Here is a 115,092-nt window from a genome sequence, read left to right on the forward strand (position 1 = left end):
TCGGGGAGGACCAGGCCCGCACGATGCTCCGCGAACTGCGCGGCGCCGCACTGCTGGACGGCGTACGGGGCGCACCCCCGGCGGACGTGGACGCACTGGTGGAGGTCGTCCTGCGGGTCCAGCGGATGGCCCTCGAACTGGGCGACGACCTCTCGGAACTGGACATCAACCCCCTGATGGTCCTCCCCCGCGGCCAGGGGGCGGTGGCCCTGGACGCCCTTGCGGTGTGCCGCTGAGGTCTCGGGGTGCGCCGCGCCGTCCGGCGGGGCCGCGGGGTGCGCCGCCGCGCGGGCCGCGAGCCCCGGCGGAGGCCGTACGCCGCCCGCGGGTGTCCGGCCGCTGCGCGGGCAAGTTCCCCTACCCGCCCTTCGCCCGTTCCCCGGGGCTGCGCCCCGGACCCCCTGGGGGCTCCGCCCCCAGACCCTCCCCCAGCTACCGCTGGGGGGGACCCCCAGCGCCTCAACCGCCGGCGGGGCTGGAATTACCCGGCGGGCAGCACCCGGCGGGCAGCACCCGGCGGGCAGCACCCGGCGGGCAGCACCCGGCGGGCAGCACCCGGCGGGGCTGGAGTGCGCGGAGCGCACTTCCAGCCCCGCCGGCGATTGAGGCGCGGGCGCGGTAGCGCCGTGTCTTGAGCCGCACCGGCGCGCAGCGCCGGACCATCCCCGAGCCGCGCCGGCGACTGAGGCGAGAACGGGTGAAGGGCGGGTAGGGGACGGCCCCGCGCAGCGGCCGAACACCCGCACCCACCCCACCCCACAACCACCCGCACCCCGAACAGGAGCAGTCAGCCATGGACGAGATCCTGCACCGCACGGACGCCGGCGTCAGCTGGATCACCCTCAACCGACCCGACGCCATGAACGCCCTCACCTGGGACCAGCGCGAGCGCGTCATCTCGCTGCTCGACGCCGCCTCCGGCGACCCCGGCGTCCGCGCCGTCGTCGTCACCGCCACCGGCAAGGGCTTCTGCGCCGGCGCCGACCTCCGGGGAGGGAACACCACCGGCGAGCGCGTCGCCGGCGACGTGGCCCGCATGATCCGGCTCGGCGCGCAGCGCCTGATCACCGCGGTCCTCGACTGCGAGAAGCCCGTCATCGCCGCCGTCAACGGCACCGCCGCCGGCATCGGCGCCCACCTCGCCCTCGCCTGCGACCTCGTCATCGCCTCCGAGACCGCCCGCTTCATCGAGGTGTTCGTCCGCCGCGGCCTCGTCCCCGACGGCGCCGGCGCCTACCTCCTGCCCCGCCTCCTCGGCCCCCAGAAGGCCAAGGAGCTGATGTTCTTCGGCGACGCCGTCCCCGCCGCGGAGGCGGCCCGGCTCGGGCTGGTCAACAAGGTGGTCCCCGCCGACGGGCTGGAGGCCGCCGCCCGCGAGTGGGCCGAACGGCTCGCGCAGGGCCCCACCCGCGCCCTCGCGCTCACGAAGCAGCTGGTCAACGTCTCCCTGGACGGCGACCGGGCCACCGCGCTGGCCGCCGAGGCCACCGCCCAGGAGATCAACATGACCACCGCCGACGCGAACGAGGGCGTGGCGAGCTTCGTGGAGCGCCGCACCCCGAAGTACCTGGGCCGCTGACCTCCGAACGACTGAAATCGATCACCCGTGAGGCAGCAGTGATCAACCGATAGAACTCCTGACGCCCCGTTCATGTGAATAGCTGACCGCATGGGTCCTACCTGGCGAGCGAAAACCCGCCTGCCGCGCGCACTGTCCACCCTGTCCGCACTGTGCGCGGCGGCGGCCTCCGTGTTCCTGTCCGCGGCCCCCGCCCGTGCGGGGGCCTCACCCGTGCCGGAGGAACCCGCCGACCTGACCGTCACGGCCGCCGTACGCCCGCAGCGGGCGACCCGCGCGACCGAGACGTACGACTACCTCGTGACGGTGACCAACCACGGCCCCTCCACCGCCCGCCGGGTCACCGTCACCGACCGCCTCCCCGCCGCGCTGGAGTTCCTGGCCTCCCGCGACGGCTGCACGGCGGCCGGCCGCACCGTCACCTGCGGCCCCCTCCCCGCCCTCGCCGTCGGCGCCTCCCACACCTGGGTGGTCACGGTGCGGCTCGCGCCCGGCTACCGGGGCGAGGGCGAGGACATCGTCAACGAGGCCCTCGTCGACGCCGCCACCACCGACCCCCACCCCGCGAACAACTCCACCTCCCTCACCGGCCTCGTCCTCCCGCCCAGCGCCCGCCTGGCCGACCTCTCCCTCTCCAAGACGGCCGTGCTCGCCAAGGGCCGCAAGGACGTACGGCCGGGCGAGAAGTTCACGTACCTGATCTCGGTGCACAACGCGGGCCCCGCGACCGCCCGCCAGGTCGCGGTCACCGACCGGCTCCCGGCCGGGCTGGCCCTGCTGTCCTCCCCCGACGACTGCGCGTCCGCCCCGGGCGAGGAGCCCCTCGTACGGTGTCCCGCGCTCGACCGGCTCCCGGCCGGGGAGACGGCGGAGTTCCGCCTCACCGTGCGCGCCCTGACCGGGGACGAGGACCGGGCGAATCCCCCGGGCGGGCGCTGCACCCCGATCGAGAACACCGCCCGCGTCACCTCCGCCGTGCGCGACCCGGACCCGTCCGACAACGCCAACCCCCCGGGCACCACCGGCCCCGACGGCGGTCGGCTGTGCCTGGTGCGCGACACCCGGCCGCAGCACGACGACCACCACGACCACCCCCGGAAGCCGGACCACCACGACCACGACGGGGAACACGGCGGGCCCGCCCCCGACCGACCCGACCACCAGGTCCACGCGGAACGCCCCGCCCCGGCCGGCGAGCTCGCCGACTGCGGCACCCGCCTCCCCCGCGGGCTCGCCTGGGCCTCCGCCGCCCTCCTCGCCTGCGGCACCGCCCTCCGCGCCGCCGCGCGCCTCCGCCGCCGGTGAGGGCCGCCGCCCGGTGGCTCACGGCCGCCGCCGCCCTGCTCTGCACGGCCGCGCTCACGGCCGCCGCCCCGGCCGAGGCCCCGCCGCGCCCCCGCGCGGCCCTGGCCTTCCCCGTGAACGAGCCCTTCGACAGCTCCACCAACCTCGGCACCACCAGCGGCAACGCCTCCTACCCCACCGGCGGCGGCTGGCTGCGGCTGACGTCCGCGAGCAACAGCCAGGCCGGCACCTGGAAGATGAAGGACACCTTCTCCACCAACCTCGGCATCGTCGCCGAGTTCCGCTACGCCGCCTACGGCGGCACCGCGTTCGAGAACAAGCGCGGCGACGGCCTGTCCTTCTACCTCACCGACGGCTCCGCCGCCGACGGCGTGGGCCCCTCCGGCGGCAGCCTCGGCTACGCCTGCTCGGGCGTGGCCAACCGCTGCACCACCTCCGGCGTGCCCGGCGCGTACCTCGGCATCGGCCTCGACGAGTTCGGCAACTTCTCCTCCAACTCCGTCGGCAACGGCGGCCCCGGCGCCCAGTCCAACAAGATCGTGGTGCGCGGCGGCGGCAGCGGCACCACCGGCTACCGCTACGCCACCGCCGCCGACGGCCCCGGCTCGACCGTCGAGACCGGCAGCCGCGCCAAGGAACGCCGCGTACGCGTCTCCCTGCTCCCCAGTGGCAGCAAGCTGCTGCTGTCGGTGTGGTCGGACAGCGGCCCGGACACCGCCCTCACCCAGCTGATCAGCGACTACGACGTCACCACCATCGCCAACCAGCCCGCCCTCCCCTCCACCCTCAAGGTGGGCTTCTCGGCCGGTACCGGCGGCGCGACGAACATCCACGAGATCGACGACCTGACGATCAACGTGCCCGCCGACCTGAAGGTGGTGAAGTCGACCCAGCAGTCGACGGTGCCGGCCGGCGACCCGGTGACGTACACGGTCACCGTCTCCAACAGCCAGGCCAACGACGTGACGGGCGCCGTCGTACGCGACACCGTGCCCGGCCTCACCGACGTCACCTGGACCTGCCGGGCGGGCACCGGCGGCACCTGCGGCACGGCCTCCGGCAGCGGCAACGCCCTCGACACCAGGGCCGACCTCAGACGCGGCGGCTCCGTCACCTACACGATCACCGGAAACGCGCCCGCCCAGTCCAGCACCGTCTCCAACACGGCGACGGTCACGGCCCCGGCCGACCGCACGGACACCAACCCGGCCGACAACACCTCCACCGCCTCCGACGTCACCGTCACGGCCCGCGCGGACATCGCCGCCGAGAAGGAGGGCCTCGGGGCCGGGCCGGTGGCCCCGGGCGAGGAGTTCGAGTACCGGATCACCGTCCGGAACCTGGGGCCCTCGCACACGCAGACGGTGCTGATGTCCGACACCCTGCCCGACCAGCTGCGGTTCGTGTCCTCGTCCAGCGGCTGCACGGCCACCGGGCAGCGGCTGTCCTGTCCGCCCCGGGGGCCCGTCAACGCCGGTACGAGCGCCTCGTGGACGGTGCGCGTACGGCTGGACCCGGCGTACACGGGCGACGGCAGCGACCTCGGCAACGTGGCGTCGGTCCGCCAGGGCCTGCCCGACCCGCGGCCGGAGAACAACACCAGCGCGGCGGCCGGCCCGCCCGGCGGGCTCGCCCCGCCGCGGGCCGACCTGTCGCTCGCCAAGGCGGCGCAGGACCGTACGCCGGTCGCACCCGGGGAGACCTTCACGTACACGGTGACCGTGCGCAACGCGGGCCCCTCGGTGGCCCGGAGGGTACGGGTCACCGATCCGCTGCCGACGGGCCTGGCGTTCGTGTCCGGCGACGGCTGCACCGCCTCCGGGCAGGACGTGACCTGCGGGACGGAGCCGGCCGTGGACCCGGGCGGCAGCCGCTCCTGGACGTTCACGGTGCGGGTCGACCCGGCGTTCGCGGGCGACGGCACGGCCCTGCGCAACACCGCGACCGCCGTGTCGGACACCGCCGACCCGAACCCCCGGGACAACAGCGGCTCGGCCGGTCCCCCGGGCGGCCGGACCGGCCCGCCGACCGCCGACATCGAGCTGTCCAAGCACGTACGCGCGGGCTGATCCCCGTACCCCCGCAGCCCCCGCAACCCCCCGAACTCCCGTACAGCGCTCTGTACGGTCTCTCACGCACGAAACGGAACGATGCGCGATGACGACGACCCCAGGCCGGCGGTCGGTGGCGCGGGCCCTGGCCCCGCTGCTCTGCGCGGCCGCACTGTGGGCCGCCCCGGCCCCCGCGACCGCACAGCCCAGGGCCGCCCAGCCCGCGACCGCACGGCTCGCCCCGGCCGAGGTGACCACCCACCTGGCGGTGGCCCGGGCGGCCAAGGCCCCCGGTGACCTGATCACCTACACCCTCACCGCGCGGAACAAGGGCCCGTCGGTCGCCCGGAACGTGACGGCCACCGACCGGCTGCCCGACGGGATCACCTTCGTCGACTCCTCCGACGGCTGCACGGCCACCGGCCAGACCGTCACCTGCGGGCCCGAACCGCAGCTGGCGGCCGGGCAGAGCCGCAGCTGGCGCTTCCACGCCCGGCTGAGCGCCTCGTACCAGGGCAACGGCTCCGACCTCGGCAACAGCGCCTCCGGCAAGTCGGACGCCACCGACCCGGACCCGGGCAACAACAAGCCCGACCCGGTGCTGCCGCCCGGGCCGTTCGACCCGGTGTCGGACCTGGCGACCGTGAAGACCCCGCTGGGGGCCGGTCCGACGGTGCCGGGCCAGGAGTTCGAGTACGAGATCCGCACCTCCAACAAGGGCCCCTCGGACGCGCGCAACGTGACGGTGACGGACTCCCTGCCCGACGGGCTGACGTTCGTCTCCTCCGCCGACCCGTGCTCGGCGTCCGGCCGGACGGTCACCTGCGGCCCGCTGGCCCGGATGATCCCCGGCGGGGACGTGGTGTGGACGTTCAAGGTGAAGCTGGACGCGGCCTACTCCGGTGACGGCGAGAACCTGCGCAACACGGCCACCTCGACCTCCGCGTCGAAGGACCCCGAGCCCGCCGACAACACCTCGCAGCCGGTGCTGCCGCCGGGCGGGGTGACCGAACCGCAGGCCGACGTGTGGACGACGAAGCGCACCGCGAACGACACGGTGATCGCCCCCGGCCAGACCTTCGAGTACGTGGTGACGACGACCAACGACGGCCCGTCGCGCGCGGTGGACACCACGGTCACCGACAAGCTGCCGTCCCAGCTGGCCTTCGTGTCCTCGCCCCCGGCCGACGGCTGCCGGGCCACGGACGGCACGGTCACCTGCGGCCCGCAGGCCGTGCTGGAGCCGGGGGCGTCCCGGACGTGGCGGTTCACGGTCCGCCTGGACAGCAACTACACCGGGGACGGCTCCGACATCCGCAACACGGCGACCTCCACCGCGCGGACCAAGGACCCCAAGCCGGAGAACAACACGAGCAGCCCCGCCGGCCTGCCCGGCAGCCGCGTCAACAAGCCGACCGCGGACCTCGGAGTGCGCAAGGAGGCCGTCGGCACCAGGCCGCCGGTCCCGGGCGAGACCTTCGACTACCGGATCCGGGTCAGCAACTACGGCCCGTCGGCGGACGCGTTCAACGTGAAGCTCACGGACAACCTGCCCGAGGGCCTGTCGTACGTGTCCTCCACGCCGTCCGGCTGCACCGCCGCCGGGCGTCTGGTGTCCTGCAGGCGGACGGCCCCGCTGAAGGTCGGCGAGACCGTCGAGTACCTGCTGACGGTGAAGATCGACCCCGGCTACAAGGGCACGGGCTCCGACCTGAAGAACACCGCCGAGGTCACGGCCGACAACATCGACCCGGCGTCGGAGAACGACAAGGGCACCGCGACCGTCCCCGGCGGTCACGTGGCGGAGCCCTCGGCCGACCTGGCCATCGCGAAGCGGGCGGTGCAGACCGCCGCCATCGCCCCGGGCGAGACCTTCGACTACTCCCTGACGGTCACGAACAACGGCCCCTCGCAGGCCGACCAGGTCACCGTCACCGACACCCTGCCGACGGCGCTGAGCTTCGTCTCGGGTGACGCGACCTGCGTCTCGGGCCGCACCGTCACCTGCGGCCCGCTGGCCCACCTGGCCCCGGGCGCCTCGGTGACCTGGGTCATCAAGGTGAAGCTGGACCCGGCGTACACCGGCAACGGCTCGGACATCGGCAACACGGCGACGGTGGACTCCCTGACCGCCGACCCGCGTCCGGCCAACAACACCAGCGCGGCGGCCGGCCCGCCCGCGGGCACGGTCAAGGAGCCGACGGCCGACCTGGAGGTGGGCAAGACCACTCCGTGAGGACCGCTCCGTAAGAACCATTCCGTGCACGGGTCCGGCCGGCGGGGCGCACGCCCCGCCGGCCGGACCCCGTCGGCGGCTAGCCGCGGGGGTTGGGCTTGAGCAGCGCGAACACGGCCCCGGCCGGGTCGGAGGCCCAGGCGATCCGGCCGACGTCGGGCACGTCGGCGGCCGGCATCAGCACCGCGCCGCCGTTCCCCTCGACCGCCGTCACGGTGGCGTCGACGTCCGCGACCTGGAAGTACGGCACCCAGCGCGGCACCATCGTCGAGGCGCCGCCCGCGCCCTCGCCCTGCGGGGCGACCCCGCCGAAGGACCCGTCCTCCTGGTCCCCCTCGCCGATGCTCAGCACCCGGTACGTCATTCCGGGCACCTCCATCTCCACGTACCGCCAGCCGAACACCCCGGCGTAGAAGCGGATCGCGGCGACCGGGTCCGGTACGTGGAGCTCCGCCCACACCAAGGTGTTCACCTCGGAGGCCACCTCCAGCCCGCCGGTCTTGCCGGGCTGCCAGGAGGCGAACTGGGCGCCCTGCGGGTCGGTGAACTGGGCCAGCCAGCCCTCGCCCATGACGTCCGTGGGATCCATCCGCACCAGTCCGCCCCCGGCGACCACGGCCGCCGCGGTGGCCTGCATGTCGGCGCTCTGGAAGTGCACCATCCACGCCGATGCCGCGCCCTTCTCGGTGAGCGGGCCGAGGGCGGCCACGGTCTTCCCGCCGAGCCGGAAGAACCCGTACCCGCCCGCCTCGGGCCCGGCGGAGACGTACTCCCAGCCGAAGACCGACGCGTAGAAGGCGGCGGCCGCCTCGGTGTCGGGGCTGCCGAGGTCGAGCCAGTTGGGCGATCCGGTACGGAAGGCGGTGCCGAGCATGGGTCCTCCAGCGGGTGGGGCGACACGGTCGCTGGCCACCATGCCCACCCCCGCCCACACGCACGGCCCACGCCCGCCCGGGCCCGGACGGATTCACCCGTTCGGGGGGTGCCAGGCCGGTCCTCAGCCCGCGATGAGGAACCCGGTGCCGAAGAGCAGCAGCACCAGCAGGAGGCCCGTGGTCACGGCCGCGCCCCGCGCCAGCGTCCGAGCCGGGCCCGTGTCCCGCGCCCGCGCGTACAGCGCCCCGGCGACCGGCAGAACCGCGAGCCCCGCGACCCACGCCCAGGTCGCCCCGAAGGGCAGCCCGCGCCGCCATCCCTCGACGGCGTAGAGGGCCGCGAGGGCGGCGCCCAGCAGGACGGCCAGGACCGGTGCGGGCAGGCGGGTGCGCCGGCCGAGGGCCCGGGCGGCGGCGGTGACGGGCAGGGCGAACAGCGCGGTGTGGAGCAGCCCCAGCAGCGGGAACAGCAGGGGGGCCACGCAGAGCAGGACCATGAGGCCGAAGGCCCCGCCGCTGGCTGACTCGTAGTGCGACTGCCGGAGGGAGAAGAAGACGGAGACCGCCACCAGCAGCAGCGGCTGTCCGGCCGCGAGGGCCAGGGCCCCGGGCAGCTCGCGGTTCCACACGCTCGCCGGCTCGCGGACCTGCGGCACCTGCCCGCGCACCCGTATCGCGTACGCCATCACGCCCCACCCACCCCACGCTTGAACGTGTTCAATACGCTCGCACCCTACACCCGGCCCGGGCCCCGCCCGCACGCCTCTTCACATCTGACGCACCGTCAGCTTCAATCGGCAGGGTGATGGGACACGCAGGGATGGCGGCCACCGTCGTCCGATACCTCAGGTCAGCCGGCTCCCCCACCTCGGCCGGACACGTCGACGCTCTGCCCCGCCCCGACCTCCGGGCCGTCGGCGAGGACGAGCGCGCGCCCGTCAGCCCCGCCGAGTTCCGGGCCGTACTGGGCAACTTCGCGAGCGGGGTCACGGTCATCACCGCCCCGCCCGCCGAGGGCGAGGAGGGCCCGGCCGGCTTCGCCTGCCAGTCCTTCGCCTCGCTCTCCCTGGACCCGCCCCTGGTCACCTTCATGGTGGCCCGCACGTCGACCACCTGGCCGCGGATCGCCCGCGCCGGGGTGTTCTGCGTCAACATCCTCGGGGCCGAACAGGGCGAGCTGTGCCGGGGCTTCGCCGTCAGCGGCGCCGACAAGTTCGCCGGGGTCCCCCACCGGCCCGCCCCCGCGACCGGCTCCCCGCAGCTGGACGACGTACCGGCCTGGATCGACTGCCGGATCCACGCCGTGCACACCGGCGGGGACCACCTCATCGTGGTCGGCCGGGTCGAGGCCATGGGCGCCGCCGGCGAGGGCGACCCGCTCCTCTTCCACAAGGGCCGCTTCGCCCGCCTGGCCGACTGATCCCCTCGCCCTGAACGGCAGTTATCCTCCTGCGGTCGACGTCAGGGCGGGGGCCGTGGTGGGGAACGCGTACGGGCCGGGGCGAACCCGGTGGACCAGCAGCACCGGGTGGCTGATGGTGGGGAGCGCCGCGGCCGCGGTCCTGTGCTCCCTCATCGGAGTGAGCCCGTACCCGCCGCTGGCGGTGGAGGCCGGCCTGGCCGGCGCCTCCGCCCTGTTCGCCGTGTGCTGGGTGGCGGCCTCCCTGCACGCCCGGCGCACCCCGCCCCGGGCCGACCTGCGCAAGCGCCCGCCGGGACGGCCGCGCGGCCGCCTGCTGCGCATCGTGCTCGCCTTCGGGATCCCCGTCGCCACCTTCGCCGCCCTCGTCGTGTGCTTCACCGGGTCCGGCGAGGAGGGCAGGCGCAGCGAGCGGCTGGAGCGGGCCGGCTACGACCGCCACGAGGCCCGGATCGCCCGGCTGACCGGCGAACCGGAACACCACCCGGCCACGGACGACGACGACGAGTCCTACACCACCGACGTGGTCCTCAGCGTCCCGTACCACGGCGGCCCCCGGGACGTGGCCGTCGAGGGCGTGACCACCGGAAAGTACCCGGAGCCGGGCACCACGGCCGAGGTCTACTTCGCCCCCGCCCACCCCGAGGCGGGCGTGGGGATCCGGCCCGCCCGCTCGTACCGCAAGGTGTGGATCACCGTGTTCCTCGCGGTCGTCCTCACCCCGTGGCCCTTCATGGCGGGCGCCGCGATCAAGTCGTACATCGAACCGAGGGCCCTGGAGAAGATGCGCCGCTTCGACGCCGGCACGCACCTGCCCGCCCTCGGCATCCTGCTGCTCGGCGTCCTCGCGCTGCTCCCACTGGCGCTGGAGGTGCCGGTGGCGGGCTCCACCCGGCTCTGGGCCCTGCTCGCCCTCCCCGCGCCCGCGCTGGCGCTGGCCTGGACGGCCCGCCGCGCGTAGTGCGGCGGGCCACCCCTGCCACCCGGCTCAGAAGGTGAGCACCCCGCGCGCGACCCGCCCGTGGTGGGCGTCGTCCACGGCCTTGGCGAAGTCCTCCACCGGGTAGACCTCGGTCACCAGCTCGTCCAGCAGCAGCTTCCCCTGCCGGTACAGCTCGGCGTAGAGCGCGATGTCCCGCTGCGGGCGCGAGGACCCGTACCGGCAGCCCATGATCGTCTTGTCCAGGTACACGGAGGACACCAGGAAGGACGCCTCCTCCTTGAAGCCCGGCACCCCGAGCAGCACCGCCTGCCCGTGCCGGTCGAGGAGGTCGACGGCCTGCCGGATCAGCTTCACGTTGCCCACGCACTCGAAGGCGTGGTCCGCGCCCGTCGGCAGGATCTCCCGGACCGCCGCCGAGGTGTCGGCGACGGCCGAGGCGTCCACGAAGTGGGTGGCGCCGAACTGCCGGGCCACCGCCTCCTTCGCCGGGTTCGCATCCACCGCGACGATGGCCGACGCGCCCGCGATCCGGGCGCCCTGGATGACGTTGAGCCCGATCCCGCCGGTGCCGATGACCACGACGGTCTCCCCGAGGCCCACCCTGGCCCGGTTCAGGACCGCGCCCACGCCGGTGAGCACCCCGCAGCCGATCAGCGCGGCCGAGGTCAGCGGGACGCCGTCCGGGATCTTCACCGCCTGCACGGCCTTGACCAGGGTCCGCTCCGCGAACGCCGAGTTCGAGGCGAACTGGAACAGCGGCTGCCCGGCCCGCGAGAAGGGCCGGTCCGGCATCCCGATCGCCTTGCGGCACATCGTCGGCCGGCCCCGGTCGCAGTCCGCGCAGGCCCCGCAGTTGGCGAGGGTCGACAGGGACACGTGGTCACCGGGCGCCACGTGCGTCACCCCGGCCCCCACCGCCTCGACCACGCCGGCGCCCTCGTGCCCGAGGACCACCGGCGGCGGGAACGGGATCGTCCCGTCGATCACCGACAGGTCGCTGTGGCACAGCCCGGCCGCCGCTATCGCGACCAGCACCTCCCCCGGCCCCGGGTCCCGGATCTCCAGATCCGCGACCACCTGGGCCTGCTTGCCGTCGAAAACGACGCCTCTCACCTGGGCTCCTTAGGCAGGCCGAGCACCCGCTCGGCGATGATGTTCCGCTGGATCTCGTCCGAGCCGCCGTAGATCGTGTCGGCCCGGGTGAACAGGAAGAGGCGCTGTTCCTCGTCGAGTCCGAGTTCGTACGGGTCCCCCTGCGCCCAGAGCCCCGGCCCGGCCGACGCGACCGCGCCGCGCACCTGGACGGCCAGTTCGCCGAGCCGCCGGTGCCAGCCGCCCCACAGCAGCTTCGCCACGCTGGGCGCGCCGGGGTCCCCGGCCGCGCCGCCCAGGGTCCGCAGGGCGTTCCAGCGCATGGTGCGCAGCTCCGCCCACTGCCGTACGAGGCGTTCGCGCAGGACCGGGTCCGGGGCGCCCGAGGCCGCGTACGCCTTGACCACCCGTTCCAGTTCGGCGGCGAAGCCGATCTGCTGGACGAGGGTGGAGACGCCGCGTTCGAGGGCGAGCAGGCCCATGGCGACGGCCCAGCCGTTGCCCTCGCCGCCGACGACCTCCTGTGCGACGGCCCCGTCGAAGAAGACCTCGTTGAAGTCGGCCGTCCCGGACATCTGCCGGATCGGGCGGACCTCGACGCGGCCGGGCTGGTCCATGCGTACGAGGAGGAAGGACAGCCCCCGGTGGCGGCGGGAGCCGGCTTCGGTGCGGGCCAGGACGAAGCACCAGTCGGCCTCGCGGGCCAGGGAGGTCCAGATCTTCTGCCCGGTGACGCGCGGCAGCCCGTCGGCCGTGTCCCGGACAGCGGTGGTGCGCACCCCGGCGAGGTCGGAACCGGCGCCGGGCTCGCTGTAGCCCTGGCACCACAGTTCCTCGCCGCGGGCGATGGCGGGCAGGTAGCGGTCCTTCTGCTCGCGGCTGCCGTAGGCGATCAGGGTGGGGGCGAGGAGGTTCTCCCCGATGTGGCCGACCCGGGCGGGGGCGCGCAAGGCCGCGTACTCCTCGGCCCACACCACCTGCCCGGTGAGGGAGAGCCGCCGGTTGCCGTAGCCCTCCTCCTGCCAGCCCTGGCCGATCCAGCCGCCGCGTCCGAGTTCGCGTTCCCAGTCGCGGCGGGCCCCGACCCCTTCGTGCTCGCTGCCCGGTCCGCCGAGGCCGACGGCCTGCGCGTACGGGCCGACGAGGTGCCCGGTGAGCCACGCGCGAGCCCGGGCGCGCAGTTCCCCGTCCTCGGCCCCGAAGCTGAAGTCCACGCCGTTGCCCCCTTCTAGGCGTTGGGCCGGTCCTTGGCGGCGGCGGCCTTGGCCATGGCTTCGAGCTGGGCGAGCATCGGCATCGGGTCGGTGCCGACGGTCCCCGGGAGGAAGTCGGCGATCTTCTCGGGGGTCCAGGCGCCCTCGGCGTAGCCGGCGCGGAGCTCGCGCGGCTGGGCCCAGACGGCGATCTTGGGGCCGGCGATCGTGTAGACCTGCCCGGTGATGTTCTCGGCCCTGGCACGGTCGCTGAGCAGGTACGTGACGAGCGCGGCGACGTCCTCGGGGTCGCCGATCTCCTTGAGCTCCATCGGCACGTTGGCGGACATCCGGGTCCGGGCGACGGGCGCGACGGCGTTGGCGGTGACCCCGTACTTGTTGAGGCCGAGGGCGGCGCTGCGGACGAGGGAGATGATCCCGCCCTTGGCCGCGCTGTAGTTGGCCTGGGCGACGGATCCGGTGTGGTTCCCGCTGGTGAACCCGATGAGGGTCCCGGAGCCCTGCCGCCGCATGACGGCGGAGGCGGCCCGGAACACGGTGAAGGTCCCCTTCAGGTGTGTGGCGACGACGGGGTCCCACTCCTCCTCGGACATGTTGAACAGCATCCGCTCGCGCAGGATGCCCGCCACGCAGACGACGCCGTCGACGCGCCCGTACTCGGCGAGGGCGGTGTCCACGATGCGCTGGCCGCCGGCCATGGTGGAGATGTCGTCGGCGACGGCGACGGCCTCGCCGCCCGCGGCCTGGATCTCCTTGACCACGTTCTGCGCGATCTCGCTGGTGGGCTCGCCGCCCTCGATCCCGACCCCGTAGTCGTTGACGACGACCTTGGCGCCCTCGGCGGCGGCGGCGAGCGCCACCGCCCGGCCGATGCCCCGGCCCGCGCCGGTGACGGCGACCACCTTTCCTGCCAAGAAGTTCCCCACGGCCGACCCCTTCCCGTGTTTTCTGACGGACCGTTAGATTCTATGACCAGTCAGATCCCTTCACACAAGCCCTAGGAGCTGATGGCCGGTGACCCTCCCTCCCGAGTTCCACGAGATCGCCAAGCGGATCAACAACTGGGGCCGCTGGGGCGCCGACGACGAGATCGGCACCCTGAACCTGATCACCGACGAGGTGGTGCGCGCGGCCGCGGCCGAGATCCGCACCGGCCGCCGGATCCCCCTGGCCCTCCCCCTCAAGGAGGACGGCGTCCAGGCGGGCCTCATCCCGGGCCGGGTCAACCCCCTCCACACGATGGTCCAGATCAACCAGGAGCTCTTCGGGCCGGGCACGGTGGCGTGCTCCGACGACGCCGTGACGATGGGCCTCCAGTCGGCCACCCACTGGGACGCCCTCACGCACGTCTCGCACTCGGGCCGCATCTACAACGGCCGCCCGGCCTCGACGATCACCGCGCACGGGCGCGCCGAGTTCAGCGGCATCGACAAGGCCCGGCACATCGTCTCGCGCGGGGTCCTGCTGGACGTGGCCCGCGCCAAGGGCCTGGACCGGCTCCCGGGGGACCACGCGGTCACCCCCGGGGACCTGGCGGAGGCGCAGGAGTTCGGCCGCGTCACGGTCCGCGCGGGGGACGTCGTACTCGTCCGCACCGGCCAGATCCAGGCCTACCTGGCGGGCGACAAGCACGGCTACGGCTTCCCGTCCCCCGGCCTGTCGGTCCACACCCCCCAGTGGTTCCACGCCCGGGACGTGGCGGCCGTCGCGAACGACACCCTGACCTTCGAGATCTTCCCGCCGGAGATCGAGAACCTGTGGCTGCCGGTGCACGCGCTGGACCTGGTGGAGATGGGCATGCACCAGGGCCAGAACTGGAACCTGGAGGAACTGTCCACAGCCTGTGCGGAAGCCGGCCGCTACTCCTTCCTCCTGTCGGCGATGCCGGAACCCTTCGTAGGCGGCACCGGCACCCCGGTGTCCCCGGTGGCGGTGCTCTGACCCCTCCCATCGCGCCACACCTGCCGGTCCGGGTCCGCGGATTCGAACGGACCCGGCCCGGCCAGCGAAGACGATGCATTGACCACACACCTGCTCGGATACCCCTGTGCCACGTGGGACTGAGCCGCACCCGTGTTATCCACAAAAGAGCTGCAACCAGGCCGAATCCCCCCTTCATACCCAGACGCGACTTCGGAACGATGAGTCCCGCGACTCGGCGGCCGCCGTCACGAGCGGCGACCGCACGGCTGCCGAAGCAGAAGAAGGGGAACACCCATGTCACCGCGCAAGATCCTCGCGACGATGACCGCCACCGCGGCCCTGATCGCGGGCCCGGTACTGACCGCCGAAGCCTCGACGACCGCCGCCTTCTCCCAGCAGACCCGCGCCGCCGGCCTCACGGCCGCGCAGACGACCGAACTCCAGCAGCAGGTGGACGCGTTACTCGCCACCGAGCCCGGGGCCCGCCAGGTCTCCGCGAACAAGCTGTCCACCGCCGGCGGCAACGTGGTCCTGCGCGCCCCGGGCCAGACCGAGACCCGCGACCTCGCCTCCCCGGACACGGCGCTGGCCTGTAACAACGGCCACCTGTGCATCACGGACGGCAACGGCAACAACTACGACTACTACCGCTGCGGCTACTACGACTTCAACGGCGTCGGCAACGGCACGTTCAACAACAACCAGACCTCCGGCACCCGGGCCCGCTTCTACAACAACGACGGCAGCGAACGCTGGTCGCACGTGGCCAAGGGAACGGGCACCGCGAACTGGACCCCCGTCTTCCACATCCGCCCCTGCTGAGACGCTCCGCTCCGCCGACGAGGCCGCCCGATCCCGCCCGCGGGGCCGGGCGGCCTCCCCCCTTTCCGCCTCCGCAGGGGGCAAGTGGTGGTCAAGGGCGGCGCCGACAGCGCTGGAACGTACACCGGCCGTACGATCCAACCGTTCGGCATCGGCAAGCGACAGGGGGAAGACGTGACGGACATCGTGGAAGGCCGTGCCCGGCCCAAACCCGAGAGCGCGGACCGGGTCAGGAGCCAGGCGGCCCCGCACGTCCAGTCCCCGTACCTCCTCGAGCGCTCCTGGCTCGGAGAGTTCGAGATCTGATGCCCACGGACGACAAGGCCCCCCGCATCCGGGAATGGCGCGACGGAAACCACGCGAACGCCCGCGGCATCGCCGACATGCTCGGAGTGCCCCCCGAGGCGTACGCGGCCGACCCGCTGATCCTGATCCCGGCCCTCCAGGACTACGTGGACCGGGCCCCGCTCGACGAGTTCGAGCAGTCGGACTGGATCACGTTCCGCTGCGACCTGGTCTCGTACCTCGCGGACGTGATCATCCGCCGCCACGGCGCCGCCTGGCGCATCGCCGACGATCCCAGACACCCGCGCGGCTACTGCTACGTACTCGAAGCCCGCGGCCAGGAGGGCAACATCCACCGCGTGGACCCCTTCGACGTGATCACCCTCGAACTCCGCGAGCCGCGCATCGAAATCGTCAGCCTGATCGCGACCGCCGAATACACCCTGCACCTGTGCCCCGAATTCCTGCGCGCCGAAGCGAAGACCGGAAACCCGCCGACGCCGCTGCTCGCCTCCGTCATGACCGAGCTGGCCGGCCTGGAGGACCCGAAGATCCGCGCCGCGAACGAGCGGCACGGCGACGACCACGCCGTGAACCTCACCGAGCTCCGCGCCCTCGCCGATCGCCTCAAGACGCAGCAGGACCTCGCCCGCGAGCTCTGGGCCACGGACAACAGCGCCGCCCGCCTGCTCGCACTCCTCACCTGCCGCCCGGAGGCGTACGACCGGGCCGAGCTCGACACCATGCTGCGCGAGGCCCGCACCCCCACGGTGCACGACTGGCTGGTCGGCAACGTCGTCAAGAAGAGCCCGCACGCCGAGGAGCTGCGCCTGGCCTGGTCCGCCGACCCGGACCCGGTGGTCCGCCGCGCCTCAGCCCCCTGACGGCGGACCGAGGTCGTCCAGCATCCGCACGAGCGGCCGTCGCAGCGCCACCGCGACGGGGCTGGAATCCGTACGCGCGTACTCCACCAGGGCCGCGCGGGCAGCACCCACCGCCGGCCCCGGATCCGCACCGCCCAACGCGTCCTCGACGACCCGCACCACCAGCGCCGCGAGCTCCGCCAGCGGCGCCCGGGCCCGCGCCAGGTCACCCGCCAGCTCCTCCCGGCCCGCGAACGCGACGACCTCCCCGGCCAGCACCACCACCTCCCCGGCGGCCCGGTCGACGGCGGCGATCCCGCTCGCCCGGGCCCGTACGTCCTCCCGGTGCCGCCCCCTCACCGGGTTGAACCGCATGGCGCGCTCCGCCTCCCGCGCCCGGACGGCGCCCCCGTGCACGGCTTCGGCGTGCGTGGTCACCAGGGCGAGGCTGTCCCGGGCGGCACCCGGCCCCCCACCCAGCACGGCGGCGGTCCCGCCCAGGGACCGGGTGACCCTCATCCGGCAGTCCTCGGCGATCCCGGCCAGCGTCCGGTACGGGTCGGGCGGCCACAGCAGCGGCGCCAGCCCGACCGTCACCACCGCACCGGCGGCCGTCTCCCACACCCGGTGCCAGGCGTACGCGTCCGGCGACGTACTGGCGAACACCAGCAGCGAGGACGCCGCCACCTGGATGTTCAGCCCGCCCGAGGCCCGCAGGAACATCCCGACCCCGAGCCCCAGCGCCACCACCACCGCCAGCGCGGCGGTCGAGGGCCGCAGCAGGTTCACGACCGCGATCCCGATCAGCACCCCCGCCACCACCCCCAGCGACCGCTGCACCGAAGCCCCGAGCGCCGTCACCGGATCCCCGCGCAGGGCCACGAGCGGCACGACGGCCGCGTACACGGGCGGCTGATCGGCCCCGAGCCACAAGGCCACCTGCCAGGCGACGACGACGGTCACCACGATCCGCGCGGCCCCGGCCACCTCCCCCCGGGGCACCCGCCCGGAAACCCACTCCCGCACACCGCGCAAAGAAGCCCCTGACCCGAAGAGCCGACCCGAGACCCCCCAGCCTCCGCCACCCGCCCCCGCTCCCCCTCCATTGGACCGAATGCAGCATGTCCGGTAACGGGATGCCCGACGCCGGCGCTACTCGTTCTCCGCTGACACCCCCGCCCCCGCCGCGTACGCCGTCAGGCCCGCCGAGGGCGTCGTGCCCGCCCAGGCCACGTAGCCGTCCGGGCGGATGAGGAAGACGCCGTCGCCGTACGCCTCGTACGCCGGGATGCGGAGCGTACGGGCGCCCGGGAGGGTGGCCTCCGGGGCGGTGCCGACCGTCAGGAGGGTCCAGTGCGGGCCGCGGAAGGCGTCGAAGAGGCGGGTGCCGGCGCGGGTGCCGTCCGGGGCGCGGTCGCCGGCGCGGAGGGCGTCCGCCGGGAGGCCGGGGCGGGTCTCCACCGCCAGGGAGGAGTCCCGGTAGCCGAGGCCGAGCTGCCGGGTTGCCGCGCCGCGGCGGGCCTCGCCGCGGTGGATGCGGGTCGACAGGCCCAGCATCTCGGCGGCGACCGGGAGGCGTTCCTCCTCGTACGTGTCGAGAAGCGCGGAGGGGGCCGTCCCGCGCAGCACCGCGGCCAGCTTCCAGCCCAGGTTGTACGCGTCCTGCACGCTGGTGTTGAGCCCCTGCCCGCCCGCCGGGGAGTGGACGTGCGCCGCGTCTCCGACGAGGAAGATCCGCCCCTCCCGGAACCGGTCGGCCATCGCCGCGCGCGGGCGGAAGTCCGACGCCCAGCGGACTTCCGTGACGTCGTCCGGGGCGATGTGCGTGCGGGCGGCGATCAGGGCGCGGACTGCGGCGGCGGAGAGGTCCACGGGCCCGTCCGACTGCGGGAGCGCGGCCGTGACCTGGAAGTCCTCCGTGCCGGCCAGCGGGCAGATCGCGAGGAAGCCGCCCGCGCCGTCGGCCGGCGGGAAGACGTGCCAGTTGTCGCGGTCGAGGCCGGTGATGCGTACGTCGGCCACCAGCATCGGCGTCGGGTCGACGGTCTCCCCCGTCATGCCGATGCCGAGCGCGCGCCGCACCGTGGAGCGCCCGCCGTCGGCGGCGACCGCGTACCGCGCACGGACCCGCGGGCCCGAGGCGAACTCGGCGCTCACCCCGTCCGCGTCCTGCGCGATGCCGACCAGCTCCCGGCCGAAGGCGACCTCGCCGCCCAGTTCGGCCAGGCGCGCGAGGAGGATCTCCTGGGTGCGCCACTGGGGGACCATCCACGGCTCGGCGTAGGGGGTGGCCTCGTCGGCCGTACCGGTCTCGTCGGGGTCGAGGATGGCGTGCTCGCCGACCCGCTTCCCGTCCTGCCAGATCATCCCGACCGGGTACGGGCCGCCCGCCGCGCGGACCGCGTCGTACACGCCGAGGTCGTCGAAGACCTCCAGCGTCCGCGGCTGGACGCCCTTGCCGCGCGATCCGGGGAAGAGGCCTGCGGAGCGTTCCACGACCACCGCCCGCACCCCGTGCCGGGCGAGGTCCACGGCGAGGACGAGGCCGGCCGGGCCGGCGCCCACGATCAGTACGTCCGTGTTCATCCCACTTCTCCTTAACACTGTTAAGTAGCTGGCCCCACGAGAGTGCACTTAACACTGTTAAGCTGTCAAGCGTGGCTACCCGCAGATCCCCCAAGCTGGACAAGAAGCAGGCCGTCGAGACCTCCCTCCGCCTGCTGAACGACCTCGGCCTCGACGGCCTCAGCCTGCGCGCCATCGCCAAGGAGCTGGACGTCCAGGCACCCGCCCTGTACTGGCACTTCAAGAACAAGCAGGAGCTCCTCGACGAGATGGCGACGGAGATGTACCGCCGCATGACCGCCGACGCCGCCCTCCCCCCGGACCTCCCCTGGCAGGACCGCCTCCTCGCCACCAACCGCGCCCTGCGCGCCGCCCTGCTCCGCTACCGCGACGGCGCCAAGGTCTTCAGCGGCTCCCGCTTCACCGGCACCGAGCACGCCACCCAGATGGAAGAGCACCTGCGCGCCCTCACCGGCGCCGGGTTCACGCTCCCCCAGGCCGTCCGCGCCACCACCACCGCGTACTTCTTCACCCTCGGCTTCGTCACCGAGGAACAGGGCGTCGAGCCGCTCCCCGGCGAACGCCGCGAGGGCTACGACGTCGCCGAACGCGCCGAACGCCTCGCCGACTTCCCGCTGTCCGCCGAAGCCGGAGCCGACCTCTTCCAGGACTACGACCAGGGCTTCGAGGAAGGCCTGGCCCTCGTCGTCGCCGGCATCGAAGCCAGGTACGCCGCCCCGCACGGCGCCGCCCGGTGACCGGACGCGCCTACGGCTTCCTCGTCGCCGCCCCGCCCGACCCCGCCACCCTCGGCCCGGTACTCGACGCCGTCTTCGGCGCGGGCGAGGGGGCCGTCGAGGTCGGGATCGACGGGGACGCCGACGGATGGCGGTGGGACACCCCGGTCCAGTGCGCGATCCTGTGGTTCGAGCCGCTGAACCTCTCCTGCCAACTCAACGTCTACGCGGGCCCGGACGTCCCCGACCCGCCGCCCGCCGAGACCGTCGCGCGAGCCCTGGCCCGGGGGCTGGACACGGCCGTACTGATCGACCACGCGGCCCTGCCGTGGCTCTACCACGCGTTCACCCCCGGCGGCGGATCCACCATCGCCAGCGTCGAGCACCTCGACGGCGAAGACCTCGACGGCGAGGACCGCCCCGCGCTCCGCGTCACCACCACCCAGGCCGGTGTGGCCGCCTTCCCCGACGCCGCCGTGAGCGGGCTCCCCGAGGCCGTCCGGGCCGTGCCCTTCGCGCCCCGCGGCACCGACCCCCGCCTCTGGGCCTGGACCGACCTGATCGGCCGCATGGAAGCCGGGTGGGCCCCGCTGCGCTGGTACGGGCCCGACATGTACGCGGAGGACCTCGACGCCCGGGACGCGCTGCTCGGCAGCGACCTGGAGGGCGACCCCCGCCTCGAAGCCCTCGACGCCCGCTTCCGGGCCGCCACCGTCGACGACGGCGGCCACGAGCTCGGCGCCGACCCGGCCACCGCGCCCTGGTACCGGCTGCGGCGGCCCGCCGTACTGCCGTGGCGGGTCCTGCTGCCCGCCGACCCGGAGGCGGCGGGCTGGCTGTGGAAGTGGGTCGAGGAGGGCGCCGAGGGCAAGCCCGGCGGCACCGACATGACCGGCCTCGACCTCAGCGGCGCCGACCTGACCGGGGCCGACTTCTCCTCGTCCCTGTTCATCGACACCGGGCTGGCCGGCGCCCGCCTGGCCGGCACCTGCTTCCACCGCACCTGGCTCCAGCGGGCCGACCTGTCCGGGGCCGACGCCACCGGCGCCTGCTTCGCACGCGCCGGACTCGACGAGGCCGACCTGCGCGGCACCGTCCTCGACGGCGCCGACCTCGTACGCGCCGAGCTGTACGGGGCCGACGCGCGCGGCGCGAGCCTGCGCGGCGCCCGCATCCTGGGCGCGGACCTCCACCACACCGACCTGCGCGGGGCCGACCTCAGCGGCGCGGTGCTCCGGGAGAACGGCTTCAAGGTGACGCTGGACGACACCACCCGCGTGGCGGGCCTGACCGGCACCGTCTTCGGCCCGGCGGAACACGTGGCGGCCGACGGCACCCGCACCCCCCTCGCCGGCACCGCCCTGGAGGACTGGATCCGGGCGGGCGGGGGCGACGTACGGGTCATCGCACCGCGCGGCCGCCGCCCCTGACGGTCAGCGGCAGCCGGTCGCGACGCGGGCTTCCCCGTCGTCGGCGAGGTCGTCCTCGGCGTACGGCTCCATGTGGTCGCGGATCAGCGCGAGCACCGGTTCCGGGGCGGAGGCGTCGAGGTCCAGGGCGAGTTCGAGTGCGTAGAGGGCTGCCACGGGCCGAGCCTGAGCAGCAGCAGCGGCAGCGGCAGTGACGGCGACAGCGGTGGAACCTGCGGGTGGCGGCGTGCGGTCGTGCACACCCCGAGCGCGGCACGGCAGCCGCCACCCCACGACCCGCACTCGTCAAGGCACAGGACCCTTGGCGTCCCCTCGCGACGAATCGCTCAACACCAGGGTGATCAACAGGTGACGAACCGTCAACACCTCGTTAGAGGTACACGCGCGGTTCCCGCATAAGCCCACAATTTTTCGGAGCCCGCTCTGGAGCCTCCGCCGCCCCGCCCGCCGCACGGTCGACCTCGCACCAGATGCGCTTGCCGGCGCCCTCGCGCTGCCAGCCCCACCGGTCCGCGAGCCCGTCCACCAGCTCCAGGCCGCGCCCGCCGGTGTCCTCCCCGCCGGCCTGCCGCCGGGCCGGGGCGCGGTCGCTGGTGTCGGCGACCTCGACCCGCACCCCCGGGCCGCCGAAGAGCATCCGCAGCACGGCCGGGCAGCCCGTGTGCACGACCGCGTTCGTGACCAGCTCGGAGATCAGCAGGATCAGCGTCTCGGCGAGCGTTTCGTCGTCACCCATCCCCGAGCCCGCCAGCCGGGACCGCGCCCACCGGCGCGCCCGGCCGACCTCGGCGGGGTCGGGTCCTACCTCAAGCTGTACCTGAAGCACCTGCACCGCTCACACCATCCGAACCGGCGGACACTTCGCCTCGCGACAGGACGGGATCACCGACTGTGATCCCCGTGCCGAGCAGCATGGTTGACATACAGTCACCACAACAAGCGCTTCGGGCATATTCCAGCGCGAAGGAGTAGGCGTGGTGCATACTGTGCGACGCTCACGCCGCTGAACCACTCGCATCGTGGGAGCGTATCGCGGTGCGCCCCCGCCTCCGGGCCGCATCGAGGCGGGCGAAGGACACAAACCGATATCAACTCTCCGTAATCGGACATGCGTCCCGCGCCGTCCCTCCCGTGCCCTCCCGTAACAGAGCGCCATGTGCCGCTATGACGCCGACGCCTCCGCCAGCAGCGCCTCCGCGAGGAGTTCCTCCGCCCCCGCCGCCGTGCGCCACTGCTCCGCCCGCACCCAGGCCCGCTTCAAGTGCAGGTGCACGTCCGCCTCCCACGTGAAGCCCATCCCGCCGTGCACCTGGAGGCAGTCCCGCGCCCCCCGCACCGCCGCCCCGTCCGCCAGCAGCTTCGCCGCGGCGATCTCGGCGGGGTCACCGGTGACCGCCGCCGCGTAGACCGCGGTACGCGCCACCTCCGCCCGCACCAGCATCCCCGAGCAGAGGTGCTTGACGGCCTGGAAGCCCCCGACGGGCTGCCCGAACTGCTCGCGCTCCCCCGCGTACCGCACCGCCAGCTCCACCGTCCGCAGCGCGCTCCCGACCTGGAGCGCCGCCGTCAGCAGCGCCCCCGTGTCCCGGTACCCGGCCGGGAGCACGCCCGGGGCCCGCCACAGCGGGGTCAGCGGGTCCGCCGAGCGCACCGGCACCCCGGCCGGGACCCCCTCCATCCCCAGCACGGCGTCGGCCCCGCCCAGGTGCGCCACCAGCGGCCCGTCCAGGTCGAACGCGGTCACCACAGCCGAACCCGACGCCGCCCCCGGGACCACTCCGGCGGCCAGGTGCGTGGCCACCAGCGGCCCCGGCAGCAGCACCCGCCCGGCCTCCTCGAAGACGAGCACCGCCTCGGGCAGTCCGAGGCCCACCCCGCCCTCGGACTCGGGCAGCCGGAGGGAGAAGAAGCCCGCCTCCCCCAGCTCCCGCCAGAGCCCCCGGTCCACCCCCGCCCCCCGCTCCACGTCGGAGCGCAGCGCCTCGCGCCCGTACCGCCCCGCGAGGAGGTCCCGTACGCCCGCCCGCAGGTCCCGCTGGTCCCGCGTCAGCCGGAAGTCCACGGCCGCTCACCGCCCCTTCGGCAGGCCGAGGATCCGCTCGGCCACGATGTTGTGCTGGATCTGCGAGGTGCCCGCCGCGATGGTGTACGACAGCGAGGAGAGCCGCTCCGCCGTCCACTCCTCCTCCAGGGACAGGGATTCGGCGCCCAGGACCTCCGCGGCCGCCTCGTACAGCTCCTGCCGGGCGTGCGAGTACGCCAGCTTGAAGACGCTGCCGCCGGTGCCTGGGACGCCGCCCGAGCCCTGCGCCTCGCTGACGTTCCACTGCGTGAGCCGCCACAGCGCCCCGAACTCCCCGTACAGCCGGCCCAGCCGGCGCCGCAGCACGGGGTCGTCCCAGCGGCCGTTGGCCTTCGCGGCCCGGGCCAGCGCGCCCAGGGTCCGCCGGCAGGCGACGACCTCGCCGACGAAGGCGGTGCCGCGCTCGAAGGACAGGGTCACCATCGTGACCCGCCAGCCGTCGTTCTCGGCGCCGACCCGGTTCGCGACCGGCACCCGCACCTCGTCCAGGAACACCTCCGCGAACTCCGCCGACCCGGCGAGGGTGCGCAGCGGCCGGACCGTGACGCCGGGCGCGTCCATCGGCATCGCCAGCCAGGTGATCCCCCGGTGCTTGGGCGCGGCCGGGTCGGTGCGCACCAGCAGCTCGCACCAGTCTGCGACCTCGGCGTGCGAGGTCCAGATCTTGGAGCCGGTGACCACGTACGCGTCCCCGTGGCGCACCGCCCGGGTGCGCAGGGAGGCCAGGTCGGAGCCGGCGCCGGGCTCGCTGAAGCCCTGGCACCACACCTCCTCCCCGCGCAGCACGGGCGGCAGCCAGCGCGCCCGCTGCCCGGCGGTGCCCTCGGCGGCGATGGTCGGGCCGGCGTGCAGCAGGCCGACGAAGTTCGCGCCGACGTACGGGGCGCCCGCGCGTTCGGTCTCCTCCAGGTAGATCAGGTGCTGGGTCGGGGTGGCGCCGCGCCCGCCCGCGTCGACGGGCCAGTGCAGGCCCGCGTAGCCGGCGTCGTACAGCCTGCGCTGCCAGCCCAGGTCGTAGGCGCGCCGGCCGGGCCAGTCGTCGGGCGAGGGCTTGGCGGGCAGCTCGGGCAGCACCTTGCCGAGCCATTCGCGCAGCCGGGCGCGGAACTCCTGCTCCTCCTCGGTGTGGGAGAGGTCCATGTCAGACCAGGTCCAGGCCGAGCATGCGGATGGCGTTGCCGCGCATCAGTTTGTGGACGGTCTCCTCGTCGAGGCCCTTGACGTGGTCGAGGGCGACTTCCTTGGTGTGCGGGAAGGTCGAGTCGACGTGCGGGTAGTCGGTCTCGAAGGTGGCGTTGTCGCGGCCGACGACGTCCAGCGAGGCGATGCCGTGCTTGTCGCGGAAGAAGCAGCAGTAGATCTGCCGGTAGTAGTACGTGGACGGCGGCTCGGGGACGATGTCGCGGACCCCGCCCCAGGCGCGGTGCTCCTGCCAGACGTCGTCGGCGCGTTCCAGGGCGTACGGGATCCAGCCCATCTGGCCTTCGCTGTAGGCGAGCTTCAGCGTCGGGAACTTGACCAGCACCCCGCTGAAGAGGAAGTCCATCATCGAGGCCATGGCGTTGTTGAAGCTGAGCGAGGCCTGGACGGCGGGCGGCGCGTCGGGGGAGGCGGCGGGCATCTGGGAGGAGGACCCGATGTGCATGTTGACGACGGTGCCGGTCTCCTGGCAGACGGCGAAGAAGGGGTCCCAGTAGCCGGAGTGGATGGACGGGAGCCCCAGGTAGGTGGGGATCTCGGAGAAGGTGACGGCCCTGACCCCGCGGGCGGCGTTGCGGCGGACCTCGGCGACGGCGAGGTCGATGTCCCAGAGCGGGATGATGCACAGCGGGATGAGCCGGCCGCCGCTGTCGCCGCACCACTCCTCGACCATCCAGTCGTTGTAGGCGCGCACGCAGGCGAGCGCCACTTCCTTGTCGTGTGCCTCGGCGAAGGTCTGCCCGCAGAAGCGCGGGAAGGTCGGGAAGCAGAGGGAGGCCTCGACGTGGTTGAGGTCCATGTCGAGGAGCCGCGCCTTGGGGTCCCAGCAGCCGCGCCGCATCTCCTCGCGGGTGATGCCCTCCAGGGTCATGTCGTCGCGGTCGAAGCCGACGGCGGCGATGTTGCGCTTGTACGGGAACTTCAGGTCCTCGTAGATCCACCAGTCGGTGGGCGGGCCGTCGGGGTCCATGGAGATCACGTACTTGCCGCCGGTGTACTCCAGCTCCCCGATCCCGGCGGTGAGGGCCTTGGGGCCGCGATCGCGGTACTTCGCGGGCAGCCACACGTCGAAGAGGTGGGCGGGCTCGATCACGTGGTCGTCGACGCTGATGATCCGAGGCAGTTCCAGTGCCATGGGCTCGCGCTCCTTCTCCCCAATCTGATGCATCGTCAGAAACAAGCTAGCCCCGCCACCCCTGGACCGACAAGCGCCGGAGCCCTACGCTCTGCCCTTGATCTGACTAACCGTCAGTTGGCACCCGGCCGGCAAGCCCAGGGAGGTCCGCGATGACGACCACGGAAACGGCGGCGGGAGCGCCCGCGGAACCGGGAGCGGGAACAGCCACGGGAACGGCCACGGGAACGGCGGACGACGTCACGGCCACCGCCACCGGCCTCTCCCGGTCCGCGACCCTGTGGGAGCTCATCGCCCGCCGCGCCGCCCTCACCCCCGCCGCCACCGTCCTCATCGAGGCCGCCGAAGACCCCTCCGCCGACCGCACCCTCACCTTCGGCGCCCTCCGCGACCGCGCCGAACGCGTCGCCGCGGGCCTGTACGGCATGGGCGTGCGCCCCGGCACCGTCGTCGCCTGGCAGCTCCCGACCCGCATCGAGACCGTCCTGCTGTCCGCCGCCCTCGCCCGGCTCGGCGCCGTCCAGTCCCCCGTGATCCCCTTCTACCGCGACCGCGAGGTCGGCTTCGCACTGCGCGAGTCCAAGGCCGAGTTCTTCGCCGTACCCGGCTTCTGGCGCGGCTTCGACCACACCGCCATGGCCCACCGGCTCGGCGCCCGCGGGGTCTTCGAGGCGTACGCGAACCTCCCCGACGGCGACCCGGCCGTACTGCCCCCGCCGCCCGCCGACGGCACCTCCGTACGCTGGATCTACTGGACCTCCGGCACCACCTCCGACCCCAAGGGCGTCCTGCACACCGACCGCTCCCTCATCGCCGGCGGCTCCTGCCTCGCCCACGCCCTGCGCCTGACCCCGGCCGACGTCGGCTCGATGGCCTTCCCGTACGCGCACATAGCCGGGCCCGACTACACGGTGATGCTGCTGCTGTACGGGTTCCCCGCCGTCCTCTTCGAGAAGTTCGCGATGCCGGACGCGCTCGCCGGCTACCGCCGCCACGGGGTCACCGTCGCCGGCGGCTCCACCGCCTTCTACTCCATGTTCCTCGCCGAGCAGCGCAAGGACCCCTCGGTCAAGCTCCTCCCGAGCCTGCGGCTGCTCGCGGGCGGCGGCGCCCCCAAGCCCCCGGAGATCTACCACGCGGTGGTGCGCGAGCTGGGCTGCCGGCTCACCCACGGCTACGGCATGACCGAGGTCCCGATGATCACCATGGGCTCCCCGGACGACACCCCGGAGAACCTCGCCACCACCGAGGGCCGCCCCCCGCAGGGCATGTCCATCCGCATCACCACCCCCGACGGCACCCCCCTGCCCGCCGGCACCGACGGCGAGGTCCGGCTGCGCGGCGAGGCCGTCTGCCAGGGCTACCTGAACCGTCCGGAGACCGGCGAGGACACCTTCGACGCCGACGGCTACCTGATCACCGGCGACCTCGGCCACCTCACCGCCTCCGGCCACCTCGTCCTCACCGGACGCAGCAAGGACGTGATCATCCGCAAGGGCGAGAACATTTCGGCGAAGGAGGTCGAGGACCTCCTCCACCAGCTCCCCGGCGTCGCCGACGCCGCCGTCATCGGCCTGCCCGACGAGGAACGCGGCGAACGCGTCTGCGCCGTCGTCGAACAGCCGCCCGGCGCCGCCCCCCTCACCCTGCCCCAGGTCACCGCGTACCTGCGCGCCCAGGGACTCTCCCCGCACAAGCTCCCCGAGCAGCTGGAGGTCGTCGACGCGCTGCCCCGCAACGACGCCCTGCGCAAGGTCCTGAAGTACCGGCTGCGCGAGCGCTACAGCTGAACCCGAGCCGGACTCCAGCGGCGCCTGACACCAAGGTGTCAGGCCCCTTGGTGCCGGGCCGAAAGCCTTCCCGGGCCCCTGGCGGCCGAGCAGGATGGTGATCACCGGAACGGCGGCGGGAACGAAAACCCGAAGCCGGGGCCACGGGGGCGACGACCTCCCCCGCGGCCCGGACAGCCGCCTTCCGGATCCACCGCAACAGCCGTCGCCAGGGGGCACCGCCATGTCCAGAAGCACTCAGCTCACCGCGCTCCGCACCATCGCGATCCGCAACGCCGCGGACCGCTCCATCGGGTGGGACTGAGCGACGTGCTCCTCGTCCGACTGCCCCTGATCAGCCACACCGGGGCACCGGGTACGGAGAGCGGGGCGAGCCTCCTCCAGGACGCCCTCTGGGCCCACGCCGGCCCGCAGCACGCCCTCGAACACGTACGGGTGCGCCCCCTCCCGGAGGGGATGAGCGTGGCCCTGTTCGTCCGGGCCGAGAACGACGCCCAGGCCCGTGACAAGGCCCGCGCCCTGCTCGCCGCCGTCATCGGGACCGGCGCGGCCCGCCACTACTCCATGGGCCCCCTGATCCCCAACTGACTTACCGCACCACCTTCTTCGGCCCACCGGCCACCCGGTTCACCGACCGCTGTTCCTGCAGGGCAGCCGTCCCACCGGCACCACGGTGCGCGCCCCACCCCTTCCGGCCTCGACCAGGCCCGCCCGCGGCACACGCACGCGGGCACCGAAACCTTCCCCGGCCCTGACGCCCCGGGCCGCCATGTCCTCTTGGAGACCCCACCATGACCTCGCGCCGCTCCTCCCGCATGCTCACCGTCGCCCTCACCTCCTTCGTCGCCGCACCGCTGCTGGCCGTCGCCCTGCCCGCGGTATCGGCGCAGGCCGAGTCGACGACGGTCGCCACGATCGCCCGCGCCCAGGTCGGCAACACCTGCGGCGACTACAACTGCCAGTACCCCGGCGCCTGGTGCGCCGAGTTCACCAAGTGGGTGTGGAACAAGGCCGGCGCGAACACCTCCGGCATCAGCCCGGCGGCCGTCAGCATCTACCAGTACGGCAAGAACAAGGGGACGCTGCACGGCACCCCGCAGGTCGGTGACGCGGTCCTCTACGACAGGGACGGCAACCTGAACGACGGCGAGGCCGACCACGTCAACATCGTCGTCGCGGTCAGCGGGGACGACATCCAGACGGTGGGCGGCAACGAGAGCGGCGGCGTCCGCTTCCGCTCCTGGTTCAACTGGAAGACCAACTCCAGCCCGGTGGGCGCCGGCCGCGCCCTGGCCTTCATCGGTCCGGCGGGCCTGGCCGAGACCCCCTCGACCCCGGTCAGCAAGGCCGGTGACCTCTTCCACGCCACGCGTCTCGTCGACGGCAGCTGGGAGGGCTTCGCACCGCTGAACGGCTTCGGCGGCGCGGCGTTCTTCAACGCCTCGCAGGAGTCCATCGCCGCCACCCCGGACGGCTCGACGCAGACCCTGGCCACCGGCAACGACGGCAAGCTCTACCACACCGCCCGTTACGCGGACCGCACCTGGACGGGCTGGGCCCCGCTCGCCGGCTACGGCGGCGCCGCCGACTTCGCGGCCAAGGACCAGTCCATGACGGGCATGTCCAACGGCGACGCCAACGTCATGGCGATCGGCAACGACGGCAAGATCTACCAGAACACCCGCTTCAAGAGCGGCACATGGGCCGGCTGGAGCCCCGTCGGCAACTGGCAGGCGAAGAAGATCGCCGTCGCCGGCCTGCCCGACGGATCCACCCAGACCCTCATCATCGGCAACGACGGCAACGTCTACCACGCCATCCGCGCCACCGACGGCACCTGGACCAGCTGGAACGCCCTCCCCGGCACCGGCACCGCCACCACCTTCCAGGCCGGCAACATCGCCATCACAGGCCTCCCCGACGGCAGCACCCAGATGCTCGCCACCGGCAACGACGGCCTCGTCTACCACAACATCCGCAACGCCGACGGCACCCTCCAGGGCTGGGCCAAGGTCGACGGATACGGCGGCGCCCCCGGCTTCGCCGCCACCAGCCTCGCCATCGCCGCAATGCCCAGCGGCGACACCCAGATGCTCGCCGTCGGCAACGACGGCAAGGCCTACCACGCCGCCCGCTACGCCGCCGGCAACTGGCAGGGCTGGTGGGCCACCGGAATGGGCGCCCAGAAGGTCGCCATCGCCGGCCTCGGCGACGGCAGCGCCCAGATGCTCGCCACCCGCAACTGATCGCCACCACCCCGTACGCGGCTCCGGGCCACCGGAGCCGCGTACGCGTGTGCCGCCCGGCCGCCCTACAGGCGGCTCAGCGACGCCGCCGCGAAGAGGACGTCGCGGATCGCCTCCCGGTCGCCGGTCTGGCCGACCGCGGCCTCCTCCGGGGAGATGTGCCCGGCGGCCAGCTGGCAGAACTCCAGTCCGTCCAGCGCGACTTCCGCCACCGTGTGCTCCCGCGAGGGCCTCGCCGCCGGGGAGTCCAGGGCGATGTCCCAGCCGCCTCCGCCCGCGCCCTCGATCTCCAGGTGCAGGGTCCGCCCCGGCGCGCCCGCCGCGACCAGGCCGCGCGCCGGCGCCGCCAGTCCCGAACGGCGCCGCCCCGCCAGGGCGCCGGGCAGCAGCCGGGCCGCGAGGTCGATCATCCGGTGCAGGTGCGGCCCCGAGGGCGGCTCGTACGGGTAGTCCACCGCCTCCGCGATGTCCCAGGCGTGCACCCAGCACTCGAAGGCCCGCTCCAGGAAGGCGTCCCCCAGCGGCAGCGCGAACCCGCCGTAGTCCACGGACAGTTCGGCCACGCCCCGGCCCGCGAAGGACACCGTGCGGACCAGCGTGTGCCCCTGGGCCCGCCAGGGGTCGCGGACCTTGCGGGTGACCGGGTAGGGGGAGGAGTTCCAGAAGTGCTCGGTGCGGTCGGCCGGGCCGCCGCCCGGCGGCGCCCCGGGGCCCAGCGGGTCGTCCAGCCCCAGCGCGGTCGCGATCATCCCGTCCACCGTGAGGAGGTGTCCGATCACGCCCGCGACCGTGGTGCGGTGCGTGCGCCGGCGTTCCTCCTCGAACCACTTCAGCCGCACCGGGGTGTGCCACTCCGAGTCGCCGAAGTCCCGCAGCAGCGCGTCGAGCCGCGCGGTCTCCGTGTCGTACGGGTTCGCCCACACCGGGACGGGGATGCGGGCCGGCCTCTTGCCCAGGCAGTCCTCCAGCACCCGCGAGCGCAGCAGCGGCTTGAGGTCGAGGCTCTCCTCGGGGTGCAGCAGGCCCACCGCGTCGCGCAGCCGCAGCGCCTCCTCTGCGCAGGGCGCGCACTCGGTGAGGTGGTCCTCGACGGCCTGGGTCTCCTCCGCGGAGCAGGCGGCGAGCGCCCACGCGCCGAGCAGGGACTTGAGCACGGCGTGCGAGGGCGGAGGGGCCGGCAGGGTCTCGGGGGCGTTCAGGTCGTCACCGGCCGCGCGGGGACCCGGTATCCGTGCGCGACCGCCCGCCCGCTGCTCGTACGCGTCGTCGGGGGTGTCTTCGGAGGGTCCTGTCATCGGGGCGTTCCGTATCCGCGTGGGCCGTATCCGGGCGGGGCGGTGTCCTCCCGGGGGAGGACGTTGGCGGTCGACAGCAGCTGGAGCCCGAGCCGCAGCCTGCGCCGTGCCTCGTCCTCGCTGATCTGGAGGTCGGCGGCGGCCTGGCGGTAGTCGCGGCGCTTGAAGTAGGCCAGCTCCAGGGCGGCCCGCAACGGCGCGGGCATGGAGGTGACGATGTAGTCCGCGCGGGCGGCCGCGTTGGCGCTGCGCACCTTCTGCTCCAGCTCCTCGCGCGAGCCGCGGCCCAGTTCGGCCTGGCGCAGCCGGGCGACGGCCTGGCCCTGGGTGATCCGGGCGACCCAGGAGCGCATGGAGCCCTGCTTGGGGTCGTAGGCGTCCGGGTTCTCCCAGATGTAGCCGAAGACCTCGCGGGTGATGCGGTCCGCGGCCTTCTCGTCACCGAGGACCCGGTGGGCCAGGCTGTGGACCAGCGAGGCGAAGCGGTCGTAGAGCTCGCCCAGCGCCGCGGCCTCACCGCGTGCGAGGCGCTGCTGCATGCGACGGTCCCAGCGCGGTGGAACGTCCTTCGCCATCGTGCCTCCAACCGTGTGTCGACCCGTCAAATGTAGTGGGCAACGGACGGAACGCGCCGGTTTTGCGAGAACCTCCCCCCGTAAGCGGGACCGTCGTGCTAGGTCGCGTCCAGGTCGGCGCGTGGGCACAGGCGTACGCGCCCCGGCGCGCTCCCCGTGCGCGGGTTCGATGCGGCCACCTCCTTGACCGCTTCGCTTAACGCGCAGGCCACGAAGGGCTTACGCTCCTGCCTGTCTTGATCTGAACCCCGACCGCAGCCCAACGCACCCGTGAAGGTGGAACGCCGAACATGGACAGCGCAGAGTACGAGCGCAAGATCGCCGCCCGATTCGCGACCTTCGACCAGGACGGGTCCGGCTACATCGACCGGGAGGACTTCAGTACGGCGGCCAGGGCCGTGCTGGCCGAATTCGGTACGGCCGCGCGCTCGGAGAAGGGCCAGGCCGTCTTCAACGGCGCCGAGGCGTTCTGGCAGGGCATGGCCGGGATCGCCGACGTGAACGGCAACCAGCGCGTCTCCCGCGAGGAGTTCGTCACCGGCGCGGCGAAGCGGCTGCGGGACAACCCGGAGCGGTTCGCGGAGATCGCCCGCCCGTTCCTGCACGCCGTGATCGCCGTCGCGGACGAGGACGGCGCGGGCGCGAGCCCCTCGGCGGCGGCCCGCGTGCTGCGCGTCCTCGGCACCGAGCCCGGTCTGGCCGCGCAGGTGGCGGCGGCCCTGGACGCGGACGGCGACGGCCGCATCTCGGAGGACGAGATCCTCAGGGCCTTCGCCGGCTACTGCGGCGTCGACCCCGACGCCTGAGGCCCGGCACCCGCCCGACAGCCGCCCGACAACCGCCCGGGGCCGTCACCCCGGGCACTGTCCGAGCGCGCTGATAGCGTGCCGCCACCGGCCGGAACGATCACGGGAGGCGGCTCGGCATGCAGCACGTACGGGAAGTGGCACGGCACTCGACGAGCGGTGAGCGGACGTCCGCGGCCCTCCGGGACATCGCCCTGCGGACGTGGATGCGCCACGCCCGCCTGGAGTGCGACCCGTCCCCCGAGCGGCTGTGGAGCCTGGCCGAGGAGATCCTCGACCACGTCGCCGCCCGCACCACGGAGGGCGGACGGCTCGGCGAGGAGCCCCGCACCGCGCTGCACACCGCCGCGGAGTGCGCCATGGGCGCCCTCGGCATCGGCTGCTTCCCGAACGGCGACCAGGAGGTCCCGCTCCCGCTGATCGGCGAGACCCTCAGCAGCGGGGACCTCGACTTCGCCGGCGCCGTCACCGCCGCCCCCACCGCCCGGACCTGGCTCGACGCCTTCGAGACCAGCGTGGTCAGCGGTCTGGTGTGGGACTGGCAGAAGGTCATCGGCCTGCTGCTGCGCAACGACTACGCGCCCGCCCTCCGCAAGGGCGTGCCGTACTCCCGCCACACCTCGCACTCGGAGCCCGGGGACCTCGCCGCGATGGACGCCCTGTGCGGCTACCTCACAGGGAGCACGGGCCACCGGCCGAGCGACTGGCCGACCGTGCCCCTGTGCAAGCCCGACGCCGCCACGCGCGCCGCGGCGGCCGCCGGCCTGGACGCCGCCGGCCCGCTGACCGCGGACCAGCGGCTGCTGCGCGTACTCCTCGACGACGACCGGGCGGCCTTCGAGGCGGCCCTCGCGGAGCGGCTCGCCGCCCACCGCGAGAGCGCGCAGGCCGAGAGCGACCCGGCGCCCCGGACCCTGCTGCCGCTGGGCGCGCTGGCCCTGGCCGCCCTCGCCGTCCAGACGCACCAGTGGGAGCTCGGCGTCCGCTCCGGCTACCTGCCGCCCGAGCTGCTCGGCTTCACCGACGCGATGCGCCTGGCCGGCCGGACCCGGGTCAACGGGCTGGGCGGCTGGGTCGCCGAGTAGCGGCCCGGGGCTGCGCGGAGGGCTACCCGAAGGACTACGCGAAGACGACGGTCCGCGAGCCGTTGAGCAGCACCCGGTGCTCGCTGTGCCACTTCACGGCCCGCGCCAGCGCCTGGCACTCCACGTCCCGGCCGATGGCGACCAGCTGGTCCGGGGTGACCTCGTGGCCGACCCGCTCGACCTCCTGCTCGATGATCGGGCCCTCGTCGAGGTCGGCCGTCACGTAGTGGGCGGTGGCACCGATCAGCTTCACACCGCGCGCGTGCGCCTGGTGGTACGGCTTCGCGCCCTTGAAGCTCGGCAGGAAGGAGTGGTGGATGTTGATGATCCGCCCGCTCAGCTCCTTGCACAGGGTGTCCGACAGCACCTGCATGTAGCGCGCGAGCACCACGAGCTCGACGTTCTGCTCGCGCACCAGCTCCAGGAGCCGCGCCTCGGCGTCCGCCTTGGTGTCCTTGGTGACCGGGATGTGCACGAAGGGGACGTCGTACGAGCCGACCAGCTCGGCGAAGTCGGTGTGGTTCGAGACCACCGCCGCGATCTCCACCGGCAGGGCGCCGATCCGGGAACGGAAGAGCAGGTCGTTCAGGCAGTGCCCGAACTTCGACACCATCAGCACGATCCGCATCCGCTCGTCGGAGCGGTGGATCTGCCAGTCCATGCGGAAGGAGTCGCCGATCGCGGCGAAGCTGGCGCGCAGCTTGTCCACCGTCAGGGCGGGCTCGGCCTCGAAGTGCACCCGCATGAAGAAGAGCCCGGTCTCCCGGTCTCCGAACTGCTGACTGTCCACGATGTTGCAGCCGGTCATGAAGAGGTAGCTCGACACGGCGTGCACGATGCCCTGCTTGTCGGGGCAGGAGACGGTCAGGACGTACTGGGCCTGGGCCTGGGACTGTGGGTCTGCGCTCATGACGGCACAGCCTTTCACACCACGCGGGTCAGCGTTTTCAGCACGTCGACGGAGCTCGGGCGGTCGTCCGGGTCCTCCCCGTCCGCCGCCGACATCCGTACGTGCGCCTCGCGCGCCGCCCGGACCGCCTCGGGCCAGTCCTGGTGGCCGAGGTACGCGGAGACGGCCGCGTCGGGGCCGACCTGGTGCAGGATCCGCAGCACCCGCAGCACGGCGTGGTCGACCAGGGCGGCCTCCTGCGCGTCGCGGAAGATCGTGCCGACGTACTTGTCCGCGGACCAGCTGTCGAGCCAGGTGTCCTCGACGAGCCGGTACACGGCGTCGGTGACGTCGCCGTAGCCTTCCGCGCCCGTGAGCCAGACCTCCTCCTGGAACACCGGGTCGGAAAGCATGTGCAGCGCCGAGCGCACGTTGCTGCGCCAGCGCCACCACGGCATGTCGTTGAGGGGCATGCCGCCCATGGTGGAGGAGCGGCCGCCGCGGCGGGAAGAGTTCTTCGAACCTTGGGCGAATGTCACGCTTTCGATCGTACGTTCCCGACTGGTGCGATCTTGAAGCACCTGTGCGCGCCCGCGCCCCCGCAATTCACCTCGACGTCACCGTTTGTTGTGTCCATCTCATCGCCGAGTTACCCACGGGGCGGAAGGGTCGGTGGACATGACCAATCACCGACGCGCAACTGCCCTTTCCCGCCTGATTGTTGCCACGGCGGCGGGCGCGTGTCTCATCACAGCGTGCGGGGTGGTCCCCGGTGGCTCGGGGGGCTCCGGGGACTCCCTCACGGTCATGACCTTCGCACCCATCGGAACAAAAGCGACCAACATGGCCGGAATGCCGGGAATGGCCAAGGCCTACGAGCGGTGGGTGAACGCCAACGGCGGCATAAAGGGCCGCAAGCTGCGCGTGATCACCTGCAACGAGAAGAACACCGCCACCGGCGCCGCCGACTGCGCCCGCAAGGCCATCACCGAGAAGGCCGTCGCCGTCGTCGGCTCCTACAGCCAGCACGGCCGCGCCTTCATGGCCCCGCTGGAGGCCGAGGGCATCCCGTTCATCGGCGGCTACGGGGTCTCCCCCGAGGAGTTCCAGAGCCCGCTGTCCTACCCGGTCAACGGCGGCCAGCCCGCGCTGCTCGCCGGAGCCGGCCACCAGCTCGGCAAGGCCTGCTCCCAGGTCTCCCTGGTCCGCCCCGACACCCTCGCCGGCGACACCATGCCGGTCCTGCTGAACGCGGGCCTGAAGACCAACAACACCCCGGAGGCCTCGGACATCCGGGCGGCCGAGGACTCCGCCGACTTCAAGCCGCAGGCCCGCGAGGCACTGACCGGCAGCCCGGCGGCCCCGGCCGCCACGCCCGCCCCACCGGCCACGACCCCGGGCGCCACACCCGCCACGACCCCGGCCACGCCCTCCGCCCCCTCCACTCCCTCCCCCTCCCCGGCCAAGGACCCCAAGGACCCCAAGTCCGCGAAGGGCCCGGCCGCCGACACCGCCAAGGACAAGAGCTGCGTGACGGCCGTCCTCGGCGAGCGCACCGAGATCTTCTTCGACGCCTTCCGCCGCGTCGACACCCAGCGCAAGACGCAGATCTCCTCCGTCCTCGGCAGCATCAGCCAGGCCCTGGTGGACCGCACCGGCGGCAAGGAGAGCCCCTTCGAGGGCGCCTACGTCACCAGCTGGTACCCCGTCTCCACCGACCCACTGTGGGCGCCCATGCGCAAGGTGATCTCCGAGCAGGCCTTCGGCGACGACACCGTGGACCCCGACGACAGCGGGGCCCAGACCACCTGGATCGCGTACAGCGTCCTCAACCAGATCGTCCAGCGCTTCAAGAGCGACGAGGAGATCACCGCCCGCAAACTGACCCGGGCCCTCAACCAGTCCCCGGGCGTCCAGACCGGCAACCTCACCCCCGAGCTCAGCTGGCGCTACCAGGACATGCGCGCCGTCGCCGGGTTCCCGCGCCTGGTCAACGGCCGGGTCAGCTTCCAGACCGTCCAGGCCGGGCGCCTGGTCGCCCAGCTCGGCGAGCAGAACCTCGACATGACCCCGACCCTGGAGCAGGCCCCCCGCTCGGCCTAGCGGTGCCGGTCAGAGCTGGGTCTTGTCCCGCTTCGTGAGCCCGTACTTGGCGGCGATCGTGTTCCACATGGTCGCCGCCGACTCCTTGGCCTTGGTGGCCTCGGCGCTGGACTTGTTGCCGTCCTGGGCGTCGTCGGTCACCTTGGCCCGGCCGTCCTTGGCGTCCTTGTCGTCCTTGTCGTCCTTGTCCCCCTTGCAGGCGCCCTTGTCGCGGGCGAGGTCGTCCGCCCAGTCCGCGTAGCTGTTGTCGGCGTCCGCCGAGGCCTTCCACGCCTTGGTCAGGCTCGCCGACAGACGGGCGTGGTTCGGGAGCAGGTCGATCTTGAGCTCCTGGAGCCGGGTGACCAGGCCCTCGCGCTGCTGGGCCGCCTCGCGCAGGTCCTGGGCCGCCTGGGACAGGTTCTTGCAGTCCTTGATGTCGTCGACGGCCTTGATCACCGTGGTCCGGCTGTCGCTGGCGTCCGCGAGCAGCTTGTCGAGCTGGACGGCCTGCGGGCGGGCCGGGTCCACGGCCTCCTCGCCCGGCTTCGCGCCCGAGTTCGCGGAGCCGCTCGCGGCGGGGGCAACCGCGCCCGGGTCGGTGTTCTGGGCCTTGCCGTCGCTGAGCATGGCGCCCACCCCGAGCCCGGCCACGACCAGCCCGAACACCGCCGCCGCGATGACGGCCGGCGGGATCCGGCGCGCGGGCGGCGGGGGCGCGTACTGCTGCTGCGGCTGGGGCTGCTGGGGCGGCTGCGGCTGCTGGGCCCGGCGCGGGCCGGACCGCTGCGGCGGCGCGGGCGGCGGGGTCCTGCGAGGTCCCGGGTCCTGGACCGGCGGCAGCTGCTGGGTGTGCCCGGCGGCCGCGTCGGAGTCGCCGTCGGCCCGGAACAGCGCGTCGAAGCCCTCGGCTGCCCCCGCCGCGGGGGCCTGGACCTGGGCCATGTGCTGCGTGGCCTGCTCGTGCAGCCCGACGGCCGGCACGGGCGGGATGTACTGCGTGGCCGCGTCACCGGCACCCGCCCCCGGCACGGGCGGGATGTACTGCGTGGCCGCGTCACCGGCACCCGCCCCCGGAACGGGCGGGATGTACTGCGTCGCCTGCTCCTGCGGCGCCCCCGGACCCGCCGGGACCGGGGCCATGTACTGCGTGGCCTGCTCGTGCGCAGCCGGGCCCGCCGGGACCGGCGGAATGTACTGCGTGGCCGCGTCACCGGCACCCGCCCCCGGAACGGGCGGGATGTACTGGGTCGCCTGCTCGTGCGCAGCCGGGCCCGCCGGGACCGGCGGGATGTACTGCGTCGCCGCGTCACCCGCGCCCGCCCCCGGAACGGGCGGGATGTACTGCGTCGCCTGCTCCTGCGGGGCCGCCTGCACCGGCGGGATGTACTGGGTCGCCTGCTCGTGCTCCGCCGGGCCCGCCGGGACCGGCGGGATGTACTGGGTCGCCGCGTCCGGCAGCGGCGGGTAGCCGTAGCCGTGCGGGTCCCCGGGCCCGTCGAAACCGGGGCCGACGACGTGACCGGCCGGCGGCGGGTACCCGTACGCGGGCTGCCCCGGCTGCGGCGGCGGCTCGTACGCGGACTCGTACGGCCCCGCGTACGCCTGCGGAGCCGGCGCCGGCTGCCCGTCCTGACCGGGCGGGTACCCGTACGCCGGGGGCGTGCCCCACGCCTCGCCGGCCTGCGGCCCCGGCTGCTGCGGGTAGCCGGGGGCCGGCACCGGCTGTGCCTGATGCGGCGTCCCGGGCTGGGGGACGCCCCCTTGTCCGTTCTCCGTCACCGGGACTCCTTCTGCCTTCTCCGACCGGCCCGAACGCACGGAACCGTCGGATCACGCTACCCGGTGACGCCGTGATCACGTCAGGCCGCCTGGACCTCCAGCCTCGCCCCGAACTCCCGGACGGCCGGTTCCTCCCGGTACGGCTCCAGCCGCGCCCGGAAGTCGTCCAGGTACTCCGCGCCCCGGCGCGAGCGCAGCGAGCCCAGCAGTTCGGCGGCCTTCGTCGCCGTCTGGCAGGCCTGCTCCACCTCCCGCTGCTGCACCTGCGAGGCCGCCAGCAGCAGCAGCCCGATCGCCCGGCGGCGCGCCTTCGTCTCGGGCAGGTGGCGCAGCGCCTCCTCGGCACGGCGGCCCGCCGCGTCCGCCTGCCCGAGGTCCCGGTGGCAGTGCGCCAGCTCGTCCGCGAGGTAGGCCTGGCCGAAGTGGCGGATCCACACCGGGTCGTCGCCGGACTCCGGCTCGGCCCGCTCCAGCGCCGTCACCGCCCGTCCCGACAGCACCGCCGTGGCCCGGGCGTCGCCCAGCAGCGCGTGCCCGCGCGCCTCGGCGGCGTAGAACATCGCCTCCACCCGCGGCGTGACCTGCCCGCGCGTGCCCTCCTGCGCCGCCCGCGCCAGCTGCGCGATCTCCCGCGGGTTGCCCAGCTCGGCGGCGAGGTGGCTCATCGAAGCCGCCAGTACGTAGCCCCCGTACGCGCGGTCGCCCGCCGCCTGCGCCATCCGCAGCGCCTGGATGTAGTAGCGCTGGGCCAGGCCCGGCTGCCCGGTGTCCACCGCCATGTAGCCGGCCAGCTCGGTGAGCCGGGCCACCGCCGCGAACAGGGCCCGCCCCACCGGCTCCCGGTACGAGCCCCCGATCAGCCCGGAGACCACGGAGTTGAGGTAGTGCACCACCACCGGCCGCACGTGCCCGCTGCCGAAGCGGTGGTCGAGGTCGGTGAGGGCCTCGGTGGTCGCCCGTACCGCGTCCACGTCCGACATCCCCACCCGCGCCCCGCCGCTGCGCGCCACCTGCGGGTCGGCGCCGGTGATCAGCCAGTCGCGGCTCGGCTCGACCAGGGCGGAGGCCGCCACGCTCGACCCGGACAGGAAGTCGCGGCGCCCCACGTCGCTGCGCCACAGCTCGCAGACCTGCTCGATGGCGCCGACGACGGTCGGTGAGAACTGCAGGCCCACCCCGGAGGCGAGGTTCTTCCCGTTGGCCATGCCGATCTCGTCGATGGTGACGGTCCGGCCCAGCTTGCGGCCGAGGGCCTCGGCGATGATGCCGGGGGCCCGGCCGCGCGGCTGCTGGCCGCGCAGCCAGCGGGCCACCGAGGTCTTGTCGTAGCGGAGATCGAGGCCGTGCTCGGCCCCGCACATGTTGACGCGCCGTGCGAGCCCGGCGTTGGAGCACCCGGCTTCCTGGATGAGCGCCTGCAGCCGTTCGTTCGGCTGGCGCGCTACGAGAGGCCTGGCTGCCATGAAAACCCCCTGAGGCCGCGGGTGATCGTTCGAATGATCACTTCCCGCCTGAAGTGCCGAGAATCTTCCGCTCTGCGACGTGTCGTTACCCAACGACCGCGCCCCGGCCTCCCACGCGCCCCCGCACGTGCACCCGTGCGCCCCGTATGCAGGATCGATGCAGCGCCCACCGGCTGGTTTACGCCCGTAACCCGCCGTGACCCCGGGAGTTGTGATGGGCGTGGAAGAGACCATCACAGTCACGGAGACCGCGCCCATCCCCCAGCAGCGCGGGGAACAGCTGCTGGACCACGCCGTGCGGTACGTGGAAGAACGCCACTGGGACGTCTTCGCCGGCACGTGGCTGGAGCCCGGCGACGGCCGGGAGGTGTGCTCCTGCGGGGTGGCCGACTGCCCGGCGCCCGGCGCCCACCCGTCGGTCAAGGACTGGCAGTCGCTGGCCTCGGGCAGCGCGGTGGGCGTGCGGCGGATCTGGGGCAAGAACCCCGCCGCCTCCATCCTGATGCCGACGGGCCGCACCTTCGACGCGCTCGACGTACCGGACTCCGCCGGCTTCCTGGCGCTGGCCCGGCTGGAACGCCACGAGCGGACCCTCGGCCCGGTCGCGCTGACCCCCGACCACCGGATGCTGTTCTTCGTACTGCCGGGCGCCGGTGCGAAGGTGCCGGACCTGGTGCGCAAGCTGGGCTGGCTGCCGCACGCCATCGACCTGGTCACCCGGGGCGAGGGCCAGTACGTGGCCGCGCCGCCGACCCGCTTCGGCGGCAAGGGCCCGGTGCAGTGGGCCCGCAAGCCCACGCCGGCGAACCGGTGGCTGCCGGACACCGAGGAGCTGATCGACGCCCTCGCGTACGCCTGCGGCAGCGAGGCGGCCGCCGCCCGCAATCGCCGCAAGGCATGACCCCGTCCCCTCCCGCCCCGCCTGCCTCCCGCCCTCCCGCCCGCCCGCTGACATACGTGTCCGCAAGTTCATGACATTCGTAACTGCTGGTGCCTCTCCCCCTCCTCCTATGGTGAGGAAAGTACGACCACGGGGAACAGAACGAGAGGCAGGCGCATGCCGGACCAGGGTTATGCGGCGGGCGGTACGGACGGCGGGACGGGTGGTGGCGCGCGATCCGCGCAGCCCGCGGCCGCGGTGCGGGTGGAGGGACTGTGGAAGCGGTTCGGTGAGCAGGTGGCCGTCGCGGGCATCGACCTGGAGCTGCCGGCCGGCCGCTTCGTCGGGCTCGTCGGCCCGAACGGCGCGGGGAAGACGACCACCCTGTCCATGGTGACCGGGCTGCTGCGCCCGGACTCGGGCCGGGTGTTCGTCGCCGGACACGACGTGTGGGCCGACCCGGTCGAGGTGAAGACCCGCATAGGCGTGCTGCCCGAGGGGCTGCGCATGTTCGAGCGCCTCTCCGGCCGCGAACTCCTCGGCTACATGGGCCGGCTGCGCGGACTGCCGGGCGAGGAGACCGACAAGCGGGCCACGCAGCTGCTGGACGTCCTCGACCTCGCGGGCTCGCAGCACAAGCTGGTCGTCGACTACTCGACGGGCATGCGCAAGAAGATCGGCCTCGCCGCCGCCCTGCTGCACAACCCCGAAGTCCTCTTCCTGGACGAGCCGTTCGAGGGCGTCGACCCGGTTTCGGCGCAGACCATCCGCGGGGTGCTGGAGCGCTACACGGCGTCCGGTGCGACCGTCGTGTTCTCCTCCCACGTCATGGAGCTCGTCGAATCGCTCTGCGACTGGGTGGCCGTCATGGCGGGCGGCAAGATCCGCGCCGCCGGCCCGCTGGCCGACGTACGGGGTTCCGCGCCCTCCCTCCAGGAGGCCTTCCTCGAACTCGTCGGCGCCCGCGACCAGGCCGCCGGCGACTCCCTCGACTGGCTCGGCGGCGCACGATGAGCGCCACCACCGACACCCCGGCCGCCACCGCCACCACCTCGGGGCCCTCCGTCACCGCGCTGTTCGTCCGCCTCAAGCTCTCCCTGATGCGCAACGGCCTCAAGGGCTCGTCGAAGCGCAAGGCCGTGTGGATCACCAGCCTGGTGATCTCCCTGCTGTTCTCCCTCTTCGTCACCCTGTGCCTGGCCATGCTGCACGGCCACGTCCACGCCGGGACCGTCGTCGTCCTGCTGTCCGCGATCCTCGCGCTCGGCTGGACCGTGATGCCGCTGTTCTTCCCGACCGGCGACGAGACCCTCGACCCGAGCCGGCTGGTCATGCTGCCGCTGCGCCCGCGTCCGCTCGTACGGGCCCTGCTGGCCTCCTCGCTGGTCGGCACCGGCCCGCTGTTCACGCTCTGCATCGCCGCCGGGTCGGTGGCCGCGGTGGCGCGCGGCGCGGCGGGCATCGCCGCCGCCGTGGTCGGCGCCCCGCTGCTGCTGCTGGGCTGCGTGGCCCTGGCCCGCGCCGTCGCCACGGCGAACGTACGGCTGCTGTCCAGCCGCAAGGGCCGCGACCTCGCGGTGCTGAGCGGCCTGCTGATCGCGATAGGCGCCCAGGTCGTCAACTTCGCCGCCCAGCGCCTGTTCCAGCAGGGCGGCCTGACCGCGCTGGAGCCGGTCGAGGCGGTCGTGCGCTGGCTGCCTCCGGCGACCGCCGTCGGCATGGTCGACTCCGTCAGCGAAGGCGCGTACGGCACCGCCGCGGCCCAGCTGGCCCTCACCCTCGCCGCCCTGGCCGCCCTCCTGTGGTTCTGGGAGCGCAGCCTCACCAACCTGATGGTCACCCCGGACGGCTCCACCCTCGCGGCCGCCAAGCCCGAGAAGGACCGCAGCGGCGCCGGCGGCGGCCTCTGGTCCCTGCTGCCGGGCGGACGCACCGGCGCGGTCATGCAGCGCACGCTGCGCTACGCCGTGCGCGACCCGAAGACGAAGTCGGCCTGGGTGTCCTCGCTGGCGGTCGGCGCGATCGTCCCCGTCTTCAACGCCCTCCAGGGCACCGGCTCGGTCTACCTGGCCTGCTTCGGCGCGGGGATGCTCGGCGTCCAGATGTACAACCAGTTCGGGCAGGACACCTCCGCCTTCTGGATGGTCGCCCAGACGATCTCCTCGCCGCGCGACGCGTACGGGGAACTGCGCGCCCGCGCCGGCGCGCTGTCCCTGGTCACCATCCCGTACACGGTCCTCGTCACGGTGGCCACCGCCGCCCTGGTGGGCGACTGGTCGGGCTTCCCGGCCGCCCTGGGCCTGGGGCTGGCCCTGCTGGGCTCGATGCTGTGCACGGGCGCGCTGGCCTCGGCGTACTTCCCGTACTCCATCCCGACGGAGGGCGCGTTCAAGAACGTCGCCCCGGGGCAGGCCGGCCTGGCCTGGCTGGGCATCGTCGGCGGCATGGTCTCGTCCGCGGTGATCTGCTCCCCGGTGATCGCCCTGACCGTGTACATCAGCCTGGCGGACGCCCCCGGCGTCCTGGCCCTGCTGGCCCTCCCGGTCGGCATCGCCTGGGGTGTCCTGGCCACCTGGGCGGGCCTGCGCCTGGCGGCCCCGGTGGTCTTCCGCAAGCTCCCGGAGATCCTGGTGGCGGTCAGCAAGGGCTGACCGCGTCCGACCCCGCGCGGGGGGCGGCGGGCCGATGGCCCGCCGCCCCCCGCGGCGTTCCCCGGGGCGCCCGCCCCGGGCTGCCGGGTCACGGGCAGCTGATGCGGGTGTCGCCGGGGTCGGTGGTGCAGGTGTCGGTGTTGAAGCCGCCGTTGGCGGTGTCGTTGCCGGAGACCCCGTCGACGGTGTCGAGGCGGTCGCTGCCGTAGTAGCCGGTCAGGGTGTCGTTGCCCGGGCCGCCGATGAGGGTGTCGTCGCCGAAGCCTCCGTCGACGTTGTCGTTGCCGGGGCCGGCGTGGACCGTGTCGTTGCCGTAGCCCGCCCGGACGGTGTCGTTGCCGCTCAGGGCGCAGATGACGTCGTTGCCGAAGCCGCCGGTGAGGGTGTCGGTGCCGCTGGTGCCGATGATGGTGCAGCCGCGGGCGTTGTTGACGGTGCTGGCGGCCGTCGCCGTGTTGTTGGCGGTCGCCGGGTCCGTCTGGGTGGCGGAGACGGTGGCCCTGTCGGACAGGGTGCCGGTGGCGCGGGGTTCGGCGGTGAACCTGACCGTGGTCCGCGCACCGGGGGCGAGGGTGCCGAGGGCGCAGGTGGCGGTGGTGGCGGTGAGGGTGCAGGTGCCCTGGCCCGGGGTGGCGGACAGGAGGGTGCCGGGGCCGGTGAGGGTGTCCGCCAGGGAGACGCCGGTGGCCGTGGTGGTGGTGCTCGTGTTGGTCACCGTCACGGTGTAGGTGGCCTGGTCGCCGATGCTGACGGAGGCCGGGCCGGTCTTGGTGACGGCCAGGTCCACGCCGGGCGGGGGCGGCGGGGTGGTGACCTGGTAGCGGACGAGGCCCCGGTCGTCGCCGGTGTTGCCGGAGACGACGATCTTCCCGTCGGACTGCAGGGCCACCGCGTTGGCGGTGTCGAAGTAGCCGAAGGAGACGTCGGTGCGGACCTTCCCGCCGGTGGCGAAGCCGCTGTCCAGGGATCCGTTGGCGTTGTAGCGGGCCACGCCGAAGTCGGCCAGGCTGATGCCCGCGGCGACGATCTTGCCGTCGGGCTGGAGGGCCAGGTCGGCGGCGCCGTCCAGGGTGTTGGTGCCGAAGTCGGTGGTCACCTTGCCGTCGCCGTCGAAGGAGCCGTCGAGGCTGCCGTCGGCCGGGTTGTAGCGGGCGAGGGCGAAGTCGAAGCCGCTGTTGCCCGCCGTGACGATCTTCCCGTCGGGCTGGATCCGGACCCCGTTGGCCCTGTCGGCGCCGGCGAAGGGGGTGGTGACCCGGCCGTCGCCGTCGAAGGTGGTGTCGAGGCTGCCGTCCGCGTTGTAGCGGGCGAGGGCGAAGTCGGATTCGTTGGAGGGGTAGTTGTACCCGGAGCGGCCCGCGACGACGATCTTGTTGTCGGACGGCTGGAGCGCCACGTCGTACCCGCTCGCGGAACCCCCGGCGAAGTCGGTGGTCACCTTGCCGCCGTCGCCGAAGGTCGTGTCGGGGCTGCCGTCGGCGGCGTTGTAGCGGGCGACGGCGAAGCCGGTGCCGCTCTCGCCCGCGGCCACGATGGCGCCGCCGGGCTGGATCACGAGCCCGAAGGCCTCGTGCGGGCCCGTGCCGGTGCCGAAGTCGGTGGTGGTGAAACCGCTGCCGCCGTCGCCGAAGGTGGTGTCGGGGCTGCCGTTCGTGTTGAAGCGGGCGACGGTGAACGCCCCGCCGCCGTCGGGGTCCGCGCTGTAGCCGGCCACGACGAGCTTCCCGTCCGGCTGCACCGCCACCGCGTCGGCCACGTCGTCGCCGCCGCGCAGGTCGGTCGTGATCCGGCCGTCGTTGTCGCCGTCGCCGTTGAAGGTGGGGTCGAGGCTGCCGTCGGTGTTGTAGCGGGCCAGCGCGAAGTCGGAGTAGCCGCCCGCCGCGGGGACGGTCAGGCCGACGGTGACGATCCTGCCGTCCGCCTGGATCACCATGCCGCGGCTCTCGTCGTAGCCGCCGCCACCGAAGTCGGTGGCGACCCTGCCGTCCCCGTCGAAGGCCGGATCGAGGTCGCCCGGTGCGCCGAGCGCGGTCGCGGGCAGGGCGAGGACGAGCGCGAGGCCGGCGGCGACGGCTGCGGCGGCGTTGCGCCGGGGGGCTCTCCTGCGGCCCGGGGCGGACGCGGGGACGGGCGTGTCCGGGGGCTCGCAGGGGGAGGCGGAGGATGTGGACGGGGGCGTGGGCGGGGACGTGGACATGGAGACCCTTCGTCGGCTCACCGCCGGGGCGCAGTGGGCCGGCGGCTCCCAGTGGACAGGCCACAGCCTGTTGGGGCCGCGGCGGCCGGCCGCGCGCGGCGGGCCGCGCTGGGCTCACTGGAGGGCCGCGATCCACCCCATCAGGTGAGCGCCGGGCCGGCGAAGGGTCCGGGGTCTCATCGGGAGGCCATGTCCGAGACCTCGTCGAGGAAGGGTTCCAGGGCGGTGCGCAGGGCGGCCGGCTGGTCGTAGTGGACGTAGTGCCCGGCGTCGGGGATCTCGGCGTACTGGCCGGCCGGGAGGACGCGGACCATTTCCTGGGCTTCCGCGCGGCCCAGCTCGCCGTCCAGGCCGCGTACGACGAGGGTGGGGCAGCGGACCTGGGCCAGTTCCTCCCAGTGCGCGTCGTGCACCCAGGTCTCGCGGACGGTCAGCATCTGGCTGCGGGAGAAGAGCGGGCGCCAGCCGTCCGGTGCCCGGTGCATCACCTCGGCGAAGAAGGCGCCGCGGCCGGGGTCGGGGCGCTCCACGCGGGGGTCGTCCTCGCCGAACCAGCGGCGGGCGGCGTCCTGTGTGGGGAAGGGCAGCGGCCAGCGGCGGAACCATTCCTCCCATTCCTGCTGCGAGGCCTCGCCGAGCGCTGAGGCCCGCATGTCGCAGATGACCAGGGCCTGGACCAGGTCGGGGCGGCGGGCGGCGAGCTGCCAGCCGGTGAGGGCGCCCATGGAGTGGCCGATGAGGATGACGGGACCGAGCCCGAGCTCTTCGATGACGGCCTCGGCATCGGCGACGAAGGCCTCGCGGCCCAGGCGGGCGGGCCGGTCGGGGCCGGGGGCCGGGTGGCCGCTGTGGCCGTGGCCGCGCTGGTCGAGGGCGATGACGCGGCGGTGCTCGCCCAGCCAGCGCGCGGTGCCGGCCCAGTGGAGGGCTCGGCCCATCAGACCGTGAAGTAACAGGACCGCCGGTTTCCGGGGCTCCGCGGGCGGGTCCCGGAACTCCCAGGCGGCCAGGCGTACGCCGTCGGCACCTGTGACATCGATGCGCTGTACCACCGGAGATGCACCCCCTTCGCTCCCGGCCAGACTATCGAACCCGCATTCGAAAACGGGCGTCTCGCCGACAACACCGCTCTTTCGAGTGACCTTGCTCAAGGATTGGCCGCCGCTGCCGATGGAGATCCTTTCAACAGGGAGGCGGGCCGATCGGGGAAGACGGTCCGAAGGGGATGACCTTGAGAGCTCGGGGCTCCAGGTCAGCAAGGGGAGGAACGGTCCCGGCGCCGAAAGGCGCCGGGACCGCCTTGCTTCCGGTCAGGCCGGCGGCGCATGGCCGCCGGCCGTCAACACCCTCGGGCGTCGGCCTGACGGCCTCAGCGCTTGGCGACGAACACGTGCGAAGCGATGTCCGGGTCCAGCTCCGCGGCCTCGCCACCGCTGCCGACCAGCACCCCGCCCGGGGACTCCGTCACGCTCACGACCGAGCCGGGCTGCACGCCCGCCCGGCGCAGCGTGTACATCAGCTGGGCGTCGGTCTGGATCGGCTCCCCGATCCGGCGGACGACCACCGTCTTGCCCTCGGTGCCCGGGTCCAGGTCGGACAGGCTGAGCATGCCGTCCTCCAGGAACGGGTCCGCCTCCGCCTTCTCACCCAGCTCCTCCAGGCCCGGGATCGGGTTCCCGTACGGCGACTCGGTCGGGTGGCGCAGCAGCTCCAGCACGCGCCGCTCCACCGCCTCGCTCATCACGTGCTCCCAGCGGCAGGCCTCCGCGTGCACCTGCTCCCACTCCAGCCCGATGACGTCGACGAGCAGGCACTCCGCGAGGCGGTGCTTGCGCATCACCCGCGTCGCGAGCTTGCGGCCCTCGTCCGTCAGCTCCAGGTGCCGGTCGCTGGCCACCGCGACCAGCCCGTCACGCTCCATGCGCGCCACGGTCTGGCTCACCGTCGGGCCGCTCTGGTCCAGCCGCTCGGCGATCCGGGCGCGCATGGGGACCACACCTTCCTCTTCCAGCTCCAGGATGGTGCGGAGGTACATCTCCGTGGTGTCGATCAGTCCGGACATTCGTGCCCCTCGGATTGCGTGCGCTGGCCCTGTCCCCAATTCTGACGCATCGGGCCGACAACCGTCCCGCGTCAAGCACCGTCGACCGTCAAGGCATGTACGGGACATCCGGCCGGAGCCCGGCCCGGGCCCGGCCGTAGCCCTCCCGGAGCCCGGCCGCCGTCCGGATTGACGGCCGTATTGACACGCCCTTGGTCCAGACCGCACGGTGAGCGGCGGACCACGGCGGCACAGCCGCCGCACACCCGACACCCCACACCCTGGAAGGGCCTACGGCGTATGAGCGAGAGCAAGCTGGCCGGGCAGTTCTTCGACGCGGCCATCGGCCTGCTGGAACGGGTGCGCGACGAGGAGGGCTCACGGATCACCGAGGCCGGGACCGTGATCGCCGAGGCCGTCGCCTCCGGGAACCGGCTCTTCGCCTTCGGCGCCGGACACTCCTCGCTGCCCGCGCAGGACGTGGTCTACCGGGCCGGCGGGCTCGCGCTGATGAACTTCCTCGCCGTCCCCGGCACCGCGGGCGTCGACGTCATGCCGGCCACCCTCGGCAGCGCCCTGGAACGCGTCGACGGGCTCGCCGGAGCGGTCCTGGACAGCAGCCCCGCCTCGGCGGGGGACGTCCTCGTCATCATCTCGCTGTCCGGGCGGAACGCCCTGCCCGTCGAGATGGCGATGAACGCCCGCGCCATCGGCCTGAAGGTCATCGGCGTGACGTCGGTGGCCTACGCGACGGAGACGAAGTCGCGGCACGTCTCGGGCACCTACCTCAAGGACCACTGCGACATCGTCCTCGACAGCAAGATCTCGGTCGGTGACGCCGAGCTGTCGCTGGACGGCATCGACGCGCCGTTCGCCCCCGCGTCGACGGTGGTGACCAGCGCGATCATGCAGGCGGTGATGGCGGCCGCCGCCGGGGAGCTGGTCGCCCGGGGCGTGGAGCCGCCGCTGCTGCGCTCCGGGAACGTGGACGGCGGGCACGAGTGGAACGGCCGGGTCATGCAGGAGTACGGGGACCGGATCTTCTTCCGGCACTAGCCGTCGCCGCTGCCCTGCCCTGGCCGGGCGGGGTGCCGGGCCGGGGCCGAGGGGCCGGGGCCGGTGGGTCGGGTGCGGGTCGTTGGCCGCTGCGCGGGGCGAGGTCCCCTACCCGCCCTTCCACCGTTCCCAGGGGCTCCGCCCCTGACCCCGTTGCGCTCAAACGCCGCGCGGGCTGGAATTTCGCTGCGCGAAATCCAGCCCCGCGCGGCGTTTGAGGCGCGGGGGTCTGGGGGCGGAGCCCCCAGGGGGGTCCGGGGCGCAACCCCGGGGAACGGGCGAAGGGCGGGTAGGGGAACCGGCACCGCGCAGCGGGATCGCGCAGCGCGGGTCAGGACGGGCGGGCGGCCAAGTCGAGGTCGGCCGCGACCCGGGCCGCCACCTCCTCCGCGTACAGGGCGTCCGCGCGCTCGAACGCGGAGCGGGACGGCCCGCGCAGGAAGGTCAGCGCGCCCAGGGTGCGGCCGCGGCTGCGCAGGACCGCGCACAGGGCGTGCGTGGCGCCCGGAGGCCACTGGCGGGCCCGGGCCCACACCTCGGCCGCCTCGTCGGCCCGGGCACTGGCCCGGACCGGGCCGATCCGGTCCAGGGCCTGGAGCGCCGGGTGCGCGGCCTCGTACCGGACCGGAATCGCACCCGGCCCCGGCAGCACCAGCGCCAGCCCCGACGGGGACACCGCCGCCCGGACCAGGCGCCCGCCCGGCCCGGGTTCCAGTACGTCGAGCAGCGCGTGCTCCGCGAAGCCGGCCAGCGCGAAGTCCAGCCGTACGGCGGCCGCCTCCGCCGGGTCCTCGCACTCGGCGGCCGCCCGCCCCGCCCGGTACAGCTGGTTGGCCCGGAACCGCAGCTGCCCGGTGTCCAGCTCGGCCTGCCGGGCCTCGGTGACGTCCTGGAACAGCCAGCCCACGCCCAGCGGCACCGGCTCCTCCGCGAGCGGCGACCCCAGCCGCAGGAACCCGCACCGCCAGCACCGCCGCCGCACCCCCTCCGGGGTCCGCACCGACACCCACAGCTCCAGCGGCGCCGGCGGGGCCCCCTCGGCCAGCACGTGCTGGAGAGCGCCCTCCAGCTCCTCGACGCCCTGTTCCAGCAGGTCCCCCAGCGGTCGGCCGAGCAGCGCGCTGCGCCCCGCCCCGAAGGCGCGGGCGGCGTGCGCGTTGACGACGGCCGGGCGCAGGTCCACGTCGACGAGGACGACCCCCCAGGAGGCGTCGTCCATCAGCGCCTCGCTGAGGGCGATGGACCGCTCCAGGTCGATCTGGGCGTGGACCTCGCTGAAGGCGCAGTAGACCCCGGCCGGTTTCCCGTCGGCGCCGGGCACCCCGGCGGACTGGGTGCGTACGAGGATCCGCCCGCCGTCCTTGGTCAGCAGGGCGAACTCGTGGACCTGCCGGCCTGGCGCGTCCTGCGCGGACATCAGCCGGTCCTCCACGTCGTCCGCGTCGGCGGCCCGGACCGCCCAGCCGGCGAACCCGCGCCGCCCCACCGCCTCGGCGGCGCTCCAGCCGAGGATCCGCTCGGCCTCGCGGTTCCAGTGGGTGATCACCCCGTCGGCGTCGAACGCGCACAGGGCGGCGTCCATCCCGTCGAGCAGCGCGGCGAGCAGATCGTCGGCGGTGTCACTGCGTCCGGTAGCACTCACCTGGCACCCCCTGCAGGTGTTCGCGTGTGCGGCACGTCAGATCATTGAACTGGAACGTGACCCAGGCCACACCCGCTTCCCCGAATCCTCCCGGAAACCTCCCGGAATGTCCGCCCGGAATCCCGCTCATTAAATCGCTTGAGGGCTCCGGGACGCCGATCTAGGCTCTGCCGTACACGAGAAGGGAGGTGGTTCCCGAAATGTACGGAAACCGGACGCGTGAGGTGGCTGCGGGCTAAGGGCCCGTCGTCAGCAACGCACCCAGTGCGGTGCCCGGCGGAACGCCCGGCGCCAATCCCAGCAGTCACCCGACCCGCGGTCTCGCCGGCACGTCCGGCCGGCTCCTCTCACTGCAGGAGAGGAACCCGAGACCGCGGGTCGCCTGCGTTCAGGCCCCGCCGGATCCCGGCCCCAGGCCTCGGCCCCCGGCCCCCGGCCCCACGACCGCGGCACGGCTACGGGCAGAGCCGCTCCACGCGCCACTTGTCCCCGTCCAGCACGTACCGCAGCCGGTCGTGCAGCCGGTTCTCGTGCCCCTGCCAGAACTCCAGCGCGTCGGGCAGCACCCGCAGCCCGCCCCACTCCGGCGGCACCGGCACCTGCTCCCCCTCCGGATACCGCGCCTCCAGCTCGGCATAGCGCCGGTCCAGCTCCGCTCGCGAACCGATCACCGTCGACTGCGCGCTCGCCCACGCCCCCAGCTGCGAGCCGTGCGGACGCGACCGGAAATAGGCGGCCGTCTCGTCCCGGCCGATCCTCTCCGCCCGGCCCGTCACGATCACCTGCCGGGCGATCGGATGCCAGGGGAACAGCAGCGAGACGTACGGGTTCTCGTCGATCTCCCGCACCTTGCGGGACCCGTAGTTGGTGAAGAAGACGAAGCCCCGCGAGTCGAACTGCTTGAGCAGCACCGTGCGCGAGCTGGGCCGCCCCGCGGCGGTGGCGGTCGAGACGACCATCGCGTTGGGCTCGAAGAGGTGCGAGTCGGCCGCCTGCTGGAACCACAGGGCGAACTGCGCCATCGGGTCGTCGGCGAGGCCCGCCTCCTCGACGATCTCGGAGCGGTACTGCTTGCGCATGACGGCGGGGTCAATGTCCTGATCGGTCACACGGTCATCCTGCCGCAGTACGCCGGGTGCCGGTGTGCCGTATGTCACGCTTCCGCAGGCCCACCGGAACGGACAAAATCTTGGGGCCGGTCCGAGGGTCCCCGCACGGATGACCTTCGGCCGTGCCGGGCATCAACGGGGATGACCGCGCCGGACCGCGAATCACGCCGGGAACCGCGCGTGTTCGCACTACCTGAGGAGCCGCCTGATGTCCGATTTCGTACCCGGACTCGAAGGTGTCGTCGCGTTCGAGACGGAGATCGCCGAGCCTGACAAGGAAGGCGGATCGCTCCGCTACCGGGGGGTGGACATCGAAGACCTGGTCGGCCACGTCTCCTTCGGGAACGTCTGGGGCCTGCTGGTCGACGGTGCGTTCAACCCCGGCCTGCCCGCCGCCGAGCCCTTCCCCATCCCGGTCCACTCCGGCGACATCCGCGTCGACGTACAGTCCGCGCTCGCCATGCTCGCGCCCGTGTGGGGTCTGAAACCGCTCCTCGACATCGACGAACAGACCGCCCGCGACGACCTCGCGCGGGCCGCCGTCATGGCCCTGTCGTACGTCGCCCAGTCCGCCCGCGGCCAGGGCCTGCCCATGGTGCCGCAGCGCGAGATCGACAAGGCCGAGTCCGTCGTCGAACGGTTCATGATCCGCTGGCGGGGCGAGCCCGACCCCAAGCACGTCAAGGCCGTCGACGCGTACTGGACCTCGGCCGCCGAACACGGCATGAACGCCTCCACCTTCACCGCGCGCGTCATCGCCTCGACCGGCGCGGACGTCGCCGCCGCCCTGTCGGGTGCCGTCGGCGCCATGTCCGGACCGCTGCACGGCGGCGCGCCGTCGCGCGTGCTCGGCATGATCGAGGAGATCGAGCGCACCGGCGACGCCGTCGCGTACGTGAAGAAGGCCCTCGACAAGGGCGAGCGGCTGATGGGCTTCGGCCACCGCGTCTACCGCGCCGAGGACCCGCGCGCCCGCGTGCTGCGGCGCACCGCCAAGGAGCTGGACGCCCCGCGCTACGAGGTCGCCGCCGCCCTGGAGAAGGCCGCGCTGGAGGAGCTGCACGCCCGCCGTCCCGACCGGGTGCTCGCCACCAACGTGGAGTTCTGGGCCGCGATCATGCTGGACTTCGCGGAGGTCCCGGCGCACATGTTCACCTCCATGTTCAGCTGCGCCCGCACCGCCGGCTGGTCGGCGCACATCCTGGAGCAGAAGCGCACGGGTCGCCTGGTGCGGCCGTCGGCGCGGTACATCGGCCCGGGCCGCCGCGACCCCCGCGACATCGAGGGCTACGCGGACATCGCCGCCACCGCCTGATCCCGTCGTCCTGGGCGCCGCATCCCGTACGGGGTGCGGCGCCCTCGCGCGTTCGGGGGTCCGGTCAGCCGAGGGGCGCGTCGAGGGCCGCGTCGAGGAGCTTCGACCACTGCGCGACCACGCGGGCCCGGCGGGCCGTGTCGTCGGTCAGGACGTTCGCCAGGCCCAGGCCCCGGGCCATGTCGAGCAGGCCCTGCACGGTCTCCCGTACGCCCGGCACCGACTCGTCCGCGCCCAGCAGCTCCACGGCGATCCGGTGGGTCTCCCGGCCGACCCGGGCCTCCAGCTCGATGACCTGGGGGCGCAGCTGCTCCTCGTTGGAGGCCGCCACCCACAGCTGGAGCGCGGCGCGGAACAGGGCGCCGGTGTACAGGTCGACCAGGGCCTCGACGACCGCGGCGCGCGGGCGCGGGGCGGGGGCGGTCTGGAACAGTTCGCGCAGGGCGGTGGAGCGTTCCTCGGCGACGTACTCGACCGCTGCGGTGAAGAGGGACTCGCGGGTCGGGAAGTGGTGCTGGGCCGCCCCGCGCGAGACGCCGGCGCGTTCGGCGACGACGGCGACGGTGGAGCCGGCCCAGCCGTGCTCGGCGAGGCAGGACACGGCCGCCTCCAGCAGGTGGCGCCGGGTGACGCGGCTGCGGGCCTGCTTGGGGACGGCGCCGGTCACCGTACCCATGACGGGTCCCGGCGCTCGAAGCGGGCGGTGATGCCCTCGCGGGCCTCGTCCGAGGCGAAGAGCCGCGCGGAGAGTTCCGTCAGGCGGGCGCCGTCGCGGTCCAGGGCCTCCCGCACTCCGGCGGCGACCATGGCCTTCGTCTCGGCGAGGGCCTGCGGGGACGCCTTGCGGAGTCCTTCGAGGACGGGGGCCAGGACCGTGTCCACGTCGGCGTCGGCGTCGGCGTGGGTGGTGAGGAGCCCTATGCGGGCCGCCTCGGCCGCGTCGAAGGTCTCGGCGGTGAGGAGGTAGCGGGAGGCGGCGCGGGGGTCGAGGCGCGGCAGCACCGTCATGGAGATGACGGCGGGGGCGAGGCCGAGGTGGGTCTCGGTGAAGGCGTACGAGGACTGCGGCCCGGCGGCGGCGATGTCGCAGGCGCCGAGCAGGCCGAGGCCGCCGGCGCGGACGTGGCCGGTGACGCGGGCGACGACCGGCTTGGGCAGGGCGGTGATCTCGCGGAGCAGGGCGAGGAAGTCGGCCGGGTCGCAGGGGGACTTCAGGTCGGCGCCGGCGCAGAAGGTGTTGCCGGCGTGGGTGAGGAGCACCGCGCGGGTGCCGGGGTCGGCGGCGGCCCCGGCCAGGGCCTCGCGGAGCTCGGCGACGAGCCGGGCGGAGAGCGCGTTGCGGTTGGCCGGGGAATCGAGGGTGAGGGTGGTGATGCCGGTCGCCGCCCGGGCGGCGTGCACGAGTGGGGCCATGTCTCCTCCGGAGGGGTCATCGGGTGGACCCGGCCGGGCCGGCCCCTTCGGGGGCAGGGTACGTGGTGACACGCCCCTTGCCGTTGCCCTGGCCGGGCGGGGTGCCGGGTGGGGTGGCTGCGTGAGGGGGTGGGGGCGGGGTGGGGTGTCGTCCGGGACGGGCTTCGATGTTCGGCGCCTGATCCGGATTGCATTCGTACGGGGTACCGCGCGCCGAATTCATCTCGTTTTAGTCCCGGACGACACCCCACCCCACCCCCACCCCCTCACGCAGCCACAGATTCAGCCTCGCCGGCGTTTGAGGCGCGGGGTCCGGGGCGGAGCCCCGGGGAACGGGCGAAGGGCGGGTAGGGGACCTCGCCCCGCGCAGCGGCCAACCACCCGCACCCGACCCACCGGCACCCGAACCGGCCCCGCCCGGCGGTCCGACGGACGGAGTCCGGCGCAGCGGCGCGAAGCCGGTGAGGCGCCCCGGCGCCGCACCGCGCGAGCGGCGCGTGAAGAAGGGGTCAGTATGACTTGGGCAGGCCCAGGGACTGGTGCGAGACGAAGTTGAGGATCATCTCGCGGCTGACCGGCGCGATCCGGGCCACACGGGCCGCCGTGATCAGGGCGCCGAGCCCGTACTCGCGGGTGAGCCCGTTGCCGCCCAGGGTGTGCACCGCCTGGTCCACCGCCCGGACGCACGCCTCCCCCGCCGCGTACTTCGCCATGTTCGCCGCCTCACCGGCCCCCGCGTCGTCCCCCGCGTCGTACAGCCCGGCGGCCTTCCGCATCATCAGGCGGGCGAGTTCCAGGTCGATGTGCGCCGCCGCCAGGGGGTGGGCGATGGCCTGGTGGGCGCCGATCGGCTCCTTCCAGACCTGGCGGGTCTTCGCGTACTCCACCGCCCGGCCGAGGGCGTAGCGGCCCATGCCGATGGCGAAGGCCGCCGTCATGATGCGTTCCGGGTTGAGGCCGGCGAAGAGCTGGAGGAGGCCCGCGTCCTCGTCGCCGACCAGGGCCGATGAGGGCAGGCGTACCTCGTCGAGGGTCAGCTCGAACTGCTTCTCCGCCGCCTGGAGTTCCATGTCGATGACCGAGCGGGAGAAGCCGGGGGCGTCCCTGGGGACGATGAACAGGCAGGGCTTGAGGCGGCCCGTGCGGGCGTCTTCCGTGCGGCCGACGATGAGGGTGGCGTCGGCGATGTCCACGCCGGAGATGAAGACCTTGCGGCCGGTGAGGATCCAGTCGTCGCCGTCGCGCCGCGCGGTGGTGGTGATGCGGTGGGAGTTGGAGCCGGCGTCGGGTTCGGTGATCCCGAAGGCCATGGTGCGGCTGCCGTCCGCGAGGCCGGGGAGCCACTCGCTCTTCTGGGCGTCGGTGCCGAAGCGGGCGATGACCGTGCCGCAGATGGCCGGCGAGACCACCATCATGAGGAGGGGACAGCCCTCGGCGCCCAGCTCTTCGAGGACGATGGAGAGTTCGGCGATGCCGCCGCCCCCGCCGCCGTACTCCTCGGGGAGGTTGACGCCGAGGTAGCCGAGCTTGGCGGCGTCGGCCCACAGTTCGTCGGGGTGGCGGCCTTCGCGGGCGACGCGGGCGAGGTAATCGCGGCCGTAGCGCCGCCCGAGGGCGGATACGGCTGCGCGCAGGGCCTGGTGCTCTTCTGTCTCGATCACGGCTGGTCCTCCTGGACTACGGCGAGCAGGGCGCCGAACTCGACCTGGTGGCCGGTGACGGCGTGGAGCGCGGTGAGCGTGCCGGAGGCCGGGGCGAGGATGCGGTGCTCCATCTTCATGGCCTCCAGCCACAGCAGGGGCTGCCCGGCGGTGACGGTGCTGCCGGGGGCGAGGCCCTCGGCGATGCGGACGACGGTGCCGGGCATGGGGGCGAGCAGGGAGCCCGGTTCGGTGCGGTCCTGGGGGTCGGGGAACCGGGGGACGGGCACGAGGGTGTGGGAGCCGAGCACGGAGTCCACGTAGAGGGTGTTCGATTTGTGTTTCACGTGGAACATCCGCCGGACGCCTCCGACTTCGAGGATGACGGCCTCGCGTGTGGCGGCCAGGACGCGGACGTCCGGGTCCGCCGGCGGGTCGTACTGGGCCTCGTACGCGGTGCCGGCGACGGTGTAGCGGCGGGTCCGGGGCTGGGAGCGGAGGTTGCGCCAGCCGCCGAGGCGGGCGGCGAGGGGGGCGCCGGGGGCCGGGGCCGCTTCGGCGAGGGCCGCGGCCAGGCAGGCGAGCGCGGGGTCCGGGGCGGCTTCGACGAGGGTGTCGAGGTGGCGTTCGTAGAAGCCGGTGTCGAGCCGGGCGGCGGCGAACTCCGGGTGGCGCAGGGAGCGTACGAGGAGGTCGCGGTTGGTGGTGAGGCCGTGGATCCGGGCCCGGGACAGGGCGTCCGCGAGGATCCGGACCGCCTCGGCGCGGGTCGGGGCGTGGGCGACGACCTTGGCGAGCATGGGGTCGTAGTGGACGCCGACCGTGTCCCCGGCGGTGAATCCGGTGTCGACGCGGACGTGGCCGGGGAGGTCGAGGGTGTGCAGCACCCCGGTCTGCGGGCGCCAGTCGTGGGCCGGGTCCTCCGCGTAGAGGCGGGCCTCGACGGCGTGTCCGGAGGGCTGGGGCGGGGTGAGGGGGAGGGCGTGGCCCTCGGCGACGCGCAGCTGGAGGGCGACCAGGTCGAGGCCGAAGACCGCTTCGGTGACGGGGTGTTCCACCTGGAGGCGGGTGTTCATCTCCAGGAAGTACGGGCGGCCGTCGGCGCCGACGAGGAACTCGACGGTGCCGGCTCCCCGGTAGGAGACGGCGCGGGCGGCCGCGACGGCGGCGGTGTGGAGGGTCTCGCGCAGGGGTTCCGGCAGGCCGGGGGCCGGGGCCTCCTCGATGACCTTCTGGTGGCGGCGCTGGAGGGAGCAGTCGCGGGTGCCGAGCGCCCAGACGGTGCCGTGTGCGTCGGCGAGGACCTGCACCTCGACGTGCCGGCCGCGCTCGACGTACGGCTCGGCGAAGACCTCGTCGTCCCCGAACGCCGAGAGTGCCTCGGCCCGGGCCGCGTCCAGGGACTCCTTGAGGGAGTCGAGGTCGCGTACGACGCGCATCCCGCGGCCGCCGCCGCCCGCCGCGGCCTTGAGGAGCAGCGGCAGGTCGGCGACCGTGGCCGCGGCCGGGTCGACGGGGTCGAGGAGGGGGACGCCGGCGGCGCGCACGAGCTCCTTGGCCCGGGTTTTGGAGGCCATAGCCTCGATGGCCTCGGGCGGCGGGCCGACCCAGGCCAGGCCTGCTGCCAGGACCTGCCGGGCGAAGCCGGCGTTCTCGGAGAGGAAGCCGTACCCGGGGTGCACGGCGTCCGCACCGGCGGCGGTGGCGGCCGCGATCAGCAGGTCGCCGCGCAGGTAGGTGTCGGCGGGCGCGGCCCCGGGCAGGCGGACGGCCGCGTCGGCGTGGCGGACGTGGAGGGCGTCGGCGTCGGGGTCGGAGTGGACGGCGACCGTGGACAGGCCCAGGTCGCGGGCCGTGCGGAAGATCCGGACGGCGATCTCGCCCCGGTTGGCGACGAGGAGGGAGGTGATCGGTGCGGTCATCTGGGGGCTCACATCCGGAAGACGCCGAAGCCGCCGCGGGCGCCCTCGACGGGGGCGTTGTGGAGGGCCGACAGGCACAGGCCGAGGACGGTACGGGTGTCGCGGGGGTCGATGACGCCGTCGTCGTAGATCCGCCCGGACAGGAAGAGGGGCAGGGACTCGGACTCGATCTGGGCCTCCACGAAGGCCCGCATCCCGGCGTCCTGTTCCTCGTCGTACGGCAGTCCCCGGGCGGCGGCGGACTGGCGGGAGACGATCGACAGCACGCCGGCGAGCTGCTGGGGGCCCATGACGGCGGACTTGGCGCTGGGCCAGGCGAAGAGGAACCGGGGTTCGTAGGCCCGTCCGCACATGCCGTAGTGACCGGCGCCGTAGCTCGCGCCGATCAGGACGGACAGGTGCGGGACGCGGGAGTTGGACACCGCGTTGATCATCATCGAGCCGTGTTTGACGATGCCGCCCTGCTCGTACTCCTTGCCCACCATGTAGCCGGTGGTGTTGTGGAGGAAGAGGAGGGGGATGTCGCGCTGGTTGGCGAGCTGGATGAACTGGGCGGCCTTCTGCGACTCGGCGCTGAACAGCACGCCCTGCGCGTTGGCGAGGATCCCGACCGGGTAGCCGTGCAGGGTGGCCCAGCCGGTGACCAGGCTGGTGCCGTAGAGGGGCTTGAACTCGTCGAAGTCGGAGGCGTCGACGATGCGGGCGATGACCTCGCGCGGGTCGAAGGGGGTCTTCAGGTCCGGCGGGACGATCCCGAGGAGCTCCTCCGGGTCGTACAGCGGCTCCTCGGCCCGGGGCGGGTCGGCGTACGGCTTGCGGTGGTTGAGCCGGGCCACGATCCGGCGGGCCTGGCGGATGGCGTCGTACTCGTCGAGGGCGTAGTGGTCGGCGAGACCGGAGACGCGGGCGTGCATGTCGGCGCCGCCGAGTGACTCGTCGTCGCTCTCCTCGCCGGTGGCCATCTTGACCAGGGGCGGCCCGCCGAGGAACACCTTGGAACGGTCCTTGATCATGACGGTGTGGTCGGACATCCCGGGGATGTACGCGCCGCCTGCGGTGGAGTTGCCGAAGACGACGGCCACGGTCGGGATGCCGGCGGCGGAGAGCCGGGTCAGGTCCCGGAAGATCGCCCCGCCCGGGATGAAGATCTCCTTCTGGGAGGGCAGGTCCGCGCCGCCCGACTCGACGAGGCTGATGCACGGGAGCCGGTTCTGCAGGGCGATCTCGTTGGCCCGCAGCGCCTTCTTCAGCGTCCAGGGGTTGCTGGCGCCGCCGCGGACGGTGGGGTCGTTGGCGGTGATCAGGCACTCGACGCCCTCGACGGTACCGATGCCGGTGACCATCGAGGCGCCGACCGGGTAGTCGCTGCCCCAGGCGGCCAGCGGGGACAGCTCCAGGAACGGGGTGTCCGGGTCGAGGAGCAGCTCGATCCGCTCACGGGGCAGCAGCTTGCCTCGGTCGCGGTGGCGGGCGGTGTACTTCTCCCCACCGCCGGCGAGGGCCTTGGCGTGCTCGGCGTCCAGCTCCGCCAGCCGCTCCAGGGCGGCGGAACGGGCCTTCGCGTGCTCGGCGGCGAGCGGGTCGACGGTGGTTCCGAGGCGGGTCATCGGGTCCCCTCAGGAGCGGCGGATGGCGGGGTGTCGGGAAGGAGGCGGGCCGGGACGTCCACGAGGCGGGCGCGCAGCCATTCGCCGAGGGCCTTGGCCTGCGGGTCGAAGCGGTGCCCGGAGGCGACGCCGTCGCCGAGGAGCCCGGTGACGGTGAAGTTCAGGGCGCGCAGGCTCGGCAGCTCGTGGCGGGTGACCTCCAGCTCCCGCGTCTCGGGCAGCAGCTCCTGGAACGCGGCCACGGTGAGGGTGCGGTGCAGCCACCGCCAGGCCTCCTCGCCCTCCACCCACACCCCGACGTTGGCGTCGCCGCCCTTGTCCCCGCTCCGGGCCCCCGCCACCGCCCCGAGGGGCGCCCGCACGGTGCGGGCGGGCGCGGCGGGCGGCACCGGAGCGGGATCCGGAGCGGGATGCCCGGTCGGGGCCGGCGCGGTGGGGGCGGTGGCCGCGGGCGGCGGCGCCGGGGGCTCCGGAGCCGGGGCCGGGTCCGGCCCGAGGGCCTGCGCCGGGTCCGGGTCCGGCCCGAGGGCCTGCGCCGGGGCCGGCGGGGGCGGGACCGGCAGGACCGGCGGGGGCGGGACCGGCAGGCGGGTGCCGTCCTCCAGGACCGCCGCGTGCGGCACGGAGCCGGCCGGGACCAGGGCCGAGGCGAACACCCCGTAGGGCTGGGCCGGTCCCGGCGGGGCCGTCACGTGGAAGCCCGGATGGCTGCCGAGGGCCAGCTCCACCGCGGCCGAGGTCAGCGCCCGCCCCACCCGGTCCGGGGACGGGTCGCGGACCACCAGCCGCAGCAGGGCGCTCGCCTCCTCCTCCGTGCCCGCGTCGGGGTGGTCCGTGCGGGCGAGGGTCCAGCGGACGGACTCCACCTCGCGCAGCGCCCCCGCCAGCTGTGCCCGCACCAGGGCGGCCTTCGCGTCGATGTCGAGGCCCGTCAGGACGAACACCACCTCGTTGCGCCAGCCGCCGACGCGGCTGACGCCTACCTTCAGGGTGGCGGGCGGGGCCTCCCCCCGGACCCCGCTGATCCGGACCCGGTCCTCGCCGTCCGGGGCCAGCCGGACCGTGTCCAGGCGGGCCGTCACGTCGGGGCCCAGGTAGCGCACGCCCTGGGTTTCGTAGAGGAGCTGCGCGGTGACCGTGCCGACCGTGACGGCCCCGCCGGTACCCGGGTGCTTGGTGACGACCGAGGAGCCGTCCTCCGCGATCTCCGCCAGCGGGAAGCCCGGCCGGGAGACGTCGTGCCGCGTGAAGAAGGAGTAGTTGCCGCCGGTGGCCTGCGTACCGCACTCCAGGACGTGGCCCGCGACCACCGCCCCCGCCAGCCGGTCGTACTCCCGCGGTCCCCAGTCGAACCACCAGGCGGCCGCCCCGCTGACCAGCGCCGCGTCCGTGACCCGGCCGGTCACCACCACGTCCGCGCCGGCCCGCAGGCAGGCGGTGATGCCGGCGCCGCCCAGGTAGGCGTTGGCGGTCAGCGCGTCCTGCCCGTACGGCATCAGGTCGTCGCCCTCGACGTGCGCGACGGACACGGGCACCCCGGCCTTCGCCGCCAGCGCCCGCACCGCCGCCGCCAGCCCGGCCGGGTTCAGCCCGCCGGCGTTCGCCACGATCCGCACGCCCCGCTCGTGCGCGAGGCCGAGGCCCTCCTCCAGCTGCCTCAGGAAGGTCTTGGCATAGCCGAGGTCCGGGTTCTTCAGCCGGTCCCGGCCGAGGATCAGCATGGTGAGCTCGGCGAGGTAGTCCCCGGTCAGCACGTCCAGCGGGCCGCCGGTCAGCATCTCGCGCACCGCGTCGAACCGGTCCCCGTAGAAGCCGGAGGCGTTCCCGACGCGCAACGCCCGGCGCGTCACCGCCCGCTCGCCGGTCACCGCCCGCCCGCCGGTCACCGCCCGCCCGCCCGCGGCTCGCGGCCCTGTCCCGCCGGGCCGGCGAAGGCCTGGGCGATGTCGAGCCAGCGGTCGGCGTCGGCACCGGTCGCGGTGAGGGCGAGGTCGGCGCGGTGGGCGCGCTGGGTGACCAGCAGGCAGAAGTCCAGCGCCGGCCCGGTGATCCGCTGCGGGGCGTCGGCCGGCCCGTACGCCCACACGCCGCCCCCGTCCGGAGGGGTCAGCTCCACCCGGAACTCCCCCTCCGGCGCCGGGAGTCCCCGGACGGCGTACGCGTAGTCCCGCGCCCGCACCCCGATCCGCGCGACGTGCCGCAGCCGGGCCGTGGGGGTGCGGGGTACGCCGAGCGCGTCGGCCACGTCCTGGCCGTGCGCCCAGGTCTCCATGAGCCGGGCGCTCGCCATCGACGCGGCCTTCATCGGGGGCCCGTACCAGGGGAACCGGGCGTCGGGCGAGGCCGCCGAGAGCGCCGCGTCGAGCGTGGCCCGGCCCTCGCGCCAGCGGGCGAGCAGCTCGGCGGGCTCCAGCGCGGCCCCCTCCGCCGCGCCCTCGTCGACGAACGACTCGGGGGCCTTCAGCGCCTCCTCCACCATCCGCGCGAAACCCTCCGCGTCGGTGAGGGCGAGCAGCGCGGCCCGGTCGGTCCAGTGCAGGTGGGCGATCTGGTGGGCGACGGTCCACCCGGGCGCGGGCGTCGGGCGCGCCCAGTCCGGCGCGGGCGACTCCCCGACGAGCGAGTCGATTTCCCGCCCCTCCTCGCGGAGGTCGGCGAGGAGACCGGCGAAAACGGCGGCCCCGCTTGCGCGTTGGCCTTCGGCGGACGGATCGGGCACGGCGTGCTCCCCTCTCGGCGTGGGGGGAAGCCTGGCAGCCTCCGCTAAAACAATCAAGCGTGCTTGCATTATTTTTGCGAGCGGCGACCGATTCCCGCCACTCCGCTCAATTCCGCTCCGTCCAAGGGGACTTGATCACCCAGGACATCCCGCAAGGCCCGGCCGAGGACACCGCGGGCGCGCACCACCCCGCACCCGGAACGATCAGGGGCGGTTCCGGCCGTACGCCGGGAACGCGCCCTGCACGCGCCCTCCGTGCGCCGATACTGGGGACTCCCCGCCCGCCCAGCCGCCGCACCGGGCTCCGCACCGCCTCCCTCCACGCGCCCCTCCACGCCACTCGACGACGAGGACGGTCCGCCGTGAACCCCGCAGCCCCAGACGCGCCCCACTCCCTCTACCCCGAGCTCGACGCCACCGCCCTCACCGCCTTCGCCACCGCCCTGGAGAGCGGCGACACCGCCGGCCTGCCGCCCGCGCGCGCCGCGGAAGTACGGGCCGCCCGGGCCGCGGCCACCTTCAGCCGGGGCAAGGTGGCCGGCACCGGTGGGGACCTGCTCGACGCCGCGCTCTGGCGGCACACCGGCCCCGGGCCGCGGCCGGCGGTGGTGCTGCCCTCGCCGTGGACGGGCCTGGGCTGGACCGCGTACGCCGTCCAGGCCACCGCGCTCGCGGCGCGCGGCTACGACGTACTCGCCTACACCGTCCGCGGGTTCGGCCGCTCCGACGGCCACGCCGACTTCGCCGGACCGCTGGACGTCGCCGACGGCAGACGCGCCCTGGAACACCTCCTGGAACGCGCCGCCGGGCCGGTCACCAGGATCGGCTTCCTCGGCGTCTCCTACGGCGCAGGCATCGGCCTGCTCGTCGCCGCGCACGACCCCCGGGTCGACGCGGTGGCGGCGCTCGGCGCGTGGGGCGACCTCGGCGAGGTCCTGTACGAGAACTCCACCCGCCGAGCCGCCGCCGTACAGGTCCTGCTCGCGTCGGCCGGACGGGCCCGGCTGAGCCCGGAGACGGAACGCACCCTGGAGGACGTCCTCGCCGACCGGGGCGCCGAGGGCGCCCTGCGGTGGGCGCAGCAGCGCTCTCCGTCCGCGCACGTCAAGGAGTTCAACCGCAGGCGGGTGGCGGTCTTCCTCTCCCACGCCTGGCACGAGACGGTCTTCCCCGCCAACCAGACGCTGGGCCTGTTCGGCGAACTCACCGGCCCCAAACGGCTAGACCTGTCCGTAGGCGACCACTGCGGCCCCGAGAGCGCGGGGCTGCTGGGGCTCCCGAGCCCGGTGTGGACGGACGCGCACCGCTGGCTCGACCACCACCTGTGCGGCACCGCCAACGGCGTGGAGGGGGAGGCCGAGGTGCTCGCCGAGGTGATGTGGAGCCGCGCCCTGGAACCCTCCGCCGACCTGCCGGCCCCGGGCGGGAACGTCCGCCGGCTGTACCTGACCGGGGGTGGGGGGCTCGCCGGGGCCGGGGGGATCGCCGGGGCCGGGAGGCTCGCCCCGGAGCCCGAGCACGGCTGGACGGCGGGCGTGCTGTGCGGGGTGGACACCCCGGCCGCCGTGGCCGACGCGGTGGTGCGGTCCGGGTACGCGGAGCTGGCGGGCCGCCCCAAGCCGTACCCGGGCGACGAGATCGGCTCCGCCACGGCCGCCTCCGTCACCGCCGCCTGGTGCGGCGCCCCCGCCGGGGAGACCCTCCGCGTACGGGGCGTGCCGCGCCTGCGGGTGACGTACCGCGCCGCGAACTCCGGCTCCACGTTCGTCGCGTACCTCCTGGACCTGGCCCCGGACGGCTCGGCACGGCTGATCACGCACGCCCCGTTCAGCGACCTGACATCGCCGCCGGACAGCCTGATCAGCGCGGACATCGACCTCCAGGCCACGGCGTACGACGTCCCGCGGGGGCACCGCCTCCTGCTGGTGGCGGCCGCCCGGGACCCCTTCTACGGGGACGCCAACCTGCCGCGCGCGACGCTGGCGTTCACCTCGCCGGAGCCGGTGCCGTCGTACCTGGAGGTGCCGGTGGGCTGATCTTGAACAACTGTTTTAGACGAGCGTATTGAACAACCGTATGGATCCTGGTTATGGTTCTTCACGTCAAGGCGCGAACGAACCACGAAGGGACCCGACCACCATGGCCGCGAACGGCACCACCGCCCCCGCCCCCGCCACCACCGCCACCACCACCGCCATCCGTTCCGAACTCGCCGTCGAAGGCCGCCGGTTGTCCTACCTCGACTTCGGCGGCACCGGCCGCCCGCTGGTCGCCCTGCACGGGCACCTGTCCGAGGGCGCCACGTTCGCCGACCTCGCCCGCGCCCTCGGCCCCGAGTGGCGGGTGATCGCCCCGGACCAGCGCGGCCAGGGCGAGTCCGACAGCGCCGCCGACTACACGCGGGAGGGCTACCTGTCCGACATCGCCGCCCTGCTCGACCACCTGGGGCTGGAGCACGTCGTCCTGCTCGGCCACTCCCTGGGCGCCGTCAACGCCTACCAGTTCGCAGCCCGCCACCCCGGGCGCGTGAGCGCCCTCGTCAACGCCGAGGGCCCGGCCGCGCTCGGGCTGGACGGCTCGAACCCGCTGGGCTTCCTGCTCCAGCTGCCGTACGAGGCCCCGACCCGCGAGGCGCTGATCGCGGGCCTCGGCCCGGCCGCGCCGTACTTCTCCGACCGGCTCCGGCAGAACCCCGACGGCAGCTGGCGCCTCCCGTTCCGCCCCCGGGAGATGTACGACTCCGAGCACCACGTCCACGGCGACCACTGGGCGGACTGGACGGCCTCGACCTGCCCGGCCCTGCTCGTACGCGGCACCAAGGGCGTGATCCTGGCCGACCAGGCCCACGCCATGAAGGAACACCGCCCGGCCACCACCCTGACGGAACTCGACACCGACCACTTCGTACACACCGCCGCCCCGGAGGCCTTCGCGGCGGCGGTGGCGGGGTTCCTGGAGGGGGTGTGAGCGGGGCGGGGGTGGGGGGCGGGGTCCCCTCGGACGGTCTCGGAGCAGGTTGGGGGCTTCCCGTCAGTCCCATCGTCCTTCCGCGTCGGGCCGGCCTGTCAAGGGCGCTCCTTCGTCGCGTCGCTACGCGATGTCGCTTCGCTCCACCCTTGACAGACCGACCCGCCACGGAAAGCCGAAAGACTGCCGGGAAACCCCCAAAGAAACGGCACGGTCCAGAGGAGAAGGGACGGGTTTCGCAGCGATGAGGCGAGGGGCCGGGCGCCGGCCGACCGGGCATCCGAGCCCTCAGCAGTCCCCGTTCCGGGCCGGGGGCGCGCCTACCCGCACGAAACGTTGACCAGCCCCCCCGGGGAAGCCCCCAGACGCGACAGATCGCTACGCGCTCCTCCCGTCTCAGCGTCCGACGACCGCCTTGGGCTGATACCCGCACGGGAGGACGAACAGGGCAGCCCGGGGAGCGGATGGGCGCGTCAGATCGCTACGCGCTCCTGCCGTCTCGGCGTCCGACGACCGGCCGGGGCTGATACCCGCACCAGAGGACGAACAGGGCAGCCCGGGGAGCCCACAGGCGCATCCCGCTAGGGTGGACGGCACATCGTGAACCGGAACAAGGAGCAGACGTGAGCGGCATCGCCCTGCAGCAGGAGATCGCCCGGGAACTCCAGGTCGCCGAGACCTTCGAGGCCGAGCGGGAGATCGAGCGCCGGGTGGCCTTCCTCGCCGAGCGGCTGACCTCCACGGGTCTGCGTTCCCTCGTGCTGGGCATCAGCGGCGGCGTCGACTCGACCACCTCGGGCCGGCTCTGCCAGCTCGCCGTCGAGCGGGCCCGCGAGGCGGGGCACGAGGCGCAGTTCTACGCGATGCGGCTGCCCTACGGCGTCCAGGCCGACGAGCACGACGCCCAGCTCGCGCTGTCCTTCATCCAGGCCGACCACGTCCTGACCGTGGACATCAAGCCCGCCAGCGACGCGGCGCTCGACGCCTCGGTGACCGCCGGTGTCGCCTTCCGCGACGCCCACCACCAGGACTTCGTGCACGGCAACATCAAGGCCCGCCAGCGCATGATCGCCCAGTACGCCGTGGCCGGCGCGCACGCCGGTCTGGTGGTCGGCACCGACCACGCCGCCGAGGCCATCTCCGGTTTCTTCACCAAGTTCGGTGACGGGGCCGCCGACGTGGTCCCGCTGACCGGCCTGACCAAGCGCCGGGTGCGCGCCATCGCCGACGTCCTGGGCGCGCCCGCCGAGCTGGTGTGGAAGACCCCGACGGCCGACCTGGAGACCCTCGACCCGGGCAAGGCCGACGAGGACGCCCTCGGCGTCACGTACGACGACATCGACGACTTCCTAGAGGGCAAGCCGGTGGACGCTCGCGCCTTCGACACGATCGTCAACCGCTACCGCCTCACCGAGCACAAGCGCCAGCTCCCCATCGCCCCCTGACCTGCGTCCATCAGCTCCCTGGGCCGCCCTGCTCGTCCCTTTGTGCGGGTATCAGCCCCGGCCGGTCGTCGGCCGCCGAGACGGCAGGAGCGCGTAGCGATCTGCCGCGCCCGGCGGCTCCCTGGGCCGCCCTGTTCGTCCTCTGGTGCGGGTATCAGCCCCGGGCGGTCGTCGGACGCCGAGACGGCAGGAGCGCGTAGCGATCTGGTGCGCTTGGGGGCTTCCCGGGCTGCTCTGGTCGCCTTTTGGTGCCGGTAGCCGCGCCCCTGGCCCGGAATCGGGACATCTGAGGGCTCGGATGCCCGGTCGGCCGGCGCCCGGCCCCTCGCCTCATCGCTGCGACACCCGTCCCTTCTCCTCTGGACCGTGCCGTTTCTTTGGGGGTTTCCCGGCAGTCTTTCGGCTTTCCGTGGCGGGTCGGTCTGTCAAGGGTGGAGCGAAGCGACATCGCGTAGCGACGCGACGAAGGGAGCGCCCTTGACAGGCCGGCCCGACGCGGAAGGACGATGGGACTGACGGGAAGCCCCCAACCTGCTCCGAGACCGCCCGAGGGGACCCCGCCCCCGCCCCCTCAGCCGGCGTCCCTCGGCTCCTGCTGCGACCGGACCGCCCCCATGCTGGCCGCGATGACCAGGGCGATCGCGAGCGCGTCCAGCCCCGACATCGCCTGGCTCAGGATCAGGAAGCCCGCGGTCGCCGCGATGGCCGGTTCGAGGCTCATCAGGATCGCGAACGTCGGGGCCGGGAGGCGGCGCAGGGCGAGGAGCTCCAGTGTGTACGGGAGCACCGACGACAGCACCGCGACGCCGAGGCCCAGTGCCAGCGTGCTCGGGGTGAGGAGGTCGGAGCCCGCCTCGACCACGCCCAGCGGGAGCGAGACGACCGCGGCCACTGCCATCGCCAGGGCCAGTCCGTCCGCCTGCGGGAACCGGCGGCCGGTACGGGCGCTGAAGACGATGTACGCCGCCCACATCGCGCCCGCGCCCACCGCGAAGCCCGCGCCGAGCGGGTCGAGGCCGCCGAGGCCCCCTCCGCCGTGGCCGGCCAGCAGGGCGACGCCGGCCAGGGCGAGTCCGGCCCACAGCAGGTTCACCAGACGCCGCGACACGATCACGGACAGGGCCAGCGGGCCGAGCACCTCCAGGGTGACGGCGGGCCCGAGCGGGATGCGGTCGATGGCCTGGTAGAAGAGGCCGTTCATGCCGGCCATGGCCACGCCGAAGGCGACGACCGTCCCCCAGTCGGAACGCCCGTACCCGCGCACCTTGGGCCGGCACAGCACGAGCAGCACCAGCGCGGCGGCCGCGAGCCGCAGCGTGACCACGCCCGCCGCGCCCACCCGGGGCATGACCATCACCGCGAGGGCCGCCCCGAACTGCACCGACACCCCGGCCGAGACCACCAGCGCGACCGGCCCGAACCGGGAGGACCGGGCGGGGGCGGAAACCGGACCGGAAACCGGACCGGAAACCGAACCGGAAACGGGACCGGAAACCGGACCGGAAACGGGAGCGACGGTCGTCGGGGACGAAGAGGATGGCGCGGGCATGAATCCAGACTAAGGGGTGCGTAAGGCCCATCAACGAGTGTTCTGCCTTACAACCCCCTCCCACCTGGGCCCGGCGTCTCACCGGGTGGACGCGCCTCCGACACGCGGTCCGGGACCCGATACGCTCCGCTCGTGGCTGAGATCCAGATTCCCGCTGACATCAAGCCCGCCGACGGACGCTTCGGCGCGGGCCCCTCCAAGGTGCGGACCGAGGCGCTGGACGCCCTCGCCGCCACCGGTACCTCCCTGCTCGGAACCTCGCACCGCCAGGCCCCGGTCAAGAACCTGGTCGGCTCGGTGCGCCAGGGTCTCCGGGACCTCTTCTCCCTGCCCGAGGGCTACGAGGTGATCCTGGGCAACGGCGGCTCCACCGCCTTCTGGGACGTCGCGACCGCCGGTCTGATCGAGCGGAAGTCCCAGCACCTCACCTTCGGCGAGTTCTCGTCGAAGTTCGCCAAGGCCGCGAAGCTCGCGCCGTGGCTGGACGAGCCGACCGTGATCTCCTCCGAGCCGGGCACGCACCCCGAGCCGGTCGCCGAGGCGGGCGTGGACGTGTACGCGTACACCCACAACGAGACCTCGACGGGTGTCGCGGCGCCGGTCAAGCGCGTCGCGGGCGCGGACGCCGGGTCGCTCGTCCTGGTGGACGCGACCTCGGGCGCCGGCGGCCTCCCGGTGGACATCACCGAGACCGACGTCTACTACTTCGCCCCGCAGAAGTCCTTCGCCTCGGAAGGCGGCCTGTGGCTGGCCGCGTTCTCCCCGGCCGCCCTGGAGCGTGCCGCGCGCGTGCACGCGTCGGGCCGGCACATCCCGGAGTTCTTCTCGCTGCCGACGGCGATCGACAACTCCCTCAAGAACCAGACGTACAACACCCCGGCGCTGTCCACCCTCTTCCTGCTGGACCAGCAGCTGCGGTGGATGAACTCGCAGGGCGGTCTGGAGTTCACGACGGGCCGTACGGCGGCCAGCGCGCGGAACCTGTACGGCTGGGCGGAGGCGTCGAAGTACGCGAACCCGTTCGTGCAGGACGCCGACAAGCGTTCCGCGGTCATCGGCACGATCGACTTCTCGGACGACATCGACGCGGCCGCGGTGGCGAAGGTGCTGCGCGCCAACGGCATCGTGGACACCGAGCCGTACCGCAAGCTGGGCCGCAACCAGCTGCGCGTCGCGATGTTCCCGGCGATCGACCCGGCGGACGTGCAGGCGCTGACGGCCTGCATCGACTACGTGATCGAGCAGCTCTGACCCGAGGGCCTGACGGCCTGACGGCCTGAGGACCTGAGGACCTGACGGGCCCCACCGCCCCTCGTCCCGTACCTGTGGAGCCCCCGGCGCCTTCCCGGCGCCGGGGGCTCCCGCGTTCTCCTTCACCCCCACCCCCACCCCCACCCGGGACTTTGGTCCTAAAATTCGGGGCAAAAACCCCGTAAACGGACCCCCACCACCCCGCCCCCACCTGCACGTCCCCCCTCCGGGACCTTCGGCCCGCCCCTCCCGGCACCGCTCGGACCCCGAAACCAAACACCCGTGATGCCCCTCTTGTCCGGTGTGCCGGGAACGACCCCCGGCCGGTCCGTTCCGTTCAGGAGGAACCCATGCGCAAGGCACTCACCCTCACCGCCGCGGCCCTCACCGCGTCGCTGGCCCTCGGCGGCGCCACCGCTTTCGCCGCCGGCACCCCCTCCCCCGCTCCCTCCCCCACCGCGAGCACGCACCCCGCCGCCTCCGCCCGCGTGGAGGTGCCCTCCTCGCCCGTGAAGCCCGGCGACGCCATCAGCGTCACCGTGACCGCCCCGGCCGGCTCCAAGAACCTCGCGGTCTCCTCCGCCGCCCTGGGCGACGTCAAGCTCACCCCGGGCAAGGACGGCAGCTGGAGCGGCACCGCCAAGGTCGCCGACGTCAAGGACGGCTCCTACGGCGTATCCCTCACCGGCAGCGCCCCCGACGGCACCAAGCTCCAGGCCACCGCCCAGCTCACCGTGAAGAAGGGCGACGCCCCGAAGCCGCCCACCCCGGCCTCCTCCAGCCTCCGCCTCTCCACCAACTTCGGGCGCCCCGGCGACAAGGTCACCGTCACCGTCAAGACCACCGCCAAGGACGTCAAGGACGCCTACGTGAAGTCCGACGCCTTCGCCGGCGGCCGCGTCGACCTCAGGAACGACGGCCACGGCACCTTCACCGGCACCGCCGTCGTCGCCAAGGACGTCAGGACCGGCTACTACGGGGTCGACGCCTTCGCGGGCGGCAAGAAGTTCGACACCGTCAAGTTCTCCGTCGAGGCCAAGGGCGGCCCGGACGTGAAGCCCGCACCGCTGAAGCCCTCCGAGCACAAGACCCCCAAGGGCTCCGTGAACACCGGCCAGGCCCCCGCCGATGCCTGAGACCGCCCCCTCCCGCCGCCGGGGCGGCCGCGTACGCCGCGCGGCCGCCCTGGCGGGGGCACCGGCCCTCGCCCTGGCCCTGGCCACCGGCTGCTCGGCCGGCGCCGAAGCGCACGGGACCGGCCCCACCCCCCGGACGCCCGCCTCCGCCCTCCCCGGCTCCGTCCTCCCCGCGTCCGTCCCCGACCGGATCGAGATCCCCGGCATCAAGGTCGACGCCCCGCTCGACACGGTCGGACTCGACGCCCAGGGCATCATGCAGGAACCCGATTTCGCCAAACCGAAGGACGCCGCCTGGTACAAGGAGGGCCCCACCCCCGGCGAGGCCGGCGCGGCCGCGATCGTCGGGCACATGGACACCCCGCAGGTCCCCGAGGCCGTGTTCTACAACCTCAAGACCCTCAAGAAGGGCCAGGAGATCGAGGTCCACCGCGCCGACGGCACCACCGCCGTCTTCGCCGTCGACTCCGTCGACACCTTCAAGAAGGACGCCTTCCCCACCGGCAAGGTCTACGGCGACACCCACGGCAAGGCCGAACTGCGCCTGATCACCTGCGGCGGCGACCTCACCGCCGACCGCCACTGGGACTCCAACGTCGTCGTGTTCGCCCACCTCACGGGCAGGGCGTAGCCCCCCACGCGATACCTTCAGCACTCCAGAGGCAGTACGCGGTACAGCGTGGAGGCATGCGGCGTGAACGTACGAGTGACGGCGGCCCAGAGCGGCACGGACCCCTTCAGTACCGCCCGGCTGCGGCGCGGGGTGCTCGACTCGTGGGGCGCGGGCCCGGCCCGGTTCCGCGAGGACGCCAACGCCGAGGAGGACCTCGCGCTCGGCGGCTACCGGGACCGGCTCGTCGTCGAGCTGGCCCAGAACGCCGCCGACGCCGCCGCCCGCGCCAAGGTCCCCGGCCGGCTGCGCCTGACCCTGCACCCCGCCGGACCCGAGGGTCCCGCCGTGCTGGCCGCCGCCAACACCGGGGCCGCGCTGGACGCGACGGGCGTGGAGTCCCTGAGCACCCTGCGCGCCTCCGCCAAGCGGGAGAACGACCAGGGCTCCGTGGGCCGCTTCGGCGTCGGCTTCGCCGCGGTGCTGGCCGTCTCCGACGAGCCGGCGGTGCTCGGCCGCCACGGCGGCGTCCGCTGGTCCCTCGCCGAGGCCCGCGAGCTGGCCCGGGAGGCCGCCGCCTTCAGCCCCGGCCTCGGCGACGAACTCCGCCGCCGCGACGGCCACGTACCGCTGCTGCGGCTGCCGCTGCCCGCCGAGGGCACCGCCCCCGAGGGCTACGACACCGTCGTCGTCCTCCCGCTGCGCGACGCCGCCGCCGAGGACCTCGCCGAACGCCTGCTGGCCGGCATCGACGACGCCCTGCTGCTGACCCTGCCCGGGCTGCGCGAGGTCGTCGTCGAAACCCCGTCCGCCGGGCACCGCGTCCTCTTCCGCCGCATGGACGGCCCGTACACCGTCATCGAGGACTCCGCCTCCGGCACCCACCGCTGGCGCACCGTCCGCCACACCGGCCCCATCGACCCCGCCCTCCTCGCCGACCGGCCCGTCGAGGAGCGACTGCGGCCCGACTGGACGGTCACCTGGGCCGCCCCCGTCGACCCCGACGGGGCCCCCGTACGCCCCCGCACCGCGCCCGTCGTGCACGCCCCGACCCCCACCGACGAGCCCCTCGGCGTACCCGCCCTGCTCATCGCCTCCCTGCCGCTGGACACCACCCGCCGCCACCCGGCGCCCGGCCCGCTGACCGACTTCCTCGTGGAGCGCGCCGCCGACGCGTACGCCGAACTCCTGGGCGCCTGGGAGCCGGTGAGCACCGGCCTGGTCGACCTCGTGCCCGGCCCGCTCGGCGGGAGCCCGCTCGACGGCGCCCTGCGCGCGGCCGTCCTCCAGCGGCTGCCCCGCACCGCGTTCCTCGCCCCGGCCGCCCCCACCGAGGAACTCCCCTCGCTGCGGCCCTTCGAAGCCGAGGTCGTGGAGGGCGCCGGCGCCGACACCGTACGGGTCCTCGCGGAGGTCCTCCCGACGCTGCTGCCCGCCGGGCTGGAACGGCGCCCCGAGCTGCGCACCCTGGGCGTGGGCCGGCTGCCGCTCGGCGACGCCATCGAGCGGATCGCCGGCATCGAGCGCACCCCGGACTGGTGGCACCGCCTCTACGACACCCTGGCCGGCGTGGACCCCGACCGGCTGTCGGGCCTGCCCGTGCCGCTCGCCGACGGCCGCACCACCATCGGCCCGCGCCACGTCCTGCTGCCCGGCCCGGACACCCCCGCCGACCTGGCCCGCCTCGGCCTGAAGGTGGCCCACCCGGACGCCGCGCACCCGCTGCTGGAGAAGCTGGGCGCGCTCCCCGCCACCGCGCGCGCCGTCCTGACGACCCCGCAGGTCCGCGCCGCCGTGGCCGCCTCCCTGGACGCCGGCGAGATCTGGGACGAGGACGCCCCGGACCCGGAGGAGCTCGCCGACACCGTCCTGACCCTGGTCCGCGCGGCCGGCCTGGCGCCGGGCGAGGAGCCCTGGCTGGGCGCGCTGGCCCTGCCCGACGAGGACGGGGAACTCGCCCCGGCCGGGGAGCTGCTGCTCGCCGGGAGCCCGCTGGCTTCGGTGCTCCGCGAGGACGAGGTCCCTTACCTGGACGCCGAGTTCGCGGCCCGCTGGGACGCGGACACGCTGGCCGCGTGCGGGGTGCTGACCGCGTTCCAGCTGGTACGCGCCACCGACGTGGTCCTGGACCCGGACGAACTGGAGCCCCGCGAGGGCGACTTCGCCGAGCCGGACGACGCCGGTCTGCTGGACGCCGTCGACGTGTGGTGCGAGGACCTCCTCGACCAGTTCCCCGACACCCCGGTGCCGCCGGTGGCGACCGAGCTGGTCGCCGTCCGGGACCTGGACCTCGTCGACGACGACCGCTGGCCCCAGGCGCTGGCGATGCTGGCGCAGCCGCCGCTGCGCGACGCCCTGACGCAGCCGGTGCGGATCCTGCTCCCGGACGGGACCACGCAGTCGGTGCGCTCGTACACCGCCTGGTGGCTGCGCGACCACCCGGTGCTGGACGGCCGCCGTCCGGCCGGTCTGCGGGCGGCGGGCGGCGACCCGCTGCTCGCGGGCCTGTACACCCCGGCGGACGCGACGGGCTTCGAGGACGAGCAGGTGCTGCGGGCGCTGGGCGTACGCACTTCCGTGCGCGCCCTGCTGGAGGAGCCCGGCGGCGCGGCCGAGCTGCTGGGCCGGCTCGCCGACCCGGACCGGGAGGTCACCGGGCACCAGCTGCACGGCCTGTACGGGGCGCTGGCCGATCTGGACCCGGAGCAGGTGACGCTGCCGGACGAGGTGCGGGCGGTGGTGGACGGCGAGGTGGTCGTGGTGGACGCGGCCGACGCGGTCGTGGCCGACGCCCCCGACCTGCTGCCGCTGACGGCGGGCCTCCCCCTCCTCCCGGTCTCCCCGTCCCGCGCGGGGGACCTGGCGGACCTGTTCCAGGTGCGCCGCCTGTCGGAGACGGTCCCGGCGGAGGTGAGCACGCCGGGCGAGGAGCACGAGGTCCCGGAGTCGGTGCGGATCCTGCTGGGTCCGACGACCCCGGCGACGTACGTGGAGCACGAGGAGCTGGTGGCGGGCGGCTCGGAGCTGGACTGGCGGCTCACCCCGGACGGGGTGCTGCACGCGGCGACCCTGGAGGGCGTGGCGGCGGGCCTGGCCTGGTCGGCGTCCCAGTGGCCGCGCCGCTTCGAGGTGGCGGCCCTGCTGGAGGACCCGTCGCGGACGGCGGAGCTGGCCCGGGACCGGTGGTTCGACTGACCGGCCGGGCGGCCGCTACGCCTGGAAGCGCCGGTCCACCCACCGGAAGGTGAACTCGATCGCGGCGGAGGCGGCCGCCGCGATCGCGACGGCGATCCACGGCATGGTGACGCCCTCCAGCTTGAGCTGGAAGAAGTCCTGGAGCCAGGGGACGACGAGGACGACGAGGAAGGCCGCGCCCATCGCGGCGACCAGGGCGACGCGCCACCACGTGTAGGGGCGGGCGATGATCGCGAGCACCCACATGGAGGTCAGGAACAGGGCGAGCGTGGCCGCGCTGGTCTCGGCCTTGAGGGAGTCGGGGCCGCTGTAGTGGGCGCGGGCGATCAGGTAGGTGGCGAAGGTGGCCACGGCCGCGATCGTGCCGCCGGGGATCGCGTAGCGCATGACCCGTTTCACGAAGTGCGGCTTGGCGCGTTCCTTGTTCGGGGCGAGCGCCAGGAAGAAGGCGGGGATGCCGATGGTGAGGGTGGACAGCAGGGTGAGGTGGCGCGGCAGGAAGGGGTACTCGACCTGCGAGCACACCACCAGGATGGCCAGCAGCACCGAGTAGACCGTCTTCGTGAGGAAGAGCGTCGCGACGCGGGTGATGTTGCCGATGACGCGGCGGCCTTCGGCGACGACCGAGGGGAGGGTGGCGAAGCTGTTGTTGAGCAGCACGATCTGGGCGACGGCCCGGGTGGCCTCGGAGCCGGAGCCCATGCTGACGCCGATGTCGGCGTCCTTGAGGGCGAGGACGTCGTTGACGCCGTCGCCGGTCATGGCGACGGTGTGGCCGTTGGACTGGAGGGCGCCGACCATGTCCCGCTTCTGCTGCGGGGTGACGCGGCCGAAGACGGAGTTCCCGTCGAGGACCTCGGCCATCTCGGCGCGTTCGGCGGGCAGCTCGCGGGCGTCGACGGTGTTGTGGGCGCCGGGCAGGCCGAGCTTGCCGGCGACGGCGCCGACGGAGACGGCGTTGTCGCCGGAGATGACCTTCGCCTTGACGTTCTGTTCGTCGAAGTAGCGCAGGGTGTCGGCGGCGTCGGGGCGCAGCCGCTGTTCCAGGACGACGAGGGCGGTGGGGCGTACGCCGGTGGCGACGGCGGGGTCGTCGAGTTCGCGGGCGGAGCGGGCCAGCAGTAGGACCCGTAGTCCTTGTTCGTTGAGGCCGTCGATCTCTTCGAGGGCGGGGTCGCCGGCGGGCAGGAGCACGTCGGGGGCGCCGAGCAGCCAGGTGTTGTTCTCGCCGTCGCCCTCGCTGAAGCTGGCGCCGCTGTACTTGCGGGCGGAGGAGAAGGGCAGGGACTCGGTGCAGCGCCATTCGGCGCTGTCGGGGTAGGCGTCGATGATGGCCTGGAGGCTGGCGTTGGGGCGGGGGTCGGATTCGCCGAGGGCGCCGAGGACCTTCTTGACGTACGCGGGTTCCGCGCCGCCGAGCGGGCGGAGTTCGGTGACGTCCATGCCGCCTTCGGTGAGGGTGCCGGTCTTGTCGAGGCAGACGACGTCGACGCGGGCGAGGCCCTCGATGGCGGGGAGTTCCTGGACGAGGCACTGTTTGCGGCCGAGCCGGATGACGCCGATGGCGAAGGCGACGGAGGTGAGGAGGACGAGCCCCTCGGGGATCATCGGGACGATGCCGCCGACGGTGCGGGCGATGGAGTCCTTGAGGTTGGAGTCCTTGACGACGAGCTGGCTGATGATGAGGCCGATGGAGGTCGGGACCATCATCCAGGTGACGTACTTGAGGATGGTGGAGATGCCGGAGCGCAGCTCGGAGTGGACGAGGGTGAAGCGGGAGGCCTCTTCGGCGAGCTGGGCGGCGTAGGCCTCGCGGCCGACCTTGGTGGCGGTGAAGGCGCCGCCGCCGGCGACGACGAAGGAGCCGGACATGACCTGGTCGCCGGGCTTTTTGAGGACGGGGTCGGCCTCGCCGGTGAGGAGGGACTCGTCGATCTCCAGTCCGTCGGCCTCGCCGACGACGCCGTCGACGACGACCTTGTCGCCGGGTCCGAGTTCGATGACGTCGTCGAGGACGATCTCGGAGGTGGAGACCTCGGCGGTGGTGCCGTCGCGGCGGACGCTGGGTTTGGCCTCGCCGATGACGGCGAGGCCGTCGAGGGTCTTCTTGGCGCGGAGTTCCTGGATGATGCCGATTCCGGTGTTCGCGATGATCACGAAGCCGAAGAGGCTGTCCTGGATGGGCGCGACGATCAGCATGATCACCCAGAGGACGCCGATGATGGCGTTGAAGCGGGTGAAGACGTTGGCCCGGACGATGTCGGCGGTGGACCGGGAGGACCGGACGGGGACGTCGTTGACGTCGCCGCGCGCGACGCGTTCGGCGACCTCGGCGGTGCTGAGGCCGGCCGGCTTGAACCGGGGGGCGGGGGGTTTCACCGGGTGTACGGGGTCGAGCTCGGCGCCCGCGTCGATGGCGGCGCCGCCGGCCCGTTCCGGCCCGTCATGGTCGATCCTCGCCCGCTGCGTCATGTTTTCGACGGTAAGGGCGGTTCGAACGGTTCACCCGCCGAGCGGTCGGAAGATCCGACTTCAGGATGACCCGAATCGTCCCGAGGTCGACCGTGGCGGCGGCCATCCCGGCGCGGCCGGGCGGAGCCACCTCGGGCGCCCGCGCCGGGGCCGCTCCGAGGTCCGCTCCGGGGCCGCTCCGAGGTCCGGTCGGCCGGCCCTACGCGCCGCCGCCCGCCTGCGGGGCCGGTCCGGCCTCCGTATCCGCCGCCGCCCGGGCCGCCTGTTCCGCCGCGTGAGCCCTGAGGGCGGCGTCGCGGCCGCGGACGTACCAGATGCCGATCAGGCCGAGCCCGCCGCCGGCGGCGCAGGTCCACACCCACCACAGCAGGTCGCGGTCGGCGAACCAGCCGTAGAAGGGCAGCTGGACGAGGAACACGGCGAACCAGAGGATCGTGCCGCCGGTGATGGTGGCGACAACCGGGCCCTCCAGGGGCTCGGGCGCCTCGTGCTTCGCAGTCCACTTCGCCATGGAGCCAAGTCTAGGTGGCCGGTTTTCGGGTCTACGCGCGGAGATGGACGACCCTTCGTTCATGTGTTCATACTGAAACGGTTTGTCTACGACCGGATTCGTTCGTATGAACCGCCCAATAGACCCGTTTGAGGACCGCATGAGCACCTCGGCACCCGCCGCGGCCCCCACCACCGGCCTGGACCGGTACTTCAAGATCTCCGAGCGCGGCTCGACCGTCGCCCGCGAGGTCCGGGGCGGCTTCGCCACCTTCTTCGCGATGGCCTACATCATCGTGCTGAACCCGATCATCCTGGGCAGCGCGAAGGACATGTACGGGCACCAGCTCGACGGCGGCCAGCTCGTCACCGCGACCGTCCTGACGGCCGCCTTCTCCACCCTCCTCATGGGCGTCATCGGCAACGTCCCGATCGCCCTGGCCGCCGGCCTCGGCGTCAACACCGTCGTGGCCCTCCAGCTGGCCCCGCGCATGAGCTGGCCCGACGCCATGGGCATGGTCGTCCTCGCCGGCTTCGTCGTGATGCTGCTGGTCGCCACCGGCCTGCGCGAGCGCGTCATGAACGCCGTCCCGCAGGGCCTGCGCAAGGGCATCGCGATCGGCATCGGCCTGTTCATCATGCTGATCGGCCTGGTCGACTCCGGCTTCGTCACCCGCATCCCGGACGCCGCCCACACCACGGTCCCGCTCCAGCTCGGCGGCAACGGCCACCTGCACGGCTGGCCCGTCCTGATCTTCGTCGTCGGCGTGCTGCTCACGCTCGCGCTGCTGATCCGCAAGACCCCCGGCGCGATCCTGATCTCCATCGTCGTCATGACGGTCGTCGCGGTCGCCGTGCAGCTCGTCACCGACCTGCCCGACCTCGCCTGGGGCCTGACCGTGCCGCAGTGGCCGGGCAACCCCGTGGCCGCGCCCGACTTCGGGCTCGTCGGCCAGGTCAGCCTCTTCGGCGGCTTCGACAAGGTCGGCCTGCTCACGGGCGTCCTGTTCGTCTTCACCGTGCTGCTGTCCTGCTTCTTCGACGCGATGGGCACCATCCTCGGCGTCGGCGACGAGGCCAAGCTGACGAAGCCGGACGGCACCTTCCCCGGCATCAACCGGGTCCTGCTGATCGACGGCCTGGCCGTCGCCTCCGGCGGCGCGACCTCCTCGTCCGCCACCACCTGCTTCGTGGAGTCCACGGCCGGCGTCGGCGAGGGCGCCCGTACGGGCCTGGCCAACGTGGTGACCGGCGCCCTCTTCACCGTCTCGCTCTTCCTGACCCCGCTCGCCACGATGGTCCCCTCGCAGGCCGCCACCCCCGCCCTCGTCGCGGTCGGCTTCCTGATCCTGGCGGGCTCGGTCCGGGACATCGACTGGAGCGACTTCACCATCGCCGTCCCGGCCTTCATGGCCATGGTGATGATGCCCTTCACCTACTCGATCACCAACGGCATCGGCATCGGCTTCGTCAGCTTCGCCGTGCTGCGGCTGGCGACGGGCCGGGGCCGCGAGGTCCCGGCCGCCATGTACGCCGTCTCGGCGGTCTTCGTCTTCTACTACGCGATGCCGGCCCTCGGCCTCACGTAAGCCCGTAGAACTTCTCCGTCTCGTCGACGGCGGCCTTGAACCGCTCGTCGAAGTCATCGCGAATGAGCGTCCGGACCACATAGTCCTGGACGCTCATTCCGCGTTTGGCGGCATGGTGCCGGAGCCGTTCCAGCAGCTCCCCGTCTATGCGCATGCTCAGCACATGTGTCCCCATGCCCGAAAGGGTCGGGCCAGAGGGTGCGCACGCGTGTCACTTTCCGCCGCTCACTCACCCGTACGAGTGAGACGGCGGGCCCCGGAAACCGTTTTTCCTTAGACAGAGTAATGAGTTATTCTAAAGACATGCATGACCTCTCCCATGGCGACGACGCCGCCGCCGTGAACGATCTGCGCTCCGCCGTGATGCGGCTGGGCCGACGCCTGAAGCACCAGCGCGTCGACGAATCGCTCAGCCCGACCGAGATGTCGGTGCTCGGCACCCTCGCCCGCTGCGGCCACGCCACCCCCGGTGAGCTGGCCCGCCGCGAGCACGTCCAGCCCCCGTCGATGACACGCATCGTCGCCCTGCTGGAAGCCAAGGGACTGGTCACGCTGGAGCCGCACCCCGAGGACCGCCGCCAGAAGGTGGTCCGCCAGACCGAGGAGGCCGAGACGATGCTCGAAGAGAGCCGTCGCAAGCGCAACGCCTTCCTGGCCGGGCTCGCGGCCGAGCTCACCGAGGACGAATGGGCCAAGCTCCGCGCGGCCGCACCCGTCCTGGAGAAGCTCGCCCACCTATAGGAACGACGCCAGGAGGCGAACGCTTTTGAGTACGGGAACCGGAGCAGACTCCGCACCCGGCCATACATCCACCACTACCACCACCGCGAGCAGAAACTCGATGTTCAGCTCGCTGAAGATCCGGAACTACCGGCTCTTCGCCACCGGCCAGGTCGTCTCGAACACGGGCACCTGGATGCAGCGCATCGCACAGGACTGGCTGGTCCTCTCCCTGACCGGCTCCGCCTCCGCCGTCGGCATCACCATCGCCCTGCAGTTCCTGCCGATGCTGCTCTTCGGGCTCTACGGAGGCGTACTCGCCGACCGGCTGCCCAAGCGGCCGCTGCTGATCGCCACCCAGAGCGCGATGGGCCTCACCGGCGTCGCACTCGCCGCGCTGACCCTGGCCGGGAACGTCCAGGTCTGGCACGTCTACCTCGCCGCCTTCCTGCTCGGCCTGGTCACCGTCGTGGACAACCCGGCCCGGCAGACGTTCGTCTCCGAGATGGTCGGCCCCGCGCAGCTCGCCAACGCCGTCAGCCTGAACTCCGCGAACTTCCAGTCCGCGCGGCTGGTCGGCCCGGCGATCGCCGGCGTGCTCATCACCGCCGTCGGCTCCGGCTGGGCCTTCCTGCTGAACGGGCTGTCCTTCGCCGCGCCCATCGCGGGCCTGCTGCTGATGCGCACGCACGAACTGCACCCCGTCACCCCGCAGCCGCGCGCCAAGGGACAGCTGCGCGAGGGACTGCGGTACGTCGCGGGCAAGCCCGAGCTGGTCTGGCCGATCGTCCTGGTCGGCTTCATCGGCACCTTCGGGTTCAACTTCCCGATCTGGCTGTCGGCCTTCACCGACGACGTCTTCCACGGCGACGCGGGCACGTACGGACTGTTCAACACCCTCATCGCGGCCGGCTCCCTGGCCGGCGCCCTGCTCGCGGCCCGCCGCGGCCACTCGCGCCTGCGGCTGCTGGTGGCGGCGGCCGTGCTGTTCTCGGTGCTGCTGCTGGTCACCGCGTTCGCGCCGGGCTTCCGGCTGTTCGCGGTGCTGCTGGTGCCGATCGGGATGTTCGGCCTGACCGTCAACGTCGTGGCGAACTCCAGCGTCCAGATGGCCACCGACCCCGAGATGCGGGGGCGGGTGATGGCCCTGTTCATGATGGTCTTCACCGGCGGCACCCCGGTCGGCGCCCCGCTCGTCGGCTGGATCACGGACACCTACGGTGCGCGCCTGGGCATGGCGGCCGGCGGCCTGATCTCCCTCGCGGCGGCGGTCGCCGTGGGCCTGGTCCTGTCCCGCGTCGGCAACCTCCGGCTGCGCCTGAACCGCCACGGCGTCGTCTTCGTCCCGGCCGTGGCACGACGCGAGCTGGCCCCCGCCGCGTAAGCCCTGGCCGGGCGGGGGGGGAATGGCCGCGCGTGCTGCGCCCGGACCCCTCCTGGGGGCTCCGCCCCCAGACCCTCCCCCAGCTACCGCTGGGAGGTGCCCCCAGCGCCTCAAACGCCGGCGGGGCTACAGATAGCCCCGCCGGCGTTTGAGGCGACGGGCGCGCAGCGCCCGTACGGGGTCAGGGGCGGAGCCCCTGGGAACGGTGGAAGTGGGGGTCCCCCCGGACGGAGTCTGGGGGAGGGTAGGGGACCTCGCCCCGCGCAGCGGCCAACGACCCGCACCCGACCCACCGGCCCCCGCCACCCGAACCGGCCCCGCCCGGCGGGCCGACGGACGGAGTCCGGCGCAGCGGCGCGAAGCCGGTAAGGCGCCCCGGCGCCGCACCGCGCGAGCGGCGCGTCAGGGAGGGGACGGACGGAGTCCGGCGCAGCGGCGCGAAGCCCGGGAAGCGCGCCAGCGCCGAGCGGTGCGAGCGGCGCCTCGCGGATAGGGTCGGAGACGTGAGGGTCTTCGCCGCCGTGCTGCCAGAGGCAACCGCCGTCGCCGAGCTGCGCGACGCCGTCGCAGTGGCGCCGCGCCCCGACGGCCTGCGGTGGACCGCGGAAGCGGGCTGGCACTTCACGCTCGCCTTCATGGGCGAGGTCCCCGACCCCCTCCTCCCCCACCTGCACGCCCGCCTCGCCCGCGCGGCCCACCGCAGCGCCCCCTTCCCGCTCCGCCTCCACGGCGTCGGCCACTTCGGCGACCGCGCCCTGTGGACCGGCGCCGCCGGCGGCATCGACGCGATGCGGATGCTCGCGGAGCGGGCCGACGCCGCCGCCCGCCGGGCCGGGGTGCCCATGGAGCACCACCGCCGCTACACCCCGCACCTCACCCTGGCCCGCGGCCGCCCCGGCACCGACCTGCGGCCCTGCCTCGACGCCCTCGCCGGCTTCGAGGGCACGCCCTGGCAGGTCGACACCCTCAGCCTGGTCCGCAGCAACCTCCCCGCCTCCGGCGTCCCCGGCGAACAGCCCCGCTACGAGGTCGTCGAGGCCTGGCCGCTGCGCGGCTGAGCGTTCGGGGACGGTTCATCCCCCGGTGGCCCGCACTTCGGGGCCCGGAATCCGGATTCCGGTGAAACAGAAGCAGTAGAGGCGGCCCCGGCATGCTCCGAGCAGTACCTGGCCAGCCGCCCGCTGACGCACGCACGCCGCACCACCGCACCGACGGCCGCCCCGCCACCACCCCGCGGGGCGGCCCGGAGTCCCTCCGGCCACCCTCGAAGGAGTTCCCGTGCCGCTCACCGAGCCGACCACCGCGACCGCCACCACCACGACGGCCACCGCGCGCACCGCCACCCGCCGCAGGCTGCTGCTGTGCCGACCCCGGCACTACGACGTCACGTACTCGATCAACCCCTGGATGCACCCGGAGAACAGCACCGACCCCGCCCTCGCCGTCCGCCAGTGGGAGCGGCTGCGCGACCTGTACCGCGAACTCGGCCACTTCGTCGAGGAGATCGACCCCGTCGAGGGCCTGCCCGACATGGTGTTCGCCGCGAACGGCGCCACCGTCGTCGACGGCAAGGTCTACGGCGCGCGGTTCCGGCACGCGCAGCGCACCGCCGAGGGGCCGGCGTACCTGAGCTGGTTCGAACGCCGCGGCTACCGCGACGTGCTGTGGCCCGAGTACATCAACGAGGGCGAGGGCGACTTCCTCACCGTCGGCCGCCGGATCCTCGCCGGCACCGGCTTCCGCACCGACCCGCGCTCGCACGCCGAGGCCCAGGAGTTCTTCGGCCTGCCGGTGACGAGCCTGACCCTCGTCGACCCGGAGTACTACCACCTGGACACGGCCCTGGCCGTGCTCTCCGACGACGAGGTCATGTACTACCCGGCCGCCTTCTCCGAGGGCAGCCGGGCCGTGCTCCGCACGATGTTCCCCCACGCGATCCTCGCCACCGCCGAGGACGCCGCGGTCTTCGGGCTGAACGCCTTCTCCGACGGCCGCCACGTGCTGCTGCCGGAGGCGGCGACCGGCCTGAAGGCCCAGCTCAGCGCGCGCGGCTTCGAGCCCGTCGGGGTCGGGCTCTCCGAGCTCCTCAAGGCGGGCGGCAGCGTGAAGTGCTGCACCCTGGAGCTGCGCGACCGCTGAGTCACCACCGACGTAGTTTCCGGAAAGGACAGTTGTGACCTCTGCGACCGCGATCGCGGACAGCCACGCCCGCCTGCTCGACCTCCTGGCGGACGCGGGAGCCGGCTACCGGCTGCTGCGCCACGCCCCGGAGGGGCGTACCGAACTCGCCAGCCTGATCCGCGGCCACAGCCTCGAACAGGCCGCCAAGTGCCTGGTGATCAGAGTGGCGCTGGGACGCAAACAGCGCCGCTACGTGATCGCCGTGGTGCCCGGCCACTGCCGGGTGGACCTGGAGGCGGTGCGGGCCGAGTACGGCGGCACGAACGCCTCCTTCGCCGTCCGCGAGGTCGCCGAGGAGCTGACGGGCTGCGTCAGCGGGTCGATCATGCCGGTGAGCTTCGACCCGGCCGTGGAGGTGGTCGTCGACCCGGCGCTGCTGGAGCACGAGGAGATCTGGTTCAACGCGGGCCGTCTCGACGTGTCGGTGGCGCTGCGCACCGCCGGCTACCTGGCGCTGGCGCGGCCGCGCGTGGCCCCTGTCAGCGAGGAGCCCGCGCTGGTCTAGGACGTCCCTTCCACGCCGCGGGTGAGGGTGACGTACAGGTACTCGTCGAGGAGCTTGGCCAGGCTGACGCCCGGCCTGCCCAGGGCGGCGGTCAGTACGTCCTCCTCCTGCCCGCTCTGCGCGAGCGCGGCCCCGGCCCAGGCCCGGCCGGTACGCAGGTGCCGGCCGAAGGCCCGCTCGTCGCGGGCGCCGTGCAACCGTACGGCGATGGCCTCGTCCCACGGCATCACGGTCCGCGGCCGCAGCGCGAACAGGGCCTTGGCGGCCGCCGTCGGCCCGAGGGTGCGCCGGCCGACCGGCAGCGCGGCAAGTTCCCCGTACGCGGCGGCGAGCGCGCCGATCTCCCGGTCGGTGAGGGCCGCGATCGGGGCCCCGGGCAGGGTGTGCCGGGTCCACCAGGAGGCGAGCCCGGCGTCCAGCGGGTCGGGCTCGCCCTCGCGCGGGTAGCGGATGCGGCAGCCCCAGGCGTTGAGCCAGCGGTGCAGGGCGGTGCGGTGCGCGGCCTCGGAGAGGTCGATGCCGGGTGCGGTGGCGGTGAGGAGGGCCTGCCAGCTGCGGTCCGCCCGGTAGCCGGCGAACACCTCGGCGGCGGCGCGCAGCCCGTCGAGTCCGGGCGCGGGGGGCAGGGTGCCGTCGTCCAGGTGGGCGCGGGCCACCTTGGCCGGTACGCACATCCGCCAGGCGTCGGTGACCAGTTCCGCGAGTTCCCCGGCGTCGAGGGCGGCCATGCGGGCGTGCACCCAGTGGTAGCGCATGTCGCCGGCGCCCGGCAGGGAGAACTTCTCCGGCTCGGAGGCGACGAGCGCGGCCCGCTCCTCCTTGGGGAACGCGAGGCCGAGCTCGGTCTCGTCGCGGGAGAGGGCGAGGTAGACGATCCGGCCGATGCGGAACTTCACCCGGTCCCGGATCAGGTGTTCCTCGGTGCGCGGCAGGGCGAGCGCGAGCCGCCGGACGTCTTCGACGGTGACCATGACGCAAGTCTCGCAGCCCCTGGCGAAGGGCGTGGGCGGGATCGCGTTAGTCTCGACGGGTGGACCCGAAGACCAGAAACCGTGTCATGGCCGGTGTGCTCGTGCTGATGTTCGTCGTCGTGGCGGTGGCCGCCGCGGTGGGCCAGTAGCCGCCGCGCCCGACCGCCCCGCGTACGCCCGTACCCGGCACCGCCCCGCCCGCGCTCGAAGCGCGGGCGGGGCGGTGTGCTGTGGCGGGCGTGCGGGGCGCCCGGCTACCGCGCCGCCCGGCTACCAGGCGAAGGCCTCCGGCGACGGGCCCGTACCGGGGAAGATCTCTTCGAGGGAGCCCAGCAGCTCCTCGGAGAGTTCCAGCTCGACGGCGCGCAGCGCGCTCTCCAGCTGCTCGGCGGTGCGCGGGCCGACGATCGGGCCGGTGACGCCGGGGCGGGTCAGCAGCCAGGCCAGGGCGGTCTCGCCGGGCTCCAGGCCGTGCTTGTCGAGGAGGTCCTCGTACGCCTGGATCTGCGCCCGTACGGCGGTGTTGGCGAGGGCGTCGGCCGAGCGGCCGGAGGCCCTGCGGCCGGCGGTGGCCTCCTTCTTGAGGACGCCGCCCAGCAGGCCTCCGTGCAGCGGGGACCAGGGGATGACGCCGATCCCGTACGCCTCGGCGGCCGGGATGACCTCCATCTCGGCGCGCCGCTCCGAGAGGTTGTAGAGGCACTGCTCGCTGACCAGGCCGAGCGTGCCGCGCCGGGCGGCCGTCTCGTTGGCCTGGGCGATCTTCCAGCCGGGGAAGTTGGAGGAACCCGCGTAGAGGATCTTGCCCTGCTGGACCAGGACCTCGATGGCCTGCCAGATCTCCTCGAAGGGGGTCCGCCGGTCGACGTGGTGGAACTGGTAGACGTCGATGTGGTCGGTCCTGAGCCGCTTGAGGCTGTCGTCGACGGCCCGGCGGATGTTCAGGGCGGAGAGGCGGTCGTGGTTGGGCCAGGTGTCGCCCTCGCGGGACATGGAGCCGTAGACCTTGGTGGCGAGGACCGTCTTCTCGCGGCGGCCGCCGCCCTGCGCGAACCAGGTGCCGATGATCTCCTCGGTGCGGCCCTTGTTCTCACCCCACCCGTACACGTTGGCCGTGTCGAAGAAGTTGATGCCCGCGTCGAGGGCCGAGTCCATGATCGCGTGGCTTTCCGGCTCGCCCGTCTGGGGGCCGAAGTTCATGGTGCCGAGTACGAGGCGGCTGACTTTGAGACCGGTGCGTCCGAGCTGCGTGTACTTCATGGGGCCCTAGCCAACTGCTTGGAGTGCGCTCCAGGCAAGACCCTTTCGCAGGACGGGATTTACCGGTCGCGCGCGGGCCGGTAGGGGCCTCCGACGCCCCAGGCCTGGTGCAGGACGGCCGCGAACTCGCCCGCGAGGCGGTGCTCGCCGGAGGCGTTGGGGTGCGTGCCGTCGTAGGTGTCGCGGTGGATGTCGTACGCGTCGGGGCGGGCGGCCAGCAGGATCGGGGAGGCGTCGGTGGTCAGGTCGGCGACCGCCTTGGCGAGGAGTTCGTTGAACCGGGCGACCTCGGCGGCGAAGGGGGGTTCGTCCTCGGCGCGGACGTTGGGGATCACCGGGAGGAAGACCATCCGGACCGCCGGGCGGGCCGCGCGGGCGGCCTCGACGAAGGCGCGGACGTTGCCGGCGGTCTGCTCGGCGTTGGTGTAGAAGCCGAGGTCGATCAGGCCGAGGGAGACGAGCAGTACGTCGGCCCGCGCGTCGGCGGCGGCGGGCCCGATGAGGGGGGCCATGTGCTGCCAGCCCTCGCCCCAGCCGGCGAGGTGCCGGCGGGCGTGCGCGGGGAAGTCCGGGGCGGCGTACTCCTGGCCGGCGGGGCCGCCGGAGCCGGTGTCCTCGTACAGGGCGGTGCGCGGGCCGACGATCTCGAAGGAGCCGTCGCCCAGGGTGGCGCCGAGGTGCTGCCACATCCGGTAGCGCCAGGTGTAGTCGCCGGCGCGTCCGATGGTCATGGAGTCGCCGACGAACATGAAACGCATCCGGTCATCATCGCGGATCACGCGACGGGAGCCCCTGTGATGCCGGACACGCCAGGGGGTGTCTTGTGGATCAGGCCGGATCAGGGAGCGGTGTCTGGTGCCGTGCATCGCAAGGCCGAGGAGGGAGTCAACGCGGAGCGTTGGCGACCGACGAGAACGCGGCGAGGCGCGGTGCCAGACGCCGCGAGCCCGGCCTGATCCGCAAGACACCCCCTACCTGGTGGCAGGCTTGTGGGATGCGCCTGCTGCCCCGGTCGACCGCCGTTACCGCCGCCCTCGTGCTCGCCCTGCTGCCGGGGGCCGCCCTCGCCGCGGAGACCCCCGCCGCGTCCGGGTTCACCATCACCGACCCGCGGATCAAGGAGTCGAGCGGGCTCGCGGCCAGCCGGATCCACCCGGGCGTGTACTGGACGCACAACGACAGCGACGACGGCCCGTACGTGTACGCGGTGGACTCGGCGACGGGAAAGACGGTGGCGCGGGTGAAGCTGGCCGGGATCGGGACCCCGCGCGACGTGGAGGCCATCTCGCTCGGCCCGGACGGGCGGCTGTACGTCGGGGACATCGGCGACAACAGGGACGGCACCTGGGAGCACGTGTGGATCTACCGCTTCCAGGAGCCGAAGGAGCTCGGCGACCGGACCGTCGAGGCCGAGCAGTTCACCGTCACGTACGCGGACGGGCCGCGCAACGCCGAGGCGCTGATGGTGCATCCGGTGACGGGCCGGGTGTACATCGCCAGCAAGAACGAGCAGGGCGGCGGCCTGTACGAGGGCCCCGAACGGCTGTCGGCGGACGGACGCAACGTGTTCCGGCGGGTCGCCGAGGTGCCGTGGGTGACGGACGGGGCGTTCTCCCCGGACGGGACCCGGCTGACGCTGCGCGGGTACCTCACGGCCCGTACGTACGCCTGGAAGGACGGCCGCCCGGACGGGGCGGGCGAGCGGGTGGACGCGCCGTGGCAGGGGCAGGCGGAGTCGGTGACGTACACGCCCGACGGCAGGACGCTGATGTTCGGGGCGGAGGGCGCGAACAGCAGGGTGGTCGCCGTACCGGTGGCCCCGGCGGCCCCTCCGTCCGGCCCCCCGGCCCGCAGCGGCGCCCCGCAGCAGCCGGGCGGCGGCCCGACGGGATCCGCCGGGGCGCAGGGGGCGCCCGCCGGGCAGGACTCCGGCAGCTTCGCCAAGGGGGCGCTGGTCCTCGCGGCGGGAACGGCCCTGGTGCTGGGCGGCAGGCGCCTGTTCCGCCGCCGCCCCAAGGCCTAGCCCCAGGGTCTGGCTCCAGGGCCTGTGCGGGGCGCGCCAGTTCCCCCGCACACCCGTCACATGTGATCCGGGTCACGTCGTGTCACAGGTTCGCGGGGCCGGGTGTCTTGTGTCCGAAACCCCGACGGAGGAGGACACGATGAGCGAGAACAACACCAACGTGGTAGTGATCGGCGGCGGTTACGCGGGCGTGATGGCCGCCAACCGGCTGACCCTGCGCGGCGACGTGACCGTGACCCTGGTCAACCCGCGCCCCTCGTTCGTGCACCGCATCCGCCTGCACCAGCTCGTCGCGGGCAACGACCCGGCCGTCGTCGAGTACCGGGACGTCCTCGCCGAGGGCGTACGCCTCGTCGTCGACGCCGTGGACCGCATCGACGCCCCCGCCCGCACCCTCGGACTCGCCTCGGGCGACAGCCTCGGCTACGACTACCTCGTCTACGCCGTCGGCAGCACCGGCGCCGACCTCCGCGTCCCCGGAGCGGCCGAGCACGCCCACCCCATCGCCACCCTCGAAGACGCCCAGCGGCTGCGCCCGGTCCTGGAGGCCGCCCCCGCCGGGGCTCCCGTGACGGTGGTCGGCGCCGGCCCGACCGGCATCGAGACCGCCGCCGAACTCGCCGGCGACGGCCGCCCCGTCACCCTCGTCTGCGGCGGCGCCCTCGGCCCGTACCTCCACACCCGCGGCCGCCGCTCGGTCGCCCGCCGCCTCGCCCGCCTCGGCGTCACCGTCGTCGACGGCCCCGACAGCACCGTCACCCACGTCACCGCGGACGCCGTCCGCCTCGCCGACGGCCGCGAACTCCCCAGCCGGGTCACCGTCTGGACCGCCGGCTTCGCCGTCCCCGACCTCGCCGCCCGCAGCGGCCTGGCCACCGACACCGCCGGCCGCATCCTCACCGACGAGACCCTCACCAGCGTCGACGACGACCGCATCGTCGCCGCCGGCGACTCGGCCGCCCCCTCGGGCCTGCCGCTGCGCATGAGCTGCCAGGCCGCCATGCCCATGGGCGCCCGCGCCGCCGACACCGTCCTGAGCCGCCTCGCCGACGAGAACCCCGAAACCCTCAACCAGCCCTTCGGCGCCCAGTGCATCAGCCTCGGGCGGACCGACGGCATCTTCCAGTTCGCCAAGGCCGACACCGCCATCTGGTTCCACGTCGACGGCAAGCCCGGCGCCAAGCTGAAGGAAACCGTCTGCACCGTCGTCGTCAAGCACCTCGCCGACGAGGCCCGCAAGCCCGGCGGATACCGTCTGCACCGCGGCTCGGGCGCCGCCACCCGCCAGAAGAAGCTCCAGGCCGTGCGGGGACAGACCACGGCCGCCTGACCATCGGGGGACCGACCGCATGACCGACCACGCGCACGACGCCGACCGCACCACCGGCGCCGCGACCGAAACAGCCGCCGAAACAGCGGCCGAAACGACGACCGACGCCGCGACCGACGCCTTCGTCGCCCACCGCAACCTGCTCTTCACCGTCGCCTACGAGATGCTCGGCTCGGCCTCCGACGCCGAGGACGTGCTCCAGGAGACGTGGCTGCGCTGGGTGAAGGTCGACCTCGGCCAGGTCGAGGACAAGCGCGCCTACCTGGTCCGCGTCACGACCCGTCAGTCCCTCAACCGGCTGCGGGCGATGAGCCGCCGCAAGGAGTCCTACGTCGGCGAGTGGCTGCCCGAACCCCTGCTCACCGCACCCGACGTGGCGCAGGACGTGGAGCTCGCGGAGAGCGTTTCCATGGCGATGATGCTCGTACTGGAGACGCTCTCCCCCACCGAACGCGCCGTGTTCGTCCTGCGCGAGGCCTTCGACGTCGGCTACGACGAGATAGCCGCCGCCGTCGACAAGACCCCCGCCGCCGTACGCCAGATCGCCCACCGGGCCCGCAAGCACGTCGACGCCCGCCGCCCCCGGCAGTCCGTCTCGGCGAGCCAGACCCGGGCCGTCATGGAGTCCTTCCAGCGCGCCCTCGACGGCGGCGACCTCCAGGCGCTCCTGGACGTGCTCGCCCCCGACGTCGTCCTCGTCGGCGACGGCGGCGGCTTCAAGCAGGCCGCGCTGCGCCCCGTCGCGGGCGCCGACAAGGTGAGCCGCTACATCATCGGCGGCGTCGGGAAGAAGGCGGGCCGGTTCGCCGTCACCCCCACCGTGGTCAACGGCAGTCCGGCGCTCCTCGCCCACCTCGACGGCGAACTCGACGGCGTCATGGCCTTCCACGTCGAGGACGGCCGCATCGCCGGCATCTACTTCGTCCGCAACCCCGAGAAGCTGGGCGCCATCGCGGCCGAGGCCACGATCACCCTGAAGTGAACCGAGGGCGGGCGCCGGACTCCGGCGACCCGCCCCTCACCACCCGGTGACTACGAGTGCCCCAGGTCGGCGGACGGAAGGTCCGCCGAGGGCACCGAGCCGGTGTCCGGCGCCGGGCGCAGCGGGAACTCGTCCGTCGCCATCGAGTCCAGCACCGGCGGCGCGGGCCGCGGCGGCTTCGGCATCACGGCGGCCTCCGAGTGGCCGCCGCAGCCGTACGACAGGGAGACGAGCCGGCCGTCCGCCGGACCGAACTCGTTCGCGCAGATGCCGAAGGCCTGCCCCAGCGAACCGCCGATCGCCACGAGGAACCCGCACGAGACGCACGACGCGGGCGCCGCCTGCGCCATCGGCGTCTTCGCCCCGAAGGACTCGTCCCAGCGGTCGGCCGCCGTGTGCAGCCCGTACCGCGACAGGACGCGGGCGCGGCGCATGCCGAGCTCCTCCGCCACCGCGGTGATGGAACCGCGCTCCGGTACGACCACCCGGTCGGTGACGTCCGCGTCCTCGGCCTCGACCAGTTCGGCCATCTCGGTGGAGACGACCGAGTTCGGCGGCGGCACGTCCTCCCCGGACCAGCCCTGCTCCAGCCGCAGGTCGTCGGCGTCCGTGGGCAGCAGGTCGCCGGGGCCCATGTCGCCCGGGCGCAGCCGGTCGCTCCACGGCACCCATTCGGGGGCGAGGAGCGCGTCGTCGCCGGGAAGGAGCACCGTTTCGTCGAGGGTGACGTTCTTCGCGCGGGAGGCGCGGGTCACGGTGACGGCCCAGCGCCAGCCGCGGTAGCCCGGCTCCTTGCACTCGAAGAAGTGGGTGACGACCCGGTCGCCCTCCGCTACGGCGGAGACGTGCTCGCCCACCACACCGGGGTAGGCGGCCTCTTCCGCCGCCCCTCGGGCGAGCTCCACCGCCTCGGCGCAGAGGCGGTCCGGGGCGGGCGTACGCGGGGTACGCGGGGTACGGCTTCGCGTCGTCGCAGCACTCACAGGTCTCGTTCTCTCCTACGCCGTCTCACGAGTGCGCCGTCCGTACTGTCGTTCACAACGACCCCGCCGGTCTCGTCCGTACGTAGCGCGGGCGGAGCGGACCAGAGGGCCGCGTCGACGTCCGCGCCCCGATCGGTCTCGGGCGCACCCCACTGTGATCCATTCTGCGGGATCACGAAGAGGCGCGCGGCCAAGTGCAACCGCCGGTGGCGCGCTACGCACGCTACCTCCTCTGAAGCCTCCGGCCCACATGCGAGGTCCGATTCGCGGACAACACACGCGCACGCGGACCCCCCGCAGACCTCCCGCAGACCTCCCGCAGACCCCCCGCAGACCCCCCGCGGACCTCCCGCGAGCCCCGGAACGCCCCCCCGGAACCGCGCCGGGAACGCGCCGGGAGGGGTCCCCGACGGACTCGTGGGGCACTATGGCCACGTGGCTCCCGCACGGTCGTCCGCAGACGGCTCGGGACCGGCCAGGCGGGCCGGCCGGGCGGTCGGGCGTGCCCTGCACCTCCCCATCACCGGCACCGCGCGCGGGATCCGCCGCGCCACGCACGCCCACGGAGCGGGTGAATCCGGACTGGGCCGTCTGATCGAACTGCACGCGATCAACGGCGCCGGCGACGTCATGATCACCGTCGCGCTCGCCTCGACGGTGTTCTTCTCGGTCCCCACCGACGAGGCCCGCGGACGGGTCGCCCTCTACCTGGCGATCACCATGGCGCCCTTCACCCTCCTGGCCCCCGTCATCGGCCCCCTCCTGGACCGGCTCCCCCACGGCAGGCGGGCGGCGATGGCGGGCGCCATGCTGACGCGGGCACTGCTGGCGCTGATGATGTCCGGCGCAGTCGCCACCGGCGGCCTGGAGCTGTACCCGGCCGCCCTGGGCGTCCTCGTCGCCTCGAAGGCGTACGGAGTCGTGCGCAGCGCCGTGGTCCCCCGGCTCCTCCCGCCGAAGTTCTCACTCGTCAAGGCGAACTCCCGGGTCACGCTCGCCGGCCTGCTCGCCACCGGCGCGGCGGCACCCGTGGCCGCCGGACTCCACGCCATCGGACCACCCTGGCCGCTGTACGGAGCCTGCGCGATCTTCGTGTGGGGCACCTTCGCGGCGTTCCAGCTCCCGCACAAGGTCGACGACGCCAAGGGCGAACGCCGCGCCCGCCTCTCCACCCACGAGGCGCACTCCAAGCGCCCGGGGCTGCGCACGGTCAGCCGCCCCGTCCTGTGCGGGCTGCTGGCGAACGCGGCGATGCGCGGGCTCTCCGGGTTCCTGATCTTCTTCCTCGCGTTCCTGCTGCGCGAGCACCCGCTCGCCGGGCAGAGCGCGGCCGTGTCACTGGGCATCGTCGGCGTAGCGGCGGGCATCGGCAACGCCGCCGGGACCGCGGTCGGCGCGTGGCTGCGCGCCCGCGCCCCGGAAGCGATCATCGCGGCGGTCCTCTGCGCCACCCTGGGCGTGGCCATCCTCTCCGCCGTCCTCTTCAGCGGCCTGCTCATGGCCGTCCTGGCCGGCACGGCCGGCTTCTGCCAGGCCCTGGCGAAGCTCTCCCTCGACGCGATGATCCAGCGCGACGTCCCCGAAGCCGTCCGCACCTCGGCCTTCGCCCGCTCCGAAACCCTGCTCCAGGTGGCGTGGGTCCTGGGCGGCGCGATCGGCATCGCCCTCCCCCTGAACGGCGTCCTGGGCATGGCGGTGGCCGCCGCCGTCGTGGCCTCCGGCACCCTCATGGCGGTGCGCGGCCTCCTCACCACCCCCGGCGGCCACCACCCGGGCTCAGCCCGCCCCCGGGTGGCATAGCGGGTCCGCCCTGCGGGGCGAGGTCCCCTACCCGCCCTTCCACCGTTCCCAGGGGCTCCGCCCCTGACCCCGCCGGCGTTTGAGGCGCTGGGGGTCCCCCCCAGCGGTAGCTGGGGGAGGGTCTGGGGGCGGAGCCCCCAGAAGGGGTCCGGGCGCAGCCCGGGGAACGGGCGAAGGGCGGGTAGGGGACCTCGCCCCGCGCAGCGGCACCGGCGCCCGCACCCGCCCACCCCCACCCGCCCCGGCGGCCCGCCGAACGGCACCCCCCGCCCCCTCCGCCACGCCCGGCCAGGGCACCGGCACCCCCGTGCGGCGGCGCAGCCCACGGGCCCGATAGCCTTCGGCTCATGACCGCACCGCTTTTCCCGGGTAGGGCCCGCCGCAGCGTCGCGGCCCTCGGAGCCGTGTCCGCCGGCCTCCTCCTTCTGTCCGCCTGCGACAAGCCGACGCCGCTCGCGACGGTGACCGTCGGCAGCTCGTCGGTGTCCGCCGAGTCCGAGGGCGACTGCAGCGCCAACGGCCAGGACCTCACCATGGACAAGGTCCAGAGCTGCCTCACGGACCCCAAGAACGCCAAGACCGTCGAGTACGGCCGCGGCGACACCCTGCGCCTGGGCGTCGAGCCCGAGATCGTCGAGGACGGCAAGAAGTGGCAGGCGGTCCTCGACGGCCAGCCGATCACCGAGCCCTCCTCGAACACCTACCGCAGCTTCCAGGGCGCCGACGTCTTCGCGACCGGCGGCCAGGGCGAGGCGCCCCAGTCGAAGCTCCTGGGCTTCGTCCAGGTCGGCGAGGACGGCAAGCCCCTCTCCGTCTGGACCTTCAAGCTCCAGCTGAAGAAGTAGCGGCAGGCCCAGCGGCGTGCGCGCGCTGATCGTGACCGCGGTGGCCGCGGAGGCCGACTCCGTGGCCGCCGGTCTCACCCCTCATCCGGACCCGGTCACCCCCGAACCGCGCACGCTGCCCTGGGGGTACCCCCGGACGAAGTCTGGGGGGGGATACCCCGTCACCCGCCGGGACCTGCCCGGCCTCGCCGCCGACGTACTCGCCGGCGGTGTCGGCCCGGCCGCGGCCGCGGCCGCCACGGCCACCGCCCTCGCGCTGGCCGACTACTCCCTCGTGATCTCCGCCGGCATCGGCGGCGGGTTCGCGCCCGCCGCCCCGCTCGGCTCGCTGGTGGTCGCCGACGCGCTCGTCGCCGCCGACCTGGGGGCCGAGACCCCCGAGGGATTCCTTCCGGTGCAGGAGCTCGGCTTCGGCCGCGGCGTGCACCTGCCGCCCGCGGAGCTCGCCGCCCGCGCCGCCGAGGCCACCGGGGCACTGCTCGCCCCCGTCCTGACCGTGTCCACCGTCACCGGCAGCACCGCCCGCGCCGCCGAGCTCGCCGCCCGGCACCCGCTGGCCGGGGCCGAGGCCATGGAGGGCTTCGGGGTGGCGGAGGCCGCCGCCGCGCACGGACTGCCCGTACTGGAGGTCCGCGCCGTCTCCAACGCCGTCGGACCGCGCGACCGGGCCGCCTGGCGCATCGGGGACGCGCTCGCCGCCCTCACCGCCGGATTCCGCGCCCTGGGACCCGTACTCGTCAACTGGGGAGAACGCCATGAGCGCCATGAGCACCACGAACACGGCTGAACCGCTCGCCATCGCCTACTCGCCCTGCCCGAACGACACCTTCGTCTTCGACGCCTGGGCGCACGGCCGCGTCCCCGGCGCCCCCGCCCTCGACGTGACCTTCGCCGACATCGACGTCACCAACGGCATGGCCGAGCGCGGCGAACTCGACGTGCTGAAGGTGTCGTACGCCGTACTGCCCTGGGTGCTGGAGGAGTACGCGCTGCTGCCCTGCGGCGGCGCCCTCGGCCGCGGCTGCGGACCCCTCGTCCTCACGCGCGAACCCGGCGTGGACCTGTCCGCCGGCACCGTCGCGGTCCCGAGCGAACGCTCCACCGCCTACCTGCTGTTCCGGCTGTGGGCGGCGGACGTGCTGCCGGACGGAGTCGGGAAGGTCGTCGTCCTCCCGTTCAACGAGATCATGCCGGCCGTGCGCGACGGGCGGGTGGACGCCGGACTCGTCATCCACGAGGCCCGGTTCACGTACCAGGACTACGGACTGCACTGCCTGGCCGACATGGGCGAGCACTGGGAGTCCACCACCGGACTGCCGATCCCGCTCGGCGCGATCATCGCCAAGCGCTCGCTGGGCGCCGAGAAGCTGCGCGCCCTGGCCGAGTCGGCCCGTACCTCGGTACGGATGGCCTGGGACGACCCCGAGGCCTCCCGGCCTTACGTACGCGCCCACGCGCAGGAACTCGACCCGGCGGTCGCCGACCAGCACATCGGCCTGTACGTCAACGAGTTCACCGCCGACCTCGGCGACGCCGGGTACGCGGCCGTCCGCGGCCTGCTGACCCGCGCCGCGGCCGAGGGCCTGGTTCCGGCCGTCCCGGCGGACGCGCTGCGCTTCCCGTGACCCGGCACGCCTGACGTGCCGGTGCCCCGCCGCTCCGGGAGAGCGACGGGGCACCGGTGTGCGTTCCCGTCCGACTACACGTCGAGCTGGTCGGCCACCGCGCGCAGCAGGCCCGCGATCTTCGTGCCGTGCGACTTGTCGGGGTAGCGGCCGCGCTCCAACATCGGGGTGATGTTCTCCAGCAGCGTCGTCAGGTCCTGCACGATGGAGGCGAGCTCGTCGGGCTTGCGGCGCTGGGCGGCCGCGACCGAAGGCGCCGGATCCAGCACCGTCACCGAAAGGGCCTGGTCACCGCGCTGTCCCGCGACGACTCCGAACTCCACCCGCTGCCCGGGCTTCAGGGCGTCGACCCCGGCCGGGAGCACCGACGAGTGCACGAAGACGTCGCCGCCGTCGTCACGGGAGAGAAAGCCGAAGCCCTTCTCGCTGTTGAACCACTTGACCTTGCCGGTAGGCACGTCCGTCCTCTGTCCTTGTGCTCGTCGGGTCCGGACGACCGTGGTGAACGGCTCCGGATAGCAGTACAGCGGGTCCTTCGACCCGCCACCTCCAGGCTAATGGTCAAGAAACCGCTGACAAGACGTTCCCCGGTCCTTCCCGGTTCACCGCTTCGGCCAGGGAACTACCCTGGTGGGGTGACTGTTACTCCTCATCCCGACGAAGCACGGCCCGGCGACGGCCTGATCAAGGCCGGCGGCATCGTGTTCATCGCCGGCGCGCTGGCGACCCTGGCGACGATGGCCCCGCTGTTCCTCGACACCGACCCGTTCCCGTCGTACGCGTGGGCCGTGTGCATGCTGATGGGCGTCGGCTTCGCCATCTCCGCGGCGGGCGTGCTGCGCTCCGCCGCCGCACAGCGCAAGGCGGCCCGGGCGTCCCAGGCCGCCTGACGCGCACCGTCCTCAGACCGCGCGGGTCCGCTCGTACTCCGCGAGCCACTGCGGCAGCTCCGTGAGGTCGGCCAGCACCACGTCCGCGCCGGCCTCGCGCAGCTCCGACTCCGCGCACGGCCCGGTCGGCACCGCCACCGAGAGCGCGCCGGCCGTCCGGGCACCGCGCACGTCGCCGATGTGGTCGCCGACGTAGACCTGCGCCCCGTACTCGCGCAGCGCCTTGGCCTTGGCCTCGGCCCAGAGCCAGCCGATGACGGCGTCGGGCTCTATCCCCAGGTGTTCCAGGTGGTGCCGGGCGTTGGGCTCGTTCTTCGCCGTCACGACGATGGCCCGCCCGCCGAGCGCCTGCACCGCCTTGACCGCCTCACGGGCCCCGGGCATGGCGGGGGTCGGCTCGATGGCGTGGTGGACGTACAGCTCCCGGTAGAGGTCCCGCATCGCCGGGATCTGCTCCTCGGGGAACCAGTAGGCGAGCTCCTCCTCCAGCGGCGGCCCGAGGCGCGTGATGGCCTCGTCGGCGTTGATGTACGCCCCGGTCTTGGCGGACAGGGCCTCGTAGGCGGCCTTGATGCCGGGCCGGGAGTCGATGAGCGTCATGTCGAGGTCGAAACCGACGGTGAGCTGCGGGGGGACGGTGCTGGGGCTGGCGCTGCCTGAGGTCATAGCGCCATTGTGCCGAGGCTCCACCGGGGTGAGTAACCGTGAGCGGAGGTTGGCTGGCCTGATACCGTTTTTTGGCGGAATGTCGACTATGTACCGATTTACTTGACGCGGACTTGACGCGAAGCCCGCAGTCCGGGGGCGGGGGCGGGTCGGCGGCTGCCCACCCGCCTCCCCGCCTGCGTGTGGGCGGGTACGCCGGGTCGTGGCGGCCGGCCTCAGCGGCTGGACCGGATCGGGGCGGGGCAGCGCCGACCCCGGCCGCGCGAGGGCACACAGCGCGCGGCCTCGCAGCGCGGGCTCTCCCTGCACCGCCAGATGAAGGCCGACTCCGGATGCGGGGCGGTGGGGTGGGGTGGGCGGGGTCCCCTCGGACGGTCTCAGAGCAGGTTGGGGGCTTCCCGTCAGTCCCATCGTCCTTCCGCGTCGGGCCGGCCCGTCAAGGGCGCTCCTTCGTCGCGTCGCTACGCGATGGCCTTCGGCCACCCTTGACAGACCGACCCGCCACGGAAAGCCGAAAGACTGCCGGGAAACCCCCAAAAGAACGGCACGGTCCAGAGGGCAAGGGACGGGTCCGTCAGCGATGAGGCGAGGGGCCGGGGCTCGCCCCGCCGGGCATCCGGGCCCTCAAGAGCCAGGATTCCAGGCCGGGGGCGCGGCGACCCGCACCAAATGCCCCACAGGGAGGCTGAGGGAGCGCCCAGGCGCCCGAGATCGCTACGCGCTTCTCATTTCTCAGCGTCCGGCGACCGCCTTCGGCTGATACCCGCACGAGAAGACGAACCGAGCGACCCGGGAGGCGTGTGGGCGCGACAGATCGCTACGCGCTCCTCCCGGCTCGGCGACTGGCCGCCGCCTGGGGCCGAGATGGCCGAGGAATGGGACGGAAGGGCACGTTCGAGGGCCAAATCACCCCTCTCGCAGGACCGTTGGCGCCTTGCCGGAGCCTGCGGATGTCTTTCTCAACCGCAGACTCCGACAGGAGACCTTCCACCCTCACCACAGCCCCCAGAAACGGATAGAGGGGGCGCTCCGGTCTTCTTTCTGACCCATGACCGTCCCAAGACGGCCGCCAGCCGCCGAGATCAGAGGAGCGCGTAGCGATCTGGGGCGCCCGGCGGCTCCCCGGACCGCCCTGCTCGTCCTGTTCGTCCTTTGGTGCGGGTATCAGCCCAAGACGGGCGCCGGACGCCGAGACGGGAGGAGCGCGTAGCGATCTCGGGCGCCTGGGCGCTCCCCAGGCATCTCTGCGAGGTATTTGGTGCGGGTCGCCGCGCCCCCAGCCCCGGATCTCGACTCTTGAGGGCCCGGATGCCCGGCGGGCCGGCCCCCGGCCCCTCGCCTCAGCACTGAGGGGCCGCTCATGCCCTTCTCCCCCGTGACCGTTCTTTTGGGGGCTTCCCGTCAGTCTTTCGGCTTTCCGGGGCGGGACGGCCTGTCAAGGGTCGCCGAAGGCGATCGCGAAGCGACGCGACGAAGGAGCGCCCTTGCCAGGCCGGCACGACGCGGAAGGACGATGGGACTGACGGGAAACCCCCAAGGCTGCTCTGAGACCGTCCCAGGGTGCACCGCTCCCCACCCCACCGCCCCGCATCCGAAGCCGCCACCGCCCGGCGCCCCTTCGAGCCCCCGCGCCCCGCGACCGCGCACACTGCGCACCCCGGCACGGCCGGGGTCGACGCCGCCCCGCCCCGATCCGGCCGCGCCGTCAAAAACCGCCCGCCACGACCCGGCGTACCCACCCACCCGCACCCGGGGAGGCGGGTGGGCAGCCACCGACCCGCCCCCACCCCCTCGAGGGGGAGATGGCGGGCCCGCGCCGCAAGCCGCGTACGCGTACCGGCACGTGTACCCCCTACCGCCGCCGGGACCGCCACAACAGGTACGCCGCCGTGACCGTGCCCGCCGTGCGGGCCAGCGTGGGCCAGAGGGACTGGAAGGTCGGGCCGAGCTGGTCGGAGGGGATCGGGGTGCCCCAGTTGCCGGCGGCTCGGCCCCAGAGCCAGAGCATGGCCAGGGTGAAGACCGCCGCGGGCAGGCCGAGGAGCACCCACTTGCGCTCGCGGGGGCCGAGTACGCGGGAGGCGTACGCCACCAGTGCGCCGGCGCCGAGCAGCAGCCAGTACGCCGTCAGCGCACCCGCCAGGAGCAGGACCGCCGCCAGTACGAGGAACGCGTGGGGGCGGGGCCTGGGTTCCGCCTCCGGGGCGGCGGCCTTCTTCTTCTCGCGCCGGTCGCGCAGGAAGCGTACGAGGCCTCCCGCGGCGGCGGCCGGTCCGGCCGCGGGGTCCCCCTCCCCGGCTTCCTTCTTCGCCCGGGCCTCCCGGGCCTCCCGGGCCTCCCGCTCCTCCTCCGCGTCCTCCCCGAAGAGGTCCGGGATCTCGATGCCGCCGGCGAAGCCCTCCACCTGCGGCCCCCTCCGGGATCCGCCGGGGGAAAGGCTCCACCAGTCGGGTTCGGCTCCGCCGGAGGGGCCGAGTTCGTCGAGCCCCGCCAGGTGCGGCGGGACGTTCCCCGGGACGTTCCCGGCGCCCCGCTGGGTCGGCACCACCGGTACCACCGGCACCGCAGACACCGTCGGCTGGGCCGCCGCGCGGGCCGCGCCCACCGTGTCGAGGACCTCCTCCGGCGTGCCGATGCGTTCCAGGATCCCGCGTACGGCGGCCGGGGTGTCGGGCTCGTACTTGGCGCGGCGCCGGTCGATCTCGTCCCGGAGCCCCGAGACCAGCCGCATCCGGTCCCCGGACGAAAGCTGCCGCCGGGCCGCCAAGTCCCCGACGCGGCTCAGATATTCGTAGACCAGATGGTCGCTCTCGATCCCCACGCCCCCGACGGTAGCGCGTGCGTCCGTGGAGCGGCCGACGACGCAGCGGATACCGTTGGCCGGATGGGGACCGGCCCGCGGTCCGGCCGGCGTGACCAGGAGGCGACCAACGTGCCCGAGGCAAGTACCGCTGCGGCGAACGCCCCGCGCTCCCTCGCCGAGGCGCTCCGCGCCCGCGACGACGTGGCGCTGGCCGCCCTGCTGCACGCCCGCCCCGATCTGCTGAACCCGGTGCCGGGCGACGTGACCCAGCTGGCCACCCGTGCCGGGACCCGGGCGTCGGTGGTGCGCGCCCTGGACCGGCTGGACCGGTTCGCGCTCCAGACGGCCGAGGCCCTCGCGGTGGCTCCGGACCCGTGCCCGTACCCGGTGCTGGAGGAGCTGCTCACCGGCAGCGGGGGCGAGGACGCGCAGGACGCGGCCGCCCGCGAGGCGCTGCCCCGGGCCCTGGGGACGCTGCGGGACCAGGCCCTGGTGTGGGGCGACGACGAGCGGCTGCGGCTGGTCCGCACCGCCCGGGAGCTGCTGGCGCCCTCCGCGCAGCGGCCCTCCCCGACGGGGCTCGGGCCCACGGTCGCCGAGGCGACGGCGGGGATGTCGCCGACCCGGGTGCAGGAGATCGTGGCGGCGGCCGGGCTGCCGGCGACGCACGATCCGGTGTCGGCGGTGTCGGCGCTGACCGGGCTGTTCACCGACCCGGAGCGGATGTCGGCGCTGCTGGACGGGGCTCCGGCGGAGGCGCACCAGGTGCTGGGGCGGCTCGTGTGGGGGCCTCCGTACGGGGAGGTGACCCCGGATCCGACGCCGCCGGTGCGCTGGCTGCGCGACCGGGGGCTGTTGCTGCCGGCTTCGGCGCGGACGGTCGTGCTGCCGAGGGAGGTGGCGCTGCACCTGCGGGGCGGGCTGGCGCACCGGCGTACGGAGCCGGTCGCGCCGGTGGTGGGCGTGCACCAGGAGCACCGTCCACAGCTTGTGGACGCGAACGCGGCGGGGCAGGCGCTGGCGGCGCTGGCCACCGTCGAGGAGCTGGTGAAGTCCTGGGAGCACGCGGGTCCGCTGGTGCTGCGGGCGGGCGGGCTGGCGGTGCGGGACCTGAAGCGGACGGCGGCGGCGCTGGACGCGTCGGAGTCGGAGGCGGCTTTCTGGGTGGAGCTGGCCTACGCGGCGGGGCTGCTGGCCAGTGACGGGGAGGCGGACGAGCGGTACGCGCCGACGCCCGCGTTCGACGACTGGCGGGAGCTGCCGCCGGCGGAGCGGTGGTCGGTGCTGGCTGCGGCGTGGCTGCCGGCGACGCGTACGCCGGGGCTGGTCGGGGAGCAGGACGCGAAGGGGCGGACGCTGTCGGCGCTGGGCCCGGACCTGGACCGTTCGGCGGCGCCGGAGGTGCGGCGGCGGGTGCTGGACCTGGTCGGGGAGCTGCCGGAGGGCGGGGTGCCCGATCCGGAGGCGGTGCTGGAGCGGCTGGCGTGGGAGCGGCCGGCGCGCGGTACGAGCGATCTGCGGGCGCGGCTCGCGCGGTGGGCGTTGCACGAGGCCGAGGTGCTGGGTGTGACGGGGCGGGGTGCGCTGAGCACGTTCGGCCGGGCGGTGCTGGAGCACGGGGATCCGGCGGGGCTGCTGGCGCCGCTGCTGCCGGAGCCGGTGGACCACGTGCTGTTGCAGGCGGACCTGACGGCGGTGGCGCCGGGGCCGCTGCTGCGTCCGCTGGCGGAGATGCTGGCGGTGCTCGCGGAGGTGGAGTCCAAGGGCGGGGCGACGGTGTACCGGTTCACTCCGGGGTCGGTGCGGCGGGCCCTGGACTCGGGGCAGGCGGCGTCGGACCTGCACGCGTTCCTGGCCGAGCACAGCCGTACGCCGGTGCCGCAGCCGCTGGCGTACCTGATCGACGACGTGGCGCGGCGGCACGGGCACCTGCGGGTGGGGGCGGCGTCCTCGTACGTGCGCTGCGACGACGACGCGATGCTGGGCGAGATCCTTGCGGACCGGCGGTCGGCGGGGCTGGGGCTGCGGCGGCTCGCGCCGACGGTGCTGGCGGCGCAGGCGGACCCGGCGGCGCTGCTGGACGGGCTGCGGGCGATGGGGTACGCCCCGGCGGCGGAGTCCCGTACGGGCGACGTGCTGGTGGCGCGGGCGGACGCGCACCGCACCCCGGCGCGTTCGGCGCCGGTGCCGGTGCCGGACGGGCCGCCGGTGCCGGACGCGACGCTGCTGGGCGCGGCGGTACGGGCGGTCCGTGCGGGCGACCTGGCGGCGACGGCGGTCCGCAAGGAGCCTGCGTCGGCGTCCCCGGGCGTGCCGGGGGAGCTGCCGCGTACGAGCGCGGCGGAGACGCTGGCGACGGTGCAGGCGGCCGCGCTGACGGGGTCGGCGGTGTGGATCGGGTACGTGAACGCGGACGGGGCGGCGAGTCAGCGGGTCATCGCCCCGGTGCGGGTGGAGGGCGGCTTCGTCACCGGCTACGACCACACGGCGGACGAGGTCCGCACGTACGCCCTGCACCGGATCACGGGGGTGGCGGAGCTGGCGGAGGACCAGGTCTGAGCGGCGGTGTCCGGTACGGAAAACCGCTGGTCGCCGCCCACGGCGAACGGGCACCCTGACGGCATGTCCGAAGCCGCGCCCACACCGCCGACCGCACCCGCACCCGCACCCACGCCCGCACCCGCACCGCCCCGGCACCAGATCCGCGCCCTCCACACCGCGACCACGGTCACCGTCTACCAGGCCTACGCCCCGCACCTCGGCGTGCCGGCGGCCCGCGACGGACGGTTCCCGCCGGCCTGGAAGCGGGAGCGGATGACGTGGATCAAGCCTTCGTTCCTGTGGATGATGTACCGCTGCGGCTGGGCGGCCAAGCCCGACCAGGAGACCGTCCTGGCGGTCGAGATCACCCGCGCGGGCTTCGACTCGGCCCTCGCCGGGGCCTGCCTGTCGCACTACGTGCCCGGCGTCCACGCGGACCGCGAGGCGTGGAAGGCGTCCCTGTCCGGCTCCCCGGCCCGGGTGCAGTGGGACCCGGAGCGGGACCTGCACCTGAACGCGCTGCCGCACCGGTCCCTGCAGCTGGGCCTGTCGGGGCCGGCGTCACGGGCGTACGCCGACGAGTGGACGGTGTCGATCCGCGACGTCACCCCGCTGGCCCGCCAGGTCCACGGCCTGGTCCGCGCGGGCGACGTCGACGCCGCCCGCGCGCTGCTCCCGGCGGAGACCCCGTACCCGGCGGGCCCGCTGCCTCACCTGGGCGCGTAGTCGACCAGCCCGGTCTCGAAGGGCCACACCTCGCGCAGCCAGGCGCTGACCGCCCCGTACACGACGGCGTCGAGGTGCGCCCGGTCCTCGCGCACCCAGGAGCTGACGTGCACCCGCCCGTCCTGCTCCTTCGACGGGTACACGTACAGGCAGCCGATGACGTCGGAGTCGCCCTCCAGCACGCTGTACGTGAACCCGCGCCGCTCGGCGAAGTCCCGCGCGTGCCGTTCCAGGTCGGCGAGGTTCGCCTCGGCGGACATCCCCTCCGGCGGCGGCCACTTGCGGCCGTCGAAGCCGGGGGTGGCCCGGACGTGCGCGATGCTCCCGCTCCAGGCGGCGAGGTCGCGCTCGTTGTGCTCGCCGCCGAGGGGCTCCAGCCGGAACCCGTCGCCGGCGAACGCGAGCGGCACGTCGAAACCGTCGGGCACGAAGGGCTGCTGATCTTCACTCATGCCCGGAAGGTACGCCGCGGGCGCGGGGGCGTCAGCGGGTTTTCCCCGGCCCGGCCCGGCAGGACCCCCACACCAGCGGCGGGATGCGGCAGACTGGAGGTTTGGCCGCCCGCGTCCGGGCGACCATTTCACCGCCGGAAAGGGACGTGCTGCGTGAACGGGCCTCTCATCGTCCAGAGCGACAAAACCCTCCTCCTCGAAGTCGACCACGAGCTCGCCGGGGCGGCGCGGCGGGCCATCGCCCCGTTCGCCGAGCTGGAGCGGGCGCCCGAGCACATCCACACCTACCGGATCACCCCGCTCGGTCTGTGGAACGCCCGGGCCGCGGGGCACGACGCCGAGCAGGTCGTCGACGCGCTCGTCGAGTTCTCCCGCTATCCCGTGCCGCACGCGCTGCTGGTCGACGTCGCCGAGACGATGGCCCGCTACGGGCGGCTGACCCTGTCCAAGCACCCCGTCCACGGGCTGGTGCTGACCAGCACGGACCGGCCGGTGCTGGAGGAGATCCTGCGTTCGAAGCGGATCGCCCCGCTGGTCGGGGCGCGGCTCGACGCCGACACCGTGGCCGTGCACCCGTCGGAGCGCGGGCAGATCAAGCAGACGCTGCTGAAGCTGGGCTGGCCGGCCGAGGACCTCGCCGGGTACGTGGACGGCGAGGCGCACCCGATCGAGCTGGAGGAGAACGGCTGGGCGCTGCGCCCGTACCAGGCGCAGGCCGTCGAGGGGTTCTGGCACGGCGGGTCGGGCGTGGTCGTGCTGCCGTGCGGTGCGGGCAAGACGCTGGTCGGGGCCGGTGCGATGGCCAAGGCGAAGGCGACGACGCTGATCCTGGTCACCAACACCGTCTCGGCGCGGCAGTGGAAGCACGAGCTGGTCAAGCGCACCTCCCTGACGGAGGAGGAGATCGGCGAGTACTCGGGTACGCGCAAGGAGATCCGGCCGGTCACGATCGCCACGTACCAGGTGCTGACGACCAAGCGGAAGGGCGTCTACCCGCACCTGGAGCTGTTCGACTCCCGGGACTGGGGTCTGATCCTGTACGACGAGGTGCACCTGCTGCCGGCGCCGGTGTTCAAGTTCACCGCCGACCTGCAGGCCCGGCGGCGGCTCGGCCTGACGGCCACTCTGGTCCGTGAGGACGGGCGGGAGTCGGACGTGTTCTCGCTGATCGGGCCGAAGCGGTTCGACGCTCCGTGGAAGGAGATCGAGGCGCAGGGCTACATCGCGCCCGCCGACTGCGTCGAGGTCCGCGTCAACCTGACCGAGTCGGAGCGGCTCGCGTACGCGACCGCCGAGACCGAGGAGAAGTACCGCTTCTGCGCGACGACGGCGACGAAGCGGAAGGTCACGGAGGCGCTGGTGCGCAAGCACCGGGGCGAGCAGACGCTGGTCATCGGGCAGTACATCGACCAGCTCGACGAGCTCGGCGAGCACCTGGACGCGCCCGTCATCAAGGGCGAGACGTCGAACGCGCAGCGGGAGAAGCTGTTCAACGCCTTCCGCGAGGGCGAGATCAACGTGCTGGTCGTCTCGAAGGTCGCGAACTTCTCGATCGACCTGCCGGAGGCGACCGTGGCCATCCAGGTGTCCGGCACCTTCGGGTCCCGGCAGGAGGAGGCGCAGCGCCTGGGCCGGGTGCTGCGGCCGAAGGCGGACGGGCACGAGGCGCGGTTCTACTCGGTCGTGGCGCGCGACACGATCGACCAGGACTTCGCCGCGCACCGGCAGCGGTTCCTGGCGGAGCAGGGCTACGCCTACCGGATCATGGACGCGGACGAGCTCCTGGCGTCCGACTGACCGGTGCTTCTGCGGGCGGCCGCGGGGCCGGGAGCCGGCCGGCCGCCGACGGGCGGTGGCCGTCGTGGAGGACGCGGGCGCGGTGGCGGTAGCGGGTGCGGCGGCGGTGGGCCGCGCCCGTCAGGGCGGTCAGGAGCGGTACGGCCCACACCCACAGCTGCGGCCACTCCCGCATCAGGGCCCGGCCGGTCACCGGGACGTGGTGGGCCCAGAAGTCGGCGGAGGCCTCCGGGAGCACCAGCAGGCCGAGCAGGGCGGTGCCGCAGAGACCGGCCAGGGCCGTCAGGGCGGCCCGGACGCGCCGGGTCAGCAGCAGGTACGGGATGAGGAGCGCCGGGGTCAGGGTGATCCCGGCGGCGACGCCCAGAGCGAAGCCCTTGCCGAGGGCTGCGCGGGACCGGCCGAGGTCCCAGACGGCGAGGCAGGCGAACGCGAGGTTGACCTGGCCGGGCAGCGGTCTCTGGAACAGCGGCTCCAGCCACAGCCCGGCGATGGTGGCGGCCATGACCGGACCCCGCCGGGCCCGTACTCCGGCGAGGCGGCAGGAGAGCACGATCAGCAGGGCGAGCAGGCCGGCGTTCCCGAGGACGAGGACGGCCTTGAGCACACCCGCCGGCAGCCAGGCGGCGGGGGTGAAGAGGATCGCGGCGAACGGCGGATAGGCGCTGGGCGGGTGCCACTCGGCGGCGGAGAAGCCGCTGAGGACGGCGTCGGCCGTCGGGATGCGAAGGGCGATGCACAGGACGCCCAGAGCGAGCAGCGAGCCTGTGACCAGCACAGCTGCGAGTGTGGGGGGTGAGGAAGCGGAATCGGGGCTGCGGGTCACGCGCGTGACCCTAGTGGATCGGTGCCCGGCTACCGCCGGGTTCAGGCCAAGGCTTTGCACGTAGCCGTGTGGGAGGCGCGCGGCATCGGCCGGACCCATCGGGGGCGAACGCGTTGTCCGCCGGAGGCGTCTGCGTCGGCCGGGGCTCAGCGGCCGGAAGTTCCGGCCTCGGCTTCGGCTTCGGCGGCATCCGCCGGAGGCATCGGCGTATGACGCCCGCGTCCTCGGCGTACTCGCCGAGGACGACCACGCTCATGGCGGCAGCGGCGAAGACCTTCGCGGCGCGCAGGACATCGCCGACGCGGTGGCGCGGACGGTGGTCGGAGGTGGCGGTGGCCCCGCTCGGGAGGCCGCCCTGGACCGGGGCAAAGGTTGCGGTGCTCATGTCTCCATGGTGCGTTTTCTCCGCTCCGCGCACATCGCCCTCGGGACGGAACCCGCAGCCCTTCCCTGTCCTCCTCGGGACCCATGGCAACCCCTAGTGGCTCTGCCGAAGGTCTGACACTCCGCGGTATGACACCCGTACGGGGGTACTGCCCTCCCGGGACTTACGGCCCCCGATATCCATTCGCGCCGTCCCGTCCGGCTGACTACAATCTCCGCTCTTGCCGCCTCCCCACGTCCCATCGGGGAGAGCTGCCTTCCGGCCGGAAACCGGGGGCTTTCCGTACCGCCCGTACCCCGTGTACCGCACGTACCGCTGGAGGCTTTTCCGTGTCCGCGCACGCCCCCGACACCGCCCCCGACTCCGACGCCGCCGATCTCCTCGGCCGCGAACGGGCCCACCTGGCCGCCTCGCGCTCCGCCCTGCGCGCCATGCGCGAGGACGTCGAGGCCCTCGACATCCGCGACGTCACCGCGAACTGGGTCAACGCCATCGTCCTCCAGGCGCAGATCGACGACCGCATCAAGGCCCTCGCCGACCTCGCCCACACCCCGCTCTTCTTCGGCCGCCTCGACTACCTGCACGCCCCGGGCGCGGAGCTGGCCGAGGGCGCGGAGGGCGAGCAGTTCTACATCGGCCGCCGCCACGTCCACGACGCCGGCGGCGACCCGATGGTGATCGACTGGCGCGCGCCGGTATCCCAGCCCTTCTACCGCGCCTCCAAGGCCGACCCGCAGGACGTCGGGCTACGCCGCCGCTTCGGCTACACCGGCGGCGAGCTGACCGCTTACGAGGACGAGCACCTCTCCGACCCGGCGGAGTCCGCAGCCGTCAGCAAGCTGCTCCAGCAGGAGATCGAGCGCCCCCGCGTCGGCCCCATGCGCGACATCGTCGCCACGATCCAGCCCGAGCAGGACGAGATCGTCCGCTCCGGCCTGTCCGGCTCGGTCTGCGTGCAGGGCGGCCCCGGCACCGGGAAGACCGCCGTCGGCCTGCACCGGGTCGCGTACCTGCTGTACGCGCACCGCGAGCGCCTCGCCCGCACCGGGACGCTGGTCATCGGGCCGAACCGTTCCTTCCTGCACTACATCGAGCAGGTCCTGCCGGCGCTGGGCGAGCTGGAGGTCAAGCAGGCCACCGTCGACGACCTCGTCGCCCGCGAGGGCCTGGAGGTGCGCGGCGCCGACGCCGCCGCCACGGCGGTGGTCAAGGGCGACGCCCGGATGGCGGAGGTGCTGCGCCGCGCGGTCCGCTCGCACGTCACCGCGCCCGCCGAGCCCCTGATGGTGGTGCGCGGCTCGCGCCGGTGGCGGGTGCCGGCGTACGAGCTGGAGGAGATCGTCACCGAGCTCCAGGAGCGCGACATCCGCTACGGCGCCGCCCGCGACGCGCTGCCGCAGCGGATCGCGCACGCGGTCCTCGTACGCATGGAGCAGGCGGGCGAGGCGCCGGACGACCGGGTGCAGGACGCGGTGGCCCGCAACGCGGCGGTGAAGGCCGCGGTCAAGGCGGTCTGGCCGGCGGTGGAGCCGGCGAAGCTGGTGCTGCGGCTGCTGTCGGATCCCGACTTCCTGGCGGAGCACGCGGACGGGGTGCTGACGGAGGACGAGCAGAAGCTGCTGCTGTGGCCGAAGCCGTTCCGGAGCGTGCGGGCGGCGAAGTGGTCGGCGGCGGACCTGGTGCTGATCGACGAGGCGGCGGACCTGGTGGAGCGGACGCATTCGCTCGGCCACGTCGTCCTCGACGAGGCGCAGGACCTGTCCCCGATGCAGTACCGGGCGGTCGGGCGCCGCTGCACGACGGGCTCGGCGACGGTCCTGGGCGACCTCGCGCAGGGCACCACGCCGTGGGCCACGCGCAGCTGGGACGAGGCACTGGGGCACCTGGGCAAGCCGGAGGCGGTGCTGGAGGAGCTGACGGCGGGATTCCGCGTGCCGCGCGAGGTGATCGCGTACGCGTCGCGGCTGCTGCCGGAGATCTCGCCGGGGCTGGCGGCGGTGTCCTCGGTGCGTGAGGCTCCGGGGTCGCTGACGGTGACGCCGTCGACGGCGGACGCGCTGACGGCGGACGTGGTCGCGGCTTGCCGGGCGTCGCTCGCGCACGAGGGCTCGATCGGGCTGATCGCGGCGGACGCGCGGGTGCCGGTGCTGGCGGAGGCCCTGGCGGAGGCGGGCCTGGCGTACCTCGCGCCGGGCGAGGAGACGACGGCGGAGTCCCGCCTCACCCTCGTCCCGGCCTCCCTGGCCAAGGGTCTGGAGTACGACTACGTGGTCCTGGACGAGCCGGCGGCGATCGTCGACGGCGAGCCGGACGAGCGGACCGGGCTGCGGCGGCTGTACGTCTGCCTCACCCGAGCCGTCTCCGGCCTCACGGCGCTCCACGCGACGGCCCTGCCGGCGGCGCTGGCCGCTTGACGCGCCGCGCCCCCTTTTCGACGCGCCGCTCGCACGGCTCGGCGCCGGGGCGCCTCCCCGGCTTCGCGCCGCTGCGCCGGCCTCCGGCCGTCCCCTCCCTGACGCGGTCCTCGCACCGCTTCGCGGGCTTCGGGCCCGCTGCGCCGGACTCCGTCCGTCGGCCCGCTGGGCAGGGCCGGTTTGCGTGGCCGGTGCGGGTGGGCGTGTGCGAGTGGGTGGGCCGCTGCGCGGGGCCGGGGTCCCCTACCCTCCCCCAGACTCCGTCCGGGGGGACCCCCACTTCCACCGTTCCCAGGGGCTCCGCCCCTGACCCCGATACCGGACGCTCCGCGCCCGGTGCGCTCAAACGCCGCGCGGGCTGGAATTTCGCTGCGCGAAATCCAGCCCCGCCGGCACCCTCCAGCCCCGCCGGCGTTTGAGGCGCTGGGGGTCCCCCCAGCGGTAGCTGGGGGAGGGTCTGGGGGCGGAGCCCCCAGGGGGGTCCGGGCGCAGCCCGGGGAACGGGCGAAGTGGGGGTCCCCCCGGACGGAGTCTGGGGGAGGGTAGGGGACCTCGCCCCGCGCAGCGGCAACGCACCGCCCCGCCGCCGCAGCGACCCCGCACCGCCCGGCCCGCGCCCGCAGGCCCCGCACCCCGGACCGCCCGCCCGGCGACGGCCCCGCCAACCGACGGCCCCGCCAGGCAACGGCACCGGCTACGCCAGCGCGGCGCGCCATTCGGCGACCGCCGCCGCGGAGACCGGCCGGTCCCACCCGGAGGGACGGGCCGCGCCGCCGATGTGGAACCCGTCGATGCCCGCTTCGCGCAGCACCGGCAGGTGCGAGAGGGCCAGCCCGCCGCCGACCAGGATCCGCGGCCCGTACCCCGGCTCGCCGCGCCGGCCCGCCGCGGCTTCCGCCAGCAGCACCGGGAGCCCGTCCGCGACGCCGGTCGCCGCGCCCGCCGTCAGGTACGTGTCCAGCCCCGGCAGGTCCGCGAGGGCCTTGCGCAGGCCGTCCCGGTCCGCCGCGCGGTCGATCGCCCGGTGGAAGGTCCAACGGCAGCCGTCCAGCTCCGCGAGCACCGCCTCGACCGCGTCGAGGTCGGGGCTGCCGTCCGGGTGCAGGAAGCCGAGGACGAACTCCTCCGCGCCCTCCGCCCGCAGCCCCCGCGCCGCCTCGGCCAGTAGGGAGACCTCGCCCGCCGCGAACCCGTCCGACTTGCGGAGCATCACGCGCAGCGGGATGTCGACCGCCGCCCTGATCGCCGCGAAGGTCTCGCGCGGCGGGGTGAGCCCGTCGGCGGCCATGTCGGTGACCAGTTCGAGTCGGTCCGCTCCACCCGCCTGGGCGGCGACCGCGTCCTCCACGTCGAGGGCGATCACCTCCAGGAGTGCACGGTTGCTCATGTGATCCCATCCTTATGCCCATATGGAAAATAGGTCTAGTCCAATATCCAGGGTACGGGCCCCACCCCGAGCTCCACCAGCAGAATCACGTCACCCGCACAATGTCCGCATGAACACGCCCGAGACGACGCCCGCCCCGGCACCCGACACCGCCGCCCTCCGCGCCCGCTGGGACGCGACCGCCACCGCCGCCGGCGCCACCCGCGACCCCGCCCCCTACGCCGACCGGCTCCTCGCCGCCTGGGCCGAGCCGCAGCGCCGGTACCACACCACCGCCCACCTCGCCGACGTACTCGCACGCGTCGACGTACTCGCCGGCCACGCCGCCGACCCCGCCGCCGTCGAGCTCGCCGCCTGGTTCCACGACGCCGTCTACCGACCCGACCGCTCCGAGAACGAGGAACGCAGCGCCGCCCTCGCCGAGCGCGCCCTGCCCGAGCTGGGCGTCGGCCCGGACCGCACCGCCGAGACCGCCCGCCTGGTGCGGCTCACCGTCACCCACGACCCCGCCCCCGGCGACACCAACGGCGAGGTCCTCTGCGACGCCGACCTCGGCGTCCTCGCCGGCACCCCGGACGCGTACGCCGCCTACGCCGCCGCCGTCCGCGCCGAGTACGGCTTCGTCCCCGACGAGGCCTTCCGCACCGGCCGAGCCGCCGTGCTGCGGCAGCTCCTCGCCCTCCCCCGCCTCTTCCGCACCCCGTACGGCACCGCCCACTGGGAGGCCCCGGCCCGCCGCAACCTGGAGGCCGAGCTGGCCGCCCTGACCTGACATACGGGACGACGGCCGGGAATGCGCCCCACTTCGAGGCGGTTCGGGTAGAACATGCCCGCAGCCTCCGAAAGACCCCCGTCCCGCATGCCCGTGGCCGTCTACGTCCTCGGCCTGTCCGTCTTCGCGCTCGGCACCAGCGAATTCATGCTGTCCGGCCTCCTCCCGCCCATCGCCGAGGACATGGACGTCACCATCCCCCAGGCGGGCCTGCTGATATCCGCCTTCGCGATCGGCATGGTCGTCGGTGCGCCGCTGCTGGCGGTCGCCACCCTGCGCCTCCCGCGCCGCACCACCCTCATCTCCCTCATCAGCCTCTTCGGCCTCGGCCAGGTGGCGGGCGCGCTGGCACCCTCGTACGCGTTCCTCTTCGCCTCCCGCGTGGTGTCCGCCCTCGCCTGCGCCGGCTTCTGGGCCGTCGGCGCGGCCGTCGCCATCGCCATGGTCGACAAGGACCAGCGGGCCCGCGCCATGTCCGTCATGATCGGCGGCCTGTCCATCGCCAACGTCCTCGGCGTCCCGGCCGGCGCCTTCCTCGGCGAGCACTTCGGCTGGCGTTCCGCGTTCTGGTCGGTCGGCGCCGCCTCCGCCGTCGCCCTGGCCGGCATCCTCGCCCTGATCCCGAAGATCCCGCTGCCCGCCGAGAAGCCCCGCCTCGGCCGCGAGCTGCGCATCTACCGCGACCGCCAGGTGTGGCTGTCCATCGGCGTCACGGCCCTGGCCGCCGGCGGCGTCTTCTGCGCCTTCAGCTACCTGTCGCCGCTGCTCACGGACGTGGCCGGGCTGGACGCGAAGTGGGTGCCGTGGATCCTGGGCCTGTTCGGCGTGGGCGCGCTGATCGGCACCACCGTCGGCGGGCGGATCGCCGACGCGCACCTGTTCGGGGTGATGCTCTGGGGCATCACCGCCTCGACGGTGTTCCTCGGGGCCCTCACCGTGCTGGCCTCCAGCGCGGCCGCCGCGATCGCCCTGTCGTTCCTGCTCGGCGTCTCGGCGTTCTTCACCGCGCCGGCGCTGAACGCCCGGCTGTTCAACGTCGCCGGCGCCGCCCCCACCCTCGCCGGAGCCACCACCACGGCCGCGTTCAACCTCGGCAACACCGGCGGCCCCTGGTTCGGCGGCACCGTCATCGACGCCGGCTTCGGCTTCTCCGCCCCGGCGTGGGCGGGCGCGGCCATGACCGTCACCGCCCTTGCCCTCACGGCACTCGCCCTCCGCCTGGAACGGCGTACGCCGTCGGGTGCGACCCGGGTCGTCGCCGGGTCGTCGGAGCCGCGCGAGGTTCCGGCGGACGCCGTCAGTAGGTGAAGGGGATCGAGTGGCCTCGGACCGGGGTGGCTTTCGCGTTCAGTTTCCCGGGCCCCTCCAGGGTGCTGAGGTGGACCTCATACCTGGAGCCGGACTTCAGCAGCCCGGTGTCGATCTGCTCGTCGAACCGCTGGAGGTCGTGGCCGGCCTCGGCCGGCCACGTCTTCGGCCCGCTGGCGGGAAGGACGTAGGTGCCCGTCGGCCCGACCAGCCAGAGGTTCACGGTCACTGCCTTCGGAAGGGACGTCGACCGCACGTAGGCCCGCATGCTGATCCGCCCGCCGTTCCGCACGAAGCAGACCGTGTGCAGGACGTCGCCGACATCGGTCGAGTGCTCGGATCCGCATGACTGCCCGGGGACGCTCGGCACCGGCGCCGCCACCTTCTGCGGAGCGGACACCGCACCGGACGGCGACGCGGAAGCCGAGGCCGGAGCCGACGGAGACGGCGACGGCGACGGCGCGGCGATCGCGTTCCCCGGCGCCGCCGGGGCGGCCTCGGGGGCGGGCTGGTCCCGCTCCCCGTCGCCGCCGGTCTTCGACAGGAACATCGCCACGATCGCGACCATCGCCACCAGCGCCAGCACCCCGCCCCCGGCCCACACCCCGGCCGCGCCGGACCGGTCGGCCGGCGCGCGCTTCGCCCGCTTCACCGCCGGAGGGTCGGGGCGCTCCCAGATCTCCACGTCGCCGCCACCCAGCGGCTTGATCACCAGGGTGACGGGGGTCTGGAGCTGCCGGTTGCCCAGGCGGTGGCCCGTGAAGTGCTCCTTTACGTGCGCTACCAGCGCGTCGAGGTCCGTGTCCAGGCCCGGCGAGTGCTCCTCCAGCCAGTCCATGACGGCCGTCGAGAAGGCCCCGGTCCGCTGGGCACCGCGCTGCGTCGCCGCCTGTCCGGCCGCCGCGGCGAGCAGCAGGAACTGTTCCACCGCCGCCCGTCCACCCGCCGGCAGGGCGGCGACGTCCGGTCTCCTGTCGCCCGCCTGAACGAAGGTCGCGCAGGCGTCCACGAGGAAGACCTGGCGGCGGCAGCGCGCCACGTCCGGCCTGGTCAGGTAGTCCCTGAGGTCCATCAGGTCCAGGCTGCGCCGCTCGGCCGAGGCGTCCGGGCAGACCAGCAGCCTGCGGTCACCGCGGTCCAGTACGCCGTGGCCTCCCCAGTACACGTACAGCACGTCGCCCTCCGGCACGGTGGGCGGCGATGCGAGCCTGTCGATGATCTGGTCGCGGGAGGTGACGGGCTCGATGGCGACATCCAGTTCCCTCGCCCGGGTGTTCAGCTCGGGCCACGAGCCGGGCAGCGGTGCCAGCAGCAGCCTGATGTTCCCGCCCGGGACGCCGCGCCTGCGCAGCCAGCGGGCGAGCCGCATAGCGTCAGCCGAGGCACCGGGCAGCTGCCCGTCCCCCATGTGCGGGTACTGCTCGATGCCGACCAGCAGCGCGTGCACGCGCTCCGGGTCGGGGGCGGTCAGCTCAGCCATGCGTCGACCGCGCTCCAGACGTCGGGGTTGGACCAGTACGTGGTGTGCGCCCAGGGGAAGGGCTGCCGGTTGTCGACGCGGTGGTCGTCGGCCCGCCCCGGGAACACCTCCGAGGCCCGGTACGAGAGGAGGTCGCGGTCGTCGTAGACGTTCAGCCAGCGCGCCGGGAAGCCCGCCGGCAGGGCCTGCGGGTGTTCGAGCGAGACCAGGGCGCCGATCTCGTAGAAGTACGGCGCCTGCGAGCCGACGGTGATCAGCTGGTCCACCCGCGCCAGCCGCTCCCGCACCAGCAGGTCGACGCAGGCGACCCCGCCCAGGCTGTGCGCGATCACGGTGACAGCGTCCCCGGGGGTGTTCTCGACCGACCTCTTGATCAGGTCGCGTACGCCCTGCCCCCGGGCCTGGTAGCGCAGGATGTCGCCGATGGCGGGCAGGGCGGCGTCGCCCCACGCCCCCGGCGGTGGCGGCCGCGCCAGCCGACGGGCCGGGCGAGCGCCTTGGCGAGGAAACCGCCCACGGACCGGCCCTCGGCGTACAGCTCGGTGCCGAGGACGGCGAGCAGCTCGTCGCGCACCATGCCGGAGACCTCGCCGCCCCGGTCGAAGGAGAGGGCGAGGGTCATGGCCACCACCGCGAGGGCGAAGGCGCGCCGGTGCTCGGTGCCGTCGGCGTCCGCGGTGGCGGCGGCGTCGTGGAGCTCGGGCGCGCCCGCCACGGCCTTCAGCGCCTCGGCGAGCTCGCCGTCCAGGCCCCGCGCGGCGAAGGCCCCGACGACCGCGGGCCCCGGCACGTACCCGGTGACCTCGGCGAGGAACTCGTCGGAGGGCGGCAGCCCGAAGCCGAACCCGGCGTCGGGGGCGGGCTGGAGCCCGAGCAGCCGCAGTTCGTACCAGGGGTCCTCGTACAGGACCTCCCAGATCTCGATCTCGTCGTCCTCCGGCGCGCCGCCGCGCGACCGCCGGTAGTGCGGGACGGAGGCCCCGTCGAGCGTCATGGACGCGCCCTGCTCCCTGCCCCAGAAGCAGCCGCGGACGTCCAGACCGGGCCTGATGTCCGCGAGCCGGGCCCGGACCGCGCCGAAGGTCTCCTTGTAGGACGCCTCCCGGACCCCGGTCCCGTGTACGAACAGCACTGACCGACGCACGATCCCCCTCATGCCCAATGCCTATGCGAGTGGCCGAACCGCGGTCATCCTGGTCCAGCAAATCGCCCTGAAAACAGGAGAGATGACGGGCATTCAGGCCACAGGCGGGCGATGTTTCGGCCGTCGCAGCCCCGCCGCGGTCAGGCGGCGGACCAGTTCCTTGCTGCCGATCTCCACCGCACCCGCCGCGACGGCGTCCGCGTAGCGGTGCGAGGGCAGGTCGTAG

The 115,092-nt window shown here is 73.8% G+C and carries 98 protein-coding genes and 2 pseudogenes (2 of these 100 cut by a window edge); 51 read left to right on the forward strand and 49 right to left on the reverse strand.

The annotated features are described in order from the left end of the window. The 5 genes from OG553_RS14380 to OG553_RS14400 all read left to right on the forward strand — a co-directional run. Positions 1-236, forward strand: the final stretch of a protein-coding gene (locus OG553_RS14380; protein ID WP_405979366.1) for an acetate--CoA ligase family protein. Its footprint begins 1,993 nt before the window's first position; 236 of the gene's 2,229 nt are visible here — the last part of the coding sequence; the start codon falls outside the window, past its left edge; it ends in the stop codon at positions 234-236. A gap of 557 nt (positions 237-793) precedes the next feature. Next, on the forward strand, positions 794-1,579 hold the full coding sequence (locus OG553_RS14385) for an enoyl-CoA hydratase/isomerase family protein (RefSeq protein ID WP_405979367.1): 786 nt from the start codon (positions 794-796) through the stop codon (positions 1,577-1,579). A 213-nt stretch (positions 1,580-1,792) separates the two neighbouring features. Next, on the forward strand, positions 1,793-2,884 hold the full coding sequence (locus tag OG553_RS14390; protein ID WP_405979368.1) for a DUF11 domain-containing protein: 1,092 nt from the start codon (positions 1,793-1,795) through the stop codon (positions 2,882-2,884). After that, complete coding sequence (locus OG553_RS14395) at positions 2,881-4,953, forward strand: lectin-like domain-containing protein (protein WP_405979369.1); 2,073 nt, start codon at positions 2,881-2,883, stop codon at positions 4,951-4,953. Before OG553_RS14390 ends, OG553_RS14395 begins: the two co-directional genes overlap by 4 nt. 88 nt (positions 4,954-5,041) lie before the next feature. Beyond that, complete coding sequence (locus tag OG553_RS14400; protein WP_405979370.1) at positions 5,042-7,171, forward strand: DUF11 domain-containing protein; 2,130 nt, start codon at positions 5,042-5,044, stop codon at positions 7,169-7,171. 79 nt (positions 7,172-7,250) lie between these two features. On the opposite strand, the gene OG553_RS14405 is transcribed toward OG553_RS14400, so the two are convergent. Beyond that, positions 7,251-8,045, reverse strand: a complete 795-nt coding sequence (locus tag OG553_RS14405) for a VOC family protein (protein WP_405979371.1) — start codon at positions 8,043-8,045, stop codon at positions 7,251-7,253. A 123-nt stretch (positions 8,046-8,168) separates the two neighbouring features. Beyond that, positions 8,169-8,732, reverse strand: a complete 564-nt coding sequence (locus OG553_RS14410) for a hypothetical protein (RefSeq protein WP_405979372.1) — start codon at positions 8,730-8,732, stop codon at positions 8,169-8,171. A gap of 119 nt (positions 8,733-8,851) precedes the next feature. On the opposite strand from OG553_RS14410, the gene OG553_RS14415 reads away from it, so the two are divergent. Beyond that, positions 8,852-9,466 (forward strand): flavin reductase family protein, encoded by a 615-nt coding sequence (locus OG553_RS14415; protein ID WP_405983036.1) that lies wholly within the window; start codon positions 8,852-8,854, stop codon positions 9,464-9,466. 115 nt (positions 9,467-9,581) lie between these two features. Beyond that, on the forward strand, positions 9,582-10,427 hold the full coding sequence (locus OG553_RS14420) for a hypothetical protein (RefSeq protein WP_405979373.1): 846 nt from the start codon (positions 9,582-9,584) through the stop codon (positions 10,425-10,427). A 27-nt stretch (positions 10,428-10,454) separates the two neighbouring features. Here OG553_RS14420 and OG553_RS14425 read toward each other — a convergent pair whose 3' ends face one another. From OG553_RS14425 to OG553_RS14435, 3 genes are read right to left on the reverse strand one after another with little or no spacing between them, the layout of a single operon-like run. Next, positions 10,455-11,522, reverse strand: a complete 1,068-nt coding sequence (locus OG553_RS14425) for a Zn-dependent alcohol dehydrogenase (protein WP_405979374.1) — start codon at positions 11,520-11,522, stop codon at positions 10,455-10,457. Then, on the reverse strand, positions 11,519-12,715 hold the full coding sequence (locus tag OG553_RS14430; protein WP_405979375.1) for an acyl-CoA dehydrogenase family protein: 1,197 nt from the start codon (positions 12,713-12,715) through the stop codon (positions 11,519-11,521). Before OG553_RS14430 ends, OG553_RS14425 begins: the two co-directional genes overlap by 4 nt. Before the next feature lie 14 nt (positions 12,716-12,729). Continuing rightward, a complete protein-coding gene (locus tag OG553_RS14435; RefSeq protein WP_405979376.1) occupies positions 12,730-13,641 on the reverse strand; it encodes an SDR family oxidoreductase in 912 nt (303 codons plus the stop codon). 88 nt (positions 13,642-13,729) lie between these two features. Between OG553_RS14435 and OG553_RS14440 the strand changes: the two genes are divergently transcribed. From OG553_RS14440 to OG553_RS14455, 4 genes and pseudogenes are all read left to right on the forward strand, one after another. Next, positions 13,730-14,656 carry a cyclase family protein gene (locus OG553_RS14440; RefSeq protein ID WP_405979377.1) on the forward strand — a complete coding sequence of 309 codons (927 nt, stop codon included), beginning with the start codon at positions 13,730-13,732 and terminating at the stop codon, positions 14,654-14,656. 276 nt (positions 14,657-14,932) lie between these two features. After that, positions 14,933-15,460 carry a hypothetical protein gene (locus OG553_RS14445; protein ID WP_405979378.1) on the forward strand — a complete coding sequence of 176 codons (528 nt, stop codon included), beginning with the start codon at positions 14,933-14,935 and terminating at the stop codon, positions 15,458-15,460. A 174-nt stretch (positions 15,461-15,634) separates the two neighbouring features. Then, entirely contained in the window at positions 15,635-15,766 is a 132-nt protein-coding gene (locus OG553_RS14450; protein ID WP_405979379.1) for a hypothetical protein, read from the forward strand. Positions 15,767-16,263: 497 nt separating this feature from the next. Continuing rightward, a pseudogene (locus tag OG553_RS14455) lies at positions 16,264-16,617 on the forward strand (DNA alkylation repair protein); the annotation flags it as partial. On the opposite strand, the gene OG553_RS14460 reads toward OG553_RS14455, so the two are convergent. Both OG553_RS14460 and OG553_RS14465 read right to left on the reverse strand, forming a co-directional pair. Then, positions 16,618-17,610, reverse strand: coding sequence for an FUSC family protein (locus OG553_RS14460; protein ID WP_405979380.1), 993 nt, complete (start codon positions 17,608-17,610; stop codon positions 16,618-16,620). A 150-nt stretch (positions 17,611-17,760) separates the two neighbouring features. Further along, positions 17,761-19,194 carry an FAD-dependent monooxygenase gene (locus OG553_RS14465; protein WP_405979381.1) on the reverse strand — a complete coding sequence of 478 codons (1,434 nt, stop codon included), beginning with the start codon at positions 19,192-19,194 and terminating at the stop codon, positions 17,761-17,763. A gap of 71 nt (positions 19,195-19,265) precedes the next feature. Between OG553_RS14465 and OG553_RS14470 the strand changes: the two genes are divergently transcribed. After that, the gene (locus tag OG553_RS14470; protein ID WP_405979382.1) at positions 19,266-19,931 is read left to right on the forward strand and encodes a TetR/AcrR family transcriptional regulator; all 666 of its coding nucleotides are present in this window, start codon (positions 19,266-19,268) and stop codon (positions 19,929-19,931) included. Beyond that, positions 19,928-21,340 (forward strand): pentapeptide repeat-containing protein, encoded by a 1,413-nt coding sequence (locus OG553_RS14475; RefSeq protein WP_405979383.1) that lies wholly within the window; start codon positions 19,928-19,930, stop codon positions 21,338-21,340. The genes OG553_RS14470 and OG553_RS14475 overlap by 4 nt, the downstream gene beginning before the upstream one ends. A 3-nt stretch (positions 21,341-21,343) precedes the next feature. Here the strand turns inward: OG553_RS14475 and OG553_RS14480 are convergent, their stop codons facing one another. The 5 genes from OG553_RS14480 to OG553_RS14500 form a co-directional block, all read right to left on the reverse strand. Further along, entirely contained in the window at positions 21,344-21,496 is a 153-nt protein-coding gene (locus OG553_RS14480; RefSeq protein WP_405979384.1) for a hypothetical protein, read from the reverse strand. A gap of 214 nt (positions 21,497-21,710) precedes the next feature. Further along, positions 21,711-22,172, reverse strand: a complete 462-nt coding sequence (locus OG553_RS14485) for an ATP-binding protein (protein ID WP_405979385.1) — start codon at positions 22,170-22,172, stop codon at positions 21,711-21,713. A gap of 330 nt (positions 22,173-22,502) precedes the next feature. Continuing rightward, on the reverse strand, positions 22,503-23,402 hold the full coding sequence (locus OG553_RS14490; RefSeq protein ID WP_405979386.1) for an acyl-CoA dehydrogenase family protein: 900 nt from the start codon (positions 23,400-23,402) through the stop codon (positions 22,503-22,505). A 6-nt stretch (positions 23,403-23,408) separates the two neighbouring features. Further along, a complete protein-coding gene (locus OG553_RS14495) occupies positions 23,409-24,563 on the reverse strand; it encodes an acyl-CoA dehydrogenase family protein (RefSeq protein ID WP_405979387.1) in 1,155 nt (384 codons plus the stop codon). A 1-nt stretch (position 24,564) separates the two neighbouring features. Then, positions 24,565-25,758: an amidohydrolase family protein gene (locus OG553_RS14500; RefSeq protein ID WP_405979388.1), complete on the reverse strand. Its 1,194-nt coding sequence runs from the start codon at positions 25,756-25,758 to the stop codon at positions 24,565-24,567. Positions 25,759-25,910: 152 nt separating this feature from the next. Here OG553_RS14500 and OG553_RS14505 point away from each other — a divergent pair, with 152 nt between their 5' ends. The 3 genes from OG553_RS14505 (at position 25,911) to OG553_RS14515 (ending at position 29,794) form a co-directional block, all read left to right on the forward strand. Then, the gene (locus OG553_RS14505) at positions 25,911-27,548 is read left to right on the forward strand and encodes a class I adenylate-forming enzyme family protein (protein WP_405979389.1); all 1,638 of its coding nucleotides are present in this window, start codon (positions 25,911-25,913) and stop codon (positions 27,546-27,548) included. A gap of 294 nt (positions 27,549-27,842) precedes the next feature. Continuing rightward, positions 27,843-28,136 (forward strand): hypothetical protein, encoded by a 294-nt coding sequence (locus OG553_RS14510; protein WP_405979390.1) that lies wholly within the window; start codon positions 27,843-27,845, stop codon positions 28,134-28,136. A gap of 203 nt (positions 28,137-28,339) precedes the next feature. Next, positions 28,340-29,794 (forward strand): CHAP domain-containing protein, encoded by a 1,455-nt coding sequence (locus tag OG553_RS14515; protein WP_405979391.1) that lies wholly within the window; start codon positions 28,340-28,342, stop codon positions 29,792-29,794. 65 nt (positions 29,795-29,859) lie between these two features. Here the strand turns inward: OG553_RS14515 and OG553_RS14520 are convergent, their stop codons facing one another. Both OG553_RS14520 and OG553_RS14525 read right to left on the reverse strand, forming a co-directional pair. Then, positions 29,860-31,089, reverse strand: a complete 1,230-nt coding sequence (locus OG553_RS14520) for a zf-HC2 domain-containing protein (RefSeq protein WP_405979392.1) — start codon at positions 31,087-31,089, stop codon at positions 29,860-29,862. Continuing rightward, a complete protein-coding gene (locus tag OG553_RS14525) occupies positions 31,086-31,664 on the reverse strand; it encodes a sigma-70 family RNA polymerase sigma factor (RefSeq protein WP_007265652.1) in 579 nt (192 codons plus the stop codon). The genes OG553_RS14520 and OG553_RS14525 overlap by 4 nt, the downstream gene beginning before the upstream one ends. Positions 31,665-31,954: 290 nt before the next feature. Here OG553_RS14525 and OG553_RS14530 point away from each other — a divergent pair, with 290 nt between their 5' ends. Both OG553_RS14530 and OG553_RS14535 read left to right on the forward strand, forming a co-directional pair. Further along, a complete protein-coding gene (locus OG553_RS14530) occupies positions 31,955-32,470 on the forward strand; it encodes an EF-hand domain-containing protein (protein ID WP_405979393.1) in 516 nt (171 codons plus the stop codon). Positions 32,471-32,589: 119 nt separating this feature from the next. After that, the gene (locus OG553_RS14535; RefSeq protein WP_405979394.1) at positions 32,590-33,555 is read left to right on the forward strand and encodes an Imm49 family immunity protein; all 966 of its coding nucleotides are present in this window, start codon (positions 32,590-32,592) and stop codon (positions 33,553-33,555) included. Positions 33,556-33,589: 34 nt separating this feature from the next. Here OG553_RS14535 and purU read toward each other — a convergent pair whose 3' ends face one another. Both purU and OG553_RS14545 read right to left on the reverse strand, forming a co-directional pair. Further along, the gene (purU, locus tag OG553_RS14540; protein ID WP_405979395.1) at positions 33,590-34,465 is read right to left on the reverse strand and encodes a formyltetrahydrofolate deformylase; all 876 of its coding nucleotides are present in this window, start codon (positions 34,463-34,465) and stop codon (positions 33,590-33,592) included. Between the two features lie 14 nt (positions 34,466-34,479). Beyond that, positions 34,480-34,926: a hypothetical protein gene (locus tag OG553_RS14545; RefSeq protein WP_405983037.1), complete on the reverse strand. Its 447-nt coding sequence runs from the start codon at positions 34,924-34,926 to the stop codon at positions 34,480-34,482. Positions 34,927-35,122: 196 nt separating this feature from the next. On the opposite strand from OG553_RS14545, the gene OG553_RS14550 reads away from it, so the two are divergent. After that, on the forward strand, positions 35,123-36,547 hold the full coding sequence (locus OG553_RS14550) for an ABC transporter substrate-binding protein (protein WP_405979396.1): 1,425 nt from the start codon (positions 35,123-35,125) through the stop codon (positions 36,545-36,547). A gap of 9 nt (positions 36,548-36,556) precedes the next feature. Here OG553_RS14550 and OG553_RS14555 read toward each other — a convergent pair whose 3' ends face one another. Next, positions 36,557-38,308, reverse strand: coding sequence for a hypothetical protein (locus tag OG553_RS14555; protein ID WP_405979397.1), 1,752 nt, complete (start codon positions 38,306-38,308; stop codon positions 36,557-36,559). A gap of 80 nt (positions 38,309-38,388) precedes the next feature. Next, a complete protein-coding gene (locus OG553_RS14560; protein ID WP_405979398.1) occupies positions 38,389-39,771 on the reverse strand; it encodes a transcriptional regulator in 1,383 nt (460 codons plus the stop codon). 214 nt (positions 39,772-39,985) lie between these two features. Here OG553_RS14560 and OG553_RS14565 point away from each other — a divergent pair, with 214 nt between their 5' ends. The 3 genes from OG553_RS14565 to OG553_RS14575 all read left to right on the forward strand — a co-directional run bounded on the left by OG553_RS14565 (position 39,986) and on the right by OG553_RS14575 (position 43,302). Further along, complete coding sequence (locus OG553_RS14565; protein WP_405979399.1) at positions 39,986-40,672, forward strand: bifunctional DNA primase/polymerase; 687 nt, start codon at positions 39,986-39,988, stop codon at positions 40,670-40,672. A gap of 156 nt (positions 40,673-40,828) precedes the next feature. Further along, on the forward strand, positions 40,829-41,665 hold the full coding sequence (locus OG553_RS14570) for an ABC transporter ATP-binding protein (RefSeq protein ID WP_405979400.1): 837 nt from the start codon (positions 40,829-40,831) through the stop codon (positions 41,663-41,665). Continuing rightward, positions 41,662-43,302: a transporter gene (locus tag OG553_RS14575; RefSeq protein ID WP_405979401.1), complete on the forward strand. Its 1,641-nt coding sequence runs from the start codon at positions 41,662-41,664 to the stop codon at positions 43,300-43,302. The genes OG553_RS14570 and OG553_RS14575 overlap by 4 nt, the downstream gene beginning before the upstream one ends. A gap of 88 nt (positions 43,303-43,390) precedes the next feature. On the opposite strand, the gene OG553_RS14580 is transcribed toward OG553_RS14575, so the two are convergent. From OG553_RS14580 to OG553_RS14590, 3 genes are all read right to left on the reverse strand, one after another. Beyond that, on the reverse strand, positions 43,391-45,499 hold the full coding sequence (locus OG553_RS14580) for a calcium-binding protein (protein ID WP_405979402.1): 2,109 nt from the start codon (positions 45,497-45,499) through the stop codon (positions 43,391-43,393). A 176-nt stretch (positions 45,500-45,675) separates the two neighbouring features. Next, entirely contained in the window at positions 45,676-46,551 is an 876-nt protein-coding gene (locus tag OG553_RS14585) for an alpha/beta fold hydrolase (protein WP_405979403.1), read from the reverse strand. Between the two features lie 317 nt (positions 46,552-46,868). Further along, positions 46,869-47,561, reverse strand: coding sequence for a metal-dependent transcriptional regulator (locus OG553_RS14590; protein WP_405979404.1), 693 nt, complete (start codon positions 47,559-47,561; stop codon positions 46,869-46,871). A gap of 279 nt (positions 47,562-47,840) precedes the next feature. Here OG553_RS14590 and OG553_RS14595 point away from each other — a divergent pair, with 279 nt between their 5' ends. Next, a complete protein-coding gene (locus tag OG553_RS14595) occupies positions 47,841-48,596 on the forward strand; it encodes an SIS domain-containing protein (RefSeq protein ID WP_405979405.1) in 756 nt (251 codons plus the stop codon). Between the two features lie 331 nt (positions 48,597-48,927). Here the strand turns inward: OG553_RS14595 and OG553_RS14600 are convergent, their stop codons facing one another. Continuing rightward, positions 48,928-50,238, reverse strand: a complete 1,311-nt coding sequence (locus OG553_RS14600; protein WP_405979406.1) for a PAS domain-containing protein — start codon at positions 50,236-50,238, stop codon at positions 48,928-48,930. A 455-nt stretch (positions 50,239-50,693) separates the two neighbouring features. Continuing rightward, on the reverse strand, positions 50,694-51,317 hold the full coding sequence (gene pdxH / locus OG553_RS14605; protein WP_405983038.1) for a pyridoxamine 5'-phosphate oxidase: 624 nt from the start codon (positions 51,315-51,317) through the stop codon (positions 50,694-50,696). A 238-nt stretch (positions 51,318-51,555) separates the two neighbouring features. Between pdxH and OG553_RS14610 the strand changes: the two genes are divergently transcribed. Further along, positions 51,556-52,662 (forward strand): citrate synthase 2, encoded by a 1,107-nt coding sequence (locus OG553_RS14610; RefSeq protein WP_405979407.1) that lies wholly within the window; start codon positions 51,556-51,558, stop codon positions 52,660-52,662. A 64-nt stretch (positions 52,663-52,726) separates the two neighbouring features. Here the strand turns inward: OG553_RS14610 and OG553_RS14615 are convergent, their stop codons facing one another. The 7 genes from OG553_RS14615 to OG553_RS14645 form a co-directional block, all read right to left on the reverse strand. Then, positions 52,727-53,338, reverse strand: a complete 612-nt coding sequence (locus OG553_RS14615; protein ID WP_405979408.1) for a TetR/AcrR family transcriptional regulator — start codon at positions 53,336-53,338, stop codon at positions 52,727-52,729. Next, positions 53,326-54,075 (reverse strand): enoyl-CoA hydratase family protein, encoded by a 750-nt coding sequence (locus tag OG553_RS14620; RefSeq protein ID WP_405979409.1) that lies wholly within the window; start codon positions 54,073-54,075, stop codon positions 53,326-53,328. The genes OG553_RS14615 and OG553_RS14620 overlap by 13 nt, the downstream gene beginning before the upstream one ends. A gap of 509 nt (positions 54,076-54,584) precedes the next feature. Next, positions 54,585-55,736 (reverse strand): acyl-CoA dehydrogenase family protein, encoded by a 1,152-nt coding sequence (locus OG553_RS14625; RefSeq protein ID WP_405979410.1) that lies wholly within the window; start codon positions 55,734-55,736, stop codon positions 54,585-54,587. Next, positions 55,733-57,637, reverse strand: a complete 1,905-nt coding sequence (locus tag OG553_RS14630; RefSeq protein ID WP_405979411.1) for an acetyl/propionyl/methylcrotonyl-CoA carboxylase subunit alpha — start codon at positions 57,635-57,637, stop codon at positions 55,733-55,735. The genes OG553_RS14625 and OG553_RS14630 overlap by 4 nt, the downstream gene beginning before the upstream one ends. 8 nt (positions 57,638-57,645) lie before the next feature. Beyond that, positions 57,646-59,244, reverse strand: a complete 1,599-nt coding sequence (locus OG553_RS14635) for an acyl-CoA carboxylase subunit beta (protein ID WP_405979412.1) — start codon at positions 59,242-59,244, stop codon at positions 57,646-57,648. Continuing rightward, positions 59,241-61,022: an acyclic terpene utilization AtuA family protein gene (locus tag OG553_RS14640; RefSeq protein WP_405983039.1), complete on the reverse strand. Its 1,782-nt coding sequence runs from the start codon at positions 61,020-61,022 to the stop codon at positions 59,241-59,243. The genes OG553_RS14635 and OG553_RS14640 overlap by 4 nt, the downstream gene beginning before the upstream one ends. 104 nt (positions 61,023-61,126) lie before the next feature. Further along, positions 61,127-61,963: a TIGR03084 family metal-binding protein gene (locus tag OG553_RS14645; RefSeq protein ID WP_405979413.1), complete on the reverse strand. Its 837-nt coding sequence runs from the start codon at positions 61,961-61,963 to the stop codon at positions 61,127-61,129. A 362-nt stretch (positions 61,964-62,325) separates the two neighbouring features. Here OG553_RS14645 and OG553_RS14650 point away from each other — a divergent pair, with 362 nt between their 5' ends. The 3 genes from OG553_RS14650 (at position 62,326) to nadE (ending at position 66,375) form a co-directional block, all read left to right on the forward strand. After that, positions 62,326-63,999, forward strand: a complete 1,674-nt coding sequence (locus OG553_RS14650) for a CocE/NonD family hydrolase (RefSeq protein WP_405979414.1) — start codon at positions 62,326-62,328, stop codon at positions 63,997-63,999. Positions 64,000-64,102: 103 nt separating this feature from the next. Then, positions 64,103-64,930, forward strand: coding sequence for an alpha/beta fold hydrolase (locus OG553_RS14655; RefSeq protein ID WP_405979415.1), 828 nt, complete (start codon positions 64,103-64,105; stop codon positions 64,928-64,930). Between the two features lie 623 nt (positions 64,931-65,553). Further along, positions 65,554-66,375, forward strand: a complete 822-nt coding sequence (nadE, locus tag OG553_RS14660) for an ammonia-dependent NAD(+) synthetase (protein WP_405979416.1) — start codon at positions 65,554-65,556, stop codon at positions 66,373-66,375. Positions 66,376-66,946: 571 nt separating this feature from the next. Here nadE and OG553_RS14665 read toward each other — a convergent pair. Further along, a complete protein-coding gene (locus tag OG553_RS14665) occupies positions 66,947-67,924 on the reverse strand; it encodes an EamA family transporter (RefSeq protein WP_405979417.1) in 978 nt (325 codons plus the stop codon). Positions 67,925-68,056: 132 nt separating this feature from the next. Here OG553_RS14665 and serC point away from each other — a divergent pair, with 132 nt between their 5' ends. From serC to OG553_RS14685, 4 genes are all read left to right on the forward strand, one after another. Next, complete coding sequence (serC, locus tag OG553_RS14670) at positions 68,057-69,175, forward strand: phosphoserine transaminase (protein WP_405979418.1); 1,119 nt, start codon at positions 68,057-68,059, stop codon at positions 69,173-69,175. A 350-nt stretch (positions 69,176-69,525) separates the two neighbouring features. Then, positions 69,526-70,311, forward strand: a complete 786-nt coding sequence (locus tag OG553_RS14675) for a hypothetical protein (protein ID WP_405979419.1) — start codon at positions 69,526-69,528, stop codon at positions 70,309-70,311. Beyond that, positions 70,304-70,942: a class F sortase gene (locus tag OG553_RS14680; protein ID WP_405979420.1), complete on the forward strand. Its 639-nt coding sequence runs from the start codon at positions 70,304-70,306 to the stop codon at positions 70,940-70,942. Before OG553_RS14675 ends, OG553_RS14680 begins: the two co-directional genes overlap by 8 nt. Before the next feature lie 63 nt (positions 70,943-71,005). Then, positions 71,006-74,116: a sacsin N-terminal ATP-binding-like domain-containing protein gene (locus OG553_RS14685; RefSeq protein WP_405979421.1), complete on the forward strand. Its 3,111-nt coding sequence runs from the start codon at positions 71,006-71,008 to the stop codon at positions 74,114-74,116. A 15-nt stretch (positions 74,117-74,131) separates the two neighbouring features. Here OG553_RS14685 and OG553_RS14690 read toward each other — a convergent pair whose 3' ends face one another. Next, entirely contained in the window at positions 74,132-76,588 is a 2,457-nt protein-coding gene (locus OG553_RS14690) for an HAD-IC family P-type ATPase (RefSeq protein ID WP_405979422.1), read from the reverse strand. A gap of 199 nt (positions 76,589-76,787) precedes the next feature. Next, a complete protein-coding gene (locus OG553_RS14695; RefSeq protein WP_405979423.1) occupies positions 76,788-77,099 on the reverse strand; it encodes a DUF2530 domain-containing protein in 312 nt (103 codons plus the stop codon). Between the two features lie 139 nt (positions 77,100-77,238). On the opposite strand from OG553_RS14695, the gene OG553_RS14700 reads away from it, so the two are divergent. Next, positions 77,239-78,666, forward strand: a complete 1,428-nt coding sequence (locus OG553_RS14700) for an NCS2 family permease (RefSeq protein WP_405979424.1) — start codon at positions 77,239-77,241, stop codon at positions 78,664-78,666. On the opposite strand, the gene OG553_RS14705 is transcribed toward OG553_RS14700, so the two are convergent. Beyond that, positions 78,659-78,841, reverse strand: a complete 183-nt coding sequence (locus OG553_RS14705) for a hypothetical protein (protein ID WP_007265601.1) — start codon at positions 78,839-78,841, stop codon at positions 78,659-78,661. The two genes, OG553_RS14700 and OG553_RS14705, sit on opposite strands and share 8 nt — an antisense overlap. Before the next feature lie 128 nt (positions 78,842-78,969). Here OG553_RS14705 and OG553_RS14710 point away from each other — a divergent pair, with 128 nt between their 5' ends. The 5 genes from OG553_RS14710 (at position 78,970) to OG553_RS14730 (ending at position 83,456) form a co-directional block, all read left to right on the forward strand. After that, complete coding sequence (locus OG553_RS14710; protein WP_125603236.1) at positions 78,970-79,407, forward strand: MarR family winged helix-turn-helix transcriptional regulator; 438 nt, start codon at positions 78,970-78,972, stop codon at positions 79,405-79,407. 25 nt (positions 79,408-79,432) lie between these two features. Next, the gene (locus tag OG553_RS14715; RefSeq protein ID WP_405979425.1) at positions 79,433-80,770 is read left to right on the forward strand and encodes an MFS transporter; all 1,338 of its coding nucleotides are present in this window, start codon (positions 79,433-79,435) and stop codon (positions 80,768-80,770) included. A gap of 503 nt (positions 80,771-81,273) precedes the next feature. After that, positions 81,274-81,828 carry an RNA 2',3'-cyclic phosphodiesterase gene (gene thpR, locus OG553_RS14720; protein WP_405979426.1) on the forward strand — a complete coding sequence of 185 codons (555 nt, stop codon included), beginning with the start codon at positions 81,274-81,276 and terminating at the stop codon, positions 81,826-81,828. A gap of 220 nt (positions 81,829-82,048) precedes the next feature. After that, positions 82,049-82,909, forward strand: a complete 861-nt coding sequence (ddaH, locus tag OG553_RS14725; RefSeq protein ID WP_405979427.1) for a dimethylargininase — start codon at positions 82,049-82,051, stop codon at positions 82,907-82,909. A 34-nt stretch (positions 82,910-82,943) separates the two neighbouring features. Continuing rightward, entirely contained in the window at positions 82,944-83,456 is a 513-nt protein-coding gene (locus OG553_RS14730) for a YbaK/EbsC family protein (protein WP_405979428.1), read from the forward strand. On the opposite strand, the gene OG553_RS14735 is transcribed toward OG553_RS14730, so the two are convergent. From OG553_RS14735 to OG553_RS14745, 3 genes are all read right to left on the reverse strand, one after another. Continuing rightward, positions 83,453-84,427, reverse strand: coding sequence for an MmcQ/YjbR family DNA-binding protein (locus OG553_RS14735; RefSeq protein ID WP_405979429.1), 975 nt, complete (start codon positions 84,425-84,427; stop codon positions 83,453-83,455). The genes OG553_RS14730 and OG553_RS14735 overlap by 4 nt on opposite strands. A gap of 270 nt (positions 84,428-84,697) precedes the next feature. Next, complete coding sequence (locus OG553_RS14740) at positions 84,698-85,687, reverse strand: aldo/keto reductase (protein ID WP_405979430.1); 990 nt, start codon at positions 85,685-85,687, stop codon at positions 84,698-84,700. Positions 85,688-85,746: 59 nt separating this feature from the next. Then, positions 85,747-86,445 (reverse strand): GDSL-type esterase/lipase family protein, encoded by a 699-nt coding sequence (locus OG553_RS14745; RefSeq protein ID WP_405979431.1) that lies wholly within the window; start codon positions 86,443-86,445, stop codon positions 85,747-85,749. Between the two features lie 236 nt (positions 86,446-86,681). Here OG553_RS14745 and OG553_RS14750 point away from each other — a divergent pair, with 236 nt between their 5' ends. The 3 genes from OG553_RS14750 (at position 86,682) to OG553_RS14760 (ending at position 90,022) form a co-directional block, all read left to right on the forward strand. Beyond that, a complete protein-coding gene (locus tag OG553_RS14750; protein WP_405979432.1) occupies positions 86,682-87,710 on the forward strand; it encodes a WD40 repeat domain-containing protein in 1,029 nt (342 codons plus the stop codon). A 139-nt stretch (positions 87,711-87,849) separates the two neighbouring features. Next, the gene (locus OG553_RS14755) at positions 87,850-89,040 is read left to right on the forward strand and encodes an NAD(P)/FAD-dependent oxidoreductase (protein ID WP_405979433.1); all 1,191 of its coding nucleotides are present in this window, start codon (positions 87,850-87,852) and stop codon (positions 89,038-89,040) included. A 19-nt stretch (positions 89,041-89,059) separates the two neighbouring features. Beyond that, positions 89,060-90,022: an RNA polymerase sigma-70 factor gene (locus OG553_RS14760; protein ID WP_405979434.1), complete on the forward strand. Its 963-nt coding sequence runs from the start codon at positions 89,060-89,062 to the stop codon at positions 90,020-90,022. Positions 90,023-90,072: 50 nt separating this feature from the next. Here the strand turns inward: OG553_RS14760 and OG553_RS14765 are convergent, their stop codons facing one another. Continuing rightward, positions 90,073-91,005: a DUF3027 domain-containing protein gene (locus OG553_RS14765; RefSeq protein ID WP_405979435.1), complete on the reverse strand. Its 933-nt coding sequence runs from the start codon at positions 91,003-91,005 to the stop codon at positions 90,073-90,075. 435 nt (positions 91,006-91,440) lie between these two features. On the opposite strand from OG553_RS14765, the gene OG553_RS14770 reads away from it, so the two are divergent. The 4 genes from OG553_RS14770 (at position 91,441) to OG553_RS14785 (ending at position 95,275) form a co-directional block, all read left to right on the forward strand. Beyond that, the gene (locus OG553_RS14770; protein WP_405979436.1) at positions 91,441-92,805 is read left to right on the forward strand and encodes an MFS transporter; all 1,365 of its coding nucleotides are present in this window, start codon (positions 91,441-91,443) and stop codon (positions 92,803-92,805) included. 347 nt (positions 92,806-93,152) lie between these two features. Further along, on the forward strand, positions 93,153-93,650 hold the full coding sequence (locus OG553_RS14775) for a DUF2771 domain-containing protein (protein ID WP_405979437.1): 498 nt from the start codon (positions 93,153-93,155) through the stop codon (positions 93,648-93,650). Positions 93,651-93,666: 16 nt separating this feature from the next. Further along, positions 93,667-94,437 carry a futalosine hydrolase gene (locus OG553_RS14780; RefSeq protein ID WP_405979438.1) on the forward strand — a complete coding sequence of 257 codons (771 nt, stop codon included), beginning with the start codon at positions 93,667-93,669 and terminating at the stop codon, positions 94,435-94,437. Then, positions 94,415-95,275, forward strand: coding sequence for a 1,4-dihydroxy-6-naphthoate synthase (locus OG553_RS14785; RefSeq protein ID WP_405983040.1), 861 nt, complete (start codon positions 94,415-94,417; stop codon positions 95,273-95,275). The genes OG553_RS14780 and OG553_RS14785 overlap by 23 nt, the downstream gene beginning before the upstream one ends. A gap of 74 nt (positions 95,276-95,349) precedes the next feature. Here OG553_RS14785 and OG553_RS14790 read toward each other — a convergent pair whose 3' ends face one another. After that, entirely contained in the window at positions 95,350-95,733 is a 384-nt protein-coding gene (locus OG553_RS14790; protein WP_007265584.1) for a cold-shock protein, read from the reverse strand. A 177-nt stretch (positions 95,734-95,910) separates the two neighbouring features. Here OG553_RS14790 and OG553_RS14795 point away from each other — a divergent pair, with 177 nt between their 5' ends. Continuing rightward, positions 95,911-96,165 carry a hypothetical protein gene (locus OG553_RS14795; RefSeq protein WP_405979439.1) on the forward strand — a complete coding sequence of 85 codons (255 nt, stop codon included), beginning with the start codon at positions 95,911-95,913 and terminating at the stop codon, positions 96,163-96,165. Positions 96,166-96,177: 12 nt separating this feature from the next. On the opposite strand, the gene OG553_RS14800 is transcribed toward OG553_RS14795, so the two are convergent. Together OG553_RS14800 and OG553_RS14805 are read right to left on the reverse strand one after the other, a co-directional pair. Then, complete coding sequence (locus OG553_RS14800; protein WP_405979440.1) at positions 96,178-96,831, reverse strand: HAD family hydrolase; 654 nt, start codon at positions 96,829-96,831, stop codon at positions 96,178-96,180. 1,852 nt (positions 96,832-98,683) lie between these two features. Continuing rightward, a complete protein-coding gene (locus OG553_RS14805) occupies positions 98,684-99,652 on the reverse strand; it encodes a hypothetical protein (protein ID WP_405979441.1) in 969 nt (322 codons plus the stop codon). 63 nt (positions 99,653-99,715) lie between these two features. Between OG553_RS14805 and OG553_RS14810 the strand changes: the two genes are divergently transcribed. Together OG553_RS14810 and OG553_RS14815 are read left to right on the forward strand one after the other, a co-directional pair. Then, complete coding sequence (locus tag OG553_RS14810; RefSeq protein ID WP_405979442.1) at positions 99,716-102,193, forward strand: helicase-associated domain-containing protein; 2,478 nt, start codon at positions 99,716-99,718, stop codon at positions 102,191-102,193. A 63-nt stretch (positions 102,194-102,256) separates the two neighbouring features. Beyond that, a complete protein-coding gene (locus OG553_RS14815; RefSeq protein WP_405979443.1) occupies positions 102,257-102,901 on the forward strand; it encodes a DUF4291 domain-containing protein in 645 nt (214 codons plus the stop codon). Here the strand turns inward: OG553_RS14815 and OG553_RS14820 are convergent. Beyond that, positions 102,886-103,353, reverse strand: coding sequence for an N-acetyltransferase (locus OG553_RS14820; RefSeq protein WP_405979444.1), 468 nt, complete (start codon positions 103,351-103,353; stop codon positions 102,886-102,888). The genes OG553_RS14815 and OG553_RS14820 overlap by 16 nt on opposite strands. Positions 103,354-103,506: 153 nt before the next feature. Here OG553_RS14820 and OG553_RS14825 point away from each other — a divergent pair, with 153 nt between their 5' ends. Further along, the gene (locus OG553_RS14825) at positions 103,507-105,150 is read left to right on the forward strand and encodes a DNA repair helicase XPB (RefSeq protein WP_405979445.1); all 1,644 of its coding nucleotides are present in this window, start codon (positions 103,507-103,509) and stop codon (positions 105,148-105,150) included. On the opposite strand, the gene OG553_RS14830 is transcribed toward OG553_RS14825, so the two are convergent. Then, positions 105,116-105,928 (reverse strand): glycosyltransferase 87 family protein, encoded by an 813-nt coding sequence (locus OG553_RS14830; protein ID WP_405979446.1) that lies wholly within the window; start codon positions 105,926-105,928, stop codon positions 105,116-105,118. The genes OG553_RS14825 and OG553_RS14830 overlap by 35 nt on opposite strands. 250 nt (positions 105,929-106,178) lie before the next feature. Next, positions 106,179-106,361, reverse strand: a pseudogene (locus OG553_RS14835) (hypothetical protein); the annotation flags it as partial. A gap of 329 nt (positions 106,362-106,690) precedes the next feature. Between OG553_RS14835 and OG553_RS14840 the strand changes: the two are divergent. Next, on the forward strand, positions 106,691-108,775 hold the full coding sequence (locus tag OG553_RS14840) for a HelD family protein (protein ID WP_405979447.1): 2,085 nt from the start codon (positions 106,691-106,693) through the stop codon (positions 108,773-108,775). 694 nt (positions 108,776-109,469) lie between these two features. On the opposite strand, the gene OG553_RS14845 is transcribed toward OG553_RS14840, so the two are convergent. Further along, positions 109,470-110,162, reverse strand: coding sequence for a copper homeostasis protein CutC (locus tag OG553_RS14845; RefSeq protein ID WP_405979448.1), 693 nt, complete (start codon positions 110,160-110,162; stop codon positions 109,470-109,472). A 109-nt stretch (positions 110,163-110,271) separates the two neighbouring features. Between OG553_RS14845 and OG553_RS14850 the strand changes: the two genes are divergently transcribed. Next, positions 110,272-110,934, forward strand: a complete 663-nt coding sequence (locus OG553_RS14850; RefSeq protein ID WP_405979449.1) for a hypothetical protein — start codon at positions 110,272-110,274, stop codon at positions 110,932-110,934. An 87-nt stretch (positions 110,935-111,021) separates the two neighbouring features. Beyond that, positions 111,022-112,242, forward strand: a complete 1,221-nt coding sequence (locus tag OG553_RS14855; RefSeq protein ID WP_405979450.1) for a Cmx/CmrA family chloramphenicol efflux MFS transporter — start codon at positions 111,022-111,024, stop codon at positions 112,240-112,242. Here the strand turns inward: OG553_RS14855 and OG553_RS14860 are convergent. The 4 genes from OG553_RS14860 to OG553_RS14875 all read right to left on the reverse strand — a co-directional run. Then, the gene (locus OG553_RS14860; RefSeq protein WP_405979451.1) at positions 112,232-113,722 is read right to left on the reverse strand and encodes a caspase family protein; all 1,491 of its coding nucleotides are present in this window, start codon (positions 113,720-113,722) and stop codon (positions 112,232-112,234) included. The genes OG553_RS14855 and OG553_RS14860 overlap by 11 nt on opposite strands. Continuing rightward, a complete protein-coding gene (locus OG553_RS14865; protein ID WP_405979452.1) occupies positions 113,710-114,054 on the reverse strand; it encodes a hypothetical protein in 345 nt (114 codons plus the stop codon). Before OG553_RS14865 ends, OG553_RS14860 begins: the two co-directional genes overlap by 13 nt. Positions 114,055-114,095: 41 nt before the next feature. Next, a complete protein-coding gene (locus OG553_RS14870; protein WP_405979453.1) occupies positions 114,096-114,866 on the reverse strand; it encodes a hypothetical protein in 771 nt (256 codons plus the stop codon). A 93-nt stretch (positions 114,867-114,959) separates the two neighbouring features. Beyond that, positions 114,960-115,092: the end of a DUF4031 domain-containing protein gene (locus OG553_RS14875; RefSeq protein WP_405979454.1), read on the reverse strand. 140 nt of this gene lie beyond the right edge of the window; 133 of the gene's 273 nt are visible here — the last part of the coding sequence; the start codon falls outside the window, past its right edge; it ends in the stop codon at positions 114,960-114,962.

Origin of the sequence: Streptomyces sp. NBC_00158 (assembly GCF_045160885.1) — a bacterium.
GTDB lineage: Bacteria > Actinomycetota > Actinomycetes > Streptomycetales > Streptomycetaceae > Streptomyces.

What these genes read in the sequence shown, in the direction of transcription:
- OG553_RS14385 (WP_405979367.1), top strand. Translation starts at nt 794, where the DNA reads ATGGACGAGATCCTGCACCGCACGGACGCCGGCGTCAGCTGGATCACC.
- OG553_RS14500 (WP_405979388.1), bottom strand. Translation starts at nt 25,758, where the DNA reads ATGGCACTGGAACTGCCTCGGATCATCAGCGTCGACGACCACGTGATC.
- OG553_RS14525 (WP_007265652.1), bottom strand. Translation starts at nt 31,664, where the DNA reads ATGGCGAAGGACGTTCCACCGCGCTGGGACCGTCGCATGCAGCAGCGC.
- OG553_RS14400 (WP_405979370.1), top strand. Translation starts at nt 5,042, where the DNA reads ATGACGACGACCCCAGGCCGGCGGTCGGTGGCGCGGGCCCTGGCCCCG.
- OG553_RS14855 (WP_405979450.1), top strand. Translation starts at nt 111,022, where the DNA reads ATGCCCGTGGCCGTCTACGTCCTCGGCCTGTCCGTCTTCGCGCTCGGC.
- OG553_RS14810 (WP_405979442.1), top strand. Translation starts at nt 99,716, where the DNA reads ATGGGGACCGGCCCGCGGTCCGGCCGGCGTGACCAGGAGGCGACCAAC.
- OG553_RS14845 (WP_405979448.1), bottom strand. Translation starts at nt 110,162, where the DNA reads ATGAGCAACCGTGCACTCCTGGAGGTGATCGCCCTCGACGTGGAGGAC.
- OG553_RS14420 (WP_405979373.1), top strand. Translation starts at nt 9,582, where the DNA reads ATGGTGGGGAGCGCCGCGGCCGCGGTCCTGTGCTCCCTCATCGGAGTG.
- OG553_RS14740 (WP_405979430.1), bottom strand. Translation starts at nt 85,687, where the DNA reads ATGAAGTACACGCAGCTCGGACGCACCGGTCTCAAAGTCAGCCGCCTC.
- OG553_RS14690 (WP_405979422.1), bottom strand. Translation starts at nt 76,588, where the DNA reads ATGACGCAGCGGGCGAGGATCGACCATGACGGGCCGGAACGGGCCGGC.
- OG553_RS14820 (WP_405979444.1), bottom strand. Translation starts at nt 103,353, where the DNA reads ATGAGTGAAGATCAGCAGCCCTTCGTGCCCGACGGTTTCGACGTGCCG.
- OG553_RS14405 (WP_405979371.1), bottom strand. Translation starts at nt 8,045, where the DNA reads ATGCTCGGCACCGCCTTCCGTACCGGATCGCCCAACTGGCTCGACCTC.
- OG553_RS14410 (WP_405979372.1), bottom strand. Translation starts at nt 8,732, where the DNA reads ATGGCGTACGCGATACGGGTGCGCGGGCAGGTGCCGCAGGTCCGCGAG.
- OG553_RS14615 (WP_405979408.1), bottom strand. Translation starts at nt 53,338, where the DNA reads ATGGGTACGGTGACCGGCGCCGTCCCCAAGCAGGCCCGCAGCCGCGTC.
- OG553_RS14535 (WP_405979394.1), top strand. Translation starts at nt 32,590, where the DNA reads ATGCAGCACGTACGGGAAGTGGCACGGCACTCGACGAGCGGTGAGCGG.
- OG553_RS14655 (WP_405979415.1), top strand. Translation starts at nt 64,103, where the DNA reads ATGGCCGCGAACGGCACCACCGCCCCCGCCCCCGCCACCACCGCCACC.
- OG553_RS14620 (WP_405979409.1), bottom strand. Translation starts at nt 54,075, where the DNA reads ATGGCCCCACTCGTGCACGCCGCCCGGGCGGCGACCGGCATCACCACC.
- OG553_RS14550 (WP_405979396.1), top strand. Translation starts at nt 35,123, where the DNA reads ATGACCAATCACCGACGCGCAACTGCCCTTTCCCGCCTGATTGTTGCC.
- OG553_RS14755 (WP_405979433.1), top strand. Translation starts at nt 87,850, where the DNA reads ATGAGCGAGAACAACACCAACGTGGTAGTGATCGGCGGCGGTTACGCG.
- OG553_RS14760 (WP_405979434.1), top strand. Translation starts at nt 89,060, where the DNA reads ATGACCGACCACGCGCACGACGCCGACCGCACCACCGGCGCCGCGACC.
- OG553_RS14505 (WP_405979389.1), top strand. Translation starts at nt 25,911, where the DNA reads ATGACGACCACGGAAACGGCGGCGGGAGCGCCCGCGGAACCGGGAGCG.
- OG553_RS14530 (WP_405979393.1), top strand. Translation starts at nt 31,955, where the DNA reads ATGGACAGCGCAGAGTACGAGCGCAAGATCGCCGCCCGATTCGCGACC.
- OG553_RS14695 (WP_405979423.1), bottom strand. Translation starts at nt 77,099, where the DNA reads ATGGCGAAGTGGACTGCGAAGCACGAGGCGCCCGAGCCCCTGGAGGGC.
- OG553_RS14680 (WP_405979420.1), top strand. Translation starts at nt 70,304, where the DNA reads ATGCCTGAGACCGCCCCCTCCCGCCGCCGGGGCGGCCGCGTACGCCGC.
- OG553_RS14595 (WP_405979405.1), top strand. Translation starts at nt 47,841, where the DNA reads ATGAGCGAGAGCAAGCTGGCCGGGCAGTTCTTCGACGCGGCCATCGGC.
- OG553_RS14545 (WP_405983037.1), bottom strand. Translation starts at nt 34,926, where the DNA reads ATGGGCGGCATGCCCCTCAACGACATGCCGTGGTGGCGCTGGCGCAGC.
- OG553_RS14665 (WP_405979417.1), bottom strand. Translation starts at nt 67,924, where the DNA reads ATGCCCGCGCCATCCTCTTCGTCCCCGACGACCGTCGCTCCCGTTTCC.
- OG553_RS14465 (WP_405979381.1), bottom strand. Translation starts at nt 19,194, where the DNA reads ATGAACACGGACGTACTGATCGTGGGCGCCGGCCCGGCCGGCCTCGTC.
- OG553_RS14560 (WP_405979398.1), bottom strand. Translation starts at nt 39,771, where the DNA reads ATGGCAGCCAGGCCTCTCGTAGCGCGCCAGCCGAACGAACGGCTGCAG.
- OG553_RS14800 (WP_405979440.1), bottom strand. Translation starts at nt 96,831, where the DNA reads ATGACCTCAGGCAGCGCCAGCCCCAGCACCGTCCCCCCGCAGCTCACC.
- OG553_RS14515 (WP_405979391.1), top strand. Translation starts at nt 28,340, where the DNA reads ATGACCTCGCGCCGCTCCTCCCGCATGCTCACCGTCGCCCTCACCTCC.
- OG553_RS14775 (WP_405979437.1), top strand. Translation starts at nt 93,153, where the DNA reads ATGACCGCACCGCTTTTCCCGGGTAGGGCCCGCCGCAGCGTCGCGGCC.
- OG553_RS14495 (WP_405979387.1), bottom strand. Translation starts at nt 24,563, where the DNA reads ATGGACCTCTCCCACACCGAGGAGGAGCAGGAGTTCCGCGCCCGGCTG.
- OG553_RS14710 (WP_125603236.1), top strand. Translation starts at nt 78,970, where the DNA reads ATGCATGACCTCTCCCATGGCGACGACGCCGCCGCCGTGAACGATCTG.
- OG553_RS14815 (WP_405979443.1), top strand. Translation starts at nt 102,257, where the DNA reads ATGTCCGAAGCCGCGCCCACACCGCCGACCGCACCCGCACCCGCACCC.
- OG553_RS14705 (WP_007265601.1), bottom strand. Translation starts at nt 78,841, where the DNA reads ATGGGGACACATGTGCTGAGCATGCGCATAGACGGGGAGCTGCTGGAA.
- OG553_RS14580 (WP_405979402.1), bottom strand. Translation starts at nt 45,499, where the DNA reads ATGTCCACGTCCCCGCCCACGCCCCCGTCCACATCCTCCGCCTCCCCC.
- OG553_RS14610 (WP_405979407.1), top strand. Translation starts at nt 51,556, where the DNA reads ATGTCCGATTTCGTACCCGGACTCGAAGGTGTCGTCGCGTTCGAGACG.
- OG553_RS14860 (WP_405979451.1), bottom strand. Translation starts at nt 113,722, where the DNA reads ATGGCTGAGCTGACCGCCCCCGACCCGGAGCGCGTGCACGCGCTGCTG.
- OG553_RS14570 (WP_405979400.1), top strand. Translation starts at nt 40,829, where the DNA reads ATGCCGGACCAGGGTTATGCGGCGGGCGGTACGGACGGCGGGACGGGT.
- OG553_RS14630 (WP_405979411.1), bottom strand. Translation starts at nt 57,637, where the DNA reads ATGACCGCACCGATCACCTCCCTCCTCGTCGCCAACCGGGGCGAGATC.
- pdxH (WP_405983038.1), bottom strand. Translation starts at nt 51,317, where the DNA reads ATGCGCAAGCAGTACCGCTCCGAGATCGTCGAGGAGGCGGGCCTCGCC.
- OG553_RS14750 (WP_405979432.1), top strand. Translation starts at nt 86,682, where the DNA reads ATGCGCCTGCTGCCCCGGTCGACCGCCGTTACCGCCGCCCTCGTGCTC.
- OG553_RS14565 (WP_405979399.1), top strand. Translation starts at nt 39,986, where the DNA reads ATGGGCGTGGAAGAGACCATCACAGTCACGGAGACCGCGCCCATCCCC.
- OG553_RS14415 (WP_405983036.1), top strand. Translation starts at nt 8,852, where the DNA reads ATGGGACACGCAGGGATGGCGGCCACCGTCGTCCGATACCTCAGGTCA.
- OG553_RS14640 (WP_405983039.1), bottom strand. Translation starts at nt 61,022, where the DNA reads ATGCTGACCGGCGGCCCGCTGGACGTGCTGACCGGGGACTACCTCGCC.
- purU (WP_405979395.1), bottom strand. Translation starts at nt 34,465, where the DNA reads ATGAGCGCAGACCCACAGTCCCAGGCCCAGGCCCAGTACGTCCTGACC.
- OG553_RS14445 (WP_405979378.1), top strand. Translation starts at nt 14,933, where the DNA reads ATGTCACCGCGCAAGATCCTCGCGACGATGACCGCCACCGCGGCCCTG.
- OG553_RS14675 (WP_405979419.1), top strand. Translation starts at nt 69,526, where the DNA reads ATGCGCAAGGCACTCACCCTCACCGCCGCGGCCCTCACCGCGTCGCTG.
- OG553_RS14700 (WP_405979424.1), top strand. Translation starts at nt 77,239, where the DNA reads ATGAGCACCTCGGCACCCGCCGCGGCCCCCACCACCGGCCTGGACCGG.
- OG553_RS14520 (WP_405979392.1), bottom strand. Translation starts at nt 31,089, where the DNA reads ATGACAGGACCCTCCGAAGACACCCCCGACGACGCGTACGAGCAGCGG.
- OG553_RS14785 (WP_405983040.1), top strand. Translation starts at nt 94,415, where the DNA reads ATGAGCACCACGAACACGGCTGAACCGCTCGCCATCGCCTACTCGCCC.
- OG553_RS14745 (WP_405979431.1), bottom strand. Translation starts at nt 86,445, where the DNA reads ATGCGTTTCATGTTCGTCGGCGACTCCATGACCATCGGACGCGCCGGC.
- OG553_RS14635 (WP_405979412.1), bottom strand. Translation starts at nt 59,244, where the DNA reads ATGACCCGCCTCGGAACCACCGTCGACCCGCTCGCCGCCGAGCACGCG.
- OG553_RS14575 (WP_405979401.1), top strand. Translation starts at nt 41,662, where the DNA reads ATGAGCGCCACCACCGACACCCCGGCCGCCACCGCCACCACCTCGGGG.
- OG553_RS14590 (WP_405979404.1), bottom strand. Translation starts at nt 47,561, where the DNA reads ATGTCCGGACTGATCGACACCACGGAGATGTACCTCCGCACCATCCTG.
- OG553_RS14850 (WP_405979449.1), top strand. Translation starts at nt 110,272, where the DNA reads ATGAACACGCCCGAGACGACGCCCGCCCCGGCACCCGACACCGCCGCC.
- OG553_RS14735 (WP_405979429.1), bottom strand. Translation starts at nt 84,427, where the DNA reads ATGGTCACCGTCGAAGACGTCCGGCGGCTCGCGCTCGCCCTGCCGCGC.